Origin of the sequence: Streptomyces sp. NPDC093801 (assembly GCF_040701585.1) — a bacterium.
Taxonomy (GTDB): Bacteria; Actinomycetota; Actinomycetes; order Streptomycetales; family Streptomycetaceae; genus Streptomyces.
The window spans coordinates 1-110,994 of the sequence record NZ_JBFBDP010000027.1; the positions used below are offsets into that span (position 1 = coordinate 1).

Genomic DNA, 110,994 nt, shown 5'->3' on the forward strand with positions numbered 1-110,994 from the left:
CGGGTGTAGCGGGCGGAGGCCTCGCGGAGCACGGGCAGGTCGCCGGGCGAGAACTCCACGGGCTCCGGCCGGGCCGCGCACCCGGCCGGGACCCCGGCGGCGGGGGCCCAGGCCAGCGTGATCCGGGCGCCCTCGGACCCCTGGACGAGGGCGATCAGCGCATCGGCGAGCTCGCGGCTGACGCCTGCCGCGACGGCCGCGTCGAAGGCCTCCATCCCGCCGGTGGCCCGCTGGTAGTCCACCGCCTCGCGGGCCGCGTGCAGGGCGTGGTGCAGCCGTGTCACCAGGCCCCGGCCGCCGTCCACCGGTACGTACGCGGCGAGCCGGCGGCCATCGGCGCCGGGTCCCACCAGGACCCCCTCCAGGGCACGTTCGGCCTGCGCGCGGTGGCGGGCCCCGTAGTAGCCGGCGCGGGCGCGCTCGGCGAGGGCGCCGGCCAGCAGCAGCCGGCGGGCCGCCGAGCGCAGCCGCTCCTGCGCGGTCCAGGCGGCCCCGCCCCGGAACCCGTACGGCGCCTCGGGGACCTCGCGTTCCCACCGGACCTCGTCGCCGGGCACGCTCAGCCCGAACAGCACCTCCCGCGCCGAGGGCAGTCCGCTGCGGGACAGCGCGGTCAGGGCCTCCTCCAGCAGGTCGGCACAGTCGGGGAAGCTCCGGGTCTCGGGGACGAGCAGGCTGGTGCCCCCCTGCCCCGGAGGCGTCCAGCGCCCGTACCGGCCCGCCGCCCCGCCGCGCCGCAGCCAGCCGTGCCGGTGCAGCAGCGCGCCGAGCACCTGGGGGTCGACCAGCGCGGGATCGGGGACACCGGGCACGGCCGGCCGCACGGGCGGCAGCGGGAGCGGTTCGAGGCGCGGCGGGTAACGGTCCATCAGGGTGTCCCTCCCGACCCGACCCGGGTCATGATCTCGCACAGCGCCCGGTCGTCGAAGATCCGCGTGGTCGGGATCCGTACGGTGGTCCGGCGCCGGCCGGTCACCGGGTGCCCGGCGAGGTTGGTCCAGTAGCAGCAGTGCCGCAGGTCGAGCCGGTCGTGCCCGGCGCTCAGCCAGTGCTCCCGCTCCCGGGGCACGAGCATCACGACGAGGATCTTGTGCACGGCGACCGGGGTGCGGGCGAGCTTCACGAGGTGCTCGTTGTCGAGGGTGAAGCCGAAGGTGGGACCGGCCGGCCGCGGCGGTACCTGGTAGGTCGCCTTCAGCTGCACCTTGATGGTGACTTCGTCGTCGACGGTGTGTTCGGGCGCGCCGTGGCTGACGTGCCAGTCGATGCCGTTGTCCGGGAACGGCTGGGACAGCGAGCAGCCGGCGGCGGCCGCGACGGCGTGCAGGTATCCCACTTGGAGGGTCTCCATGCAGGCGGTGGTGGCGAGCGTGCCGCGCAGCGGAGCGGTCCTCGCTCCGGTGTCCGCGTCCAGCACCCCGCCCGGTTCGGGCTGCGCGAGCGCCATGGCCGGCTCCCCATGCCTTCCGGGCTCTGCCGTGCGTGTGGTGGTGGGTGGTGCGGGGTGACGGGCGGTCACGTGTACGACCCCCCAGGTGTGTTGTCTCCGCACCCGGCTCCGCGCAAACGGCGTACGGGGCAAACAGCCCGGGTATCACGGAATCGGCGGGGGCGGCAGGTCCCGGGGCGGTGGCGCCCGGTACGCCCCATCTGCCGATCGGGGACGAGGAGTTCGCCATGACACGCTGGTACGAGGGGCCGCTGGCCGCCTTCGACACGGAGACCACCGGGGTGGACGTCGAGCAGGACCGGATCGTGTCCGCCGCGCTCGTCGTGCAGGAGTGTGCGGGCGGCCGGGTCCGCGCCACGCGCTGGCTGGTCAATCCCGGCATCCCGGTGCCCAGGGGCGCCACGGAAGTGCACGGCCTGACCGACGAGCACCTCCAGCGCAACGGCCGCTGGCCGGCTCCGGTGGTGGAGGAGATAGCCCGTGCGCTGGGCGAGCAGCAGGTGGCGGGCCGGCCGGTGGTGGTGATGAACGCGCCGTTCGACCTGACGCTGCTGGACCGGGAGTTGCGCCGGCACCGGGCGTCGACGCTCGCGCGGTACCTGGACGACCGGCCGCTGACGGTGCTGGACCCGCGGGTGCTGGACAAGCACCTCGACCGCTACCGCAAGGGCCGCCGGACGCTGACGGACCTGTGCGCGCACTACGGGATAGAGCTGGAGGGGGCGCACGACGCCTCGGCGGACGCGATGGCCTCGCTGGAGCTCGTACGGGCGGTGGGGCGCCGGTTCGCGGCGCGGCTGGAGCGGCTGACCCCGGCGGAGCTGCACCAGCTCCAGGCGGTGTGGCACGCGGCGCAGGCGCGCGGTCTCCAGGCGTGGTTCGCCCGGCAGGGCACTCCGGAGGCGGTGGACCCGCACTGGCCGCTGCGGCCGGAGGTCCCGGCGGCCGCCTGAGCGGGCCGGGACGTACGGGGCCGTGACCCGGCCCTGGAATGCGGAAGGCCGGTCCGTCATCAGACGGACCGGCCTGTCCCGGTGGGCGATACTGGGATCGAACCAGTGACCCCTTCGGTGTGAACGAAGTGCTCTCCCGCTGAGCTAATCGCCCGGGAACGCACTGAACAATACAAGAGCCTCGGGGTCTGTTCAAACCGCTTCGGGCGGGGCGGTCAGGCGGGCGGCGAGGCCGCGCCGCCCGGCGCGCATCATCAGCGTGTGGTTGAGCCGCAGCGCGGGCCGCCCGGCGAGCGAGAGCCGCCGCAGCAGCGGGGCGCGCACCTCGGCCTCCTGCTCGTAGACGGCCCGGGTGCGGCCGGCGGCGGGCCCGCCGCGCGGGCGTACGGTCCACCGGGCCCAGCCGTCGAGGTCCCCGCCGAGCGCCACTTCCAGGACGCCCCGGGAGGGGTCGCGGAGCAGGCCGGTGAGGGTGACGCGGATCTCGTAGGGCAGGACGGAGCGGATCACCGCGGTCCCGGAGTGCCCGTCGGCCGGTGCGACCCGGCGGACCTGGGGCCACCAGACGGGGTAGCGCCCGGGGTCCTCCAGCAGGGAGTAGACGAGGGCGGGCGGGGCGTCGAGGTCCCACACGCTGCGGAAGCGGTAGTGCGTCCAGCGGGCCATGCCCCCAGTCTGGCCCTCCGCGCGCCGGCGCGGGGCGGTTTCGCGCGAAGGCCCGCGGGGCGGGGGCGGTCGGGTGCGGAGGGGTCGGCGGGGGTACTCAGGGGCGATCTGAGTACGCACGCCCATGTCCTGACGGCGTGACGGGCGCCACACTCCGGCTATGGACACCCCTCTGCCGCCGGCCCGGGAGCTGGCGCTCATCGATGCCGAGCTGGCCCGACTGGACGCCCGGCGGCTGCACTTGCTGGCCCGCCGGGACTGGCTGCTGCGACTGCTGTGGCAGTCGGGCCCGATGCCGGCGGGGACGGCGGCGGGCGCGCAGGCCCGGGGCACGGCGGCGGGCGCTTTCGGGCCGCCGGCCGCGCCGTTCGCCGCCTCCGCGAAGCCGGGTGCCCAGAACGTGCTGCTGGTGCTGGGCGCGGTGCTGCTGGCGGTGGCCGCGCTGGCCTTCACCCTGGTGAGCTGGGGCTCCCTGGGCATCGGAGGGCGCGGCGCGGTGCTGGCCGTGGTGACGGCGGCGGCGCTGGCGGCGCCGGTGGCGCTGCTGCGGCGGGGGCTGCGTTCGACGGCCGAGGCGGTCACGGGGGTGGCGCTGGCGCTGACGGTGCTGGACGCGTACGCGCTGCGCGCGGTCGCCCTGCCGGACGGCGACGGCGCGGCCTACGCGGCGTGGGCGGCCGCGGCGCTGGCGGGGCTGTGGGCGGGCCACGCGGCGGTGGTGCGCGGCCTGCGGACGGCGCCGCTCGCCGCGGTGGGGGCGGCGCAGCTGCCGTTGCCGCTGGCGGCGGCCGCGGCGGGGGCCGACCTGACGGGGGCCGGCTGGGCGCTGCTGGCGACGGCCGCGCTGGACGCCGTGCTCGCGGTGGCGGTGGCGCGGCGGGCGGTGCGGGTGGCCGCGTGGGTGTGCGCGGGGGTGCTGGGCGGGTCCGCGCTGGCGGCGGGGCTGGCGGGCTCCCTGGTGGAGCCCGGGGCGGCCGGTCCGGCGCTGCTGCTGGCGGCGGGGGCCCTGCTGGGCGTGGCGGTGGCCTGGCGGGAGCCGCGGGCTTCGGCGGCCGCGGTCGTGGGGGGTCTGGCGGCGGTGTCGGCGGTGGGTGCGCTGGTTCCGGCGGGGTCGGGTTCCGCGTGGTGGCCGGTGGCGGTGCGGGTGGCCGCGGGGCTCGCGCTGGTGGCGGCGGTACGGGTGGACGCGCTCCCGGAGCCGGTGCGGCGGGGGCTGGCCCGGGCCGGGGCGGGGGTGGCCGCCCTGGCCGCACTGGCGGGTCTGCCGGCGGTGCTGTGGCTGCTGGTGTCGCGGCCGGCGTGGGGCGCGGCGGGGCCGGAGGCGGGGCTCGCGGTGGCCCTGCTGCTGGCGGCCGGGGTCTTCGCCCTCCTCCCCCACGCCCGCCCGGCCCAAGGGGCACCCTCCGGCACCACCCGCCAGGACTCCGCAGCCCTGCCCGGCTGGCCGGCCGGCGCCAGTGGCACGGACCGGGCCGGAAACCACCAGGGCGCCGCACGCCTGCCCGGCGGGCCGGCCGGCGCCAGTGGCACGCACCGGGCCGGAAACCACCAGGGCGCCGCAGCCCTGCCCGGCGGACCGGCCGCCGCCGACGGCACGGGCCCGGCCGGAAACCACCAGGGCGCCGCACGCCAGCCCGGCGGGCCGGCGGCTGTCGGTGGTACCGGGCGGGCGGGAGGTCGCCGGGGCGCGTCGGGGTTGCCGGGGTGGGTGGCTGCGGCGGCGGCGGTGGTGTGCGGGTGGGCCGGGCTGTCCGCGGCGGGGGCGGGGCTGCCGGTGGCGGCGGCGCTCGTGGCGCAGCTGGCGCTGGTGCTGGCGGCCGGGGCGGCGGCGCTGCGGGCCGCGGAGCCGGCCGTGGCGTGGGCGGCCGGCGGGTGCGCCGCGGTGGGCGCCTTCGGGGTGTCCCTGGCGGCGCTGGACGGCCGTGTGGCCACCGTCGCGGTGTTCGCGGTGCTGGGTGCCGGGGCCGCGCTGGGAGCGGCGTACGGGGGCGCCCGGGCTCCGCTGCGGGGCGCCGGTGCGGTGGGCGCCGTCGGGTACGCGGCGGCGACGGTCGTGGCGCTGGGCGCGGCGCCGGCCCGGACGGGGGTGGGGGTGCTCGCCGTCGCGGCGGCGGTGGTGGCCCTCGGGCCCCGGCTGGGCGCGGTGCGCCTGCCTGCGGAGGTCGCGGCGGCGGGGGCGGGGCTGCTCGCCCTGGCCCTGACGGCCGGGGACGCGCCGGTGTCGGCCCTGGTGCTGGGGCTGGGCGGGGCGGTCTGCGCGGCGGGGGCGCTGCGGGCCGACCGGCGGGGGCTGGGCCTGGCGGCGGGGCCGTTGGGCGTGGCGGCGGTCTGGGTGCGGCTGGGGGCGTCGGGGGTGGCGGTGCCGGAGGCGTACGCGCTGCCGGTGACGGCGCTCGCCCTGGCGGTGGGGCTGGTGCGCCGGCGCCGGGACCCGCGGGCCTCGTCCTGGGCCGCCTACGGGCCGGGGCTGGCGGCGACGCTGCTGCCGAGCCTGGTGGCCGTCTGGGGCGACCCGTACTGGCCGCGGCCGCTGCTGCTGGGCCTGGGGGCGCTCGCGGTGACGCTGGCCGGGGCGCACCGGCGGCTCCAGGCTCCGCTGCTGCTGGGCGCGGTGGTGCTGGCGGGGGTGGCGGTGCACGAGCTGGCCCCGTACGTGGTGCAGGTCGCCGGTCTGCTGCCGCGCTGGGTGCCGCCCGCGCTTGCGGGCCTGCTGCTGCTGGCCGTGGGGGCGACGTACGAGAGCCGGCTGCGGGAGGCCCGCAGGCTCCGCGCGGCCCTCGGCCGGCTCCGCTGAGGGGCCGGGCGCCGGGAACGGCGGAGGCCCCGGAGATTCTCGAGAATCTCCGGGGCCTCTGCTCCGGGTGGGCGATACTGGGATCGAACCAGTGACCCCTTCGGTGTGAACGAAGTGCTCTCCCGCTGAGCTAATCGCCCGGGCACACCGCAAACATTACCGCATGTCAGCGGTGCTCCATGACCACCCCCGGACGATCACTGGTCCTTGAGGTGCCACGGCAGGGTGAGGCCGTACTTCCACAGGTAGAAGCCGATCAGCGCGCCCGCGATGGCCAGGCCGGCGCTGGTGAGGATGATGTTGCGGCGCCGGACCTTCGGGTCGAGGGCCTTCTGCGCGGCCTCGGTGACCTTCCGCTTCGTCCAGCGCAGGACCAGGTGGGCCCAGGCGAACTCGGTGGCCCAGATCGCCAGGCCGGCGAAGATCGCGACCCAGCCCGGTCCCGGCAGGACGAGCATGGCGATGCCGGCGCCGATGACGACCAGGCCGACGATGAAGACGCCGACCTGCCAGCTCAGGTGCAGGCTGCGGTTGGCCTTGATGAAGGCCGGCGCCTTCGAGACGTGCGGCGCCTCTTCGGCGGCTGCACCGTCCGTAGCGGATTCGTTGGTTCCGCGATCACTCCCCGTATTCATGGCGCCGAATCTACCCGAGCCGGAAGCACACGTGAATGCCGGTTTGGATCCGCCGTCCGAGGGACCCAGAGGTCCGCAAAACGGTCAGAGGGGTTTACAACGGCACCGTAGGTGGCATGTCGATTTCGCCGACGTGCGAATCCCCGAGCGCACACTGAGCGAAAGGCCCTGGCGCTTATGAACACCACGGTCAGCTGCGAGCTGCACCTGCGCCTCGTTGTGTCGAGCGAGTCCTCACTGCCTGTTCCGGCGGGCCTGCGGTATGACACGGCCGATCCCTACGCCGTGCACGCCACCTTCCACACCGGCGCCGAGGAGACGGTCGAATGGGTGTTCGCCCGCGACCTCCTCGCTGAGGGCCTCCACCGGCCTACCGGTACCGGCGACGTCCGCGTCTGGCCGTCCCGCAGCCACGGCCAGGGCGTCGTCTGCATCGCCCTGAGCTCACCGGAGGGAGAAGCGCTGCTGGAAGCACCCGCACGAGCCCTCGAGTCGTTCCTGAAGCGCACGGATGCGGCGGTCCCGCCCGGGACCGAGCACCGGCACTTCGACCTCGACAAGGAGCTCTCCCACATCCTGGCCGAAAGCTGAGCCAGACCCCCAGCCGCCCGGCACCGTCCGACTCGGGGCGACGGTGCCGCACGGACAACCCCATACGGCAGGACCGGCGCTGTCCTCGCGGGAGCCACCCGCGGGGGCGGCGCCGGTGCGCTGACCGGGCGCCCTGTTGACGCCAACCGCTAGAGTCGGCCCCCACGGCGGCGGCAGCGGCCCGTCGCCGCCAGGCCGGCCTCCAGGGAGCGACCCCCGTGCAGATCCCCCACGACACCCGTCGCGCGCTCGACGTCGTCGTCGCGCTGGTCAACACCGCGGCCGAGCCGGACCGGCCCGACGGGCTGGCCGACGTCACCGCGCTGCACGGCTTCGTCAAGGAACACGCGATCAGCGACGTCGGCGAGCTGGGCTCCCGCGACCTCACCGGGGTCCGGACGGTGCGGGACAAGTTCGCGCAGGTCTTCGCGGCGCCGAACTCCCGTGCGGCGGCCGCACTGATCAACGAGCTGGTGGCCACCGCCGGCACCACCCCGCAGCTGACCGACCACGACGGCTACGACTGGCACGTGCACTACTTCGCGCCGGGGGCGTCGGTGGGCGACCACCTGGCGGCCGACGGCGGCATGGCCCTGGCCTTCATCGTGGTCTCCGGAGAGCAGGAGCGGCTGCGCCGCTGCGAGGCCCCGGACTGCCGGCGGGCCTTCGTGGACCTCTCGCGCAACCGTTCGCGCCGCTACTGCGACAGCCGGACCTGCGGGAACCGGCTGCACGTGGCCGCCTACCGGGCCCGCCGCAAGGGCGCCGACAGCCACCCGGAGGGCTCCGGCTCAGAGCAGGTAGAGATCGTGCACGGCGGCGAGCAGCAGTAGGACCCCGATCACCGCCAGGAAGATCATCAGCGGCGGCTGGGAGAGGGCGAACAGACAGCCGCGCGCTTCGGGGGATCCGGGGGGCGCGGGGGCCAGGGCGACGGGGGCCTCGGCAACGGGGACGGGAGCCGGCGGCTCACCCTGCGATGTGTCGAGCATGTCCGGCCGATGATCGCGCAGACGACCCCCCGAACGCCCCGAACACGCCATGAATCATGCGGTAGTTCGCCGTCTCTCCCCACTTCGGGTGGTTTCCCCGGCCTTCTCCCGCCCCACGGTGGCCCGGTGCGCTAGGGGGCGTCCCCCAGGGCCTCAGATGCCGTGCTTCTTGAGGATGGCCTCGATGTCGGAGAAGTCGTCCGCCGGAGCGCTCCGCGGCTTCGCGGCGGGCCCGGCGGCCCCGCCGCCCAGGGCGGGCGCGGAGGCGCCGGGTGCGACGGCCCCCGGGGCCTTCCCGGCGGCGCCCGCGCCGCGGCGCTCGACGGCCCGGGTGGTCGCGAGCAGCACCCACGACAGGGCGAGCAGCCCGAAGCCGATCCACACGGCCGGCTGGAAGACGATCCCGGACAGCCACTCCACCACCCCGGTCAGCACCAGGCCCAGGGGCACCAGCGCGTACGCGGCGATCCGCGCGGCCTTCAGGAAGCGCCTGCGGTACGCGGTCACGGCGGCGATGCCCAGGCCCGCCGCGGACACCGCGCAACAGATGGTCTCGGCGAGCATGCGGTCCTCCGGCGGGCTGCGGTGGGCGTCCTGTCCCTTCCATCCTGCACCGGCCACCGCCGCCGCGGCCATGGTCACGGCCCCGCGCGGCCGGATCTCCGGGACATCTCGGGGTCGCTCCTCCTCCCCGGGTGCCCCCGGGGGGTCTGGGAGACTGTCCGCATGACCGATTCCGTGATCCTCGACGTCTGGTGCGAACTCCAGTGCCCGGACTGCCACAGCGCCCTGGACGACGTGCGCGCCCTGCGGGCCCGCTACGGCGACCGGCTGGACATCCGGCTGCGCCACTTCCCGCTGGAGAAGCACAGGCACGCCTTCGCCGCCGCGCAGGCCGCCGAGGAGGCCCTGGAGCAGGGGCAGGGCTGGCCGTACGCGGAGGCGGTGCTGGCCAGGACGGCCGAGCTCGGCGAGCGCGGCGAGGCCGTACTGCTCGACGTGGCCCGCGAACTGGGCCTGGACGCCGAGGAGTTCGACACCGCCCTGATCGACGGCCGGCACATCCTGATCGTCGACGCCGACCAGGCCGAGGGCAAGGCCATCGGCGTGACCGGCACCCCGACCTACGTGATCGACGGGCAGCGCCTGGACGGCGGCAAGAGCCAGGAGGGCCTGCGCGCCCGCATCGAGGAGATCGCCGACCGGCTGCTCGCCGCCGGCTGACTCACAGGAGTTCCTTGGCGTAGTTGATCCGGGTGGTCCGGTAGCCGAGGGACTCGTACAGCCGCAGGGCCGGGACGTTGCCGGCGAACACGTGCAGCGCCAGCACGCGGTGGCCCTGCGCGATCGCCGTGCGCTCCGCGAGGAGCATCAGGTCCCGGCCGTGGCCGCGGCCCCGGTGCTCCTCGGCCACCGCGACGTCGTACACGTACGCCCCCGCGCCCGCCTCCGCGGCCGGCGCGAGCCACAGGTGCCCGACCGGGGTCCCGGCCGCCTCCAGGACCGCGAAGGTGACACCGGGGGTGTCCAGGCCCTGCGGGAGCTGCCCGTCGTGGTCGGCCTCCGACTTGGCCCGCGCGGCCTCCGGGCCCATCCCCCGGGCCACCCAGCTCGCCGCGTACTCCTCGCGGGCCCGGGCGTCCCACGCCGCGTACTCGGCCCGCGTCATCGGGCGGCCCCGCACCCCCTCGGAGAGGGCCGGCGGGCCCTGCGGGAGCTCCTTGGCCATGTTCCGGCCGGATTCGGCGTACCCGAGGGCCGCGGCGAGCCGCAGCCCGCCCGGGGAGTCCGCCGGGACCGAGATCCGCACCCGGCGGCAGCCCCAGCCGCGCAGCACCTCCTCGGCGGCCAGCGCGGCGACCGTGGCCCGGCCGCGGCGGCGGTCGGGCTCGTCGACGGCCAGGTCCCGGATCTCCCCCACCGTCGGCCCGAAGGGCGTGTCGGCGGCGATCAGGAGGGTCCCGACGCGCCTGCTGTTGACCCGGACCTCGTACGGGCGCGAGCGCGCGCCGCCCTCGCTCTGCTGAAGCGGCCCGCTCGGCCGCAGGGTGGTGGTCATCCGTCGAGTTCTACCCGCCGCGCGCCGGTGTCGCCACGGTGCGCGGGGGGCTCACGGGTCCAGGTCGGACGCGGCGCGCTCCTCGAAGACCCGTACGGCCTTGGCCGTGACGGGGCCGGGGGCGGCCGCCAGGGTGCGCCCGTCGACGCGGTGGACGGCCTGGACGTCGCGCAGGGTGGAGGTCAGGAAAACCTCCTCGGCCCGCTCCAGCACGTCGAAGGGCAGGTCGGTCTCGTGGGCCCCGGTCCACTCGACGGCCAGCGCGCGGGTGATGCCGGCGAGGCAGCCGGAGGCCACGGGCGGGGTGTGGAGCTCCCCGTCGAGGACGACGAAGACGTTGGAGCCGGTGCCCTCGCAGAGCTGTCCGAGGGTGTTGGCGAAGAGGGCCTCGGAGGCCCCGTCCCGGTGCGCCCGCGCGAGGGCGACCACGTTCTCGGCGTACGAGGTGGTCTTCAGGCCGGCCAGCGGGGAGCGCTCGTTGCGGACCCAGGGGACGGTGATCACGGCCGTGGTGTCGGGCCGGCGGGCGGTCTCGCCGACGGCGACGACGAGCGTGGGCCCGGTCTCGCCGCGGTCGGACCCGAGCGGGGACGGGCCGCCGGTGTAGGTGATCCGCAGCCGGCCGAGCGGCATCGGGTTGGCCTCCAGGACGGCGGCGCAGGCGCGGCGGACCTCGTCGAGGTCGGGGTCGGGCAGGCCGAGGCCCCGGGCGGAGCGGGTGAGGCGCTCCAGGTGCCGGGTGAGGGCGAAGAGGGTGCCGTTCTCGGCCTTGAGGGTCTCGAAGACCCCGTCGCCCACCGTCAGCCCGTGGTCGAGGACGGACACCTTCGCGTCGGCGGCGTCCCGCAGCGTTCCGTCGAGCCAGATCCTCACCGTACGGTTCCTCCACTCAGGTCGTGCGTCGTCTCGTCGGCACCCGGCACGGGCCCCTCCGAGGCCAGGGCGAGCAGCCGGGCGGCCTTCAGCTCGGTCTCGGCCCACTCCCGCTCGGGGTCGGAGCCCCAGGTGATGCCCGCACCGGTGCCGAAGCTCAGGCGGGGGCCGCCGGGGGCCTCACGGTCGATCCAGAAGGTGCGGATGCCGACGGCGAGCGAGGCGGTGCCCCGGTCGGCGTCCACCCAGCCGATGCCCCCACAGTAGGGGCCGCGCGGGGCCGTCTCCAGCTCTTCGATGATCCGCAGGGCTGAGGACTTGGGCGCGCCGGTCACGGAGCCGGGCGGGAAGGTGGCGTCGAGCAGTTCGGGCCAGCCGGCCCCCTCGGCGAGCTCGCCGCTGACCGTGGAGACCAGGTGGACCAGACCGGGGTGCTCCTCCAGGGCGCACAGCTCGGGGACCGTGACGGAGCCGGTGGCACAGACGCGGCCCAGGTCGTTGCGGACGAGGTCCACGATCATCACGTTCTCGGCGTGGTCCTTGGGCAGCAGGTCGGCCGCGGTGCGGCCGGTGCCCTTGATCGGCCCGGACTCGACGCGGCGGCCGGCCCGGCGCAGGAAGAGCTCCGGGGAGGCGGTGGCGATCTCCACGCCGTGGGCGCGGAGCCGAATCGTTCCTGCGTAGGGGGCGGGGTTGCCGCGCGCGAGGAGGGCGGTCAGGGCGTCCACGTCGGCGGCGGCCGGGTCGGGCAGCGGCGCGGAGACCACGCGGCAGAGGTTGGCCTGGTAGACCTCCCCCGCCGCGATGTACTCGCGGATCCTGCGGACGCCCGCGACGTACGCGGAGCGGTCCAGGGAGGAGGACCAGCGGTCGGCCGCGGGTCCGCGCCAGGCGCCGGGGACGGGCGCGGGCACCGGGTCGGGGCGTATGTCCCCGAAGCGCGCGCAGATCAGCCGGCCCTCGAAGTCCGCGCTCACCACCCAGAACCCGGTGGAGTCGAGGGCGGTGGGGTCGCTGGTGACGTCTCGGAGGTCGGTCGCGAGGAGGCCGCCGAAGCGGGCCAGGGGAGGCAGGTCGTGCACGGCTGCGAGTCTATGACCGGTGGCGCGATGCCGCCGGTGAGGTGACCGGCGGGTGACCTCTGGTGACCGGGTCGGCAGCACGCTGCGGAAACGCGTTTTTGAGCTGGCCCGGGAATCCGCTAGAGTTCAACACGTCGCCAGGGAGCGAAGGGGAAAAACCCCGGAGCGAACACGGTGACACTGCGGACGTAGCTCAGTTGGTAGAGCACCACCTTGCCAAGGTGGATGTCGCGAGTTCGAGTCTCGTCGTCCGCTCTGAGTGGGGGATCTTCCCGAGACCCCGCACACTCCGAGGTGGAGTGGCCGAGAGGCGAGGCAACGGCCTGCAAAGCCGTCTACACGGGTTCAAATCCCGTCTCCACCTCCAAGGACGATTAGCTCAGCGGGAGAGCGCTTCCCTGACACGGAAGAGGTCACTGGTTCAATCCCAGTATCGTCCACTGGTCCGGAAGGACCCGGTCCGCAAGGATCCCCGCGCGATTAGCTCAGCGGGAGAGCGCTTCCCTGACACGGAAGAGGTCACTGGTTCAATCCCAGTATCGCGCACGCAGTACCAGCACCACCTGTTTGACCTGCGGTTCTTTACCGCAGCCCGCGCGATTAGCTCAGCGGGAGAGCGCTTCCCTGACACGGAAGAGGTCACTGGTTCAATCCCAGTATCGCGCACCGCAACCGGAAGCCCCGGCCGTCCAGACGGCCGGGGCTTCCGTGCGTGTACGGCGCGCGGGGGACGTGGGAGGCATGCGGGGACGTGGAAAAGGGTGTTGCCCGTCCGGCTCCCCAGCCGTACGGGCAACACCCTTCAACTGCCGTCCGCCGCTCCCCCGTCCCCACGGGGTGCGAGAGGCCGATGTCCCGGCCCGGGCCGCTCTCCCGGACCCGGGGCGCCGCTCAGCGCCCCAGCATCACGCCCACGGACGACGCCTGCGCCGCCACCTGATCGAAACCTCCGAAGAGGAAGAGCAGGAGGGCGGCCAGGGGGAGCACCATGGCCGCGGCCACCAGTGGGTGGCGCGTACCGGACTCATGGCCGTCGAACGCGAACAGCTTGCGTCCCTGCCGTGCGATGTCCGCCATGGTCCTCTCCCTGTCGTCTGGCAGCGGCGGGCCGGTCCTCGGGGGACGAGTGCGCCACCCGCCGCTCGTCTTCAACACTAGGCGTCGGGACGGCCGCCGGCCTCATGCCCTCGTACCCATTGCCGGGCCTCCGGGAGGATGACGCGGACCCCCCGGGCCTACTCCCCTGGGTGGAGATCCCCGCCGCCCGCTGGGGGTCATCCCGGAGGGGACGACGGGAGGGGATGACCGGAGGGTAGTGACTTCGCTCACTTCCGTCACTCCCCGCGCACGCGTGTCCTCGTACGGGGTGTTGGCGGGCCCGGCCGTGCGCCGCCGTGCCTCCGTCCTCGCCGTGGGCGGCCGCAGGGGTCCTGACGAGGCCAATCCCCTTGGCCCGAGGGCCCCTTGGGGACTCCGTCCGGGGTCCTCCGGACGGGGGCCGTGCGAGCCGACACACCCTCAAGTGGCGTGCCACGCACTGAGAATCGAATCTCCCGACGAGGGCGCGGCCTCTGAGCACCGGTGCCGGATGGTCCGTAAGCTGTGCCAGGTCAGCAGGACGACCGTCAGCGGGGTGGACATGGCGATGATGCGGCTCCGGCGCGAGGATCCGCGTGTCGTCGGCTCCTTCAGACTGCACCGGCGGCTCGGTGCCGGCGGCATGGGCGTCGTCTACCTGGGCTCCGACCGGCGCGGCCAGCGCGTCGCCCTCAAGGTGATCCGGCCCGACCTGGCCGAGGACCAGGAGTTCCGCTCCCGGTTCGCCCGCGAGGTGTCCGCCGCCCGGCGGATCCGCGGCGGGTGCACCGCCCGGCTGGTGGCCGCGGACCTGGAGGCCGAGCGCCCCTGGTTCGCCACCCAGTACGTGCCCGGCCCCTCGCTGCACGACAAGGTGGCCGAGGAAGGCCCCCTGACGGCCGCGCAGATCGCCGCCATCGGCGCCGCGCTGTCCGAGGGGCTGGTCGCCGTCCACGAGGCGGGGGTCGTCCACCGGGACCTGAAGCCCTCGAACATCCTGCTGTCGCCCAAGGGGCCGCGGATCATCGACTTCGGCATCGCGTGGGCCACGGGGGCCAGCACCCTGACCCACGTCGGCACCGCGGTGGGCTCCCCCGGCTTCCTCGCGCCCGAGCAGGTGCGCGGCGCCGCCGTCACCCCGGCCACCGACGTGTTCTCCCTCGGCGCCACCCTCGCCTACGCCGCGATGGGCGACTCGCCCTTCGGGCACGGCAGTTCCGAGGTCATGCTGTACCGGGTGGTGCACGAGGAGCCGCACCTGGTCGGCGTCCCGGACGCGCTGGCCCCGCTGGTGCGGGCCTGCCTCGCCAAGGACCCCGAGGAACGGCCGAGCACGCTCCAGCTGTCGATGCGGCTCAAGGAGATCGCCGCCCGCGAGGCCCAGGGGCTGGGCGACGTCCGCCCGCCGGCCCAGCGGGCCAGGGTCGAGCGGACCACGGGCCGGCTGCCCGAGCGGGCCGCCGGGTACGCGGGACAGGACACGGAGCGGCGCACCGGGGGCCGGGCCGCCGCCGAACGCCCCGCGGACCGCGCCGCCGACCGGCCGGGAGGCACCACCCCCGCGCCCCGGCCGCAGGGGCCGCACAGCGGCACCCGTCCGAGGCCGTCGGGCGCCCGCAACCCGGGGTCGACGGCGGGCCGTACGGGGAGCCGTACCGGCGGCCGCACGGGGCCGCGCACGACCGGCACGGGACGGCGGCCCTCCCGGCCGGACCCGAAGCTGCTGCGGCAGCGGCTGATCGTGTTCGTGGTCGTGACCCTGCTGGTGGCGCTGGGGATCGCACTCGCGCAGAAGCTGTGACGGGAAGCCGAAGGGGCGTCCTGCCGTACGGCAGGATGCCCCTTCGGCGCTTCGTCGCTTCGGGGCCCGCTAGGAGCGTCCGCCGCCCGCGACCGCGTAGAAGGCCACGGCCGCGGCCGCGCCCACGTTGAGCGAGTCCACCCCGTGCGCCATCGGGATGCGTACCCATTCGTCGGCGGCGACCAGCGCCTGCGTCGACAGGCCGTCGCCCTCGGCGCCCAGCATCAGCGCCACCCGCTCCAGGGTGTGCGGGGCCGCCACGTCGATCGGCGAGGCCTTCTCGTGCGGAGTGAGGGCGAGGAGCTTGAAGCCCGCCTCCCGGACGGTGTCCAGGCTCTTGGGCCAGGCCTCCAGGCGGGCGTAGGGGACGGAGAACACCGCGCCCATCGACACCTTCACCGAGCGGCGGTAGAGCGGGTCCGCGCAGTCCGGCGACAGCAGCACCGCGTCCATGCCCAGGGCGGCGGCGCTGCGGAAGATGGCCCCGATGTTGGTGTGGTCGTTGACCGCCTCCATCACGGCCACCCGGCGGGCCGAGGCCAGGAGCTCCTGCGCCGTCGGCAGCGGCTTGCGCTGCATCGAGGCCAGGGCGCCGCGGTGCACGTGGTAGCCGGTGACCCGCTCGGCGAGGTCCGGGCTCACGGCGTAGACGGGAGCCGGGATCTCGTCGATGACGTCGCGCATGACGTCCACCCACTTGGCGGAGAGCAGCATCGAGCGCATCTCGTACCCGGCGTCCTTGGCCCGCCGGATGACCTTCTCGCCCTCGGCGATGAACAGGCCCTCGGCGGGTTCGCGGCGCCGTCTCAGCTCTACGTCGGTCAGGCCGGTGTAGTCGCGCAGGCGCGGGTCGTCGGGGTCTTCGATGGTGATGAGATCAGCCACAGGGTGATACTGCCTTGTCCTGGGTGTGGTGCCAACGGCCTGTCAGGCGCCGGCGGTGGGAAGCTCGCCGGGGACGTGCACGCCGACCACGTCACCGATGACGATGACGGCCGGCGGGCGGACCTCCTCGGCGCGGACGGTCTCGCCGACCGTGGCCAGGGTGGCGTCCACCCGGCGCTGGGTGGCGGTGGTGCCCTCCTGGATGACCGCCACCGGGGTGTCGGCGGAACGGCCGTGCTTGACCAGGGCCTCGGCGATCAGCCCGATCTTGTCGACGCCCATCAGGACGACCAGGGTGCCGGTGAGCCTGGCCAGCGCCGCCCAGTCGACGAGGGATCGCGGGTCGTCGGGGCCGACGTGGCCGCTGACCACGGTGAACTCGTGCGCCACGCCGCGGTGGGTGACGGGGATCCCGGCCGCGCTGGGCACCGAGATGGAGCTGGAGATGCCGGGGACGACCGTGCAGGGGATGCCGTGCTCGGCGAGGGCCTGGAGCTCTTCCATGCCGCGGCCGAAGACGTACGGGTCGCCGCCCTTGAGCCGGACGACGGCCTTGCCGGCCTTGGCGTGCTCGATGAGGGCGTTGTTGATGGCCTCCTGGGCCATGAAACGGCCGTACGGGATCTTCGCGGCGTCGATGACCTCGACGTGCGGCGGGAGCTCGTCGAGCAGGTCGCGGGGGCCGAGCCGGTCGGCGATCACCACGTCGGCCTCGGCGAGCAGGCGCCGGCCGCGCACGGTGATCAGGTCCGGGTCGCCCGGGCCGCCGCCGACCAGGGCCACGCCGGGGGTGTGCGGGCGGGCGGCGGTGAGGGAGCCGTCGCGCAGCCCCTCGACGACGGCGTCGCGCACGGCGGCGGAACGGCGCGGGTCGTTGCCGCTGAGCACGGCCACCGTGACGCCCTCGACCCGGCCGGTCGCCGGGGTCCAGGCGGTCGCCGCCTCGGCGTCGTCGGCCCGCACGCACCAGACCCGCTTGGCCTCGGCCTCGGCGGAGGCGCGGTCGTTGGCCTCCCGGTCGCGGGTGGCGATCAGGGCGTACCAGGCACCGTCGAGGTCGCCGTCCTGGTAGCGGCGCCGCTCCCAGCGGATCTCCCCGGTCTCGGCCATCGCGTCCACCGAGGGGGTCGCGGACGGGGAGACCAGCAGGACGTCCGCCCCGGCGGCGACGAGGGCGGGCAGGCGGCGCTGGGCGACCTGGCCGCCGCCGATGACGACGACGCGGCGCCCGGTCAGGCGCAGTCCTACGGGGTAGGCGGGGTGTGCCGGGTTTCCCATGGCGGTTGCGGCTCCTGATGCGGCGGGTGTGTTCGGCGGGCCGCTGCTGCGCTGGAGCGGCTGACGGACCGTGCGGGCGCCCGTCCGGGACCACGATACGACCCATAGCCGCTGGTGGTACCTGCGGGGGCGAAGTTTGGCGGGACGGTGGGGGGTGGGGGGCGCGGGCCCGCCATCGCCCCCTCCAGGGGTCGGTGGCGGGCCGGAGGCCGCCCACCCGCCGCCCCGGGTGCGGGTGGACGGGGGCGGGATCCCGCCGGAGCCGGTACCGGGCAGCGGGCCGGGTCCGGGGAGGGCGGGGTGGGCAGGGGCGCCTCCCGGCCCACCACCGGAACGCAGCGGGGCCGGACACCGTGTGGTGTCCGGCCCCGTCCGGGTGGCTCCGCCTACTTCTCCGTCACGCCCGCCGCGTCGAAGGTGGCCACTTCGTGCATCGCGCGGGCCGCGCTCTGGACGAGGGGGAGGGCCAGGAGGGCGCCCGTGCCTTCGCCGAGGCGGAGGTCCAGGTCGACCAGGGGGCGCAGGCCCAGCTTGTTCAGGGCGGCCACGTGGCCCGGTTCCGCGCTGCGGTGGCCCGCGATGCACGCCGACAGGGCCTCGGGGGCGATGGCGCGGGCCACGAGGGCGGCCGCGCCGGCGCTCACGCCGTCCAGGATGACCGGGGTCCGCAGGGAGGCGCCGCCGAGGATCAGGCCGACGATCGCGGCGTGCTCCAGGCCGCCGATGGCGGCCAGGACGCCGATCGGGTCGTTCGGGTCCGGCTGGTGCAGTTCCAGGGCGCGGCGGACCACGTCGACCTTGCGGGCGTGGGTCTCGTCGTTGATGCCGGTGCCGCGGCCGGTGACCTCCGCCGGGTCGACACCCGTGAAGACCGAGATCAGGGCGGCGGACACGGTCGTGTTCGCGATGCCCATCTCACCCGTGAGGAGGGCCTTGTTGCCCGCGGCGACGAGGTCGCGCGCGGTCTCGATGCCGACCTCGATGGCCGCGACCGCGTCCTCGCGGGTCATCGCGGGGCCCGCGGACAGGTCGTCCGTACCCGGGCGGACCTTGCGGGGCAGCAGGCCGGGGGTGGCCGGCAGCTCGCCCTTCACGCCGACGTCGACGACGCAGACCTCGGCGCCTACCTGGTTGGCGAAGGCGTTGCAGACGGCCCCGCCGCCCAGGAAGTTGGCCACCATCTGCGTGGTGACCTCCTGGGGCCAGGGGGTGACGCCCTGGGCGTGGACGCCGTGGTCGCCGGCGAAGATCGCGACGGCGGCCGGCTCCGGGATCGGCGGCGGGCAGACCCGGGAGAGGCCCGCCAGCTGTGCGGAGATGATCTCCAGCATGCCGAGGGCGCCCGCGGGCTTCGTCATGCGCTTCTGCCGCTCCCAGGCCTCGCCGAGGGCCTTGGCGTCGAGCGGGCGGATGCTGGCGACGGTGTCGGAGAGCAGGTCGTGCGGGGCCTCGCCGGGCAGCGCGCGGCGCCCGTACGTCTCCTCGTGGACGACCCAGGCCAGCGGGCGGCGCTGGGCCCAGCCCGCCTGCATCAGCTCCGGCTCCTCGGGGAACTCGTCGACGTAGCCGACGCACAGGTAGGCGACGACCTCCAGGTGCTCGGGAAGTCCCAGCGCGCGGACCATCTCGCGCTCGTCGAAGAAGCTGACCCAGCCCACGCCGAGGCCCTCGGCGCGCGCGGCGAGCCAGAGGTTCTCGACCGCGAGGGCGGAGGAGTACGGGGCCATCTGCGGCTGGGTGTGCCGGCCGAGGGTGTGGCGGCCGCCGCGGGTGGGGTCGGCGGTGACGACGATGTTCACCGGGGTGTCGAGGATGGCCTCGATCTTCAGTTCCTTGAACTGCTTCGCCCGGCCCTTGGGCAGCGACTTGGCGTAGGCCTCGCGCTGGCGCTGGGCGAGCTCGTGCATCGTGCGGCGGGTCTCCGCAGACCGGATGACGACGAAGTCCCACGGCTGGGAGTGCCCGACGCTCGGGGCGTGGTGGGCGGCCTCCAGGACGCGCAGCAGCACCTCGTGCGGGATCGGGTCGGTGCGGAAGCCGTTGCGGATGTCGCGGCGCTCGCGCATGACGCGCAGGACGGCCTCGCGCTCGGCGTCGGCGTAGCCGGGGGCCGGCTCCCCGACGGAGGGCTGGGGCCCGGCGGGAGCCTCGGCGGCGGCCTCGCCGTCGGCCGGGGCCTCTTCGCCGGTGGCGGGCTCGGCCTCGTCGGCCGGCTGCGCGGCGGCGGCCTCCGGGGCCGGCTCGGCCGGTACGTCGGCCTGCGCGGCGGGGTCGGCCGGCTCGGCCGGGGTCTCGGCGGCGCCGGCGGCCTGGACCGCGGTCTCCGCGGGGGCGGCGTCGGCGGCCGGTGCCTCCGGCTCCGCCGGGGTCTCGGGGGCTGCGGGGGCCTGGGCGGGCTCCGGGGCCTCCGGCGCGGCCTCGGCGGCCTCGGCGGCCGGTGCGGGAGCGCCCTCGGCCGCGGCGGCCTCGGGGGCGGGGGCGCCCTCGGGGGCCGCGGGGGCGTCGGCGGCGGCAGCTTCAGGGGTTCCGGCCGCCTCTACGGCCACAGCGCCCTCGGGAGCCACGACGGGCTCCGGGGCCGGAGCGGCCTGCTGCTGTGCCGGAACGGCCTGCTGCGCCCCGGCGGCCTCGACCACGACCGCGGCCGGGCCTTCCACCACGGGCTGCCCCTCGGCCACCGGCTGGCCCTCGGCCACCGGCTGCGCCTCGACCACGGGCTGCGCCTCGGCCACCGGCTGAACCTCAGCCGCAGCCTGGCCCTCGACCAGGACCACGACCGCGGGCTGGCCCTCTACCGCAGGCTGGCCCGCGACCACGGGCTGCGCCTCGACCACGGCCTGGCCCTCGACCACCGGCTGGCCCTCGGCCACGGCCTGGCCGTCTGCCACGGGCTGCCCCTCGACCACCGGCTGGCCCTCGGCCACCGGCTGCGCCTCGACCACGGGCTGCGCCTCGGCCACCGGCTGGGCCTCAGCCGCACCCTGGCCCTCGGCCGCGCCCTGCGCCACCTGCTCGGCACCGGCAGCCGCAGCCGCCTCCGCGGGCGCAGCCGCCCACGGTTCGCCGGCCTGCGGCGGGATCTCGCCCGGCTGCGGGGCCACCGGGGCCTCCGCGCCCGGGGCGGCGTCCAGGTACTCGGGACCGGCGGCGGGCGCACCGGGCTGCCCCGGAACGGGCGCGGCGGCGGCCTGCGGCTCCCCGGCGCCCGCGGGCACGGCGGCGGGCCGGGCCTCGGGGGCGGCGGGGGCCTCGGGGGCGGGCTCCGGGGTCGCCTGCGCCACCGGGGCGGCGGCGGGGGCGGGGGCAGCGACCGGGGCGGCGGGGGCCACGGCGACGGCGGGCGCGACCTGCACCGGCTGCGCGGCGGGCGCGGCGGCGGGGCCCCGGTCCGCGAGGGACCGGACGACTCCCCCGGTGGCCTCGGGCACGGGCGGGCCCATGTGCAGGGGCCGGCGGGACGGGTTCACGGGGGCGGCGGGCGGCATCTGCCCGGCCGCGGCGGGGGCCGCCGGCGGGACGACGAGGCCGCCGAGGTCCAGGGAGCCGGAGTCACGGCCGCCGGCCTCGTGCGCGCCCGCGCTGTACGCGGGGTCCACGAAGGGCTCCGGGAACGCGGCGTCGGGGTAGCCGGCCTCGGGGAAGCCCGCTGCGGGCTGCGCGCCGAGGGGCTGGCCGGGCAGGGGCTGGCCGGCGAGGGACTGGTCGTGGAGCGGCGGGACCGGCATCGGCTGGCCCGGCACGGCGTAGCCCGGGTCCGGGAACCCGAGGTGTCCCTGTTCGGGGTAACCGGCGGCCTGGGGCTGGGGGTACTCCGCGTACCCCTGTTCGGCGGGGAACTCGCCGGGGAAGGCGGGGACCGGCGGGACCACCTGCGGGTCGCTCCAGGAGCCCTGGCCGTGCCCGCTCGGCATGAGGAGCAGCTCCTCGTCCTCGGCGGGGTCGTCGACGAGGTCCTGGAAGGCGTAGCCGGCCGGGGGCATCGGCGGCAGGGGGGGCATCTGCGGGACCGGAGCGGGAACGCCCTGCTGATCCACCATGCCCGCGTTGTCCGGGTGACCCTCGCCCGGGACCTGGCCGGTGTCAGTCATGCTTACCCCTCGCCCATCGGTGTTGCCTCTTCGCCTCTTCGATCGCCCGGCGCCCTTGTGGCCCGACGAGCGGGGTCCCCGCGCGGCGCCACGTCTCGCGACCCCGCACGACAACTCCTGAGCATTGTCGCGCTCGTCGGCCACCGTGTCGGCCGGAAACCGGCACGGTCCCCTGTGGACTGCGCCACGTCGTGCGCCTGCCGGGCGGTACGACGATCGGCCAGCCTACCCCGGGCTCCCGTGTCAGCGGTTCACGGGGCGTTCGGCTGCCAGCAGGAACACGACGGAACGCTCCTGTTCGGCCCAGGTCCTGGTGTCGAGGCCCACGGACTGGAGGAGCGCGCATTCGACGGCGTACCCGTGTTCGGTGAGCGTCCGCCCGATGGCCTCCGCCTCGTCGCGCGTGGAGGCGTGGCTGACGATCCGTTCGGGGCGGCGGTCGGCGACGGCGGCGACGACTTCGGCGCCGCCGCCCCCCACCCGTACGACATCGGGTTCGGGCAGGTTCTCGAGCACGTGTGGAGCGCGGCCCGCGACGACCTGGATCTGTACACCCCGCCCGCGGGCGGCGGCTGTTGCGCGTTCGCAGGCACGCGGGTCGGCGTCGACGGCGATGACGGCGGCGCCGAAGGCGGCGGCGTCGACGGCGAGGGCTCCGTGGCCGGTGCCGATGTCCCAGACGAGGTCGCCGGGCCGGGGTCCGAGGCGGGCGAGCTGGGCGGCGCGCAGCTGGCCCGACTCCCCCTCCCCGGCGTCGGGGTCGGTGAGGGCGCGGGCCCAGCCGCGTCCGGCGGCGGGGGCCTGGGCGGGGCCCTGGCCGAGGATCCAGGGCGCGTCGGCGGTGGCGGTGTGTCCGGCGCCGCCGATGACGATGACGACGTTGGGGTCGCGCCAGGTGTGGTCGGCGGCGGCGTCGGAGGTGAGGACGGTGACGCGTTCGCGGTCGGTGCCGAGGGCCTCGCAGATGACGAAGGTCCGGTGGACTCCTTCGAGGAGCAGGGCGAGTTCGGCGGGTCCGGCGCCGGGCGAGGTCAGGACGGCGACCTTGCCGCGGGCGCGGCAGACGTTGACGGCGCGGCGCAGGGTGCGGGGGTGGGCGACGACGACCTGGGCGTCGTCCCAGGGCATTCCGGCGCGGGCGAAGGCGGCGGCGACGGAGGAGACGGCGGGGACGACCTCGACTTCCAGGCCGTGTTCGGGGGCGCGCAGGGTGCGTACGACGCCGAAGAAGCCGGGGTCTCCGTCGGCGAGGACGACGGCGGTGCCGCGGTGGCCGGCGATGCGGCGGGCGGCGAGGCCGAGGCTGCCGAGGCGGATGCGTTCGGCGCCGGGCGGGACTTCGGGGAGCGCGAGGTGGTGGGCGGCGCCGGCCACCAGGGTGGCCGCGGAGAGCGCGGACCGGGCGGCCGCGGTCAGGGGGGAGCCGTCCCAGCCGATCACCGTGACCCGGTCGGCCATCGTCGTCAGTCTCCTGGGGTGGGGGCAGGCGAGGTTCCGTCGGGGTCCCGCAGGGCGAGACTACCTGCTGACGGGTCGGTTCCGGTCCGCGGCGAGGGCGTGGGCCGGGTGGGCGCCGCGGGCCTCTCGGGCCTCGCGGGCCTCGCGGCTGTCGTACGTGTCGTACGCGCCGTAGTCCTCGTCGTAGGCGCCGGAGTCGTCGAGGTCCTCGGGGACGAGGCTCCAGACGATGAGGTCGGTGCGGGTGTCGGCCCAGCCGCCGTCGGCGGCCTGGGTGCGGACGGTCCAGGCGTTGCGCAGGACGCCTTCGCTGATGCAACCGATCTTCTGGGCGACCTGCTGGGCAGCGGTGTTGTCCGCGGCGGTGCGCATTTCGAGTCTTTCGAACTGCTGCTCGCGGAAGAGCCAGCGGGCGACGGCGAGGACGGACTCGCTGGCGTAGCCCTCGCCCCGGGCCCAGGGGGCGGTGACGTAGCGGATCTCGGTGGTGCGGGTGCGCCAGTCGGTGTTGCGGAGGTGGACGCTGCCGACGAGGCGGTGGGTGAGGAACTCGGCGACGGCGAAGACGATGCCGCGGCCCCCGGCGCGTTCGGCGTGGGAGAGGGCGGTGGCCCAGGCGCGGGCGTCGGCGCGGGTGTAGGGGTGCGGGGCCGGGGTCCAGGCGGTGACCTGCTCGTCGTTCATCATCTCGGCGAGCGCGCCGGCGTCCTCCTCCTCGAAGGGGCGCAGCACCAGCCGGTCCGTGCTGATGGTGACGTCCGGGAAGGTGGTAGTCATGCGCAGCTCCATGCCTGAGGCGGACCGTTTGTGCGGGTCGTAGCCACAGCATGCAGCATCGGCCCGGGGATGTGCAGGGCCGGGTTGCCCGGAAGCGGGCAGGCCCGGGGCAGCGCGCGGCCCCGCGCGCCCGGAGGGGTGCGCGGGGCCGGGGATCCGGCGCCTACCAGGGGGTTCCCTAGCGGGCCGGGGTGCCGAAGGCCGGGATGACCGAGCCCTGGTACTTCTCCTCGATGAACTTCTTGACCTCGTCGGAGTTCAGGAGCTTGGCGAGCTTCTGGATGCGCGGGTCGTTCTGCTTGCCGTCCTTGACCGCCAGGAAGTTGGCGTACGGGTTGTTCTCGGCCTTCTCCAGGACGAGGGCGTCCTTGGCGGGCGAGAGGTCGGCCTCGAGGGCGTAGTTGCCGTTGATGACGGCGGCGTCCACGTCGTTGAGGGCGCGCGGGACGGTGGCGGCCTCCAGCTCCTTGAACTCCAGGCCCTTCTTGTCGGTGATGTCGGAGAGCTTGGCGCTGGTTCCGACGCCGTCCTTGAGGGTGATCAGGTTGTTCGCGGCGAGCAACTGGAGGGCGCGGCCCTCGTTGGTGGTGTCGTTGGGGACGGCGACGGTCTGGCCGGGCTTGATGTCGGTGAGGGCCTTGACCTTCTTGGAGTAGAGGCCGAGGGGCTCCAGGTGCACGTTGACGACGGGCACGACGTGGGTGCCGTTCTTCTTGTTGAAGTCGTCGAGGTACGGCTTGTGCTGGAAGTAGTTGCCGTCGACCTGGCCCTGCTCGGTGGCGGTGTTGGGCAGGACGTAGTCCGTGAACTCCTTCACCTCCAGCTTGAGGCCCTCCTTGGCCGCGAGCTTGTCCTTGACGAAGTTCAGGATGTCGGCGTGCGGGCTCGGGGAGGCCGCGATGACGAGGGGCTTGCTCTCGTCCGCCTTGCCGCCGTCGGCGCTGGCGGAGGACGGGTCCGAGGAGCTGCCGCAGGCGGTGAGGCCGAGGGCGAGCGCGGCGGAGGCGGCGGCGAAGGCGGTGAGCCTGATGTTCTTACGCACGAAGAGTGCCTTTCTTGCGGTACGGGTCCGGGGTGCGGACCCGCTGGTGGTGGCCCAGGCACGACAAGTGCGGGCTTTCTCCGGTGGGGAGTCTTGGGGGTGGCCCGGGAGGGGCTCAGGCCGTCCGGCCGCGGCGGGCGAGGACGCGCACCACGCCGTCGCCGATCAGCTGGATCACGGTGACGAGGGCGATCAGGACCACGACGGTGGCGACCATGAACCCGGTCTCGAAGCGCTGGAAGCCGTAGGTGATGGCCTTGGAGCCGAGTCCTTCGCCGCCGACGGCGCCGGCCATGGCGGAGTAGCCGACCAGGGTGATGACGGTGGTGGTGACGGCGGCGACCAGGGAGGGCAGGGCCTGCGGGAGCAGGACCTTGCCGACGAGGGTGGGGATGCCGCCGCCCATGGACTCGACGGCTTCGATCAGGCCGTGGTCGACCTCGCGGACGGCCGTCTCGACGAGCCGGGCGAAGAAGGGGATGGCGCCGATGGCGAGCGGGACGATCATGGCGGTGGGGCCGATGAAGGTGCCGACGACGGCGGTGGTGACCGGGATCAGGGCGATCAGCAGGATGATGAACGGCAGCGAGCGGCCTATGTTCACGATCACGCCGAGGGCCTTGTTGAGCGGCTGGTTGCGCAGGAGGCCGCCCTTGTCGGTGAGGACGAGGAGGATGCCCAGGGGCAGTCCGCCGAGGACGGTCACCACGGTGGACCACAGGACCATGTAGAGGGTGTCGTAGGTGCCCTGGGTGAGCAGGGGCTGCATCTCGGACCAGGTCACTTGGCACCATCCTTGACCAGTTCGGCCAGTTCGTTGTCGATCTCGTCCGTCCCGTCCACGACGTCGACCTGGAGGCCCTGCTCGCGCAGGAAGCCGACGGGTACGACGTTGTCCTCGTAGCGGCCGGGCAGCTCGATGCGCATGCGGCCGATCTGGCGGCCGGCGACGGTGTCCATCGCGGCGCCGAGGATCGAGATGTCGATGTTGTACGTGCGGGCCAGCTGGGAGATGACCGGCTGGGTGGCGGCCTCTCCGTGGAAGGTGACGTCGACGACCGTGCGTTCCGGGCCGGTGGCGGTGCCGCTGACCGGGAAGAGTTCGGCGGCGAGCTCGGATCCGGGGGTGGCGAGCAGCTCGGCGACGGTGCCGGACTCGATGATGCGGCCCTTCTTCATCAGGGCGGCGGAGTCGCAGATGCTCTTGACGACGTCCATCTCGTGGGTGATGAGCAGGACGGTGAGGCCGAGCTGCCGGTTGAGGTCGCGCAGCAGCTGGAGGATGGAGCGGGTGGTCTCGGGGTCGAGGGCGCTGGTGGCCTCGTCGGAGAGGAGCACCTTGGGGTCGCCGGCCAGGGCGCGGGCGATGCCGACGCGCTGCTTCTGGCCGCCGGAGAGCTGGGTGGGGTAGGCCTTGGCCTTGTCGGCGAGGCCGACGAGGTCGAGGAGTTCCAGGGCCTTGCGGGAGCGCTCGCGGCGGTCGACGCCGAGGATCTCCAGGGGGAGCTCGATGTTGGCCTGCACGGTCCGCGAGGACAGCAGGTTGAAGTGCTGGAAGACCATGCCGATGCGGCTGCGGGCCTCGCGGAGCTCCTTGCCCGCGCGCCGGCCGCGGCCGGCGAGGGCGGTGAGCTCGACGCCGTCGACGGTCACGGTGCCGGTGGTGGGGCGTTCCAGCAGGTTCACGCAGCGGATGAGGGAGGACTTGCCGGCGCCGCTCTGGCCGATGACTCCGTAGACCTCGCCCTCGCGGACGTGGAGGTCGACGCCGTCCAGGGCGGTGACCTCGCGGCCACGGGACTGGTAGACCTTCGTGAGGCCCGATGTGGTGATCACAGGAATTCCGTCGCTGTCGAGTGCACGGCGTGCGGGACCGTGCACGGGGCAAACATCTGGGGACGCGATACGGGTCGAACCGTCACAAAGGAAGCGTGTCGACACGTGCGCGGGGCTGGAGCGGTCCGGGCCGGGGGTCAGCGGTGACCTGGGCGGCGCAGCGGATCGCCTCGTCTCGCTTCGGGGCGCGAGACCGCGGGGGAAGGGGCCCTCAGAAGGCGCACATTCGACACATACAACGAGCACCGGGCGTCATCGTCGCCTCGGTCGCAAGGGTGCGGCTGCTCGTCGTGGTCATGGGCCCCAGTAAAGCAGACATACCGACTCACCGATCAACGCTGTCCGCATAGCGGACGGATTCCGGTCGCATTCCGGACGGGAGGGGCCGTCCCCGGCGCCCCGTCCCGCGGGGTCCGGGAGCGCTCCCGGCCAGGCGCGGCACGGCCGGGCGGGGTCCCGGCGGCGGCTGCGCGCGGGGCCGGCCGGGGGTGCCCGCTGTGGCCAAGGCCACGGTCGGGGCCCCGGCGGCGCCCCGTGCGCGGCCGCCCCGCGGGCCCGTAATACCCTCGCTGCATGCTCGACGCCCTGACGGCCGCCCTCGGCGTGGCCGCCCTCGCCCTCGCCGCCTGGTGCGGCCACGCCGTCTGGCGGGACCAGCCGACCAAGGACTGGCACTTCATCGGCATGGCCGTGGTGACCCTGCTGGCCCTGGCCCAGCTGGTGGTCGGCGTGGTCCAGCTGGGCCGGGGCGAGAAGCCCGAACAGGGCGCGGTGCTCTTCGTGGCCTACCTGGTGGGCGCCTTCGCGGCGGTCCCGGCCGCCGGGCTGCTCTCGCTGACCGAGCGCACCAAGTGGGGTTCGGTGACGGTGGCCGCGGGCGCGGTCGTCCTCGCCGTGCTCGAGGTGCGCCTCTACGACATCTGGGGATCCGCCGGTGCCTGACACGACGACCGAGACCGAGACCGGCGCCGGGAACGCGGCCGGCGGCCGCAAGCGGCTGGTGTCCGGGCCGGGGCTGCTGCTGGTGTGGCTCTACGGGGTCATGGTGGTGGGCGCGGTCTCGCGCTCGGCCTTCCAGATCTCCAGCGAGTTCGACCGGGCGCCGCTGGCCTACTCGCTGTCGGCGGCGGCCGCCCTGGTCTACGCCTTCATCACGTACTCGCTCGTGCGCGGCGGCGACCGGGCCCGGCGGGCGGCACTGGTGTGCTGCGCCGCCGAGCTCGCGGGCGTGCTGGCCGTCGGGACCTGGACGCTGATCCGGCCCGAGGCCTTCCCCGACGCGACGGTGTGGTCGGACTTCGGGATGGGCTACCTGTTCATCCCGGTGATCCTGCCGGTCACCGGGATGCTGTGGCTGCGCGCGAAGCGCTAGCGCGCGTCGGACCGCCGGGGCTCAGGCACTGACGGTGTAGTCGGCGGGGACTTCGGCGTCCTTCTCCAGGATCACCAGGTGCACGCCGTCGGAGGCGGTGCGGTTGCCGACCTTCGCGTAGCCCGCCTTGCGGTAGAGCCGCAGGTTCGACTCGCTCTTGTGGCCGGTGTGCAGCCGGAAGCGGGTGGTGCCGGCGTGGCCGGCGAGGGCCTCCTCGACCGCGCGCAGCAGCCGGGCGCCCAGACCGTGGCCCTGGAGGCGGGGGTGTACGCACAGCTTGGCGATGCTGGCCGTGCCGTCCTCGCCGAGGCTGCCGCGCACCGTGCCGACGACCTCGTCGCCGAGCCGGGCCACCAGGACGGTGTCCTTGGCGAGCTCTTCCTTCAGGGAGTCCAGGGACTGGGTGAGCGGCTGGATGAGCCAGTTGCCGTACAGCTCGGCCTCCCTCTGGAACGCCAGGTACTGCAGCTTGAAGATCTGCTCGGCGTCTTCGGCGGCCGCCGCCGAAATGGTCACGCTCATGCCCATGTGCGCATGCCTCCCGCTCACCGGTAGCTCTCTGGTCTACCGCTCCTTTCCCCAAGGGCCAGGAGCCGCAACCTCTCCGGCCAGCATTCTGCGCAGACATCCCAGGCAACGGGAACGTACCGGCCCCAAACTTCCTTGTGAGATACCCAACTCTCCTGCGATTTCACGGTAGGTGAGGTCCCTGGGCGAGAGAAGTGCGGCCACCAGCTCGGGGCAGCGTCCGGGCAACCGGGCGACCGCCGATCGGAGGGCGCGGTTCTGCTCCCCGTGCAGCAGGGCGCGTTCGGGTTCGTCGGCCGTGTCCGCGCGGGCGGCCCCGCACGGGATCTCGCGCCGCGCCCGCCTGCGGGCGAGCCGGGCCTCGGCCCGCACCGCCCGCCGCAGCCAGCGGGCCCGGCCGGCGGGGCCGGGGCCGGGCGGGCCCTGCTCCAGCAGCCTGACCCAGACGGCCTGTTCCAGGTCGGCGGCGTCCAGCCCGGCGGCGGGGGCCTCCGCGGCCGCCTCGGCGGAGAGCAGCGGGCGCAGCTCCTCGATCAGTTCCGGTTCGCGTCGCAGGTCCATGCCGGGCGGGACGCGGCGGCCGGGCCGGGCGGTTTCCCCGCCGGACCCGGCCCACCCGTACGTGGCCGGGGGCCTAGCGGTTGACGCCGCGTCCGGGGCGGAAGGCCTCGGCGGCGAGGAGTCCGGTGTCGGGGTTGTCGGTGAAGATGGCGTCGATGCCGAGCTCGAAGTAGCGCTTGAAGGCGCCGAAGGCGTCCCCGTAGGCGGTGGGGTCGGTGCCCTTGCGGTACTCGGCCGGCAGGAAGCTGTTCTCGTTGCGGGCCGTGTAGGGGTGCAGGACGAGCCCCCGGGCGTGGGCGTCGCGCACCAGGGTGGTCGGGGTGCCGAGCCTGCCCTCCGCGTCGCGCGGGACGATGAGGTCCAGGGTGGGGCCGATGCCCTGGGCGAAGCCGGCGATCCACTTCAGGCCCTCGGGCTTGACCAGGTCGGCGACGGTACGGGGGTCCTTGGCCGTCTCGAAGTCCCAGGGCCGGGTGTTCGCGGCGGAGAGCAGCACCACGCGCGGGGCGGACACCAGGCGGGAAAGGCGCTGGATGCTGGAGGGCTCGAAGGACTGGAGGAAGACGGCGGCGTCCCGGCCGTCGCGGCCGTAGCGGCGCAGCAGGGCGGCCAGCGGCTCCTCCAGGCCGAGGCCGAGGCCGCGGAAGTAGGTGGGGTGCTTGGTCTCGACGTGCAGCCAGACCCGCCGGCCGCGGCGCCCGCCCTCGCGGTCGGCCCAGCGCAGCACCTCTTCGAAGGTGGGGACGGCCCAGCGGCCGTCGTAGAGGGTGTTGCGCTGGCGGATGGCCGGAATGCGCTCCTTGGCGCGCAGGGTGCGCAGCTCGGCGAGGGTGAAGTCCTCGGTGAACCAGCCGGTGACGGCGACGCCGTCGACGGTCTTGGTGGTGCGCCGGCCGGTGAACTCGGGGCGGTCGGCGACGTCGGTGGTGCCGCCGATCTCGTTCTCGTGGCGGCAGACGAGGTGGCCGTCCTTGGTGGGGACGAGGTCCTGCTCGATGACGTCGGCGCCGAGGTCGAGGGCGAGCTGGTAGGAGCCGAGGGTGTGTTCGGGCCGGTAGCCGCTGGAGCCGCGGTGGCCGATGACCAGGGGGACGGGGAGGTCGCGGTAGCCGCCCTCGCCCCGGCGGGCCTCGGCGGCGGAGGCGGTCGCGGCGGAGAGGGGGGCGATCCCGGTTCCGGCCGCGAGGACCGCGGCTCCCAGGACGGTGCGCCGGGCTGTCCCACCTTGCGTCATCAGTGCCACTCCTTGTTCGGATTCGGTTGGAAATCGCTCGGCTTCTTTTGGAAATCGGCGAGCCGATGGTAGGCAAGGGGGATGGCGGGTGGGTGGGGTCACGCGGAACATGGCGGAAACACACGTCAACACCGCGTATCCACCTCGTGAACCCGATGTGCGATCAGGGGTGACCCGCGAGTATCGTCCTCACCTGCACTACCGCCGTGTGGTGCGAAAACCGCTTTTCGATGCCGGAGGGCTCACGTTGTTCCGTACCGCGCTCATCAAAGCCACTGCTGGATCGGCCATCCGCCTGATGTTCCGCACCAGGGTGGAGGGGCTGGAGAACATTCCGGGCACCGGCCCGGTGATCCTGGCGGGCAATCACCTGACCTTCATCGACTCGATGATCCTGCCGATGGTGTGCGACCGCACGGTCCACTTCATCGGCAAGGACGAGTACGTGACGGGCAAGGGCCTCAAGGGCCGGCTGATGGCGTGGTTCTTCACCGGCGCCGGCATGATCCCCGTGGACCGCGACGGCGCGAACGGCGGCGTCGCCGCGCTGATGACGGGCCGCCGGATCCTGGAGGAGGGCAAGATCTTCGGGATCTACCCCGAGGGCACCCGCTCCCCCGACGGCCGGCTCTACCGCGGCCGGACCGGCATCGCCCGCCTCACCCTGATGACGGGCGCCCCCGTGGTCCCGTTCGCGGTGATCGGCACGGACAAGCTCCAGCCCGGCGGCAAGGGCATGCCCCGCCCGGGCCGGGTCACCATCCGCTTCGGCGAGGCGATGGAGTTCTCCCGCTACGAGGGCATGGACCGCGACCGCTACGTGCTGCGCGCGGTCACCGACTCGGTGATGGCCGAGGTCATGCGGCTGTCGGGCCAGGAGTACGTCGACATGTACGCGACCAAGGCGAAGGCGGCCTGAGCCCCCGCCCTACTGGCGCTGGAGTGACCGGCTGACGCCCGCCGCCGTCGTGGTGGCGAGGATCCAGCCGGTCACGATCAGAAGGTACGACAGCCACTGGTACCAGCCGCCCGGCGCGAAGGCCTCTTCCTGGCCGAAGCCGATGATCGGCAGCAGCAGGTCGATGGTGTAGAAGAGCGGGTTGAAGTCGGGGGCCTCCCCCGGCTTCAGCGGCCTGGGGTGGTGCAGCCCGTACGCGATCCAGCCGGTCAGCACCAGCAGCAGGAGCCAGCCCGCCGCGCGCAGCGGCCGGAAGCCGTAGCCGACGGTCGCGTCCTGGAGCAGCCCCCACAGGCGGGCGTGCCGGGGCAGCGTGTGCCGGTGCCGGCGGAGCTTGGCGAGCTGGACGCTGCGGGCGGCCGCCTCGTCGCCGACGGTGCGGTAGGCGGCGGCGAGCTGTTCGTAGGCGTGCGGGAGGTAGCCGGACTCCTCGCGTTCCAACAGCGGCAGCCGCTGCTCGGCGGGCAGGAGCGGGTGCAGCACCCGGTAGCCGAGCCCCTCGGTGCGGACCACCGGGGGCCAGGTGTCCGGTTCGGCGTAGAGCATGTCCAGCTGGCTGCGGCGCAGGTTGACGATGCCGTCGATGGGCGGGCACTTGCGCAGCCACAGCTCCCCTATGGCACAGCTGCTGGCGCGCAGGGCCACCCCGCCGGGGTTGGCGAGCCGGGCCCGGGTGAGCATCAGCTGGCCGGGGACACGGGCGCCGGTGAGGTTGACCATTCCCTCGGCCTCCAGCCGGTGGCCGCGCAGGTCGGTGCCGACGGAGACGGTCTCGGCGTGCAGGGCGATCCCGCCGGGGGCGAGCAGCCTGGCCCGGTCGAGGCTGATCTGTCCGGCGACGGTGGCGCCGTTGACGCGGAGCTGGCCGTGGACGGTGAGTCCGTCGGCGACGAGGTCGGTCCCTATCTCGGCGTGGTTGAGCTGGAGCGGGGGCTCGTCGTGTTCTTCGGCGTCGGCGTCGGGCTCCGCGCCGGCGGCAGGGCGGATCACCGCGTCCTGGAGGAAGAGGCCGCCCGCGATCCGGGCCCCGGCGAGGCGGACGGGCCCGGTGACGCGGCAGCCGCTCAGCCGGAGGGCGAGGTCGACGCTGACGGTGGAGGCGGTGAGTCCGGGCAGCGCCGACTGCGAGAGGCTGACGGCCCGCAGCCGGGCCCCGTACAGCTGGGGTTTGCGCTCGAACCAGCAGCCGCGCAGCCGGATGGCGTGCTCGACGTCGGCGTACTTGAGGTTGAGCTTGCCGGTGACGCGGGCGCCCTTGACGTTGAGCTCGGCGACCTGCCCCGCGGCGGCGGGGCGGCCGAGCAGGAGGGCGGCGAGCACGTCGGCGCGTACGGTCCGCCCCTCCCCCCAGGCGTGCCCGCCGGAGGCGTCCTCGTCGGGGCCCTCGCGGAAGTCGACGCCTTCGCCGCGCGGGAAGGCTTCCCATACGCGGCGTTCGGCGGGGGTCAGGTCGGTGATCTCCATCGCCGGGATGGTGTCCCGGGTCCCGACGGGCTGTCAACTCCGCCCGGGACACCGCTCCCTGGCGTCGGGTCAGTGCTCGACGCCGTCCTGGAGCTCCTGGCCCTTCAGCAGGAACCAGGCCGCCGCGGCGGTGGCGAGCAGGACGGCCGCGCCGACGCCGGAGGCGAGCCGCAGCCCGTCCACGAAGGCCTCCTGGGCCGCGCCGACCATGGTGTGGGCGGTCTGCGGGTCCAGGACCTTGGCGGCTTCGACGGCCCCGCCGAGGGACTCGTGGGCCGCGTCGGCCACCGGGGCGGGGACCGTCTGCGGGGCGGTGAAGCCCTGGTAGACGCCCGTGACGATGGAGCCGAGCAGGGCGATGCCGAGCGCGGCGCCCAGCTCGTAGGCGGTCTCCGAGACGGCCGAGGCCGAGCCGGCCTGCTCCTTGGGCACGCTGGAGAGGATCACGTCCGCGGTGACCGTGAAGGAGAAGCCCGCGCCGAGGCCGACGCCGAGCAGGGCCGCGCCGAGCAGCGGGTAGCCGCTGTCGGGGTGGATCAGGGTGAGGGCGGCCAGGGCCACGCCGATGGCGGCCAGACCGCCGGACACGATGACCCGCACCGAGTACCGGCGGGCGTAGCGGCCGGCGACGAGGCCGGTGAAGACGGCGCCGATGGCGGCGGGCAGTTCGGCCAGGCCGGCCTCCAGGGGGTCGCGGCCCTGGACCAGCTGGAGGAACTGGGACAGGAAGAAGACCAGCCCGGAGAGGCCGAAGACGGTCAGCAGGTCGGCGAGGACGGCGCCGGAGAACCCGCGGTGCTTGAAGAGCCGCATGTCGAGCAGCGGCGAGGCCAGGGTGAACTGGCGGCGCACGAAGCCGTACAGGCAGCCGGCGCCGAGGACGGCGGCGGCCCCGACGCCCCAGGTCGGGCCGTGGGTGGCGACTTCCTTGACCGCGTAGACCACGCCGATGACGCCGACGAGGGAGAGGGCCACGCTGAACAGGTCCCAGGGGCCGGCGACGGGGTTCCTGGACTCGGGCAGCAGCTTGATGCCGACCAGGACGAGGACGGCCATCACGGGCAGGTTGATGAGGAAGACCGAGCCCCACCAGAAGTGCTGGAGCAGGGCCCCGCCGACGACCGGTCCGACGGCCGCGCCGGCGGAGGCGGTGGCCCCCCAGATGCCGATGGCGAGGCTGCGCTCCCGGGGGTCGTGGAAGATGTTGCGGATGAGGGCGAGGGTGGACGGCATCAGAGTGGCGCCGGCGACGCCGAGCAGGGCCCGGGCCACGATCATCATCTCGGGGCTGGTGGCGTAGGCGTTCAGGACGGAGACGCCGCCGAAGGCGGTGGCGCCGAGCAGCAGCAGCTTCTTGCGGCCGATGCGGTCGCCGAGGGATCCCATGGAGACGAGCAGGCCGGCGATGACGAAGGAGTAGATGTCGCCGATCCACAGCAGCTGGGTGCCGGACGGCTTGAGGTCCTCGCTGAGGGAGGGCGTGGCGAGGCCGAGTACGGTGGCGTCGACCGCGACCAGCAGCACGGCCAGGACGAGCACGGAGAGCGCCAGCCAGCGTCCGCGGCTCCTCCCCTCCGCTCCCGTCCGGCGGTCCAGCTGTTCGGTTCCGGTCATCACTCCACGCTCCGTCGTGCGCCACCGAGCAGCAGCTCGATGATCATGTATTGGAAGTCCTTGGCCGCGACCCGGCCGTCCATGACGGCCCAGGCGCAGGTGCCGATGAGGCCGTAGAGGGCCTCGGTGAGCCAGGCCGGGCTCAGGTCGATCCGGATGTCGCCCTCCTGCTGGCCGCGCCGGAAGAGCGCGCCGACGCGCGCGTCGAGGCGGGCCCAGCCCTCGTTGACCTGGTCGCCCTCGAAGAGCTGGTTCTCGGTGACGAGGAAGGCCAGCAGCTGGGCGTCGGTCTCGGTTTCGGCGACGAGGCGGCGCAGGGCCTCCACGGCCGTGCCCTCGTCGAGGCGGGCCCGGTCGAAGGCGATCTCGAACCGGCGGATGCCGAAGTCCTCGAGGGCCCGCACGAGGGCGTCGCGCCCGGCGAAGTGCCGGTGGAGGGTCGCCCGGCCGATTCCGGCGGCGCGGGCCACCTCGTCCATCGTCGCGGTCGACTTGCGGGAGAGCAGGGCCGCCGCGTCGCGGAGCACCTGGTCACGATCCATGGCCATGAGACAACCATACCTCAAATGAGACGCCAATGTCTCACTCGGGGGAAAACGGGCTGCCGGAGGGGCGGCCGGGGAGGAAGGGTGTGTGTGCATGAAGCCACTGCTGCTGATCGATGTCGACGGACCCCTGAACCCGTACGGGGCCCGGCCCCAGCGCCGTCCGGAGGGCTACACCACCCACCGGATGCGGCCCACGGGCTTCACGGACGGCAAGCCCCTGCGGGTCTGGCTCCACCCCGGCCACGGGGCGGAGCTGCTCGCGCTGGCGGACGCGTACGAGCTCGTCTGGGCCACCACCTGGAAGGACGAGGCCAACGACTGGATAGGCCCGCACCTGGGCCTGCCCCGGCTGCCGTACATCGACTGGCCGGTGATGCACGGCCGGGCGCCGCGCGGCACCTTCTGGAAGACGCAGTACGTCCTGGAGTACGCGGGCGCGCGCCCCTTCGCCTGGATCGACGACGACATCACGGACCTGGACCGCGAGTACGTCGCACAGCACCACCCGGCGCACGCGCTGCTCATGCACGTGGACGAGCGGACCGGCCTGACCCGGCCGGACTTCGACGCCCTGGCGGACTGGGCCGATGAACACACTCGTTGATCTTTTGGGGTGAACCCTCGTGACCGGGCCTTATGCGGCTCGCCGGGAAGGCGGGAGAGTCCTGCCCATGAACGGATCGAGGAAGCTGGCCCTCGGGGCCGCTGCGATGGCACTCACGGTCGGCGGCGCGTTCGCCGTCTCCTCCGCCTCGGCGGAGCCGACACGCACCAGGAAGGCCGCGGCGACGTCCACCGCCTTCGCCAAGGTCCGGGCGGACGGGGTGATCCTGGCCTGGTCCGGCATGAACAGCGTCCAGCACCTCGGCACCGGGCGCTACCTCCTGGCCACGAGCGCCGACATCACCTACTGCGCCCTGCTGGGCACGGTCAACAAGAACAACTTCGACGACCCCGGCCCGGGCAGCTCCTCCATCCTGGTCGGCCAGGCCGGGCCCAGGAGCATCTTCATCCGCACCGCGACGCCGTCCTCCGGCGGGAGCCGGGCCGTGGACGACGACCGGCCGTTCTCGGTCAGCGTCGTCTGCTGACACCCGGACACGCGCCGGAGGGGCGGTGCGCACCGGGCGGGTGCGTACCGCCCCTCCGGGCGTTCGGCGACTACTGCCTGTGGATCGCCCAGGCGTGCTGGATGACCAGGTCGGCCTTGAGCTCGGTGAGCTGGACGGCCACCGCCGAGGGGGCGGTACCGCCGCGGCCGTTGCGGGAGGCCAGGGCGCCGGGGACGTTGAGGACGGTGCGGACCTCGGGGGTCAGGTGCTCCGAGATCTTCGCGAACTGGGCGTCGGTGAGCTCGTCGAGCTCGATGCCCTCGGCCTCGCAGACCTTGACGCACTCGCCGGCGACCTCGTGCGCCACCCGGAAGGGCACGCCCTGCTTGACCAGCCACTCGGCGATGTCGGTCGCGAGGGAGAAGCCCGCCGGGGCCAGCTCCTCCATCCGCTCGCGGTTGACCGTGAGGGTGGCCATCATCCCGGTGAAGGCCGGCAGCAGGACCTCCAGGGTGTCGCAGGAGTCGAAGACGGGCTCCTTGTCCTCCTGGAGGTCCCGGTTGTAGGCCAGCGGCAGCGCCTTGAGGGTGGCCAGCAGGCCGGTCAGGTTGCCGATGAGGCGGCCCGACTTGCCGCGCGCCAGCTCCGCGATGTCCGGGTTCTTCTTCTGCGGCATGATCGACGAGCCGGTGGAGAAGGCGTCGTGGAGGGTGACGAAGGAGAACTCCTTCGTGTTCCACAGGATGATCTCCTCGGCGATCCGGGACAGGTTGATCCCGATCATCGCGGTGACGAAGGCGAACTCGGCGACGAAGTCGCGCGAGGCCGTGCCGTCGATCGAGTTGCCGACCGAGCCGCGCTCGAAGCCCAGGTCGGCGGCGACCGCCTCCGGATCCAGGCCGAGCGAGGAGCCGGCCAGGGCGCCCGAGCCGTACGGGGAGACCGCCGTACGGGTGTCCCACTGCCGCAGCCGCTCGGCGTCCCGGGACAGGGACTGCACGTGGGCCAGCACGTGGTGGGCGAAGAGGACCGGCTGCGCGTGCTGGAGGTGGGTCCGGCCCGGCATCGCCACGTCCGGGTGCGACTCGGCCAGGCCGACCAGCGCGTCCTGGAGGTCGGCGATCAGGCCTCCGATGGTCCGCGCGTGGTCGCGCAGGTACATCCGGAAGAGCGTGGCGACCTGGTCGTTGCGCGAGCGCCCGGCCCGCAGCTTGCCGCCGAGGTCGGGGCCGAGCCGCTCCAGCAGACCCCGCTCCAGCGCGGTGTGGACGTCCTCGTCGGCGACCGTCCCGACGAAGGAGCCGTCGGCCACGTCGGCCTCCAGCCGGTCGAGGCCCTCGATCATGCGGTCGAGCTCCTCGGAGGTGAGCAGGCCCGCCTTGGCGAGCACGCGGGCGTGGGCGCGCGAGCCGGCGATGTCGTAGGGGGCCAGGCGCCAGTCGAAGTGGACCGACGCGGACAGCTTCGCGAGGGCCTCCGAAGGGCCGTCGGCGAACCGGCCGCCCCAGAGCCGGACGTCACCGTTGTTGCTGCTCACAGCTACTGCTCCTCATGAGGGTGGAAGTGGACGGCCTCCCCGCCGCGGAGGTAGCGGGGAGGCCGTCCCGGTACAGCGTCAAACGATTCAGGCGGGGTCGCGAAGCGCGGCGGTCCACGGCAAGAATAAGCATAACTATGCATTGCTCCGTATGTTTCGTCAATCGAGCTTCCTCTCTGCGTCGCTGACCAGGCCGTATACGGGGGCGGGACGCCGAGCCGCCGCCTACCATCGGGGGCGGATCCAGCCGGGGAGGGCACATGTGGAGCGCGGCCGAGCACGAGGCCATGGGGCGGGGCGTGGCCCGGGAGCTGATGCGCGGGGACACCGTCCCGGTGGCCGGCCGGCTCCTCGGGAACGGGCCGGAGGCCTGGATCGCCTTCGACCGGGAGATGCGGCGCCTCCAGCGGTTCCCGGGGGCCGGGGCGCACGTCGACCGGCTGGAGGCGCGGCTGTGCCACCCCGACGGGCGGATCCGCGCCTCCGCGCTCGCCGCCTGGCGCAATCCTCCGGCCCAGCTCGTCCTGATCCGGTGCGCCGACTGGGTCCCGCAGGTACGGGAGCGCGCCCGCAGGGTGCTGGGCCGGGTGGTGGCCCACCACCCCGTCCGCACCCGGGACCGGGCCCGCAGGGCGCTGAACCGGCCGGTGGCCGACGATCCCGCCCGCGTGCTGGCCGCGCTCACCCCGCTCGCCCTGCGGCTGGGCGGTCGCGAGCAGGGCGCCTGGGCCGTCGAGCAGCTGGAGGCCGCCCTCGGCGGCCGGTACTCCGTCCTCGCCGCGTGGTGGCGTCCCGGGCTGCCCTCGACGACCTGGAGCTGGAACTCGCTGACCCCCCGGCAGCGCGAGCACCTGCTGGAGCGCCTGGCCGGGAGCGCCGACCGGCCGACCCGCCGCTTCGCCACCCGGGTGGCCCTCGGCGTCGGGCGGTACGGCGCGGGGGAGCTCGCCCGGCGGGCCGCCGTCGAGCGCGATCCGGCGACCGGCCGGATGTGGACCGACGCCGCGCTGGCGGCGCTGGCCGCCGGCGGGCCGGACGAGGGGGCGGTCGACACCCTGCTCGGCTCGCGCTTCCCGCAGGTGCGGGCCGCCGGGGTCACCGCCCTGCGCCGGGCCGGGCGGGCGGCGGAGGCCGACCGCTTCCTCGCCGACCGGGCGGGGTCCGTACGCGCCTGCGCCCGCTGGCTGCTGCGCCAGGACGGCGGAGACCCGCACGCGCACTACCGCGCGCTGCTCGCGGACCCGGAGCGGGTGGACCGGTACGCGGTGACCGGCTTCACCGAGGTGGCCGGACGGGAGGACGCCCCGCTGCTGCGCCCCCTGCTGGAACACCGCGACGGCCCGGTGCGGGGCGCCGCCCTGGCGGGGCTGCGCCGGCTGGGGGCCCGCGTGGAGACCCCGTTGCTGCTGGCCCTGCTGGAGGACTCCTCGGCATCGGCGGCCCGCGAGGCCGCGCTGCACCTGCTCCCGGGGGCCGGGAGGCTGGACGCCGCCGCGCTGGCCGCCCTGGCCGGGCCGCGGCGCCGCCAGCACACCCGCAGGGCCGCCTTCCGGCTGCTGCACGGCCGGGGCGGGAGCGCCGAACTGCGGGCGTCGGTGGCCCTGCTGACGGACCCCGACCCGGGGACCCGTCGGCGCGCGCGGGACCGGGTGGCCTCCTGGAACTGGCTGTCCACCCTGGACGAGGGCGAGGCGGCACGGGCGGAGCTGGGCGGGCTGCTGGCACGGGCGGCCGAGGAACTGGACGCCCTCGACCTGCGCCTGTCCCACTCCCCCGGGGCCCGAGGGCCCGGGCGGGCGCGTCGGATCGGGTGACCTCGGCCCGGCGGCCCCGCTCCCGCCCCGGCCGGGCCCTACCGTCTGACCTGTGCTGCGCAACGCTCTGATCGCCGGTTCGCTGCTCCTCGCCGGGCTGTGGCCGTACGGGCCCGATCCGCTGCCCGCCCGCCTCGCCGACACCGGCGGCGGCAGTCAGCTGATCACCGCCGTCGCACCCGCGCCGGGCTCCACCACGGGTCTGCTGACCTGGTGGGACCGGCGGGCGGGCCGCTGGTACGAGGCCGGGCGCGCGCCCGCCCGGTTCGGCGCGAACGGCCTGACCGAGGGGGCCGCCCGGACCCAGGGCACGAACACCACCCCGGCCGGCCTGTACGACCTGCCGTACGCCTTCGGCACCGCGCACGCTCCGGCCGGCACGGAGTACGCCTACCGGCGGGTGACGGACCGTTCGTGGTGGTGCCAGGACAACGCCTCCGGCAGCTACAACCGCTGGACGGAGCCGCTGCCCGCCGACTGCGCACCGGGCGAGTCCGAGCACCTGGCGGCGTACGGGACCCAGTACGCGCACGCCCTGGTCATCGGCTTCAACTACGAGCGCCCGGTGCGCGGCCGGGGCGCGGGCATCTTCCTGCACGTGGACGGCAGGGGCGCGACGGCGGGCTGCGTCTCCGTGCCGCGGGGCGCGATGCGCGAGCTGCTGCGCTGGGCGAACCCGCGCCGCTCCCCGCACATCGCCATCGGCACCGAGGACGGCCCGCTGGCCGTGACCCGGTACTGAGGGGGTGCCCAGGGGGTGTTGCGAAAGTCCCGCACGGCGCCCGCGGCGCCCGGCACGCACTTCCGCAACACCCCCTAGCCCTCCTTCTGCGCCAGGCGCAGCATGTGGTCGGCCAGGGCCTGGCCGCCCGAGGGGTCGCGGCTGATGAGCATCAGGGTGTCGTCGCCGGCGATGGTGCCGAGGACCGCGTGCAGTTCGGCCTGGTCGATGGCCGAGGCGAGGAACTGCGCGGCCCCGGGCGGGGTGCGCAGGACCACGAGGTTCGCGGAGGCCTCGGCCGAGATCAGCAGTTCGCCGGAGAGGCGCCGCATGCGCTCCTCCTTGGCCGATTCGCCGAGGGGGGCCTGCGGGGTGCGGAAGCCGCCCTCGCTGGGAACCGCGTAGATCAGCTCGCCGCCGGTGTTGCGGATCTTCACCGCGCCCAGCTCGTCGAGGTCGCGGGAGAGCGTCGCCTGGGTGACGCTCAGCCCGTCGTCGGCGAGCAGTTTGGCCAGCTGGCTCTGGGAGCGGACCGGCTGCCGGTTGAGGATGTCCACGATCCGGCGGTGGCGGGCGGTGCGGGTCTGCGGAACGGAGGGGCCGCCGTTCTGCTCGTGTTCCTGCGCCTGGCTCATCGTCGTCTCATTCTCCGGATCGTCCCGCTTCGTCGAGGATGCCGGGAAGTGCCCGGACGAACGCGTCGACCTCGGCCTCGGTGATGACGAACGGGGGCATCAGCCGTACGACGTCGGGGGCGGGCGCGTTGACCAGGAATCCGGCCTGCTGAGCCGCCAGCTGCACCTGCGGTGCAAGGGGCTCCGTCAGCACGATACCCAGCAACAGGCCCGACCCGCGGACGTGGGAGACCAGCCGGTGACCGGAGGCTTCGATTCCGGAGCGCAGCCGCTCGCCCCGGGCCTTGACCCGGTCGAGCAGTCCGTCGGTGGCGATGGTGTCGATCACCGCGAGGCCGGCGGCGCAGGCGACCGGGTTCCCGCCGAAGGTGGTGCCGTGCTGGCCCGGCCGGAGCAGCCCGGCCGTCGGCCCGAAGGCGGCGACGGCGCCGATGGGCAGGCCGCCGCCGAGGCCCTTGGCGAGCGTGACCAGGTCCGGCTCGACGCCTTCGTGCTGCTGGTACTCGAACCAGGTGCCGCAGCGGCCGATGCCGGTCTGGACCTCGTCGAGGGCGAGTAGGGTCCCGGTGGCCCGGGTGATCTCGCGGGCGGCCGTCAGGTAGCCGGCGGGCGGGACGACGACGCCGTTCTCACCCTGGATCGGCTCGATGAGGACGAGCGCGGTCTCCTCGGTGACGGCGGCCCGCAGGGCCTCGACGTCGCCGTAGGGGACGTGGGTGACGTCTCCGGGCAGCGGGAGGAACGGGGCCTGCTTCTTCGGCTGCCCGGTGAGCGCGAGGGCGCCCATGGTCCGGCCGTGGAAGCCGCCGTCGGTGGCGACCATGTGCGTCCGGCCGGTGAGCCGACCGATCTTGAAGACGGCTTCGACCGCCTCTGTGCCGGAGTTGCAGAAGAAGACCCGGCCCTCGCGGCCGAACAGCTGGAGCAGCCGCTCGCCGAGGGCGATGACCGGCTCGGAGGAGAAGAGGTTGGAGACGTGGCCGAGGGTCTTCACCTGCGCGGTGACGGCCTCGACGATCGCCGGGTGGGCGTGGCCGAGGGCGTTGACCGCGATGCCGCCGACGTAGTCGGTGTACTGCGCGCCGTCGGCGTCCCAGACCTGGGCCCCCTCGCCGCGTACGAGGGCCACGGCCGGCGTGCCGTAGTTGTCGGTGAGCGCACCCTTCCAGCGGGCGGCGTACTCCTCGTTGTGCGTCATTGTGCTCCCCCTTGCCGTGCGTCGGGCTCGTGCGTCGCGGGCTGCGGATCGGGCACCACCATGGTGCCGATGCCCTGGTCGGTGAAGATCTCCAGCAGGATCGAGTGCTGGACGCGTCCGTCGAGGACGCGGGCCGTCGGGACCCCGCCCCGCACGGCGTGCAGGCAGCCCTCCATCTTGGGCACCATGCCGCTGGACAGCTCGGGCAGCAGCTTCTCCAGCTCGCCGACCGTGAGCCGGCTGATGACCTCGTCGCTGTGGGGCCAGTCCGCGTAGAGGCCCTCGACGTCGGTGAGGACCATCAGCGTCTCGGCGCCGAGCGCGGCGGCCAGGGCGGCGGCCGCGGTGTCGGCGTTGATGTTGTAGACGTGGCCGTCGTCGGCGCTGCGGGCGATGGAGGAGATGACCGGGATCCGGCCGTCCGCGAGGAGCGCCTCGATCGCGCCGGTGTCGATGGAGGTGATCTCCCCGACCCGGCCGATGTCGACGAGCTCGCCCTCGATCTCGGGCTTGTGCTGGGTGGCGGTGATGGTGTGGGCGTCCTCGCCGGTCAGGCCGACGGCGAGCGGGCCGTGCTGGTTGAGCAGCCCGACCAGCTCCCGCTGGACCTGCCCGGCCAGCACCATGCGGACGATGTCCATCGCCTCGGGCGTGGTGACGCGCAGGCCCGCCTTGAACTCGCTGACCAGGCCTTCCTTGGCGAGCTGGGCCTTGATCTGCGGGCCGCCGCCGTGGACCACGACCGGCTTGAGGCCGGCCTGGCGCAGGAAGACCACGTCCTGGGCGAAGGCCGCCTTGAGCTCCTCGTCGATCATGGCGTTGCCGCCGAACTTGATGACGACGATCTTGCCGTTGTGGCGGGTGAGCCAGGGCAGGGCCTCGATGAGGATCTCCGCCTTGGGCAGCGCGGTGTGCTTCCTCGCGGCGCTCACGACGAGTACGCGCTGTTCTCGTGGACGTACTCGGCCGTCAGGTCGTTGGCCCAGACGACGGCCGACTCGGTGCCGCTCGACAGGTCGGCGGTGATGCGCACCTCGCGCCCCTTCATCGAGACCAGGTCGCGGTCCTCGCCGACCGAGCCGTTCCGGCAGACCCAGACGCCGTTGATGGCGACGTTGAGGCGGTCCGGGTCGAAGGCCGCCTTCGTGGTGCCGATGGCGGAGAGCACCCGGCCCCAGTTCGGGTCCTCGCCGTGGATGGCGCACTTGAGCAGGTTGTTGCGGGCGATGGACCGGCCGACCTCGACCGCGTCGTCCTCGCAGGCCGCGCCGACCACCTCGATGCGGATGTCCTTGCTGGCGCCCTCGGCGTCTCCGATGAGCTGGCGGGCCAGGTCGTCGCAGACGGTCCGGACGGCCCCGGCGAAGTCCTCGTACGCCGGGACCTGCCCGGAGGCGCCGGAGGCGAGCAGCAGCACCGTGTCGTTGGTGGACATGCAGCCGTCGGAGTCGACCCGGTCGAAGGTGGTGCGGGTGGCGTCGCGCAGCGCCTTGTCCAGGGTGGCGCCGTCCAGGTCGGCGTCGGTGGTGAGGACGACGAGCATGGTGGCCAGGCCCGGGGCGAGCATGCCCGCGCCCTTGGCCATGCCGCCGACGGTCCAGCCGTCCCGGGTGGCGGTGGCCGTCTTGTGCACGGTGTCGGTGGTCTTGATGGCGATGGCCGCGGCCTCGCCGCCGTCGGCGGAGAGGGCCGCCGCGGCGGTCTCGATGCCCGGCAGCAGCTTGTCCATGGGGAGCAGGACGCCGATCAGGCCGGTGGAGGCGACGGCGATCTCGCCGGCGTTGTGCTCGCCGCCGGGACCGTGCGCGTTGAGGGTGGCAGCGACCTTCTCGGCGGTGGCGTGGGTGTCCTGGAAGCCCTTGGGGCCGGTGCAGGCGTTGGCGCCGCCGGAGTTGAGGACGACGGCGCTGACCGCGCCGCCGCGCAGGACCTGCTCGGACCAGCGGACCGGCGCGGCCTTGACGCGGTTGGAGGTGAAGACGCCGGCGGCGGCCAGTCGCGGCCCGTTGTTGACCACGAGGGCCAGGTCGGGGTTGCCGTTCGCCTTGATCCCGGCGGCGATGCCCGCCGCCGTGAATCCCTGTGCTGCCGTGACGCTCACGGTGCGACTCCGATCGTGGAAAGTCCCAGTGCCTCGGGGAGGCCGAGGGCGATGTTCATGCTCTGCACCGCGCCGCCGGCGGTGCCCTTGGTCAGGTTGTCGATCGCGCTGATGGCGACGACCCGGTGGGCCGACTCGTCGTAGGCGACCTGGAGGTGGACGGAGTTGGAGCCGTACACCGCCTTGGTGGTCGGCCACACGCCCTCGGGGAGCAGCTGGACGAAGGCCTCGTCCGCGTACGCCTTCTCGTAGGCGGCGCGCAGCGATTCCGCGGTGGTGCCGGGGCGGGCCTTGGCCGAGCAGGTGGCGAGGATGCCGCGCGGCATGGGCACCAGGTTGGGGGTGAAGGAGACGGAGACCCTCTCCCCGGCGAGGGGGGAGAGGTTCTGCACCATCTCGGGGGTGTGGCGGTGGACGCCGCCGACCCCGTAGGGGGTCACGGTGCCCATGACCTCGGAGCCCAGCAGGTGCGGCTTGAGGGCCTTGCCCGCGCCGGAGGTGCCGGTGGCGGCGACGACCACGGCCTCGGGCTCGGCGAGCCGCGCCTGGTAGGCGGGGTAGAGCGCGAGCGAGACGGCGGTGGGGAAGCAGCCGGGGACGGCGATGCGCCTGGTGCCGGCGAGGGCGGCCCGGGCGCCGGGGAGCTCGGGGAGGCCGTAGGGCCAGGTCCCGGCGTGCGGGGCGCCGTAGAAGCGGTCCCAGTCGGCGGAGTCCTTGAGCCGGTGGTCGGCGCCCATGTCGACGACGAGCACGTCGTCGCCGAGCCGGGCGGCGACGGCGGCGGACTGCCCGTGCGGCAGCGCGAGGAAGACGACGTCGTGGCCGGCGAGGACCTCGGCCGTGGTGGGCTCCAGGGTCCGGCCCGCGAGCGGCACCAGGTGCGGCTGGAGGGCGCCGAGGAGCTGTCCGGCGTTGGAGTGGCCGGTCAGCGCGCCGATCTCCACCTCGGGGTGGGAGAGCAGCAGGCGCAGGACCTCACCGCCCGCGTATCCGCTCGCTCCGGCCACCGCTACTCGTACCACCATCGGACCCTCCTCCTCGATGGCATGACTATACGTACCTTTGCAGGTTTATGCAAAGGCTTCCCGGGGTCCGTCACCTCCACAGTCGCGCTCGTATTCGACCTGTTCAAGGGGTGCCCGTCACCGAAGTCGCAGGGGCGCGAGGCACCGCTCCCGTGAGGCCGGACTGGGTGTGGAAGCGCCGGGACCGCGGTGCGTAGCGCAGGGTCCACAGGTGCGCGGAGGTGAAGCCGTCCGCGCGCAGCCGCTCCGGCGTCCCGGCCATCAGGGCTGCGGCGACGCCGGTCCCCCGGCCGTCGGGGTGGGCGTGGAAGCCGAGGATCTCGGCGGTACCGGGGGGCCGGGTCTGCGAGGGCCGGTACCAGGACGGGGCCAGGGGCCGGCCCGTCAGCGAGGGCCGGCAGGACGGTCCCCTGGCGCGGGTGGTGCGGGTGGTGCGGGTGGTGCGGGTCAGGCCGCGGGCGTCGGCTCCAGGGGATGGCGGACCCAGACGTTGGGCTCGACGTAGACCGCGTAGTCGTGCTCCGGCTCGCAGCGGACGAGGCTCAGCGCGCCCGGGACGCGGACCTGGCCGGCCTCGCCGAAGGGAAGTCCGGTCCACTCCCGCCACTGGGCGAGGGAGCCGGTGACGGTCATCGACAGCGGGGCCACGGAGTCGATGACGGCCCCCGCCCGCACGTGGACCCGCAGCCACGGGTCGCAGGGGAGGCCGTCCTCGCGGGTGCGGTACGCGTACTCGGACATCGGGGTCTCCGGCTCGGCGGGCTTGCCGTTGGGCCGGACCGGGGCCACGACCTCCGTGAAGCCGGCGGCCCGGGCGCCCTCGCGCATCGCGGCCAGCATCCGCCCGGAGAGCCCCCGCCCCTGCCGGCCGGCGGCGACCGAGATCTCCAGGGCGCTGACCGTGTCCGGCCGGACCCCGCGCCGCCGGTCGGAGAAGGCCCACATCAGGACCCGGTCCCAGCCCTGGGCGGGCAGCACCCCGCCGCGGTCGGCGGCGTGCAGCGCGAAGGGCACGCTGAAGGCCCGGGCCACCACCTCGTCGCCGTCGGTGGCGATGAACACGTACTCCGGGAACTCCGCGACCAGGCGCGGGTAGAGCAGCCAGGCCACGGAGTCGTGCTGGGCGAACTCCGGCCAGGAGTCCTCCATGTCCCACAGCCGGCCGGCCAGTTCGGGGCGGCGGGCGAGAGAGGTGATCTCGATCTCGGTCATGGGGGCAGGCTAGGCGGGCACCTCCCCCGCCTCAACGGGGTTTGGGGTGCGCCTCCCGCAGGGGCGGCCCGGTCACAGCCCGCCGCGCAGCCGCTGGACGGCCTCCACCAGCTCCCCCGGCCCCGAGACCCCGGCGAAGCTCATCCGGACGTACGCGGCGGGCGGCTCCGCGCAGAAGTAGGGGCGGCCCGGGGCCACCGCGACCCCGGCGCGCAGGGCCGCCGCCGCGAAGTCCGCGTCGCTGCCGCCCCCCGCCGGGCGAACCCACAGCTGGTAGCCCCCGCGCGGCAGGTGCGGCACCTCCGCCCCGGGCAGCTCCCGGCGCAGGGCGCCCGCGAGCACCTCGCGCCGGTGGCGCAGCTCGGCGGCGACGGCCCGCAGGTGGCGGGGCCAGGCGGGGGCGCCGACCAGTTCGAGGGCGGCCTCCTGGAGCGGCCTGGGCACGAAGAAGCTGTCCACGACCTGGATGGCGCGCAGCCGGTCCAGGACCGGGCCGCGGGCGGCGAGCGCGCCGACGCGCAGGCTGGGCGAGGTGGCCTTGGTCAGGGAGCGCACGTGGACGACGATCCCGTCGGCGTCCTCGGCGGCCAGGGTCGCGGGCAGCGGGCCCGCGTCCTCGTGGGCGAGGTTGCGGGCGTAGTCGTCCTCGACCACGAAGGCCCCGGCGGCCCGGGCGATCCGCAGCACCTCGGGCCGCCGCTCGGCGGAGAGCACCGCCCCGGTGGGGTTCTGGAACAGCGGCTGGCACACGAAGACCCGCGCACCCGTGGCCTCGAAGGCGGCGGCCAGCAGCTCCGGCCGGACCCCGTCGGCGTCCACCGGGACGGGCACCGGCCGGCAGCCCGAGGCGCGGGCGATGGCCAGCAGGCCGGGGTAGGTGGGCGACTCCACCAGCACGGGCGCACCGGGCGGGGCGAGCGCCCGCAGGGCGGTGGTCAGGGCGCTCTGTCCGCCCGCGGTGACCATCACGTCGGCGGCGCCCAGCGCCCCCACCGCACCCCCGATCTCCCGGGCGAACCAGTCGCGCAGCTCGGGCAGCCCCTCCATCGGCGGCCGCCCCCAGGCCCCGGGCCGGCGCCCGGCCCGCGCGAGGGCGGCGGCCATGGCCCGCTCGGGCTGGAGCGAGGGGTGCAGGTAGCCGCCGTTGAGCTCGATGACCCCCGGCGGCGGCTGGGCCAGCGAGACCAGCACCCCGGAGGCGTCCACCGAACGCGGGACCACCTCCCCGGCACCCTCGGCGCTCAGGGCGACCTCCTGCCAGGAGGTGTCCCCGGGTGCGGGGTCGGCCGTACGGGGGTGGGCGCGGTACACGCCGGCGCCGGGGCGGGTGACCACGAGCCCCTCGGCCGCGAGCTGGGCGAGGGCCCGGGAGACGGTGACGGGGCTGACGCGGTAGCGCTCGACCAGGGCCCGGCTGGACGGCAGCTTTCCACCCACCGGGTAGCGGTCGAGCTCGGACCGCAGGGATTCCGCCAGTTCCGCCACACTGCTACGCTCGTACATGACAGCACAGAATAGCGCTACTCGCCCGACCCCGATAGCAGTCCAGGCGGGGGGCCGCAGCACGGTCCACGCGGGGGGCCGCGGCGGTACCGCCCTCGCCCTCCTCGGGGTGGTCGCCTTCTCGCTGACCTTCCCGGCCACCGCCTGGGGCCTGGAGAGCTTCGGCCCGTGGTCGTTCGTGGCCCTGCGCAGCGTCCTGGCCGCCGCCATCGCGGGCGGCTTCCTGCTCGCCGGCCGGGTGCCGCCGCCGGCCCGGAGGCACTGGGCGGGGCTCGCCGTCGTCGCCGGCGGAGTGGTCGTGGGGTTCCCGCTGCTGACCACGCTCGCCCTGCAGACCTCCACCACCTCGCACGCCGCCGTCGTGGTGGGCCTGCTCCCGCTGACCACGGCCGCCCTGTCGGCCCTGCGCACCGGGACCCGCCCCCCGCGCGCCTTCTGGGCGGCGGCCGTCGCCGGGGCCCTGGTGGTCCTCGCCTTCACCCTCGCCCAGAGCGGCGGCGCCCCCTCCGCCGGGGACGCCTACCTGTTCGGGGCGCTCCTGGTCTGCGCGGCCGGCTACACCGAGGGCGGCCGCCTGGCCCGGCTGATGCCGGGCTGGCAGGTGATCGGCTGGGCCCTGGTGCTGTGCCTGCCGCTCGCGCTGGCCGGCTCCGCCCTCGGGCTCGCGGCCGAGCCGGTGCACCTGACCTGGCACGGAGCGGCCGGCCTGCTGTGGGCGGCGGCCGGCTCGACCTTCCTCGGGCTCTACGTCTGGTACCGCGGCATGGCCGCGATCGGCGCCCCGCGCGCCAGCCAGCTCCAGCTCGCCCAGCCGCTCCTCACCCTGGTCTGGTCGGTGGCCCTGCTGGGCGAGCACCTGTCCCCGGCGACCCCGCTGGCCGCCGGGGCGGTCCTGGTCTGCATCACCGTGACCCAACGGGTCAAATAGCCCCGGATCGGCCTAAACTACTGGCACCGGATCGACCTGTTCCGAGGGAGGTCAGCAGATGCGAGCGACCGAGGGCGACCAGCTGGTGCAGCACGGCAGGGTTGTGGGCCAGCACGACAGGGTGGGCGAGATCGTCGAGGTGCTGGGCGAGAACGGCGCGCCCCCGTACCGGGTTCACTTCCCGGACGGGCACGACGCCGTGATGTCCCCCGGTCCCGACTGCGTGGTACGCCACCCGGACAGGCCCGAGGGCAAGGCCACCACCACCTGGCACTGATCAGCCTGACACCGGATCAGCGCGGCGCCGCCACCGTCTGGTAGTGGTCGGCGACGACCCGGGCCATGGCTCCGTTGGGGTCCGCGACCACCTGCTTCGCCGAGAAGTAGACGTGGCCGCGGACCTCCGCGTACCGCTTGGCGAAGGTCAGGTGCTTCGACAGCTCCGCCGGATCGCGCCAGGCGGGCGTGGAGCTCTGGGCGTCGCAGCGGTACAGCGCCTCGCCGACGTAGAGGTCCACGCCCGTCCCCGCGACCGTCCGCGCCCACCAGGGGACGATCGCCGCGTAGTCGGCCTGCGGGTGGCCGAGCTGCCAGTACGCCTGCGGCACGATGTAGTCGATCCAGCCCTCGGTGACCCACTTGCGGGTGTCCGCGTACAGGTCGTCGTACGTCTGCACGCCCGCCCGGGTCGGCGAGCCGAGCGGGTCGGTCTCCTGGTTGCGCCACACCGCGAAGGGGCTGACGCCGAACCGCGCCGACGGACGGACCTGGCGCAGCCGCTGCGCCATCTCCGACACGAGGGTGTCGGTGTTGTGGCGGCGCCAGGCGGCGCGGGTGCCGAAGGAGGCCCCGTAGTCGGCGTAGGCCTCGTCGTCGTCGAAGTACTCCCCCGCCACCGGGTACGGGTAGAAGTAGTCGTCCCAGTGCACCCCGTCGACCGGGTAGCGGGAGACGGCGTCCAGCATCGCCTCCTGCACGAAGGCCCGCACCTGGGGCAGCCCGGGGTTGTAGTAGAGCCTGCCGCCGTACGGGACGACCCAGCCGGGGTTGCGGCGGGCCGGGTGCGCGGCGGCCAGCCGGGAGGGGTCGGCGTGGTTGGCCACCCGGTACGGGTTGAACCAGGCGTGCAGTTCCAGCCCGCGGGCGTGCGCCTCGGCGACCGCCGTGCCCAGCGGGTCCCAGCCCGGGTCCTTGCCCTGCGTCCCGGTCAGCCACTGCGACCAGGGTTCGCGCGCCGAGGGCCAGAACGAGTCGGCGGCCGGCCGGACCTGGAGGACCACGGCGTTCAGCCGGCGCCGGACGGCGGTGTCCAGGAGCGCGGTCAGCTCCGCGCGCTGCTCCCGGGCGGACAGCCCCGACGCGGAGGGCCAGTCCACGTTCTGTACGGTCGCGATCCACATCCCCCGGAACTCCCGGGCCGCCGCCCGGCCCGCTCCCCCGCCCCCGCCGCCCGACCGCGGCGCCCGCGCCGGGCCGGGGGCCGCCTGCGCCGGGCCCGCGCCCGCCGCGGCGGCCAGCGCCCCCGCCGCTCCCGCCAGCAGCCCCCGCCGTCCGATGTACGTCATGTGACGACTCCGTTCCACTCCGTGACAACGCTTCGCGAACGCCCAGCATGCCCGCCCCGCCCCGTCACCGGCGGGAAGGACGGGAGTAACGTCGGGGGGCGTGGCGGGCGCCGGGGTGCAGTTACCACTGCCGAACAACGGGGGACCCGCGATGGATGAGCAGCGAAAGGCACGATGTGACGGACCTCTCTACCCTTGCGACCGACATCACCAAGGTCGGCGTGGTGGGCTGTGGCCAGATGGGCGCGGGCATCGCTGAGGTGTGCGCCCGCAGCGGTCTTGAGGTGAAGGTCGCCGAGACCACCGGGGAGGCCCTGGAGATCGGGCGCACCCGGCTGCACAACTCGCTGACCAAGGCCGCCGAACGCGGCAAGATCAGCGAGGAGGAGCGGGACGCCACCCTGGCCCGCCTCACCTTCACCACCGACCTCGGCGAGTTCGCCGACCGCGACCTCGTCATCGAGGCCGTCGTCGAGAACGAGCAGGTCAAGACGGAGATCTTCCAGGTCCTGGACCAGGTCATCACCCGTCCGGACGCGATCCTCGCCTCCAACACCTCCTCGATCCCGCTGGTCAAGCTGGCCGTCGCGACCTCGCGGCCGGACCAGGTCATCGGCATCCACTTCTTCAACCCGGCGCCCGTGCAGCGGCTCGTCGAGCTGATCCCGGCTCTGACGACGGGCGAGGAGACCGTCAAGCGGTCCGAGGCCCTGGTGCGGGACGTGCTGGGCAAGCACGCCGTCCGCGCCCAGGACCGGTCCGGCTTCGTGGTCAACGCCCTCCTCGTGCCGTACCTGCTGTCGGCGATCCGGATGTTCGAGTCCGGCATCGCGAGCCGCGAGGACATCGACAACGGCATGGAGCTGGGCTGCGCCCACCCCATGGGCCCGCTGAAGCTGTCCGACCTCATCGGCCTGGACACCATCGCGTCCATCGCCGACTCGATGTACGCCGAGTACAAGGAGCCGCTGTACGCGGCTCCCCCGCTGCTCCAGCGGATGGTCGACGCGGGCCGCCTGGGCCGCAAGACGGGCTCGGGTTTCTACCCGTACGGCTGACCCTCCCCCGGGCGGCTCGCGGGGGGGCCGTCCGGCCCGCCCGCTACGGCCGGCCCAGCCGGAGGTGGTGCAGCAGGAGCAGCCCGGCCGCCATGTTGGCGGCCGGGACCTCCCCGCGCCCGATCATGTCCGGTACGAGCTTCAGCGGCACCCACTCGCGGCGCGAGGACTCGAAGCCGTCCTCCGGTTCCCCGATGAGGGTGGCCCCGTCCGCCCAGTAGAGGTGGTGGCGGGCGTCCGTCAGTCCGTTGGAGGGCTCGACGGTCATCAGGTGGTGGAGCGGACCGGGCCTCCAGCCCGACTCCTCCTCCATCTCCCGGGCGGCCGCCGCCTCCGGGGACTCCCCGTCCTCGACCACCCCGGCGGGCAGCTCCCAGCCCCAGCTGTCCGTGATGAACCGGTGCCGCCACAACAGCAGCACCTCGTCGGCCTCGTTGACGGCCGTGGCCACGGCGACCGGCCGCAGCCGGATGACGAAGTGGTCCAGGTGCCGGCCGTCGGGGAGTTCCACGTCCGCGAGGTTCACGTCGAACCAGCGGTTCTTGTACACGGTCTGCTCACTCAGGTTCGTCCACTGCACGGTCGTGCCGCCTTCCGGTTCGTAGGTGGCAACATGGCAGCAGCTCGGACCGTCACAGGGGAACGCGCAGCGCCCCGTCGATGAGGTCGGCGGTCTCCTGCGCACCGGCGCAGCCGCTGGTCAGCAGGGCTTCCCGCACCGTGCGCAACCGGTCGCGCAGCCGCAGCGACTCCATCCCCCGGGCCCGCTCGGCCATTTCGGCCGCCGAGGCCGCGGCGCGGTCCGCTTCCCCCTGGCGCAGCTGGATCTCGCACAGCATGGCGAGCCGGTGCACCCGCCCCCGGTCGTGCGCCGGGGTGCCGACGGCCTCGGCCGCCTGCTCGTGCGCGCCGTCCAGGTCCCCCAGGCTCAGCAGCGCCTCCGCCACCTGGACGTTGACCAGGCCGGGCTGGACGTAGCCCGTCTCGGCGGGCTCGGTGCCGGGCCGGATCCGTTCGGCGGCGGCCTCCGCGCGCCGGATGCAGCCCAGGGCGGCTGCGGTGTCCCCGAGTTGGGCGTAGGCCTTGGCCTGCATCGCGTACAGGTCGGCGGCCAGGGCCGGGGTGATCCGGCTGCCGGCGGCCCGCAGCGCGGCCTCCGCGAAGGCCACCGCCTGGCGGAAGTCCCGCAGGTGCAGGGACTGGTTGACCAGCAGGGCGATCACGTAGGCCCCGAGCCCCCGGTCCCCGCTGGCCTTGGCCAGGCGCAGGGCCTGGTGGAAGTAGCGCTGGGCGAGGCCGTGCGCGTCGGAGTCGTACGCGCAGATGCCCGCGACGGCCACCAGCGACCCGGTGGCGCGGTACAGCCGGCGGCCGAGGTCGTCCGGGTAACTGCCGCGCAGCATCGGGGCGGTCTCATTGCCGAGGAAGCGGACGATCCGGGCCCGGGTGGCCATCCCGCCGGCCCGACGGTACATCAGCTCGTAGTGGGCCCGCGCCGCCCCCAGGATCTCGATGTGCTCGGGGCCGATCCGCTGCGTGCCCGAGCGGGACACGTCGGCGTCCTCGGGCGGGTTCTCCCACTCCCACACCGGGATCACGGCGGGGGTTCCGGTGAGGGCCTGCGCGGTGAGCTGCGCGGGCCGGCCCAGTTCGTCGGAGCGCCACAGGGCGGTGGCCCGGTCCACGAAGCCGCTGAGCCGGGTGGCGTGCGGGGTCTGCCCGCCGGGGACGCCGAGGCCGATGTCGTCGAGGCCCACGGGGCGGTGCAGGCGTCCGCCCAGCACCTCGCAGATGAGGTCGGGCACCTGGCCCCGGGGTCGCTGCCCCTTCAACCAGCGCGAGACCGCGGTGTGTTCGTAGCGCAGCGCGAGTCCGCGGGACCGTCCCGCCTGGTTGACGTGCGCGGCGAGTCCGGCGTGTGACATGCCCGCCTCGGCGAGGAGGGCGTCGAGCAGGGCGTTGGGCTGCATGGGCCCCTCCAAGGGCTCGTCGGCTCCAGGCTAGTGGCTGGGCAGGGTGCGCGGGGTGCGGTGCGTCCAATTCACACGGGGTGTGAAACAAGAACGCGCATAAATGCGATACGCACCCTGCCGCGAGGGGGCCGCGGCGCGGTTCACTGAAGAGCCTCGCCAAGGAGGCCGCCCGGTCGTCGGCTCCCCCTCGTACAGTGCGACGACCCGGCACCGCGCCGCCCGCCCTGCTGTCTGCCCGACACTCCATGGCGGGCGGGCGGCGCACCACGGCTCCGCGGGGGCCGCCCGGTTGGTCGCCGGGCCCCCCGCCCGAGCCGGCCGGCTTCGCACCGGGTCCGTCCACCGGCCCGGTGCGGAGCGGCAGCACCGGTGACACGGATCCGCCCGGGCCGTTCCACTCCCCCCGGCCGGGCGGGTCCGGTCCCGGGGCGGAGCCGCCCGCACTCCCACCCGTACGGGTGAACCCCCGCCCGGCATGCCTGAGGGGCCCGTCCGGTGGTCGGACGGGCCCCTCAGCGGGTCCTGCTCACGGCGGGTCAGGCGCCGCGCAGCACCGCCCCGGTCCGCTCGCCGGCGAGGGCCACCGCGGCGTCGCGCGCGGCCGTGGACTCCTCGGCGGTCAGGGTGCGGTCGGGCGCGCGGAAGCGCAGGGCGTACGCGAGGGACTTCTTGCCCTCGCCGACCTGCTCACCGGTGAACACGTCGAACAGCCGCAGCGATTCGAGGAGTTCGCCGGCCCCCTGGCGCAGCGCGGCCTCCACGGCCGCGGCCGGGACGGACGCGTCGACGATCAGCGCGACGTCCTGGGTCGCCACCGGGAAGGTGGAGATCCGGGGCGCCTGGAGGGCCTCGCCGCCGGCCGCCGCGAGGCGGTCGAGGTCGAGCTCCATGGCGCTGGTGCGCGCCGGCAGGCCGAGGGCCTTGACCACGCGCGGGTGCAGCTCGCCGGCGTGGCCGATGACCGTCTCGACGCCGTCGAGGGTCACGACCAGCTCGGCGCAGCGGCCGGGGTGCCACGGCCCGTACTGGCCCTGGCGGACGACCAGCTCGGCGTCGGCCTCGACGGCCAGCGCGCGGGCGGCCTGGACCGCGTCGGCCCAGTCGGCCGGACGGCCCTTGCCCCACCAGCCGGCCTGCTCGCGGGCGCCGGCCAGCACGACCGCGGCGTACCGCGGCTGCGCGGGCAGGGCCGCGTCCAGGGTGGCGATCTCCTCGTCCGTGGGACGGCGGTCGACCGGCAGCCGTACGGCGGCACCCGGCTGCTCGCCGGCCCGGAAGACCGAGCCGGTCTCGAAGAGGGCCAGGTCGTGGCTGCCGCGGCTGTCGTTGCGGCGCAGCGCGCCGAGCAGGCCCGGCAGCAGCGTGGTGCGCAGCGCCGGCTCCTCGTCGGAGAGCGGGTTGACCAGCTTGACCACCCGGCGGCTCGCGTCGTCCGCGGGCAGCTGGAGCTGGTCGAAGACGCCCTCGCCGATGAACGGGTAGCTCAGCGCCTCGACGTAGCCGGCGCCGGCCAGGGCGCGGCCGACGCGGCGGTGCAGCTGCTGGCGCGGGGTCAGACCGCGGCCGGAGGGCACCTGCGGGAGGGTGGACGGGAGGTTCCCGTAGCCCTCCAGGCGGATGACCTCCTCGGCGAGGTCGTTGGGCGCGGCGAGGTCGGGCCGCCACGACGGGACGGTGACGACGAGCTCGTCCTGGCCGTAGACGTCGCAGCCGATCTCCTGGAGGCGGCGCACGACGGTCTCGCGGCCGTACTCCATGCCCGCGACCCGGTCCGGGTGGTCGGCGCGCATCGCGATGGTGCGCGGGGCGCCCGGGGCGATGAGCTCGGTGACCCCGGCCTCGGCGGTGCCGCCGGCGAGCAGCACGAGGAGGTCGACGGTGCGCTGGGCGGCAGCGGCGGCGGCCATCGGGTCGACGCCGCGCTCGAAGCGCTTGGAGGCCTCGGAGGACAGCTTCAGGCGGCGGGCGGTGCGCGAGATCGACACGGAGTCGAAGTGCGCGGCCTCGATGACCACGTCGGTGGTCCCCGTGACGACGCCGGTCTCCGGGTCGGTGACGGAGTCCGCGATCTCGGTGTTGGCGCCGCCCATGACACCGGCGAGCCCGATCGGGCCGCTGTTGTCGGTGATCACCAGGTCCTCGGCGTCGAGGGTCCGCTTGACCCCGTCGAGGGTGGTGAACTTCTCGCCCTGCTCGGCGCGGCGAACGCCGATCTCGCCGTCGAGGCGGGAGCGGTCGTAGGCGTGCAGCGGCTGGCCCAGTTCGAGCATCACGTAGTTGGTGATGTCGACGGCGAGCGAGATCGGGCGCATGCCGGCCTTCTGGAGGCGGCGGGTGAGCCAGATCGGGGAGCGCGCCTCGGGGTCGAGGCCGGTCACCGTGCGGGCGGTGAAGCGGTCGCAGCCCTGCGGGTCGGAGATCTTCACCGCGTAGCCGTACGAGTTCGGCGCCGGGACGTCGAGCAGCGCCGGGTCGCGCAGCGGCAGGCCGTAGGCGGTGGCGGCCTCGCGGGCCACGCCGCGCATCGACATGCAGTAGCCGCGGTCCGGGGTGATGTCGATGTCGAGGACCTCGTCGACGAGCTGGAGCAGCTCGATCGCGTCGGTGCCGGGCTCGTACTCCGGCGGCAGCACGATGATGCCGTGCGTGCCGTCGTCGCCCATGCCCAGCTCCTCGCCGGAGCAGATCATGCCGTGGGAGGTCTTGCCGTACGTCTTGCGCGAGGCGATCGCGAAATCGCCGGGCAGGACGGCGCCGGGCAGGACCACGACGACCTTGTCGCCGACGGAGAAGTTGCGGGCGCCGCAGACGATCTCCTGCGGCTCGCCGGTGCCGTTGGCGGTGCCGACGTCGACGGTGCAGAAGCGGATGGGCTTGCGGAAGCCCTCCAGCTCCTCGATGGTCAGCACCTGGCCGACGACGAGGGGGCCCTTGAGGCCGGCGCCGAGCGTCTCGACGGTCTCGACCTCGAGGCCGGCGTCGACGAGCTTGGCGGCCACGTCGCGGCCGGTCTCACCCGCGGGGAGGTCGACGTACTCCCGCAGCCAGGAAAGCGGGACGCGCATCAGATCTCACTCCCGAACGGCCGGGTGAAGCGCACGTCACCCTCGACCATGTCTCGCATGTCTTCAACGTTGTGGCGGAACATCAGCATCCGCTCGATGCCGAACCCGAAGGCGAAGCCGCTGTACTTCTCGGGGTCCACACCGCAGGCGACGAGCACCTTCGGGTTGACCATGCCGCAGCCGCCGAGCTCGATCCAGCCCTCGCTGGAGCAGGTGCGGCAGGGGCGGTCGGGGTTGCCCACCGACGCGCCGCGGCAGACGTAGCACTGCATGTCCATCTCGGCGGACGGCTCGGTGAAGGGGAAGAAGTGCGGGCGCAGGCGCGTGGTGGTCTGCTCCCCGAAGAGCTCCTTGACCATGTGGTCGATGGTGCCCTTGAGGTCGGCCATGGTCAGGCCCTCGTCGACGGCGAGGAGCTCGACCTGGTGGAAGACCGGGGTGTGCGTCGCGTCGAGCTCGTCGGTGCGGTACACGCGGCCCGGGCAGACGATGTAGACGGGGGGCTTGCGCTCCAGCAGCGAACGCGCCTGCACCGGGGAGGTGTGGGTGCGCAGCACGACGCCGGACTCGTCGCCCTGGGTGCCCTCGGGGCCCTGGACGAAGAAGGTGTCCTGCATCTGGCGGGCCGGGTGGTCGGGCGTGAAGTTGAGGGCGTCGAAGTTGAACCACTCCGCCTCGACCTCGGGGCCTTCCGCGACCTCGTAGCCCATGCCGACGAAGATGTCCGCGATGCGGTCCATCAGCGTCGTCAGCGGGTGGCGGGCGCCGGCGGGCACGCGGTCGTAGGGCAGCGTGACGTCCACCGCCTCCTCGACCAGCACCCGCTCGTCGCGCTCGGCCTCCAGGGCGACCGTGCGGGCCCCGAAGGCCTTGTTCACGGCGCCGCGGGCCTGTCCGACGCGCTTGCCCGCCTCGGCCTTGGCCTGGGGCGGCAGGGCGCCGATCTCGCGGTTGGCGAGCGCGAGGGGCGAGCGGTCGCCCATGTGCGCGGTCTTCGCCTCGCGGAGCTCGTCGAGGTCGCCGGCGGACGCGAAGGCGGCGAGCGCCTCGTCCCGCATGCGCTCGATCTCTTCCGGTTTCAGTGCCTCGACCTCGACAGGGTCGTACGACTTGTTCGGTGCCGACATCTCTTCCCGTACTTCCGATGGCTGGCTGGTGGGTCCCCGCGCGACCCGCACGACTCGATCGGCATGATCGGCACGAGGACACAAAGGTGCCAAAGGACGAGTCTAAGGGCCGCCGGGGGTGAGGAAGCCCGTGGGCCGCCTGGCGAGACTCTCCGCAGGGTTACTGGGTGAGGTAGGCCGGCGCGCTCACGGGCAGCATAAATCGGAACTCCGCGCCGCCGCCGGGTCCGCGCCCGACGGTGATGGTGCCGCCGTGGGCCTCCACGATGCCCTTGACGATGTACAGGCCCAGGCCGGTGCCGCCGCGCTTGCTCCCCCGCCAGAAGCGGGTGAAGACGCGGCCCATCGACTCCTCGGGGATCCCGGGGCCCTCGTCGGTCACGGTGACGGCTGTTCCCTTCTCGTACGGCGCTACGTCGATGGTGACCGTTCCGTCGCCGTGCCGCACCGCATTTTCGAGGAGGTTGCCCAGGATCTGGTCGATCTTGTCCGGGTCGGCCCACAGGTCGGGCAGCGGACGGCTGACGCGCACGAGGAACCGGTCGGGGGCCTGGCCGTTCGCGGTGAGGGCCTGGACGTGCCGGCCGACGGCCGCGGCGATGTCCACCGGCTGGCGGCGGACCTCCAGGCGGCCGGAGTCGATGCGGGAGATGTCGAGGAGCTCCGCGATCAGGCGGGTGACGCGGTTGGCGTCGGCGTCGACGGTCTCCAGCATCAGCCGCTTCTGGTCGTCGGTGAACCGCTCCCACTTGGCGAGCAGGGTCGCCGTGAACCCCTTGACGGAGGTCAGCGGGGAGCGCAGTTCGTGCGCGACGGTCGCGATCAGCTCGGCGTGGCTGCGCTCGGTGCGGCGGCGGGCCTCGGTGCCGCGCAGGGTGACCACGAGGCGGCTCAGCGGGCCGGTGGGGTGGGTGCGCACGTACCGGGCGGAGACCAGCACCTCGCGGCCGCCGGGCAGCAGCAGGTTGCGCTCGGGCTGGCCGCGCCGGGTGGCGAGGCCGCCGTACGGGTCGGTCAGAGCCCACCAGCGGCGGCCTTCGAGGTCCTCCAGCGGGAGCGCCCGCTCGATGCGGGCGCCGAGGGCCTCGCCGGCCGCGATGGCGGTGATCCGGGAGGCGGCCCGGTTGAAGCAGACGACCTGCCCGGTGTGGTCCGCGACCACGAGCCCGTCGGGGAGCTCGTCGGGGTCGACGGCGGACAGGGCGTCGGGGGTCTCGCGGGCGTCCCGGAACCCGCGGCCGGCGGTGCGGGCCTGCGGCGGGACGGAGCCCAGGGCGTCCGGCGGCGCGGGGACGTCCCCGAACCGCTCCTCGGCCGCGCCGGCGGCCCCCGGCGAGCTGTTCGTGCCGACGGTCATGTCCCCGTACCCCACATCTCCGGGCAGCGCAGTGGCCCCCGGACGGCCACATTACTAGCTGGGGGTCACGGAGCGGCACCCTCCGGGCGCCCGCTGTGCACGCGCGGACGCGTAGAGGCACACGGCGGCGGCGGTGGCGAGGTTCAGGCTCTCGGCCTTGCCGTGGATCGGGACCCGCACCACGGCGTCCGCGAGCGCCCGGGTCTCCTCGGGCAGGCCCCAGGCCTCGTTGCCGAAGACCCAGGCCGAGGGGCCGCCCATGGTGCCGGCGTCCAGCTCGGCGTCGAGGTCGTCCTGCCCGGCCCCGTCGGCCGCGAGGATCCGCACGCCCGCCGCCCGCAGCCCCGCCACGGCCTGTTCGACGGGGACGCCGACGGCCACCGGGAGGTGGAAGAGGGAGCCCACGGAGGCGCGGACGGACTTGGGGTTGTAGAGGTCGACGGAGGCGTCGGTCAGCACCACCGCGTCGGCGCCCGCGGCGTCCGCGCAGCGCAGGACGGTGCCGGCGTTCCCGGGGTCGCGGACGTGGGCGAGGACGGCGACCAGCCTGGGCCCCGTCTTGAGGATCTCCTCGAAGGGAGAGTCCAGGAAGTGGCAGACGCCCACGAGGCCCTGCGGGGTGACGGTCTGCGAGACCTCGGCGAGCACCTCGTCGGAGGCGTAGTGCACGCGCGCCCCGCCCAGCAGGGCGGCCTCGACGATGTCGGCGTAGCGCTCGGCTGCCTCGACGGTGGCGAACAGCTCGATCAGGGTCGCGCCCTGGGACCCGCGGTGCTCGACCGCCTCGCGGACGGCCTGGGGGCCCTCGGCGAGGAACCGGCGCTCCTTCGTGCGGAAGTTGCGCCGCGCCAGCCGCCGTGCGGCGGCCACCCGCGGGGATCGGGGGGAGATCAGCTCGGCGGGGCTGGGCATGGGTCTCAGGTTCTCTCTCGGGTGGTCCGGTGCGCGGCTGCGGCCGTGCGGGGCGGGGCGAACGCACACGGACCCGCAGGCGAGCGCCTGCGGGTCCGTGGGTGCCGGCCCCGGATCGGGCCGGCGAATGCCTTACGCGGCGGCCTTGGGCGCGTTCACGTCGGCCGGGAGGGCCTTCTGCGCGACCTCGACGAGCGCGGCGAACGCGTTGGCGTCGTTGACGGCCAGCTCGGCCAGCATCTTGCGGTCCACCTCGATGTTGGCGGCCTTCAGACCCTGGATGAGGCGGTTGTACGTCATGCCGTTCTGGCGGGCAGCGGCGTTGATGCGCTGGATCCACAGCTGACGGAAGTCGCCCTTGCGCTTCTTGCGGTCGTTGAAGTTGTAGACCAGCGAGTGGGTGACCTGCTCCTTGGCCTTGCGGTACAGGCGCGAACGCTGACCGCGGTAGCCGGAGGCCGCCTCGAGGATCGCCCGGCGCTTCTTGTGGGCGTTTACTGCCCGCTTGACGCGTGCCACTTTTTAACTCCTTGTAGCGGGGCCGTGGTTGTCTTCACACGGCCCGAATTCGATGGGGTCCCGGTCTTGACGTCCCGCCCCCGCAGAGGGGCGGAAGGACGTCACTTGCCGAGAAGCTTCTTGATCTTCGCGGCGTCGCCGGGGGCCATCTCCGCGGTGCCGGTCAGGCGGCGGGTGACACGGGACGACTTGTGCTCGAGCAGGTGGCGCTTGCCGGCGCGCTCACGGAGCACCTTGCCGGAGCCGGTGATCTTGAAGCGCTTCTTGGAACCGCTGTGCGTCTTGTTCTTCGGCATAGCGCCGTTATCTCCTCGTCGGTGGCGCTCCCACCGGCCCGCGGGGGGCCGGCTGACGGGAGCGTCATGTTGTGTGGGTGATCCGAGACGGGCTGCCTCGGAATCAGGCCTCGGCGTTCGCCTCGGCAGAGCCGTCGGCGTCGACCTCGGTGGACTCCACCTCGGCGGCCTCGGCCGGAGCGGCCTCGGCGGGGGCACCACCCTGGCGCTCGGCCTTGCGGGCGGCCTGCGCCTCGCGGGCTTCGGCCATCGCCTCGGTCTTCTTCTTGTGCGGACCGAGAACCATGATCATGTTCCGGCCGTCCTGCTTCGGGTTCGACTCGATGAAGCCGAGGTCCTGGACGTCCTCCGCGAGGCGCTGCAGCAGTCGGTAGCCGAGCTCCGGCCGGGACTGCTCGCGACCACGGAACATGATCGTGATCTTGACCTTGTCGCCCTGCTTGAGGAACCGAACGACGTGACCCTTCTTGGTGTCGTAGTCGTGCGGGTCGATCTTCGGCCGGAGCTTCATCTCCTTGATGACCGTGTGCGCCTGGTTCTTGCGCGCCTCACGGGCCTTCATGGCCGACTCGTACTTGAACTTGCCGTAGTCCATGAGCTTGCAGACCGGCGGGCGAGCGGAGGCCGCGACCTCGACCAGGTCCAGGTCGTACTCCTGCGCGAGCTCAAGCGCCTTCGCAAGCGGAACAATGCCCACCTGTTCGCCGCTGGGACCGACGAGTCGCACCTCAGGGACGCGAATCCGATCGTTGATGCGGGGCTCGGTGCTGATGGATCCTCCTCGGTAGCACCACACGGCTGCCTGGTGCAGACAACCGCTGACGTCTTCTGTCGTCAGACCTCAACCGCGGCGGGAAACGAAAAATGCCCCGCCGGGCACAGGCAGGGGCTCCAAAACAACCGGAGCACCGCCGCGTGCGAACCGCGGGGCGCAACTCGGCGGCCTTCCATCGTCCGTACGGAACGATGGATACCGCCTGACCGGATGACCCGCCGCCCCGGAGGGTGGTCGGGTGGGAGATCGGAGCCTCCACTTGTGGGCCGGGCACACAGGTGTCCGGCCGGTCGATGTACATACTACCCCACGCGTGGCAAGGCCGCCGCACGACCTATCGTGGAGCGCATGACTGACGCGACGCCCTCCGATTCCACCACTCCCGACTACGACGAGATGACCCGCGACATCGCGGACGTCCCGGCCGTCGAGGTCATCACCACGGTGGCCGTCCACCTGCTGAGCGCCGCGGCGGTCAACCTGGGCCTGGACAAGCCGGACTCCGAGCACAAGGACCTCGACGAGGCCCGCAAGCTGATCACGGCCCTGGCCGGCCTGGTCAGCGCCAGTGCCACCGAGATCAGCTCCTTCCACGCGGCCCCGCTGCGCGACGGCCTGAAGTCGCTCCAGCTGGCCTTCCGCGAGGCCTCCCTCGTCCAGGACGAGCCGGGCCAGGGCCCGGGCGAGAAGTTCACGGGCCCCGTCTACGCCTGATCCCGTCCCCCCGGATTCCGCTTCGTACGCCGAAGGGCCGCCCGCGAGCTGTCGCGGGCGGCCCTTCGGCGTGGGTACGGGCCCCTCAGCGGGAGAAGAGCGGCTCCCCCGGCGGGACCGGGGCGTCGGCCGGGAGGAGCGCCAGGTCCAGGCCCCGCACGAGGCGCCCGCGCAGGGTCTCGTCCGCCGCGAGGGCCTCGGCCACCCGGCGGGCGGCGGGGCCGACCGGCGCGCCCTCGGACAGCACGATGGCGAGGGTGCCGTCGGCGGCGGCGCCGCCCGGGCCCAGGTGGGCGCGGAGCACGGCCGGCTCGGCGGCCACCGCGGCCCGTACCGCCTCGCGCACGGCGGGGTCGGCCAGCGGGTCGGCGTCCGTGCGCCCCTCGGCCAGCGCGAGCAGCGCGGGGCCGGTCAGCTGGTAGGGGACGGGGCCGGCCAGGTCGAGGACGATCGTGTCGGCCTTCTCGTGCGCGGCGGCGGCCAGGGCCTGGTGCAGCGGGACCGCCACCGGGCGGGCCGCCGGGTCCCACAGCGCCAGCGAGGCGATGGAGGTGAATGCGGGCAGCGCCCGGCGGTTCCCCGCCGTCAGGGTGGGGACGGCCATGTCGCTGGTCTTCTCGCGCTTCAGGCCGGTCTCGGGGTCGGTCTCGACCTCGCCGAGCACCGCCACGACGGGCACCAGCAGCCGGGCGCCCTTCAGGGCCGCCAGCAGCTGCGGCTCGTTCGCCCGGTCCTCGGCCCAGGCGGCCAGGGCCGCGCTCAGCCGGGGGTCGGCGGTGCCGTCGTCGTCGGAGAATCCGGGGTCTGGAATGTTCTTGGTCGCCACAATGGACCGACCCTATCCCGCCGGGGGGAAGGACGGTTCCCCGGCGTCCCGCCGTGCGGCGCGCGGACGCCGGGCCAGTGCGGCGGCCAGCACCAGCAGTGCCGCTCCCCCGGCGGCGGCCGCCGGGGCGGTCGCCCGGGAGGGCCGCGCGGACGCGTGGACCGGGTCGGGGCCGGAGCCGAAGAAGCGCCGCCCGGCCGGGACGGCGGCGGGGGCCGGGGCCTCGGGGCGCAGCGCGCCGGCCGCCTGGAGGGCGGCGACCGGGTCCACGGTGCCGTGGCCCCTGGCGTCGTCGCGGCCGCCGGCCGGGCGGGCGGTGGCGGTGTCCTCCAGCAGCTTCTTGACCTGCGCCGGGGACAGGCCGGGGTGGGCGGCCTTGACGAGGGCCACGGCTCCGGAGACGAAGGCGGCGGCGGCGCTGGTGCCCCAGCCCTCGTAGTAGGCCCGGTCCGGGTCGGCGATGACCACGTCGACGCCGGGGGCGCTGACGGTGGCGTACCAGTGGCGGGTGGAGAAGGGGGCCTTGCGGCCCTGGCGGTCGACGGCTGCGACCGCGATGACCCCGGGGTAGGCGGCGGGGTAGGAGGTGTGGTCGCCGCGCTCCCCGCCGTTGCCCGCGGAGGCGACGACGACCACGCCCTTGCCGAGGGCGTACTGGACGGCCTCGTCCTCGGCGGGTTCGTGGTGGGCGGAGTCGCTGTCGTCGCCGAGCGACAGGTTGATCACGTCGGCGCCGTGGTCGGCGGCCCAGCGGATGCCTTCGGCGAGCGCCCCGGACTTGCTGTCACGGGCCTTCGCGCGCCCCGGGTCGCCCTCTTCGAGGATCACCCGGACGGGGAGGATCCGGGCGTGCGGGGCGATGCCGAGGACGCCCTGGCCGCGGTCGGGGCCGTGTCCGTGGCCCGCGATGATGCTCGCCATCGCCGTGCCGTGGCGGGCCCAGGCGCGGTCGCCGCGGCCCGCGCCCATGCCGACGAGGTCGGTGCCCTCCAGGACCTGGCCGTCGAGGTCGGGGTGGGTGGCGTCGACGCCGGTGTCGAGGACGGCGACGGTGATCCCGTCGCCCTGGGTGGTGCCCCAGGCCTCCTCGGCGCGCAGGGCCAGCAGGCCCCACTGGCGGTCGCGGATGGTGTCGGCGGCCGCGGGCGGGACGGCGACGGCCGCGAACAGCGCCGCCAGCGCCGCGACGGCCCCGGCGGCGCGGAGGGTCCTGCGCGGGGCGGCGGGTGGGGCCGGGCGGGGGGTGGGGTTCATCGGAGGGGCTCCTGGCGCGGCTGCCGGGCGGCGGCGGCCCGTGCGGCGGGGTCGGTGCCGGGCGGCGCGGCGAGGGAGCCGAGGGCGCGTTCGACGCGGACCGCGAGGGCCTTGGCCTCGTGACCCAGGCCCGCTTCGGCGACGGTGCCGGTGGCTCCGGGGCGGGCCGCTTCCTCCGCCGGGACGGGGGCGTCCATGGCGCGGCCGTCGGCGAAGGCGGAGACGGCGTAGACGACGGCGGGGGCCTCGGCGACGACGCCGGCCGTCCAGGCGGCGCGGCGGGAGTCGGCGTACTCGTAGGCGGGCGGGGCGGGGAGGCGGCCGCGCAGGCCGTCCATGGCCCGGGCGTCGGCCGGGGTGAAGACCAGGCCGACGGTGATCAGGGTGCTGCGGGTGGAGTCCGTGTAGGTGGCGCGGAGCACGCGGGTGCAGCCGGTGGCGGTGAGCGCGGCGCGCCAGTCGGCGGGGAGGGCTGCGGCGCAGTCGGCGTCGGGGGCGAGGGCGATCCGGGTCCAGGTGCGGCTCGCGCCGCCGGGGCCGGCCTCGCGGTCCTCGACCACGGGGGGCAGGAGGCCGTCCGCGGGGGCGGTGTGCCAGAGGGCAGCGGCCTGGCGGTAGGCGGCGTCGGGCGGCAGCGGGCGGTGGTCGGCGCGGTACCGGCTCCAGGTGGTGGCGGCGCCTCCGGCGAGGAGGGCGGAGCCCAGGAGGGCGCAGAGGACGGCGGCGGTGACGCGGGCCGGGTGGCTGCGGGGCCGGGGGGCCGGGGGCGCCGGCCGCCCGGAGTCGTCCAGGACCTCGGTCCGTGGTGTCGTCGTGGTCATGCGGCGGCTCCGCCCCCCGTTCCGTACGGCTGCCTGCCCGTACTCTACGGGGCCTTCGCCGCGCCCCGGGCGGGGACGGGTGGGGCCGGGCCGGCCGGACCCCTACCCGTGGGTACGGCCTTCTGGCAAGCTGCCGCCCATGACTTCGGACCGGGCCCGGTACGACCGGGCGACCGCGCACCTCGACGCGCCCCTGGCCATCGTGGATCTGGCCGCCTTCGACGCGAACGCCGGCGATCTGGTGCGGAGGGCCGGCGGGAAGCCGGTCCGGGTCGCCAGCAAGTCCGTGCGGTGCCGGGCGCTCCTGGAACGGGTGCTGGCCCGGCCGGGGTTCGCGGGGATCATGTCGTACACGCTGGCCGAGTCGCTGTGGCTCGCCCGGTCCGGTTTCGAGGACGTGCTGCTGGCCTATCCGTCCGCGGACCGGGCGGGGTTCGGCGAGCTGGCGCGTGACGCGAAGCTCGCCGCGGCCGTGACCGTGATGGTCGACGATCCCGCGCAGCTGGACCTCATCGAGCGCTCGCGGACCGGCGGGGCCGAGGAGATCCGGGTCTGCCTGGAACTGGACACCTCCCTGATGCTGTTGGGCGGCCGGGTCCGGGTCGGGGCGCGGCGTTCGCCCCTGCGGGAGCCGGGGCAGCTGGCGGAGCTGGCGCGGGCGGTGGCCTCCCGGCCGGGGTTCCGGGTGGTGGGGCTGATGGCGTACGAGGGGCACGTGGCCGGGGTCGGGGACGCGGTGGCCGGGCGGCCGGTGCGCTCGCGGATGATCCGGCTGATGCAGGGAGCGGCCCGCAGGGAACTGGCGGCGCGGCGGGCCGAGGTGGTGCGGGCCGTGCGGTCGGTGGTGCCGGACCTGGAGTTCGTCAACGGCGGCGGTACGGGGAGCGTGGCGGAGACGGCCGCCGAGGAGGCGGTGACGGAGATCGCGGCCGGCTCGGGGCTGTACGTGCCGCGGCTGTTCGACAACTACACCTCGTTCCGGGGGCGTCCGGCCGCACTGTTCGCGCAGCCGGTGGTGCGCCGGCCCGGGGTGGGGGTGGTGACCGTGCTGGGCGGCGGCTATCCGGCGTCGGGGGCGGCGGGGGCCGACCGGCTCCCGGTGCCGTACCTGCCCGCGGGGCTGCGCTACGACGCGCAGGAGGGGGCGGGCGAGGTGCAGACCCCGCTGCTGGGCAGCCCGGCCGACGACCTGCTGATCGGCGACCGGGTCTGGTTCCGGCACGCGAAGGCCGGGGAGCTGTGCGAGCGGTTCGAGACCCTCCACCTGGTGGAGGGCGACCGGGTCACGGCGTCCGTCCCGACCTATCGGGGCGAGGGGCGGACCTTCCTCTAGAACACGGTGTCCGCCTGGTCGGGGACGACGCTGGTGTCGGCCCGGCGGACGGGGGCGGGCGTGCCGTCGTGGTCGGTGTAGCCGGTGGTGGAGCAGGGGTAGGGGGTCGTCTTCTGCTTCTTCGGCTCGATGAACATCGGGTTCACGATCCACTTGCCGTCGCTGTTGTCGTAGGCGCGGCACATGAGTTCGTTCTTGTTGCGGTTGACCACCAGGCGCAGGGCGGTGGCGTCGCGCAGGAAGGTGACGTCGGTGTCGGAGTCGCCGGCGGCGAAGACCTGGCGTCGGGCGGCCGGCTGGACCTTCTCGGCGGCCGCGCCGCGGACGCCGAAGACCTCCTTGTTGATCCAGCAGCGCTTGCCGTCCACGTAGGTGATCATCGTGTCGGCGCCGTCGGCGACGGACCCGCAGCCCTGGAGGTGGGGGGTGAGCCTGCCGTCCCGGGTGGTGTTGCGGATGCCGATGACGTGGTCGGCCCCGACGCCGACGCCCTGGGCCCAGACTTCGACGACGGGCTGCGGCGAGGCGGAGCTGATCCAGACGTCGAAGCCGGCGCCCTGGAGGTTCTTGATGAGGTCGCGCTGCTGGTCGTAGTAGCGGACCCAGCCGGTGGCGGTGCCGGTGCCGACCTGCTGTCGGGCGCCGACGGGCGCGGTGAGGTTCTCGGTGCGGGCGGCGGCGGCGAAGCCGCGGACCTGGGGCGCGGTCCAGCCCTGGAGGAGCTGCGGCAGCCAGGCGTAGGCGGGTTCGATGGTGCGGTGGTCCCAGCCGGCGAAGGCGGCGGCGCCGGTGCGGGTGGCGGAGGTGCCGTAGACGGCGTTGATCTCGTCGGCGCAGGCCGCGCCCGCGGGGGTGCCGGTGGGGAGGGCGGCTCCGGGGCGGGCGAGGGGGCCGCAGGCGGTGGTGAGGGCCTCGGCTGCGGCGGGGGTGAGGTAGCGGCTGGTGCCCTTCCAGTCGGCGGGCTGGCGGATCTTCCCGTTGCGCAGGAGCCAGAACATGGTGGCGTCGCCGACGTCGTTCTTGACGACGGTGTTGTCCCAGTCGAAGACGGCGACGGGCTTGGTGCGGCCGGGGCGGTAGGGGTTGCAGCTGCCGTACTGGTCGATGAGCTGCTGGAGCCGGGCCTGGTTGTCCCCGTACCAGCCGGCGGTGAGCTTCGGGGTGGTGCAGGCGGGGTGTGCGGCCTGGGCGGGGGCGGCGGCGGTGAGGGCTCCGGCGGCCATCGCGAGGGCGGCGCCTGCCGCCTGGAGCCGGCGGCGGGTGCTGGGCCGGGTCACGGGGGTGGGCACTCCTGGTTCTCGTACAAGATCGTCGGGGACGGTAGAGCACGACAGCCGGGCGTCGTGCGACGCCCGGCTGTCGTGGGGGTGGTGCCGAGGTGAACGTCGGGTGTTCACGGGGCCCGAAGGCGGAGCCGGCTACAGGGGGGTGACGTACGCGCCGGAGATGCCGCCGTCGACCAGGAAGTCGGTGGCGTTGATGAAGGAGGAGTCGTCGCTGGCGAGGAAGGCGACCGCGGCGGCGATCTCGGTGGGCTCGGCGAAGCGGCCGAGGGGGATGTGCACGAGGCGGCGGGCGGCCCGCTCGGGGTCCTTGGCGAACAGCTCCTGGAGCAGCGGGGTGTTGACGGGTCCCGGGCACAGGGCGTTGACGCGGATGCCCTCGCGGGCGAACTGGACGCCGAGTTCGCGGGACATGGCGAGGACGCCGCCCTTGGAGGCGGTGTAGGAGATCTGGGAGGTGGCGGCGCCCATGATGGCGACGAAGGAGGCGGTGTTGATGATGGAGCCGCGGCCCTGGCGCTGCATGTAGGGGAGGGCGGCCTTGCAGCAGAGGTAGACGGAGGTGAGGTTGACGTCCTGGACGCGGCGCCAGGCGTCGAGCTCGGTGGTGAGGATGGAGTCGTCGTCCGGGGGCGAGATGCCGGCGTTGTTGAAGGCGATGTCGACGGAGCCGTAGGTGTCGAAGGCCGTCTTGAAGAGGGCGTCGACCTGCTCCTTGTCGGTGACGTCGACCTGGACGAAGGTGCCGCCGACCTCCTCGGCGGCGGCCTTGCCGGCGAGGGGGTCGATGTCGGCGCAGACGACGTTGGCGCCCTCGGAGGCCAGGCGGCGGGCGGTGGCGAGGCCGATGCCGCTGCCGGCTCCGGTGATGACGGCGGTGCGGCCGACCAGGCGGCGGCAGACGATCTCTTCGTTGGTCTGGCTGGACATGGGTTCTCAGGCCTCCGTGCTGATGAAGACGTTCTTGGTCTCGGTGAATGCGGTGAGGGCGTCGGGTCCGAGCTCGCGGCCGAGCCCGGACTGCTTGTAGCCGCCGAAGGGGGTCCAGTAGCGGACGCTGCTGTGGGAGTTGACGGAGAGGTTGCCGGCCTGGACGGCGCGGGACACGCGCAGGGCGCGGCCGACGTCGCGGGTCCAGAGGGAGCCGGAGAGGCCGTACTCGGTGGCGTTGGCGAGGCGTACGGCGTCCTCCTCGTCCTCGAAGGGGAGGACGACGGCTACGGGTCCGAAGACCTCCTCGGCGGCCACGGGCGCGGTGGGGTCGACGTCCGTGATCAGGGTCGGCGGGTACCAGAAGCCGGGGCCCTCGGGGGCGGTGCCCCGGACGGCCTTGAGGTCGTCGGTGACGTAGGCGCGGACGCGCTCCAGCTGGGCGGCCGAGATGAGCGGGCCCATCTGGGTCTTCCCGTCGAGCGGGTCGCCCACGACCACCGAGGTGAGGGCCGGGGTGACGAGGTCGAGGAAGCGGTCGTAGACGGAGCGCTGGACGAGGATCCGGGTGCGGGCGCAGCAGTCCTGGCCGGTGTTGTCGAGGTAGGCCATGGGGGCGGCGGCCGCCGCCGTTTCGAGGTCGGCGTCGGCGAAGACGATGTTGGGGCTCTTGCCGCCGAGTTCGAGGGTGACCCGCTTCACCCGGTCGGCGCACTTGGACATGATCTGCTTGCCGACCCGGGTGGAGCCGGTGAAGACGATCTTCGCGACTCCGGGGTGTTCGACGAGGGCGTCGCCGGTGACCGCTCCGTGGCCGGGGAGCACCTGGAAGAGGTGTTCGGGGATCCCGGCGTCGAGGGCGAGTTCGGCGAGGCGCAGCGCGGTGAGGGGGGTGGTCTCGGCGGGCTTGAGGATGACGGCGTTGCCCGCGGCGAGGGCGGGTGCCAGACCCCAGGCGGCGATCGGCATGGGGAAGTTCCAGGGGGCGATCACGGCGATGACGCCGAGGGGTTCGAGGAAGGTGACGTCGATGCCTCCCGCGACGGGGATCTGGCGTCCGGAGAGCCGTTCCACTCCCCCGGCGGCGAAGTCCAGCAGGTCGCGGACGTTGCCCGCCTCCCAGCGGGCGTTGCCGAGGGTGTGGCCGGCTTCGCGGACCTCCAGCCGGGCCAGTTCCTCGAGGTGTCCGTCGACGACCGCGGCGAAGCGGCGCAGGATGCGCGCCCGGTCGGCGGGGGCGGCCGCGGCCCAGCCGCGCTGGGCGGCCGCGGCGCGCGCGACGGCGGCGTCGACGTCGTCCCGTGTGGCGGCCGGGACGGTGGCGACGAGTTCCTCGGTGGCCGGGTTGAGCACCCTCAGGTGGGAGGGGTCCAGCGCTTCGGACACGTGGTGCCTTTCTGGGGTCGGTGCGGGGTGGGCCGGTGCGGGGCGGGCCGGTGCGGGCGCGGGATCACAGGCGTTCGAAGGAGCGGCGCCGTTCCCAGTCGGTGACCGCGGAGTCGTAGGCGTCGAGTTCGACGCGGGCCATGTTGAGGTAGTGGGCGACGACCTCGGGGCCGAAGGCGGCCTTGGCGATCTCGCTGTTCTCCCAGAGTTCCGCGGCCTCGCGCAGGGTGGTGGGGACGTGGGCGAAGTCGGCGGTGTAGGCGTTGCCGGCGCAGGCCTCGGGGAGTTCGAGGCGGTTCTCCACGCCGTAGATCCCGGCCGCGACCAGGCCCGCGACGGCGAGGTAGGGGTTGACGTCGCCGCCGGGGAGGCGGTTCTCGAAGCGCATGGAGCGGCCGTGGCCGACCACTCGGAGGGCGCAGGTCCGGTTGTCGACGCCCCAGGCGACGGCGGTCGGGGCGAAGGAACCCGGGCGGAAACGCTTGTACGAGTTGATGTTGGGGGCGTAGAGAAGGGAGAAGTCGCGCAGCGCCGCCAGCTGGCCGGCCAGGAAGTGCCGCATCAGCGGTGACATGCCCCCTGGTCCGTCCCCGGCCATGGCGTTGTGCCCGTCGGCGTCGGTGAGCGAGAGGTGGATGTGACAGGAGTTGCCCTCGCGCTCGTCGAACTTGGCCATGAAGGTGAGCGAGACGCCTTCCTGGGAGGCGATCTCCTTGGCCCCGGTCTTGTAGACGGAGTGCTGGTCGCAGGTGGTGAGCGCCTCGTCGTAGCGGAAGGCGATCTCGTGCTGGCCGAGGTTGCACTCGCCCTTCGCGGACTCGACGACCAGGCCGGCGGCCTGCATCTCGTTGCGGATCCGGCGCAGCAGGGGTTCGATGCGGCCGGTGCCGAGGACGGAGTAGTCGATGTTGTACTGGTTGGCGGGGGTCAGGCCGCGGTAGTCGGCGTTCCAGGCCTTCTCGTAGGTGTCCTGGAAGACCATGAACTCCAGCTCGGTGCCGACCATGGCGGTGTAGCCGTGTCCGGCGAGGCGTTCGAGCTGGCGGCGCAGGATCTGGCGGGGCGCGGCGACGACGGGCGTGCCGTCGTGCCAGGCGAGGTCCGCGAGGACGAAGGCGCTGCCGGGGTTCCAGGGGATGCGGCGGAGGGTGGCGAGGTCGGGGTGCATGGCGAAGTCGCCGTAGCCCCGGTCCCAGGAGGACATCTCGTAGCCGTCGACGGTGTTCATGTCGGTGTCGACGGCGAGGAGGTAGTTGCAGCCCTCGGTGCCGTGGTCGAGGACCTCGTCCAGGAAGAACTGTGCGGCGAACCGCTTGCCCTGAAGACGTCCCTGCATGTCGGGGAAGGCCAGGACGACTGTGTCGATCTCACCGCTGGCGACGAGGGCGCGGAGCTCCTCGGGCGCGAGCGGCGGCTTGCGGTCTACCACGGGGATCTCTCCTTCGGTGAGCCGAGGAGGCCTAAGGTATTGAACAGAACCATTGCTTGGGAAGGGGCGGAGCCGAGATGACCGGGACGGCGGACGACGGGAGCGCGGTCGCGCGGCTCAATCCCGTGCTGCGACAGGTGCGGGCGGGCAACGGTTTCGAGGAGGCGCTCGAACAGATCCTCCAGGTGGTCCGGCTCGGACTGGTGCCGGGCGGGGAACGGCTGCCGCCGGAGCGGGAGTTGGCGGAGCGGATGGGGATCAGCCGGGTCACCCTGCGCGAGGTGCTGAAGGTCCTCCAGGACCAGGGCCTGGTGGAGGCCCGGCGCGGCCGGTACGGGGGCACCTTCGTGCTGGCCCGCCCCGACACCCCGGCCGGCGGCGCGGAGGAGGAGCTGCGGCGGCGCGTGGCGGGGGTGGACATCGAGGACGTGCTGCGCTTCCGCGAGGTCCTGGAGGTGGGCGCGGCCGGGCTGTGCGCCTCGCAGGGCCTCTCCGAGGGCGGCTCCGAGCGGCTGCTGGCCGCGCTCGCCGCCACCCACGACGCCCCGCTCGCCGAGTACCGCCGCCAGGACACCCTCTTCCACCTGGCACTGTGCGAACTGGCCGGCTCGGCCAGCCTGACGGCCCAGTACGCGGCCGTCCGGGCCCGGGTCAACGACCTGCTGGACTGCATCCCGCTGCTGGTGCGCAACCTGGAGCACTCCCAGCAGCAGCACACCGCGCTGGTGGAGGCGGTGCTGGAACGCGACGCGGAGGGGGCGCGGGCGGTGATGCGCGAGCACTGCTGCGGGACGGCGGCCCTGCTGCGCGGGTTCCTGGCCTGAGGCGGACGGGGCGGGAGAGGTTTTCGTAACCCCTGTTTAACGCAGGGGTCTTGCGCGCTCCACTCCCTTGACGCAAAGGTACGCCTCACAACCATTGCATGCCTCACCCCCCGTTCCCCCGAGGCCCTAGGCAGGAGCGCACATGGCCGAAGAAACCGCATCCGCGCCGCCCCACTCCGCACCGGACGCCGCCTACCTGGAGCGCCGGACCCTGCGCCGCGGCAGCGCGGGCTGGCTGCTGCTGACGGGGCTGGGCGTCGCCTACGTCGTCTCCGGGGACTACTCCGGCTGGAACGTGGGCCTGTCCAAGGGCGGCTTCGGCGGCCTCGCCATCGCCACCGTGCTCATGGGCGCCATGTACGCCTGCCTGGTCTTCTCCCTCGCCGAACTGTCCACGATCCTGCCGACGGCGGGCGGCGGCTACGGCTTCGCCCGCCGCGCGCTGGGCCCCTGGGGCGGCTTCCTCACCGGTACCGCCATCCTCATCGAGTACGTCCTGGCCCCGGCGGCGATCGTCATCTTCATCGGCGACTACGTGGAATCCCTGGGCCTGTTCGGGCTGACCTCCAGCTGGCCGGTCTACCTCGGGTGCTTCGTCGTCTTCATCGGCGTCCACCTGTGGGGCGTGGGCGAGGCCCTGCGCTTCAGCCTGATCGTCACCGCCGTCGCCGTCGCCGCCCTGCTGGTCTTCGCCTTCGGGGCGCTCACCGACTTCGACGCGGGCTCCCTCGACGACATCCCCGTCGACCCCGGCGCCTTCGGGTCCGGCTCCTGGCTGCCCTTCGGCGTCCTCGGCATCTGGGCCGCGTTCCCCTTCGGCATGTGGTTCTTCCTCGGCGTCGAGGGCGTGCCGCTCGCCGCCGAGGAGGCCAAGGACCCGGTCCGCTCCATGCCGAAGGCGCTGGCCATCTCCATGGGCGTCCTCGCCCTCCTGGCCCTGGTCACCTTCTTCGCGGCCACCGGGGCACAGGGCGCCGACGCCGTGAAGTCCGCCGGGAACCCCCTGGTCGTGGCCCTGGAGGGGGACGGCGGCCCGACCGCGCTGAGCCGCTTCGTCAACTACGCGGGCCTGGCGGGCCTCGTCGCCTCCTTCTTCTCCCTCATCTACGCCGGCTCCCGCCAGCTGTTCGCCCTCTCCCGCGCCGGCTACCTGCCGCGCTTCCTGTCGCTGACCTCGAAGCGCAAGGCCCCGTACCTCGGACTGGTGATCCCCGGCGCCCTCGGCTTCGCCCTCGCGGCGGCCACCGGCAACGGGGCGCGGATGCTGAACATCGCGGTGTTCGGGGCGACCATCTCCTACGCCCTGATGGCCCTCTCCCACATCGTGCTGCGCCGCCGCGAGCCCGGTCTGGAGCGTCCGTACCGCACCCCCGGCGGGGTGCTGACCTCGTCCGTCGCCTTCGTCCTCGCCCTGTCGGCGCTGGTCGCCACCTTCCTGGTGGACGTCGAGGCGGCGCTGATCGCCCTCGCCGTGTACGCCGTCGCGCTCGCCTACTTCGCCTTCTACAGCCGCCACCGGCTGGTGGCCTCGGCCCCGGAGGAGGAGTTCGCCGCGCTTGCGGAAGCCGAGGCGGAGTTGACCCGCGACTGAAATCCTGGCCCCGCACCCCCCGCTCCGCTGTCCGGCACCATCCTGGAGGTAACACCGTGCCCAGGCCGCTCATCGGCATCACCACCTACGTGGAGGCGTCCACCCGCTACGGGGTGTGGGACCTCCCCACCTCCCTCGTCCCGTCCGGCTACTACGAACTGGTCCAGGCGGCGGGCGGCGCGGCGGTGCTGCTGCCGCCGGACGAGCCGGAGCGGGCGGCGGAGGTGCTGGGACGGCTGGACGGCCTCGTCGTCTCCGGCGGCCCGGACGTCGACCCGATCCGCTACGGGGCCCCGCGCGACCCCCGTACGGGTGCCCCCGCGACGGTCCGCGACGAGTGGGAACTGGCCCTGCTCCGCGCCGCCCTGGCCGACGGGATCCCGGTGCTGGGCATCTGCCGGGGCATGCAGGCGCTGAACGTGGCGCTGGGCGGCACGCTGGTCCAGCACATCGACGGCCACGTCCACACCCCGGGCGTCACCTCCTGGCACCCCGTCACCCCCGTACCGGGCACCCGCTACGCGGAGCTGGTCCCCGAGGTCGCGGACGTCCCCACCTACCACCACCAGGCGGTGGAGCGGCTCGGCCAGGGGCTGGTCGTCTCGGCGTACGCCGAGGACGGCACGGTCGAGGCCATCGAACTCCCCGACCGGGAGCAGTGGGTCGTGGGCGTGCAGTGGCACCCCGAACGGGACAAGGACACCCGGGTGATGGACTCCCTCGTCGAGGCGGCCGGCGCCCGCCGGGCGGTGCCGGTGTCCTGACGGCGTCCGCGGCCGCGCGGCGGGATGGCCGTCCGCGCGGCCCGCGACCCCGAATGGCCGTCCGGGCGGACGGCGCGCACCCTGGAAGGATGCGGACGGAAGCCCATGAGACGGCGGCCGGCCGGCTGTCCGGGATCCTGGAGAACCCGGTCGTCGGCATGTCCCCGTGGATCGTCTTCTCCCTGCTGGTCGGCCCGGGACGGTTCGAGATCGCCGTCGGGATCGCCCTGGGGATCTCCCTCGTGCTGGTCGTGGCGGGCCGGATGCTGCACCGGGGCAGCTCCTGGAAGCTGCTGGAGCTGGCCGACGTGGTGTTCTTCGCCGCGCTGGCCGTCATCGGCGCCCTGGCCACCGACGGCACGCTGCGCTGGCTGGAGACCTACGCCGGCGAGGTCGCGAGCCTCACCCTGACCGCGATCGCCTTCGGTTCGATGGCGGTGGGGATGCCGTTCACCCTCCAGTACGCCCGCGAGCAGACCGACCCCTCCAAGTGGAGTTCGCCCGTCTTCCTCCGCACCAACTACATGATCACCGGCGTGTGGGGGCTGGCCTTCCTGGTCTCGGCCCTGGCGGGTGGCTTCGGGGACCTGGTGCTGCACGACCCCGACAACATCTGGACGGCCTGGATCGTCCCGATCCTGGCCATCGTCGCCGCCCTGCGGTTCACCGTCTGGTACCCGGAGGTCGTCCGCGCCCGCGCCCGGGGCGAGGAGGGACCGGGCCGGGCGTCCCTGCTGCTGCCGCTGGCGGGGCTGCTGGTGCCGATCGGGATCGCGGTGCTGGTCTTCGACGGCGGGGTGTGGTGGCTGGGCGCGGCCCTGATCGTGGCGGGCGCGCTGCTCACGAAGACGCTCCAGGCCCGCGCCTGACCCGGGCCGCGCCCGGCCGGCTCAGCTGAAGACGACGGAGCGGAGCTTGAGGAGCTCACCGCCGCGGCCCACGAGCGGGCGCAGGGTGAAGAAGTCGCCCTCGCAGTCGGGCTCGGTGAACACCGTGGCCGTCGAGGTGGTCCGGTTGCGCGGGGAGTGCGCGGGCTGGCTGGCGTTGGGGTCGGCCACCTCGGGCAGAGTGATGCACTCCCGGCTCTCGGGGTCGAGCAGGATGCGGATGTGCGTCTTGCCGTCCAGGCCGACGTAGCTGTACTGGAACTCGCCGACGGCGGCGGAGGCGGACTGCGGGACGGCCAGCAGGAGGGTGAAGGCGCCGAGGGCGGCGATGGAGGCGCGGCGGAGTCGCATGGGGATCCTCTCGGGAGGGCAGCCAAACGTGCGGGAGTCACCTTCCCGACGGGCAGGGCCCGCGTCACCGCCGCCCCGCGCCGAATCGATTCCGCGTCACCCGGACGGCCCCGGGGGCGGTGGGCCGCTGCGCGGAGCGGTCCCCTACCCGCCCTTCCACCGTTCCCCGGGCTCCGCCCGGACCCGCACGGGCGCTGCGCGCCCACCGCCTCGGACGCCGGCGTCCGGGGCGCCGGGGGTCTGGGGGCGGAGCCCCCGGGGAACGGGCGAAGGGCGGGGAGGGGACGGCCCCGCGCAGCGGCACCCGCACCGCCGGGCGGCTGGGCCGTCCCTTTCGGATCTTGCCGGGCGGCGCGGGTCAGGCGAGATCCGCAAGGGACGGCCCAGCGGCGGCGGGTCAGCGAGATCCGTAAGACACGGCCTAGCGGCGGCGGGTCAGCGACAGGAGGTCGCGGGCCGGGCCCGCCGGGCGGGTGCCGGTCGGCCAGACGGCGCGCAGCACGCGGGCCAGGGCGGCGCCCGGCACGGGCACCGATACCAGCCGGCGCGCCGCCAACTCCTCCACCAGCGCGAGTTCCGACAGCACGCACGGTCCGGCCCCGCTGAGCGCCGCCGCCTTGACGGCGGTGGTGGAGGCCAGCTCCAGCAGGGGCTGGGCCAGCCCCCCGGACGCGGCGAGCGCGGCGTCCAGGACCTGACGGGTGCCCGAGCCCCGCTCGCGCAGGATCAGCGGGCTGCCGGCCAGCTCCGCCGGGTCCACCCCCTTCGAGCGCCGCGCCCAGGGGTGCGTGGGGGCCACCGCCACCACCAGGCGGTCCTGGGCGATGACGGCCGAGTCCAGGCCGTCCGGCACCGACACCCCCTCCACGAAGCCGAGGTCGGCCTCGTGCGCGAGGACCCGCTGGGCGACGTCCGCCGAGTTCCCCGCGTGCAGGGAGACCGCCGTCCCCGGCCGCTCCCCGCGCAGCGCGATCAGCCAGCCGGGCAGCAGGTACTCGGCGATGGTCATGCTGGCCGCGACCCTCAGCCGCGAGTCCCGCCGCCCGCGCAGCGCCTGCGCGCCCGCGTCGAAGGCCTCGGCGGCCTCGACCACCCGCCGGGCCCAGTCGGTGACCAGCGCGCCCTCGGCCGTCAGCGTCGAGCCGCGCGGGGAGCGGTCCACCAGGGCGACCCCCAGCCGGGTCTCCATCGCACGGATCCGGCTGCTCGCCGCCGGCTGCGTGATGCCGAGCCGGCGGGCCGCGCCGCTCAGGCTGCCGACCCGCGCCACGGCGAGCAGCAGCTCCAGCGCGCCCAGGTCCGGCACGCGGTGTGCGAGCGGAACCGTCTCCTCGTTACCCATAACGTCAGTTTATGGCCTTATAGACGTGCGGCCTCTGCCGTCCGGCCCTGCCCGACGGGACGCTGGACCCATGGCCACCACCGCCCCCGTGCACGTCCGAACCACCGTCCCCGCCGCTCCCCGGGCCCACAAGGCCCCCCGGCTGAGGGACCTCGGCCCCAACTGGTACGCCTCCGTCATGGGCACGGCGATCATCGCCAACGCCGGCGCGACCCTCCCGTACCGGATCCCGGGCCAGCGCGCCGTCTGCGAGCTCCTCTGGGCGCTGTCCGCCGTGGCCCTCGCCGTCCTGCTCGCCGCCCGCGCCGGGCACTGGCGCCACCACCGCGACCGGGCCCGCGCGCACCTCCTCGACCCCGCCGTGGCCCCCTTCTACGGGTGTCTGGCGATGGCCCTGCTGGCCGTCGGCGCCGGCACGCTGATCGTCGGCAAGGACCTGATCGGCACCGGTGCCGCCATCGCCGTGGACACCGTGCTGTTCACCGCCGGTACCGCGGTCGGGCTGGTCATGGCCGTGGTCGTGCCCTACCTGATGGTGGTCCGGCACCGGGTCGAGGCCTCGCAGGCCAGCCCCGTCTGGCTGCTTCCGGTGGTCTCCCCCATGGTCTCGGCCGCCGTCGGCCCCCTGCTGGTCCCCCACCTGCCCGCCGGGCAGCCCCGCGAGGCGCTGCTGCTGGCCTGCTACGCGATGTTCGGCGTCAGCCTGCTGGCCGTCCTGCTGCTGCTGCCCCTGGTCTTCGGCCGGCTGATCACCCACGGGCCCCTGCCCCTGGCGCTGACCCCCGCGCTGTTCCTGGTCCTCGGCCCCCTGGGCCAGTCCACCACCGCCGTCAACCAGCTCGCGGACGTGGCGCCCGGCGCCGTCGACGCCCCCTACGCCGGAGCGCTCGGCGCCTTCGCGGTCGTCTACGGGGTCCCCGTCATGGGCTTCGCCCTGCTGTGGCTGGCCCTCGCCACCGCGATGCTGGTGCGGGCCGCCCGCGAGGGCATGGGCTTCGCGATGACCTGGTGGGCGCTGACCTTCCCCGTCGGCACCTGTGTGACCGGCGCCGCCGGACTGGCCCGCCACACCGGGCTGGACGCCTTCGCCTGGCTGGCCGCGGCCCTGTTCCTGGGCCTGGTCACCGCCTGGGTACTGGCTGCCGTCCACACCCTGCGCGGCCTGTTCGCCGGACGGCTGCTCCCCGCCGCGTAGTCCCCTACCGCGCCGCCCGCACGGCCGCCGCCAGCACCCGCGGGGCTTCCACCAGCGAAGGCCCGTACCAGGTCAGGTGGCGGCCACTGACGAGCGCGGCGGGCAGCCCGGGGAAGGCCTCCGGGCCGTCGTCCGCCGTGAAGCGGTACGGCTCGTCGGGGAGCACCACCAGGTCGCAGCCGCTCCCGGCGAGCTCCTCCACCGGCACCCTCGGGTACCGCTCGGGGTGCCCGGCGTGGACGTTGCGCACCCCGAGGCGGGCGAGGAGGTCGCCCGCGAAGGTGTCCCGGCCCAGCACCATCCAGGGCCGCCGCCAGATCGGCACGAAGGCGGTGAGGTCCGCGGCGGGCTCCACCGCCGCCCAGGCCTCCTCGGCCCGGTCCAGCCACTCGGGCCGCTCCAGCCCCAGCGCCCCCACCAGGACCCGGTCCAGCTCGCCGAAGGCCTGCGGCAGGTCCCGGACCTCGGTGACCAGCACCTCCAGCCCCGCCGCGCGCAGCGCCGCCAGGTCGGGGGCCCGGTTCTCCTCCTCGTTGGCGATCACCAGGTCGGGGCGCAGCTCCGCGACGGCCCGTACGTCGGGGTTCTTCGTGCCCCCGACGCGCACCGCGCCGCCCAGGCCGGCCGCCGGGTGCGTGCACCAGTCGGTGACCCCGGCGAGCAGGCCCGGGGCGCTCACGGCGACCGCCTCGGTCAGGGACGGGACGAGGGAGACCACCCGCACCGGCTCAGCGCCCCGGGGAGGGCGGCTCGGAGGTGGCGTGGATGTGGTCCCCGACGGCGACCACCAGCAGCCGGGTGTCGTCGCTGACGGCCCTCCAGCGGTGGCGCACCCCTCCGGAGAGGAACAGGGCGTCCCCGCTCTCCAGCCGGTAGGCGCGGCCCTCGGCCTCCACCTGGCAGGCGCCGGAGACGACGTACATCAGCTCGTCGTTGCGGTGCTGGTACTCGCGGCCGGCGTCCTGGTCGCCGTTGAACTCCAGCGCGTGCAGCTGGTGGTGGCCCCGGACGAGGGGGCGCACGCCGTTGACGGGCGCGAGCCCGGAGTCGTCCCCGGCCCGCACCAGATCCACCGTGCGGGCGGTGTCGGAGGCGGCGAGCAGGTCGACCGCCGTGGTCTCCAGGGCGTCGGCGACCCGCTCCAGCGAGCGCATGCTGGGGCGGGCCCGCTCGTTCTCTATCTGGCTCAGGAAGGGCACCGAGAGGCCGCTGCGCGCCGACACCGCGGCCAGCGTGAGGTGGAGCGCACGGCGACGCTTGCGCACGGCGACGCCCACCCGCAGCGGCTGCTCCTTGGCGTCCTTCTCCTTGTCGTTCACGTCGGGGTCGTCCGCACCGGGCGCGCCCGCCCGGGCGAAGCCGTATTCCCCGCCGTCCGTGGCGTCCGCGATGTTTCCGTCTTCCTTGCCGTTCATGTCGGGGCTGCCCTCCCCTACCCGTCGTCGCACATCGGTGTGCTGTAAGCACCTTACGCAGCAACCGACCCCGGATTCGCGCGCAAGGGCCCACCGGGCCGTTCCCCGGCCGATTCCGGCACCCGGACCGTCACCCCGAGTGACCGTGACCGGCCCGCCACAGCACACGGTCGCCGTCCAGGATCACCGCGTCGCCGGACGGGCGGACCAGCAGCCGGGCGCCGGGGTGGCCGGCGGTGCCGCTGCTCCAGGCCGTCGCGCCGTCGGCCGTGCGCACGGTGAGTTCGCCGTCGCGGGAGAAGGCGGCCTCGCTGCCCCGGCCGGCGGTGCCGGCGCTCCAGCGGTGGGCGCCGGCGGGCGCGAGGAGGACGAGGTCCCCGTCGTCGCCGAGGGTCAGCCGCGCGGCGCCGGCGTCCAGGACGTCGCCCACGCGCAGGACCGTGCCGGGGTGGACCTCCACGGCGACGTCGAGCCTGCCTTCGGCCAGTTCCCGCAGGGCGGGGATCGAGGGGGTGAAGGCGTAGAGGGCGCCCTCGGTGCGGATGAACCGGCCGAAGCGCAGGGTGGTGGCGCGGCTGCCGCCCCCGGACTCGCTCTCGAAGGCGACGGGTGAACCCGGGCCGAGGACGGGGTCGGCGCCGGTGCGCGGGTTGCGGCCGGCCGGGAAGTCGGTCTCGTTGATCCACTGCTTGGCCACGAACTCGAACTGCTGGACCAGGTCGGCCTGGTAGCCGATGAACACCAGCCCGCGCGAGGCCCCGTTCGTGCCCCGGCCGGGCTCCTGGTCCGGGTCGTACGCGGGCCCGTACGGGATGCCGCGCCGGATGATGCGGTGGCCGTCGGTCACGGCGGGGTCCAGCGGGGGGCGGCCGGGGGCGGGGACGAGGCCGTCGCGGGGGTTGCCCTTGCGGATGTGCGCGAACAGGGGGGTGTGCCAGCCCTGCGGGTCGTCGCGGTACGAGAGGGCGGCCGGGCCGGTGCCGGCGGGGCAGGGCTGTTCGCCGAGCGGGCAGCCCGCGACGGCGGTGCCGCCGGGCCAGCGGCCCACCAGCCGGGCCGCGAGCCAGGTGTCGGTCGCGTCGGCGGGCGCGGCCCCGGCCCGCTTGAGGTCGGCCAGCCGCTCGCGGGCCTGCGCCCACCAGCCGGGGACGTCCTGGGCCAGCCGGCGGACCACCTGGAAGGAGCCCCCGGTGGCCCAGGCGGGCAGCCCGGCGGGCCGCCGGCCGGCCTTCTCCTGTCCCACGAGGAACTCCCCGGCCGGGACCAGCCGGGCTCCCGGCTTGCCCTGGACGGTGGTCCCGGTGGCCGGGTCGGGGGCGTGGAAGCCGCGGACTCCGGGCTGGCTGATGCCGTCGGTGAACCCGAAGTGCTCGTGTCCGCGCAGGGCGCCGGACAGGGTGGCGCCGTCCTGGCGGAAGACGAGCACGCCCTGGGCGGGCCCCAGGGCGTCCTGGTGGCGGTCGACGGCGGCGGCGAGCTTCTCGGGGTCGTCCGCCGACAGGTTGAGGACCGCGTGCACGGCGCGGTGCGGCCCCTCCCCGCCGAACAGCCACGATTCGGGGGAGCTGTCGCCGGTGTCCCCGAGCGCCTCGGCCCGCAGGGCGGGGCCCTGGGCGAAGGCCTCGGCGGTGCTGCCGGGCGGCAGGGCGGGGAAGGGGTCGCGCCCGGCGAGGAAGCGCAGGCCGGCGTGGGTGAGGGAGAGGCCGGTCCACTGCGCCGACAGGGAGGCCGGGTCGAGGCCGCCCGCCTTGACCCGGGCGGCGCTGAACGCGGCGTTGAACCGGGCCATCTCCTCGGTGGTGGAGATCTCGGGCAGCAGCCGGCGCAGCCAGCGGCGGGCCAGGACCGGGTCGCGGAAGCGCAGCAGCAACAGGCAGGCGTGGTCCTTGCGGGAGCCGGCCAGGATGTCGCCCTGGCTGCTGCGGTCGGAGCGCAGGGGCAGCTCGGCGGTGTCGGCGGCGGCCGGCGGCGCCGCCGGGGCCGCCGCCCGCGGGCCCCTGGCCGGGGATGCGGCGGCCGCGGTGTGCGGGCACGCGGCGAGCGCGGCGGCGGCCACCGCCCCGGCCCTGAGGACGGTCCTGCGGGCGGGGGCGGGGGCGGCGGCGGGCGGGGCGGAGGCGGCGTCCATCGGGGCTCCTGGGTGTGGCTCGCGCGGGAACCGGGCGGGGCCAAGCGCCCGTCCGGTGATCCACACCCTCCGCGAGGGAGCACGGGCGCGCGCGCCGGAGGAACTGTTCGAGTGAGCGATCGGCCACCAGGGGTGACGGCCTTCGGCCGGGCGGGGTTGCGGCATCATCGCCTCCATGACCACGACACGACGGCTGATGCTCCTGGACACCGCGTCCCTCTACTACCGCGCCTACTTCGGCGTCCCGGACTCCGTGAAGGCCCCGGACGGCACCCCGGTCAACGCGGTGCGCGGGCTCCTCGACTTCATCGGGCGGCTGGTGCAGGACCATCGCCCGGACGACCTGGTGGCCTGCATGGACGCCGACTGGCGGCCGCACTGGCGGGTGGAGCTGATCCCCTCGTACAAGGCGCACCGGGTCGCGCAGGAGTCGGAGTCCGGGCCGGACGTGGAGGAGACCCCGGACACCCTCGCCCCGCAGGTCCCGATCATCGAGGCGGCGCTGGACGCGTTCGGCATCGCCCGGGTGGGGGTCGCCGGGTACGAGGCGGACGACGTGATCGGCACCCTGACCGCCCGCGCCACCGGCCCGGTGGACATCGTCACGGGCGACCGGGACCTCTACCAGCTGGTGGACGACGCCCGGGCGCGCCGGGTGCTGTACCCGCTCAAGGGCGTGGGCACCCTCCAGGTCACGGACGAGGCCTGGCTGCGCGGGAAGTACGGGGTGGACGGCCCCGGCTACGCGGACCTGGCGCTGCTGCGCGGCGACCCGAGCGACGGCCTGCCGGGCGTTCCCGGCATCGGCGAGAAGACCGCCGCCAAGCTGCTGGACGCCTACGGGGACCTGGCCGGAATCATCGCGGCGGTCGACGACCCGAAGTCGAAGCTGACCCCTGCCCAGCGCAGGCGCCTGGACGAATCCCGCCCCTATCTGGCGGTGGCGCCGAAGGTCGTCCAGGTGGCCTCGGACGTCCCCCTGCCCCCCTTCGACCCGGCCCTCCCACGGGTCCCCGCTCGACCCGAGATGGTCGACGCGCTCGCCCATCGGTGGGGTCTGGGAGGAGCAATGTCACGCCTGAGCAGCGCGCTGCGCCCATGAGGTGATAACTTAGGTAATCCTAAGCTTCGTAAGCGTCAGGGGAGACACCGTGGCAGAAGGACGCGCCCGTACCGTCGGCACCGCAGTCGTCGTACGCACCGAACGGCTGACGCCGCACATGGTCCGCCTCGTGCTGGGCGGAGACGGACTGGCCGGATTCGGCGCGGGCGCGTACACCGACCATTACGTCAAGCTCCTGTTCGAGCCGGAGGGCGTGCGGTACCCGGAGCCCTGGGACCTGGACGTGATCCGCGCCACGCACCACCGGGAGGCCTGGCCCCGCCAGCGTGCGTACACGGTCCGCGCCTGGGACCCGGAGCGGCTGGAGCTGACCCTGGACTTCGTGGTCCACGGCGACGAGGGCCTCGCGGGCCCCTGGGCGGCCCGCGTCCAGCCGGGCGAGTCGGTCCACTTCCTCGGCCCGGGCGGCTGCTACGCCCCGGACCCGGTGGCCGACTGGCACCTCCTCGCGGGTGACGAGAGCGCGCTGCCGGCGATCGCGGCGTCGATGGAGCGCATGCCGCGGGGCGCGCGGGTGCACGCCTTCGTGGAGATCGACGGCCCGGCCGACGAGCAGGACATCGCCACCCCGGACGGCATCACCCCGGTCTGGCTCCACCGGGGCGACCGGCCGGTGGGCGCGGCCCTGCTGGAGGCCGTCACCGGCCTGGACTTCCCCTCGGCCGACGTCCACGCCTTCATCCACGGCGAAGCGGGCTTCGTGAAGGAACTCCGCCGCCACCTGCGCCTGGACCGGGGGGTCCCGCGCGAGCGGCTGTCCATCTCCGGCTACTGGCGCCACGGCGAGACGGACGAGGGCTGGCGCGCGATCAAGCGCGACTGGAACGCCACGGTGGAAGCCGAACAGGACGTCCCCGCAGCGGCCGCCGCCTGACCCCTGCGGGGTGCTCCCCGGGGGCTCCGCCCCCAGACCCCCGCGCGTCGAACGCCGTGTCCGCAGCCGCGCCCGGCGACCGAGGGCGGGAACGGAGGAAGGGCGGGGCGGGGAGGGGCTCCGCGCAGCGGGGTCGGCGCAGCCCCCGCTCCCGGGCCGCGCACCGCGCAGCGGAAGCGCACAATGGCGACATGCGCACGCACCGCGCCGCCGCATTCGCCGGGGCGGCGATCCTGCTGGCCGCCGGGACGGCCACGGCGGCCGGGCCCACTCCGCCCCCGCCGCCCAAGCCCCTCATCGGCGACGCCGCCGTCGCCAAGGCGGTGGCCCGGCTCGACGGCGCCGTCGCGGACGTCATGCGCCGCACCGGCACCCCCGGCGTGGCGGTGGCCGTCGTCCACCGCGACAAGGTGCTCTACCTCAAGGGCTTCGGCCTCCGCCGCACGGGCGAGGCCGCCACCGTCGACCCCGACACCGTCTTCCAGCTGGCCTCCGTGTCGAAGCCGGTCTCCTCCACCGTCGTCGCCGGCGCCCTCCCCGACCCCGCCGCCTGGGACGAGCCCCTCGGCTCCTCCCTCCCCGGCTTCGCCCTCAAGGACCCCTGGGTGACCTCCCACGTCACCCCCGCCGACCTCTTCTCCCACCGCAGCGGCCTCCCCGACCACGCCGGGGACCTCCTCGAAGACCTCGGCTACGACCAGTCGTACATCCTCGGCCACCTCCGCGAGGAACCCCTCACCCCCTTCCGCGCCAGCTACGCGTACACCAACTTCGGCCTCACCGCCGCCGCCGAGGCCGTCGCCCGCGACCACGGCACCACCTGGCAGAAGCTCAGCGCGGACACCCTGTTCAAGCCCGCCGGGATGACGCACACCAGCACCGAGTTCTCCGCCTTCGCGGACGCCGCGGACCGCGCCTACGGCCACGTGAAGAACCCCGACGGCACCTGGAGCCCCCGCTACGTCCGCGACGCCGACGCCCAGGCGCCGGCCGGCGGGGTCAGTTCCACCGCCCGCGACATGGCCCGCTGGCTGCGCCTCCAGCTCGGCGACGGCGTCCTCGACGGGAAGCGGATCGTCCCGGCCGACAGTCTGAACCGCACCCGCCTGCCCGAGATCGTCTCGCAGGCCCGGACCTTCCGCGGGGTCCCTCAGTTCTACGGGCTCGGCTGGAACGTCAGCTACGACGACGCCGGCCGGCTGCGCCTGGGCCACTCGGGGGGCTTCGAACTCGGCGCCAACACCAACGTCACCATGCTGCCGCTCGAACAGCTCGGCATCGTCGTCCTGACCAACGCGGCCCCGGTCGGCCAGGCCGACGCGATCGCCCTGGACTTCTTCGACACCGCCGAACACGGCGGGCCGACCACCGACTGGCTGGCCCTGACCGCCGCGGTGTACGCACAGGAACTGAACGAGGGCCACCGCTCGGCCACCGACTACGCGCACCCGCCGGCCGGCGCAGCGCCCGCCAAGGCGGCGAACGCCTACACCGGCACCTACGACAACCCCTTCTACGGCCCCGCCGCCGTCACCGCCGACGCCAGGGGCGCCCTCACCCTCTCCCTCGGCCCGAAGCCCCTGCGCTACCCGCTCACCCACTACGCCGGCGACACGTTCAGCTTCGAGACCACCGGCGAGAACGCGGTGGGCCGCACCGGGGTGACCTTCTCCGACGGCAAGGTCCGCATCGAGTACCTGGACGCCGAACACCTGGGCACCTTCACCCGCCGCTAGGCCGTCTCTTACGGATCTCGCCTGACCCGCGCCGCCCGGCAAGATCCGAAAGAGACAGCCTGGAGCGGGCCCCCTACCCTGGTCCCGGTGAGCCGCAGATCCCACGTCCCGCCCGCGCCCCTCCCCCAGCAGGACGGCATCGACCCCGTCCGGATGCGCCTGCCCCCCGACCCCGAGGGGCGCTGGCCGCACCTGGGCGACTACCTGACCGAGCGCTACGCCGGCACGCGCGGCGCCGAGTCGATGGCCCGGCTGCTCGGCCGGGGCCGGGTCCTGGGCGAGGGCGGGCGGGTCCTGCGGCCGCAGGACCCGTACGAGCCCGGCGGCTGGCTGTGGTTCCACCGGGACATGCCGGCCGAGCCGGCCGTGCCCTTCCCGATCCGCGTCGTCCACCGCGACCGGCACCTCCTCGTGGTGGACAAGCCGCACTTCCTGGCGACCACCCCGCGCGGCAGCCACGTCACGCAGACCGCCCTGGCCCGGCTGCGCCGGGAGCTGGACCTGCCCGCGCTCAGCCCGGCGCACCGCCTCGACCGGATGACGGCCGGACTGGTGATGTTCAGCATCCGCCCCGAGGACCGCGGCGCCTACCAGCTCCTCTTCCAGCAGCGGCGGGTCCGCAAGGAGTACGAGGCCCTCGCGCCCCACGACCCGTCCGTCGACCTGCCCCGGACCGTGCGCAGCCACATCGAGAAGCTCCGCGGGGTGATGGCGGCGGTCGAGGTCCCGGGCGCCGAGCCCAACGCCGAGAGCCGGGTCGAACTCGTGGAGGCCCGGGGCGCCCTGGGCCGCTACCGGCTGACCCCGCACACCGGCCGCACCCACCAGCTGCGGGTGCACATGAACAGCCTGGGCCTGCCCATCCTGGGCGACCCGGTGTACCCGGTGGTCGCCGCACCGGCCGATCCCGCGGACTACCGGCGCCCGCTCCAACTGCTGGCCAGGACCCTGTCCTTCACCGACCCGGTCACGGGCCTCGCCCACCGCCTGGAGACGGGCCTGAGCCTCCAGGCCTGGGACGACCCGCAGGGCTGGGAAGCCGGCCCCCGGCCTGATCCGGAGGACACCCCCTAGCGGGCCGGGGCCACGCCCGCTATCCGCAGCGCCGCGTCCGCGGCGGCCTCCGCGAGGGCCGCCACCGGGCGGGCGGGATCGGAGCGCCGGATCAGCATGACGCCCTCGACCAGGCCGAAGACCAGGTCGTTGCGCAGGGCCAGCCCGGCCGTGTCCCCGGCGAGTTCGGCTCCGGCCACCGTCGCGCCGAGCAACGCCCGGTAGTTGTCGCGCAGTTCGACGCGCATCCGCCGGAAGCGCTCCAGCTTCGGCCGGTGCAGCTCGGGCAGCAGGTAGAGGGCGCCCAGGTCGAACGGCCCCCCGCACAGCAGCAGCACGTCCGAGCGGCACAGCTCCCACAGGCGGCGCGCGGCAGGCCGGCCGGTCTCGGCCAGCAGCCGGCGGGAGAGCGCGAGCGACGGGGCGACCGTGGACTCCAGGAGTTCGGCGAGGAGTTCCTCCTTGCCGCCGAAGTAGTGGTACATCGTGGCCTGGCGCATTCCGGCCCGTTCGGCCACCGCCCGCGTGGTGGTGGCCGCGTACCCCCGGACGGTGAACAGCTCGGCCGCCGCGCAGAGGAGTTCCTCGCGCGGCGGCCGGCCGCTCGGCTCCCTCAGCCGGTCGGCACGCGGCCGGCCGACGCGTCTCGGCCCGTCATCCGTTCCCCCGCTCATGCTCCGATCGTCGCACAGGACACGGAGGAGCGATCATGGCAAGAGATGAGATCCGGCGGTCCACGGCTTCGGAGGAAACGCCGAAAGGGGCTACCCGACCGAGCTGTAGGCCACAACACCCCGCAGCAGCGCGTCGACGGCCTTCCGCGCGTTCTTCGCCACCGTGCTCCCGCCCGCCGAGGAAGGCGGGGCGGTGGAGGCCGGTGCCGCCGCCGCGATCTGGCCGAGGACGTCGATGACCTGCTTGCACCAGCGCACGAAGTCGCCGGCCGGCATCTCCGCCTCGCGCAGCACCTCGTCCAGGCTCTTGTCGGAGGCCCACTGGTAGGCCGCCCACGCGAAGCCGAGGTCCGGCTCGCGCTGGCCCACGCCCTCAGCCTGGTTGATGCGGTGCTCCTCCTCCAGGGCGTCGAGCCGGCCCCAGATGCGGACCATCTCGCCGAGCGCCGCCTTCACCGGGCCACCCGGCACCTTCGGCGGGGTCGCGTCGTCGGACTGGCGGGCCTCGAAGACCAGCGCCGAGACGCAGGCGGCCAGTTCGGCCGGGTTCAGCCCCTCCCAGACGCCCTCGCGCAGGCATTCGGAGGCCAGCAGGTCCAGCTCGCCGTAGAGCCGCGCCAGCCGCTTGCCGTGCACGGTGACCTCGTCCTCGCGCAGGTAGTCCAGCTCGGTGAGCAGGGCGTGGATCCGGTCGAAGGTGCGGGCGATGGTGTTCGTCCGGCCCTCGATGCGGCGCTCCAGCTGGACGGTGTCGCGCTTGAGCCGGTGGTAGCGCTCCGCCCAACGGGCGTGGTCCTCGCGCTCGTCGCAGCCGTGGCAGGGGTGCGCCCGCAGCTCGGCGCGCAGCCGGGCGATCTCGCGGTCGTCGGCCGCCGCGGCCCGGCCGCGGCGCTGCCGCTCGGGCTGGACGTGCCCGGCCTTGTTGCGCAGGGCGGTCGCCAGGTCCCGGCGGGACTGCGGGGAGCGCGGGTTGAAGGTCTTCGGGATCCGCATCCGGTCGATGGCCTCGACCGGCACCGGGAAGTCGATCGCGGCGAGCCGCTTGACCTGCCGCTCGGCGGTGAGCACCAGCGGGCGGGGGCCCTCGGCGTACTCGTAGCCGCGGTGCCCGTGGACCCGCCCGGCCGGCACGCCGGGGTCGAGGACCAGGGCCAGCCCGGCGAACTTGCCGGTGGGGACGTGGATGATGTCGCCGGGCTTGAGCCGCTCCAGCGAGCCGGCCGCCTGGGCGCGGCGCTGCGCCGCCCCCTGCTTGGCCAGTTCGGTCTCGCGGTCCTTGAGGTCGCGGCGCAGCCGCGCGTACTCCTCGAAGTCGCCGAGGTGGCAGGTCATGCCCTCGCGGTACCCCTCCAGGCCCTCCTCGTTGCGCTGGACCTGGCGGGAGATCCCGACGACCGAGCGGTCGGCCTGGAACTGCGCGAAGGAGGTCTCCAGGAGCTCGCGGGAGCGGTGCCGCCCGAACTGCTGGACCAGGTTGACGGCCATGTTGTACGAGGGCTTGAAGCTGGAGCGCAGCGGATAGGTGCGGGTGCCGGCGAGGCCGGCGAGCTGGACGGGGTCCATGCCGCGCTGCCACAGCACGACGGCGTGTCCCTCGACGTCGATGCCGCGGCGGCCGGCCCGGCCGGTGAGCTGGGTGTACTCGCCGGGGGTGATGTCGGCGTGCTGCTCGCCGTTCCACTTGACGAGCTTCTCCAGGATGACCGTGCGCGCGGGCATGTTGATGCCCAGGGCGAGGGTCTCCGTGGCGAAGACGGCCTTGACCAGGCCGCGGACGAACAGCTCCTCGACGACCTCCTTGAAGGTGGGCAGCATGCCCGCGTGGTGGGCGGCGATGCCGCGCTCCAGGCCTTCGAGCCACTCGTAGTAGCCCAGGACGTGGAGGTCCTCGGCGGGGATGGAGGCGGTGCGCTCCTCGACGATCTCGCGGACCTTCAGCCGCGCGCTGTCGTCGTTGAGCCGCAGGCCCGCGAAGAGGCACTGCTGGACGGCGGCCTCGCAGCCGGCGCGGCTGAAGATGAAGTTGATGGCGGGGAGCAGGTCGTCGTTGTCCAGGCGGGCGATGACCTCGGGGCGGCCGGGGGTCCAGATCCGGTTGCGGGAGCGGCGTTCGCGCTCGCGGTCGGCCTCGCGGACCATCTTGCCGCGCCGCCGGTCCTTGGGGCTGTAGCTGCGGGTGTTCTCCTCGCGGGCCATGCGCAGCAGGTCGGGGTTGACCTCGCGGCGGGCGGAGCCGCGGCCGCCGTGGTCGGACTCCTCCTCGAAGAGGTCGTAGATCCGCCGGCCGGCCATGACGTGCTGCCACAGCGGTACGGGCCGCTCCTCGGAGACGATCACCTCGGTGTCGCCGCGCACGGTGTCGAGCCAGTCGCCGAACTCCTCGGCGTTGGAGACGGTGGCGGAGAGCGAGACGAGGGTCACCGACTCGGGGAGGTGGATGATCACCTCCTCCCAGACGGCGCCGCGGAAGCGGTCGGAGAGGTAGTGCACTTCGTCCATCACGACGTAGCCGAGGCCGCCGAGCGCCTGGGAGCCGGCGTACAGCATGTTGCGGAGCACCTCGGTGGTCATCACGACCACCGGGGCGTCGCCGTTGACGCTGTTGTCGCCGGTCAGCAGGCCGACCTTGTCGGCGCCGTAGCGCTTGACGAGATCGGCGAACTTCTGGTTCGACAGGGCCTTGATGGGCGTCGTGTAGAAGCACTTGCGGCCCTGCTGGAGGGCGAGGTGCACGGCGAACTCGCCCACGATGGTCTTGCCCGAACCGGTCGGGGCGGCCACCAGGACGCCCTTGCCGGCCTCCAGTGCCTTGCAGGCCTCCACCTGGTACGGGTCCAGGTCGAATTCGTACATCTCGCGGAAGGGGGCCAGGGCGGAGGCCTCTTCGGCGGCGCGGATCCGGGCAGCGGCGTACCGCTCGGCGGGTGAGAGTTCTTCGGTCATCTTGCTGTCGAGCCTACCCGCCGCCTCTGACAACAGTCTCGACCATTTATGTGATCAGCCGGAGGGCTCCGGGAACGCAGGCGGCGGCCACCGGCAGCGGTCCGAGCGGCTCGCCGTCCGCGTAGGCGGTCAGGTCCGGGGCTTCCAGGGTGACCTTCGCGGCCCGGTGCACGGTGACCGCGGGGTGCGTCAGGTGCGTCCCCTTGTAGACCTGCGGGAACACCGTGAGCAGGGTGGCGCGGCTGCAGTCGCCGACGACGGTGACGTCGAAGAGCCCGTCGTCGGGCTCGGCGTCCGCGCAGATGCGCATCCCGCCGCCGTAGGAGGAGCCGTTGCCGACGGCCACCAGCGTGGCCTCGGTCTCGATGACGGGCCCGTCGTCGAGGGTGATCCGGTAGGGCAGGGGCCGGAAGGCGGCGAGCTCGGCGAGGATGGCCAGGTCGTACTTGAAGCGGCCCAGCGGCAGCCGCATCCGGTTGCCGCGGTCGTTGACCCGCGAGTCGAAGCCGGAGCACAGCACGGTCCCGTACCAGGTGCCGCCGACCCGGCCGAGGTCGATGTCCCGGATCCGGCCCTCCTTGAGGCCCTCGGCGGCCAGCCGGCCCGCGCGGGCCGGCTCCCGCACGGGCAGTCCCAGGGAGCGCGCGAAGTCGTTGCCGGTGCCGGCCGCGACCACGCCGAGCGGTACGAGGCTCCCGGCGAGGGCCTGGAGGGCGAGGGAGACCATCCCGTCGCCGCCGACGGCGATCACCGCTCCGGTTCCCCCGCGGACGGCGGCGCGCAGCCGGGCCAGGGCGTCGGCGGCGTCGGTGCCGACGACGGTCCGGACCGAGAAGCCGGCGTCCCGGAGCGCGGAAGCGGCCGGCTGCGCGGCGTGCGCGCCCCGGCCGCGTCCGGCGGTGGGATTGACGAAGAGGGTGATCTCTGCGCTCATCCCGGGGAATCTACCGGTCAGGTGGCGTCGTCGTAACCGTTGATCTGCCGGCGTCCGCCGTCGGCCTGCTCGGGCAGTACGGAGGGGGCCGGGGCCGAGTCCGCGTCACCGATCCGGGACGGGGTCAGGTCCAGGTCCGAGGCCTCGTCGTCGTCGAGGTCGGCGTCCGGGTTGGCGCGCCGGCGGCGGCGGTCGTTGAGGAGGCAGATCCCGAGGGCCAGGAAGTACAGGGCCACGATCGGGGAGGCCAGGGTCAGCATGGTGACCGGGTCGCCGGTGGGCGTGGCGAAGGCCGCGAAGATCGTGATGCCCAGGACCATGCCCCGCCACCAGCTGCCCAGCCGCTTGGCGCTGAGGATGCCGGTGAAGTTCAGCAGCACCAGGATCAGCGGGAGCTCGAAGGCCAGGCCGAAGACCACGACCATGCGCGTCACCAGGTCGAGGTAGTCGTCGACCGGGAGCAGGTTCTTGACGTGGTCGGGGGTGAAGCCGAGGAGGATCTCCGCGGTCTGCGGGAGGATCTTGTACGCGAGGATCGCGCCGGCCAGGAACAGCGGGGCGCCGACGGCCACGAAGCTGAGCGTGTACCGCTTCTCGTTCTTGTGCAGGCCGGGGGCGGCGAACGCCCACAGCTGGTAGAGCCAGACCGGAGCGGAGAGCACCAGGCCGGCGGAGAGGCCGACCTTCAGGGCGATGGAGAAGGGCCCGGTCAGGCCGTTGGCCGTCATCTCGGCGCAGGGGGCGCCGTTGCGCTGGTGGGTGGCCCCGTTGACGCAGCCGACGGAGGAGAGCATCGGCTCCAGCAGGAAGTCGATGATCGGCCGGAAGAAGTACGCGCAGACGGCCGTGATCACGGCGATCGCCAGGACCGACTTCAGCAGGCGGTTTCTCAGCTCACGCAGGTGCTCGACGAGTGGCATGCGCCCTTCGGCGTCCTTCGGAAGCCGATCTCGTTTCTCCTGCTTGCGGGCAGACTTGAGCAACCCACGTCCCTTGTCTCGTTGCAAATGACCGGCGTGCTGGGGGTGACCCCCGGGGCTCAGCCCTGGGCGGTACGGCCCGGCTCGCCGACCGGACGGGAGCTGGTGACGTCACCGGGCGCGGCCTGGATGGTGCGCGGGGCGACCGGCTGCTGGGTGTCGGCGGCCGGGGCGGCGGCGGGCGCGTCGTCGGCCTCGCCGTCCTTCTTCATGGCCTTGGCCTCGCTCTTGAGGATCCGGGCCGACTTGCCGAGCGAGCGGGCCATCTCGGGGAGCTTCTTGGCACCGAACAGCAGCACGATGACAGCGATGATCAGAAGGATCTCGAGGGGCTTCAGATTGCCGATCATGTGTGTCTTCCTTACTCACCGAAACGGCTGGATGGTGGTGGCCTCGCGATACCGGGCAGACGTCCGGCACCTCTCTGACATGGATCGTAACCCCCGAGGGTTAACGCCCGGCAATCCCCCGGGGGGTGTCCGGGCCCGCCCGCGGCTCCGACGGTACGGGTCAGGCCGCACGGTTTCCATAAGGAGGACGCACCGACCCGCCCCCGCCCGCTAGGTCCGCAGCGCGCCCTCGCGGCGTGCGGCCCCGGCCAGGTCGGTCGCGGCCCGCTCCAGGTCTCCGGAGGCCTCGGTGATCCGGCGGCTGGCCACGGCCACCTGCCGCGACAGCCGGCGGACCTCCAGGAAGACCCGCAGGGCCAGCACGGACAGGACGGCGATCCCGAGGAACCCCAGGGAGATCGCAAGCATCGGCCACAGCATGGGACGAGCCTAGCGCGCCCGTCTCAGAGGCTGCGCAGGGTGCTCACTCCCCCGCCGGTCAGCAGCTCCACGATGCGCTCACCGGCGGGTTTGCGGACCTGGGCGGCGCACTCGGGGCAGGTGAAGGAGTAGAAGGTCGTCCGCCGGCTCCCGCCGATCGCCAGCCGCAGGGCGTCCGCGGCGAGCTCGAAGCGCGCCCGGCACTCGGGACAGGCGGCCTTGAAGGTGACCGGTTCCGCACTGGAAGATGGCGACATCTCTCCGTTCTCCTTCTAGACCTGTTCCCCGTATCCCGCGAGTGCTTCTGCGGCGGCCTTGCGGGCGCTCTGCGCCAGCTCCGGCGGCGAGACGATCCGGCCGTCGCGGCCCAGGCGCAGCGCGAGCCGGCGCAGGGAGGCCGGGTCGGGGCTGCGCAGCGCGATCCGCAGGCCCCCGCCGGGCAGCTCCTCGGCGCTGTCGTGCGGGTAGTACTCGGCGACCCAGCGCCCGCCGGGGGTGACCTCGACGACCACCTCGGGGTCCTCCGCGGCCGGCTGGACCAGGCCCTCGGACAGGTCGCGGGGCTCGATGGCCGGCGGTTCGGCGCGCTCGTCGAGGAGGCGGATCTCCGCGACCCGGTCGAGGCGGAAGGTGCGCCGGGCCTCGGAGAGGTGGCACCACCCCTCCAGATAGGTGTGCCCCACCGCGAAGAGCCGGATCGGGTCGACGGTGCGCTCGGTGAGCTCGTCGCGGGCGGGCGAGTAGTAGCGCAGCCACAGCCGGCGCCGCTCGGAGATGGCCCGGTCGACGTCGGCGAAGACCCCGCCCTCGGACTCGAAGGTCACCGACAGCCGGGAGCTGGCCCCGGCCGCCTCGCCCGCGGCCGCCTCCAGTTTGGCGGTGGCCCGCAGCAGCGCGTCCCGGTCGCTCTCGCGCAGCCCCGGCAGGGTCGCCACCGCGCGGGCGGCCACGAGCAGGGAGGTGGCCTCGTCCGCGGCCAGGCGCAGCGGCTCGGCGGTGGACTCCCCCGAGGCGTCGGCGTTGTGCCACCAGATGCGGTCGCCGTCGGTGTCGATGTCGAGCAGGTCCCCGCCGCGGAAGCTGGTGCCGCACATGGGCAGCACGTCGAGGTCCGAGATCAGCTCGTCCTCGGTGATCCCGAAGGCGCGGGCGACGTCCGCGACGTGCGCCCCGGGGCGCTCGCGCAGGTAGGTCACCAGGGACAGCATCCGGCGGGTCTGGTCGATGGCGTTCGCGGCCATGCTGGTACGTCTCCCCCTCAGGGCGTTGCTAGTGAAGTTCCGGTCAGCCCTGGGCGACGGCGCGCAGCCGGTCGACCACGTCGGACCGCAGGTCCGCGGGCTCGACCACCACGACGTCCGGGCCGAACTCCACGAGCCAGGCGTCGAGCCCGTGCCCGTAGGGGATCTCCAGCTCGTCCCAGCCGTCGGCGCCCTCGCGCACCGCGGTGGCCTTGGCCCGCAGCGGGTAGCCGGAGCCGGCGCGCAGCCGGATCAGCGCCGAGCGCTGGGCACCCTCGCCGGCCCAGGCCGCCACGGTCTCCCGCACGGTCACCACGTCCGGCACCTCGGCGGTGTACTTCCCGGCGCGCGAGCGGACCTTGCCGGTGATCCGGGAGAGCCGGAACACGCGCTCCGCCCCGCGGTCGCGGTCGTGGCCGGCGAGGTACCAGTGGCCGCGCCAGCACTCCAGGGCCCACGGCTCGACCTGGCGCGGCTCGGGCCGGGCGGCGTTGGACTTGCGGTAGTCGAAGACCACCGGACGGCGGTCCCGGCAGGCCAGCATCAGGGGCTCGAAGGCCGCCTCGTGGACCGGGATGCGCGGCTCGATGGCGCTGTGCTGGCCCTCGTACGGGTCGCCGGCCTCCGGCATCCCGCCGGCGCGCAGCTTCTGCAGGGCGCCGCTGGCCGCGCCCGCGAGGCGGGCCTGCTGCCAGACCTTGGCGGCCAGTCCGAGGGCGGCGGCCTCCTCGGCGTCCAGGGAGACGGGCGGGAGGCGGTTGCTGTCGCGGCGGGCCAGGTAGCCGGTCTCGCCCTCCAGGTTCTCCACCGTCTCGATCACCAGGCCGAGTTCGCGGAGGTCGTCCTTGTCCCGCTCGAACATGCGGTTGAAGGAGTCGTCGTTGCCGGCTTCGAGGTACGCCTCGATCGACCCGCGCAGCTCGCGCTTGCTGAGGGGACGTCGGGTCCCCAGCAGACACAGCGCCAGATTCATCAGCCGCTCGGCCTTGGCGATCGCCATCGACGCCCTTCCCCCGCTCCTCGACACACACACTCGTGACCGTTGACCGTACCGCCAAGGCGGTCCCGGACAAAAGCGAGGGCCCCCGCCTCGCGGCGGGGGCCCTGCGCGGTGACTGCCCGTGGATCAGGCGGCCATCAGGTCGCAGACGAAGATCAGCGTCTCGCCCGGCTTGATGGCGCCGCCGGCGCCGCGGTCGCCGTAGGCGAGGTGGGGCGGGATGACCAGCTTGCGGCGGCCGCCGACCTTCATGCCCTCGACACCCTTGTCCCAGCCGGTGATGACCTGGCCGACACCCAGCTTGAACTGCAGCGCGGAGCCGCGGTTCCAGGAGGCGTCGAACTCCTCGCCGGTGGAGTAGGCCACGCCCACGTAGTGGACGGAGACCATGGAGCCGGCCTTGGCCTCGGCGCCGTCACCCTCCCAGATGTCCTCGATGACCAGGTCGGCCGGGACCGGGAAATCGGGGAAGTCGATCTCGGGCTTCTCGAGCTTGTCGCTCACGGAACTGCTCCTCATGCGTACGGATGCGGGCCCCTCACCGCGGAGGCGGAAAAGGGCAACCCCACCAGTCTTACACCGCTCCGACGATGTCCACGACGAAGACGAGGGTGGAGTTGGCCGGGAGGTCCTCACCCTTGGCCTGGTCCTTGTACGCCTGCTCCGGCGGGATCACCAGCAGCACGCGGCTGCCGACCTTCTTGCCCACGAGGCCCTTGTCCCAGCCCTCGATGACCTGGCCCTCGCCGATCTTCGTCGAGAACGGGGCGCCGGTCTTCCAGGAGGTGTCGAAGAGCTTGGCGGCGTCCTTGCCCTGGTTCGGGGCCCAGGCCGCACCGCTGTACTGCATGTACACGGTCTGGCCGGACTTGACCTCCGGGCCCTTGCCCTCGATCAGGACCTTGTCGACCAGCTCCTTCGGCGGGTCGTTCTTCGGGATCGTGATCGTCGCTTCCTTGTCCTCGTCGGCCTTGACCTGCGGCAGGTCCGACGGGACCGGGGCCTGGGTGCCCTCGGCCTTCTTCGGCATGACCTGGTCGAGGTCCATCACGAAGACCAGGTTGTCCTTCGGGCCCACGCCCAGCTGCGGCTGGCCCTGCTCGCCGAAGGCGGCGGCCGGCGGGGCCACGACCAGCAGACGACTGCCGACCTTCTTGCCGAGGACCGAGTCGCTGAACAGCGGCAGGATCGTCTGCGAGCCGGCCGGGACGACGACCGGCTGGCCGTCCTTGTCGTAGGAGCCCTGGAGCTCCTTGCCGCTCTTCCAGACCTTGCCCGTGTACTTGGTGACCACGAGATCGTCCTTCTTGATCTCCGGCCCGGTGCCCTCCTTGAGGACGTTCACCACGAACTTGCCGCTCGGCTCGCCCTTGGGGACGGTGATCTCGGCCTTCTTGCCCGCCTCACCGGCCACGGTCGGCATCGGGTCCGCGGAGGCGACCGGCTTCGGCACGTCGGCGGGCTTGGAGGCGGAGGCCGACGGAGAGGAGTCCTTCTTCCCGGAGTCGTCGCCCCCTCCGCAGGCCGCGGTGAGCATCAGAGCCGGCACGATGAGCGCGGCAGCAAGTCGGCGTCGCACAGTGGTCCTCAGGGTCGCTGGAATGGTCCGTCGTAGCGGCCCACTCTACGGGCTGGCCCCTGCGCCACAAGGCTCTGGCATGCGAGGACCCCGCACGCGGACGCGTACGGGGCCCCCTGCCGCACCGGTCACATGCCGGCGATCAGCTTCTCCACCCGGTCGTCCACCGACCGGAACGGGTCCTTGCACAGCACGGTGCGCTGCGCCTGGTCGTTGAGCTTGAGGTGGACCCAGTCGACGGTGAAGTCCCGCCGCTGCTCCTGGGCCCGGCGGATGAAGTCCCCGCGCAGCCTCGCCCTGGTGGTCTGCGGGGGCACCGACTTGCCCTCGAAGATCTTCAGGTCGTTGCAGACCCGCTCGGCCTGCCCCTTGCGCTCCAGCAGGTAGTACAGGCCCCGCCGGCGGTGGATGTCGTGGTAGGCGAGGTCTATCTGGGCGACCCGCGGGTTGGACATGGTCATGTTGTGCTTGGCCCGGTAGCGCTCGATCAGCTGGTACTTCATGACCCAGTCGATCTCGCGGCCGATCCGGTCCAGGTCCTCGGCCTCGATGGCGTCCAGGGTGCGGCCCCACAGCTCCAGCACCCGCTCCACGACCCCGGTGCGGATCCCCCGCCGCTCGGCGAAGTCCAGGGCCTTCTCGTAGTACTCGCGCTGGATCTCCAGGGCGGAGGCCTCGCGGCCGCTGGCCAGGCGGACCTTGCGCTGGCCGGTGATGTCGTGGCTGACCTCGCGGATGGCCCGGATCGGGTTCTCCAGGGTCAGGTCCCGCATCACCGTGCCCGCCTCGATCATGCGCAGCACGAGGTCCGTGGCGCCGACCTTGAGCAGCATGGTCGTCTCGGACATGTTGGAGTCCCCGACGATCACGTGCAGGCGGCGGTAGCGCTCCGCGTCCGCGTGCGGCTCGTCGCGGGTGTTGATGATCGGCCGGGAACGGGTGGTGGCGGAGCTGACGCCCTCCCAGATGTGCTCGGCCCGCTGGCTGACGCAGTAGACCGCGCCCCGGGGGGTCTGCAGCACCTTGCCCGCGCCGCAGATCAGCTGGCGCGTGACGAGGAAGGGAATGAGGATGTCCGCCAGGCGGGAGAATTCACCGTGCCGGGCCACGAGGTAGTTCTCGTGGCAACCGTACGAATTGCCCGCCGAGTCGGTGTTGTTCTTGAAGAGGTAGACGTCGCCGGCGATTCCCTCCTCGTGCAGCCGGCGTTCGGCGTCGACGAGCAGGCCTTCGAGAATGCGCTCGCCCGCCTTGTCGTGGGTGACCAGTTCGGTCAGGCTGTCGCATTCGGGTGTTGCATATTCCGGATGCGATCCCACGTCGAGGTACAGGCGGGCGCCGTTCCGCAGGAACACATTGCTGCTGCGGCCCCATGACACGACACGGCGGAAGAGGTAGCGCGCCACTTCGTCAGGAGACAGTCGGCGCTGTCCCCTGAACGTGCACGTGACGCCGTACTCGTTCTCCAGCCCGAAAATGCGGCGGTCCATGACTGAACATTACGCCTTCTGCCCTCTTCTGAAACCGGGTTCGAGAGCGGCGTTCCGATCAGTTTTTGATCAACTGCTCCGAGGACGCCTCCGCGGAGCCCGCCACGGCCCGGCTGCGGCCGCCCCGGGACAGGACCGGCTGAGTGGCCGTCAGGACCAGGAGGGCCGCCACCCCCGCGCCGCCCGCCACCGCGAAACCGGCCGTCGTCCCGCCCAGTTCCACCGCCGGACCGGCCGCCGCCGTGCCGAGGGCCGCGCCCACGCCGAAGAAGGTCACCAGCCAGGAGAAGGCCTCGGTCACCGTGCCCGCCGGGGCGTGCCGGTCCACCACGATGAACGCACAGGCCAGCGAGGGGGCCAGGAACACGCCCGACAGCGCGGCCAGCGCCGTCATCGCCACCGGTCCGACGCTCAGCATCAGCGGCAGGTAGCCCACGGCCAGCAGGCCCACCAGCAGCCGCAGCCGCCGCTCCGGGGCCCCCGCCCACTGCCGGGCGCCGTAGACCACGCCGCCCACCAGCGCGCCCAGACCCAGGGCCGCCATCAGCCAGCCGTACACCGCCTGGCCGCCGTGCCCGTCGGAGTACGCCACGGCCGCGACCGCGATCGAGCCCAGCGCCATGCCCACGAAGAAGAACGCGCCCAGCAGCGCCAGCAGCCCCCGCGAGCGCAGCGCGCCCAGCCAGTGGGCCTCGCGCGGCGCCGAGCGCCAGGTGCGGGAGGGCTCGGAGAGCACCACCATCAGCACGCCGACCAGCCCCACGGCATTGAGCACCAGCAGCGCCGCCGCCGGGGACCACAGTGCGACGCACAGCGTCACCAGCAGCGGGCCGACCGTGTACATGATCTCCTGGGCCACCGCGTCCATCGCGTACGCGGCGTGCACCCGCTCCTCGCGGCCGCCGAGCACCGACGGCCACAGGGCCCGCAGACCGCCCTCCAGGGGCGGCGTGAACAGACCGGAGACCAGCACCGCGGCGTAGGCGGCGGCCATCGAGCCCGTACCCGCGACGGCCAGCCACACCATGCCCAGCGCGGAGACCAGCGCCGCCGGCAGCTGCACCCGCGGCTGCCCGTAGAGGTCCACCGCCCGGCCCAGCAGCGGCTGCCCCACGGCGTTGGCCAGCCCGTACGCGGCCGCCAGCGCGCCCGCGAGGCTGTAGCTGCCCCCCTCGGAGCGGATGAAGAGGACGATGGCGATGGCGGCGGTGCCGTTCGGCAGCCGCCCGAGCAGCGTGCCCGCCAGCAGCCTCGCGGCGTACCGGGTCCTGAGCAGCTCCGCGTAACCCGCGGCCATGAATGCCCCCTTCTGCCCGGACTCTCCGCCGGGGTAATACGTATAACTCGACCCGTCATACGTACCATGGCGGCAGACCCGGGGTCCACCCCGCGGACCGCCCGCACACGCCCCACCTGGCACTTCAGGAGCTTCCTGTGACGAGACCCACCAGCCGCGACGTCGCCACCGCCGCCGGGGTCTCCCAGGCCACCGTCTCCCTCGTCCTCGGCGACAAGTGGCGCGGCCGCGTCTCCGAGCGCACCGCCGCCCTGGTCCGCGAGGCCGCCTCCACCCTCGGCTACCGGCCCAACCTCGCCGCCCGCAACCTCCGCCTCGGCAGCACCCGCACCGCCCTCCTCGTCGTCCCCGCCCTCACCAACGAGTTCTTCGCCCGCGTCTACACCGGCGCCGCCCGCGTCGCCGCCGCCCACGGCTTCGGCGTCGTCCTCTACCCCTCCCCCGACGGCACCGGCCCCGCCCGCGACCCCTTCGCCTCCGCCCGCGCCGCCCTCGACGGGGTCATCGCCTCCTCCATGGCCGCCGGAGCCCTCGACGCCATCGGGGGCGACGACCTCCCCCTCGTCATGCTCGACAGCGACCCCGGCTCCGGACGCGCCGCCGCCCACGTCAACCTCGCCATGGCCGACGGCGTCCGCCAGGCCGCCGGACACCTCCTCGCCCACGGCCACCGCCGCTTCCTCCACCTCGCCGCCGACGTCGACACCTGGACCTTCCACATCCGCGCCCGCGCCCTCGCCGCCCTCCTGGGGCCCGGCACGGAGCTGCGCACCGTACGGGCGGGCCTGAGCGTCGACGCCGCCCGCACGGCCATGGAGACCGCCCTCGCGGAACCCGGGTACCGGCCCACCGCCGTCCTCTGCGACGACGACGTCCTGGCCGCCGGCGCCTGCAAGGCCGCCCGGCGCCTGGGCCTGCGCGTCCCCGAGGACCTCTCCGTCACCGGCATCGACGACCTGGGCCTGGCCACCGCCGTGGAGCCCGAGCTCACCACCGTCCGGCTCCCCGCCGAGCAGGTCGGCGAGCAGGGCATGAACGCCCTCCTCGCCGTCCTCGACGGCTCCCCCTGGACCGCCCCCGACATCCCCGTCGAACTGGTCGTCCGCGACTCCACCGGCCCCGCCCCGGCCGGCCCCTGACGCACGAAGGCCCCGGCCCGCCCCCGAGGGGAGCGGACCGGGGCCCCGCGCCGGACCGGGACTACTCGGCGTCGTCCTCCGGCGCCTCGTCGTTCGACACGGCGTCCACCTGGGCCGCCGCCGGGACCTCCGCCTCCAGCAGCCGCGCCAGCTGCCGGCCCCGGATCCGCTTGAACTTGCGCTGCTGGGCCCGCGTACGGTCCAGCACCGCGACCTCCAGCCGCTCGGCCGGGATGGTCTTGTCGGCCCCGTTGGCCTGGCTGGACAGCGCCTGCACCGCGAGCTTCAGTGCCTCGGACAGGTTCATCCCGTCCCGGTGCCGCTGGTCGAGGTAGCTGCTGATCTGCTCGGCGTTGCCGCCGACCGCCACCGAGCCGTGCTCGTCGACGATCGACCCGTCGTGCGGCAGCCGGTAGATCTGGTCCCCGGCGGCCGTCGCACCGACCTCCGCCACCACCAGCTCCACCTCGTACGGCTTCTCGCCGGCCGAGGAGAAGATGGTGCCGAGGGTCTGCGCGTAGACGTTGGCCAGACCACGGGCCGTCACGTCGTCGCGGTCGTAGGTGTATCCGCGCAGATCGGCGTAGCGCACGCCGCCGATGCGCAGGTTCTCGTACTCGTTGTACTTGCCGGCGGCCGCGAAGCCGATCCGGTCGTAGATCTCGCTGAACTTGTGCAGCGCGCGGGACGGGTTCTCGCCGACGAACACGATGCCGTCGGCGTACTGCAGCACGACGAGGCTGCGTCCGCGGGCGATGCCCTTCCGGGCGTATTCCGCCCGGTCGGCCATGGCCTGCTGGGGTGACACATAGAACGGAGTCGACACCGGTGGTCCGTCCCTTTCTTCTGGGCGACGAGAGGACTGGTCAGAGCAGGGCGGCGCGCGGGCCGTCGGGCTCCTGGAGCCGGCGGTCCGTCACCGTGCGGGCGAGCGCCTGCGACTCGTCCTCGTCCAGCCTGCGGAAGCCCTCGTCGGTGATGACGGTGACGATGGGGTAGATGTGGCGGTACAGGTCCGGTCCGCCGGTCGCCGAGTCGTCGTCGGCGGCGTCGTACAGCGCCTGCACGACCAGCGTGGTGGCCTGCTCCTCCGTCAGGTCGGGGCGGTAGAGCTTCTTCATCGAGCCCCGGGCGAAGATGGAGCCGGAACCGGTGGCGGCGTAGCCGTGCTCCTCGGAGCGGCCGCCCGTCACGTCATAGGAGAAGATCCGGCCCTTCTCCCGGGCCTCGTCGTAGCCCGCGAAGAGCGGGACCACCGCGAGCCCCTGCATCGCCATCCCCAGATTGCTCCGGATCATGGTCGAGAGCCGGTTCGCCTTGCCCTCCAGCGACAGCGTCGCCCCTTCGACCTTCTCGAAGTGCTCCAGCTCCAGCTGGAACAGCTTGACCATCTCGACGGCGAGGCCGGCCGTACCGGCGATGCCCACCGCGGAGTACTCGTCGGCCGGGAACACCTTCTCGATGTCCCGCTGCGCGATCATGTTCCCCATGGTCGCCCGCCGGTCGCCGGCGAGGACGACCCCGCCGGGGAAGGTGGCGGCGACGATGGTCGTCCCGTGCGGGGCCTCGACGATCCCCTCGGGGAGCTTCCGGTTGCCCGGCAGCATCTCGGGCGCGTGCGCGCCCAGGAAGTCCATGAAGGACGACGACCCCGGCGTCAGGAAGGCTGCCGGTAGACGCCCTGTGCCACGAGTGTTGGGTTCCACAGGTTTCCTTCCACATAAGCGGCTGCACGCCCTGTGACGTCCGGCCGATCTTGAACTACGCCCCGGACCCTACCCGTCCGGTGATCGTGACCAACCGACCCGCCCGGCGACGCAGGCGGCCCTCGCCGCCGTACGCCGCCGCGCGGTCACGCGGTCACGCCATCCGGACCGGGGCCCGCTTCGGGGTAGGTCCCGGCCACCCCCACGACACCGGTCGGTTCCCGTGGATACGCCCCCACCCCAGCAGATGACCTTTGATTCGAAGGTCAAAAAACCTTACTGGCCACCCTTTTGCACGAAGGAGCGCACGAAGTCCTCGGCGTTCTCCTCGAGCACGTCATCGATCTCGTCCAGGACGGAGTCGACGTCGTCGGAAAGCTTTTCCTGCCGCTCCTTGAGGTCGGACTGCGCTTCCGCGGCCTGCTCCTCGACCTCCTCGGTCGAGCGAGTGGCCTTCTGCTGTCCGCCGCCGGTGTCCTTGGTCGCCATGTCTACCTCACCCCGCTCGGTTCGCGCGCTCACACGGAGAGACCCCGGGATTCGGGACCTCTCAAGATCAGACCCTACGCCGGACCCTACAAGGAGGGTCCGACATTCGTCCCCGTACTTTCACAACGTCCGTCTGACTTCATGATTCCCTGACGGGCGGCCTTTCAGGCCCGCTCACTGTCCCGAAAGCACCCGCACCAGGTCCTCCGCCGTACGGCAGCGGTCCAGGAGCTCCTTGACGTGCTTGCGGGTGCCCCGGAGGGGTTCCAGGGTCGGGACCCGCTGGAGGGAGTCGCGGCCCGGGAGGTCGAAGATCACCGAGTCCCAGGAGGCCGCCGCCACGTCGTCCGCGTACTGCTCCAGACAGCGGCCCCGGAAGTACGCCCGGGTGTCCTCCGGGGGCTTGCTCTCGGCCCGCTCGACGTCCGCCTCGTCCAGCAGCCGCCGCATCTTGCCGCGGGCCGCCAGGCGGTTGTACAGCCCCTTCTCGGGCCGCACGTCCGAGTACTGGAGGTCGACGAGGTGCAGCCGCGCCGCGTCCCAGCCGAGTCCGTCGCGCCTGCGGTAGCCCTCCAGGATCTCCCGCTTGGCGATCCAGTCCAGCTCCCCCGCCAGGCTCATCGGGTCGGTCTCCAGCCGGCCCAGCACGTCCTCCCAGCGGCTCAGGACGTCCTTGGTCTGCTCGTCGGCGTCCGTCCCGAACCGCTCGTCCACGTACTTCCTGGCCAGCTCGAAGTACTCCATCTGGAGTTGTACGGCGGTCAGGGTGCGCCCGCTGCGGAGCGTGATCAGGTGCTGGAGGTCCGGGTCGTGGGAGACCTGGTGCAGGGTGCGCACGGGCTGGTCCACGGCCAGGTCCACGCTGATGAACCCGTCCTCGATCATGGCCAGGACCAGCGAGGTCGTGCCCAGCTTGAGGTACGTGGAGATCTCGGAGAGGTTCGCGTCGCCGATGATCACGTGGAGCCGGCGGTACTTCTCCGCGTCCGAGTGGGGCTCGTCGCGGGTGTTGATGATGGGGCGCTTGAGGGTGGTCTCCAGACCGACCTCGACCTCGAAGTAGTCCGCGCGCTGGCTGATCTGGAAGCCGTGCTCGCGCCCGTCCTGCCCGATGCCGACCCGGCCGGCGCCGGTGACGACCTGGCGGGAGACGAAGAAGGGCGTCAGGTGGCGCACGATGTCCGAGAAGGGGGTCTCCCGCTTCATCAGGTAGTTCTCGTGCGTGCCGTAGGAGGCGCCCTTGTTGTCGGTGTTGTTCTTGTAGAGGTGGATGGGCTGCGCGCCCGGCAGCTGGGCGGCCCGCTCGGCGGCCTCGGCCATGATCCGCTCGCCGGCCTTGTCCCAGAGCACCGCGTCGAGGGGGTTGGTGACCTCCGGCGAGCTGTACTCGGGGTGCGCGTGGTCGACGTAGAGCCGCGCGCCGTTGGTGAGGATGACGTTGGCGAGGCCGATGTCCTCGTCGGTGAGCTGGCTGCTGTCGGCGGCCTCGCGGGCGAGGTCGAAGCCGCGGGCGTCCCGCAGCGGGTTCTCCTCCTCGAAGTCCCAGCGGGCGCGTCGCGCCCGGTGCATCGCCGCCGCGTACGCGTTGACGATCTGGGACGAGGTGAGCATGGCATTGGCGTTCGGGTGCCCCGGGACGGAGATCCCGTACTCCGTCTCGATCCCCATTACTCGCCGTACGGTCATGCGGCCCTCCTTGCCCGGCGGCGCTCCCGTTCGGGGCGGCGCTCAAGTACCGCTGGTGCTCCGGTGCGTCATGTGCGGTGCCCGTCCCGCACTGCGCGACCGGCGGTACGGAAGAGCCTAGAACCACTCCGCGCTGGTGGGGAGATCATTTCAGTCATTGACTTCGCCTTGTCACGGCCGGAAAAGGCGGGCGGTAAAACAGGCGGCCGCGAATGCCCCGTGAGGCACCCGCAGCCGCCTCGGACCGTCAGAGGTACTGACCGGTATTCGCCACCGTGTCGATGGAGCGTCCGGTGTCGGCGCCCTGCTTTCCGGTGACGAGGGTGCGGATGAATACGATCCGCTCGCCCTTCTTTCCGGAAATCCGGGCCCAGTCGTCCGGGTTGGTGGTGTTCGGCAGGTCCTCGTTCTCCTTGAACTCGTCCACGCACGCCTGGAGGAGGTGGGAGACCCGGAGGCCCTTCTGGTTGTGCTCGAGGAAGGCCTTGATGGCCATCTTCTTCGCCCGGTCGACGATGTTCTGGATCATCGCTCCGGAGTTGAAGTCCTTGAAGTAGAGGACTTCCTTGTCGCCGTTGGCGTACGTGACCTCGAGGAAGCGGTTTTCCTCGCTTTCCGCGTACATCTGCTCGACGACGGTCTGGATCATGCTGTGGACGGCCACGTCGGGCGAGCCCGAGTGCTCGCTCAGGTCGTCCGTGTGCAGCGGCAGGGAGGCCTTGAGGTACTTCGCGAAGATGTCCTTCGCGGCCTCGGCGTCCGGGCGCTCGATCTTGATCTTCACGTCGAGGCGGCCGGGCCGCAGGATCGCCGGGTCGATCATGTCCTCGCGGTTGGAGGCGCCGATGACGATGACGTTCTCCAGGCCCTCCACGCCGTCGATCTCGGCGAGCAGCTGCGGGACGATGGTGTTCTCCACGTCCGAGCTGACACCGGACCCGCGGGTGCGGAAGAGGGACTCCATCTCGTCGAAGAAGACGATGACGGGGGTGCCCTCGCTGGCCTTCTCGCGGGCGCGCTGGAAGACGAGGCGGATGTGCCGCTCGGTCTCGCCGACGTACTTGTTGAGGAGCTCGGGGCCCTTGATGTTCAGGAAGTAGGACTTGCCCGCCGCCTGTCCGGTGACCTCCGCGACCTTCTTGGCAAGGGAGTTGGCGACGGCCTTGGCGATGAGCGTCTTGCCGCATCCGGGCGGGCCGTAGAGCAGGATGCCCTTCGGGGGCCGCAGTTCGTGCTCCTTGAAGAGGTCCGGGTAGAGGTAGGGGAGCTCGACCGCGTCGCGGATCAGCTCGATCTGGTCGCCCAGGCCGCCGATCTTGTCGTAGTCGATGTCCGGGACCTCTTCGAGGACGAGGTCCTCGACCTCGCTCTTGGGGACCACCTCGTACACGTAGCCGGAGCGCGGTTCGAGCAGGAGGGCGTCGCCGGGGCGGATGGTGATGTCCAGGAGCGGCTCGGCGAGCCTCACCACCCTCTCCTCGTCGGTGTGCCCGACCACCAGGGCGCGCTCGCCGTCCTCGAGGATCTCCTTGAGGGTGACGATGTCCCCGGCGCGCTCGAATTCCATGGCCTCGACCACGTTGAGCGCCTCGTTGAGCATGACCTCCTGGCCGCGCCGGAGCTCTTCCGGGTCGACGCTGGGGCTGACGTTCACGCGGAGCTTGCGGCCGCCGGTGAAGATGTCGACGGTGCCGTCCTCGTTCGCCTGGAGGAAGACACCGAAGCCGGCCGGCGGCTGCGCGAGCCGGTCGACTTCCTCTTTGAGGGCCACGATCTGGTCCCGGGCCTCACGGAGGGTGTTCGCCAGTCGTTCGTTCTGGGCGGAGACGCCTGCCAGATTCGTCTGGAGCTCGACGATCCGCTCTTCGAGAATCCTCGTGTGACGCGGAGAGTCGGCGAGCTTGCGGCGCAGGACGGCGATTTCCTGCTCGAGATAGGCAACCTGGCCAGCGGGGTCCTCAGACCCTCGCCCGGGCCGGATGCCGCGGTTGATGTCGTCGTCGTGGGCTGCCACGGTCCTCACCTCCTCCAAGGGGAGCTGGACGCTTCCTGACCCTACCTGGGCTGGTGGTGATTGAAACCCCTAGATCACAAAGACGGTAGGGGTGTGTCCGATCTTCACCCTTGCGTACTCCCTCACGCCAGGGAAATACCCACCCTTCAACATCGGAAAGCAGCCGGTTGTAAGGTCGAAGCGTTCAACACCCGTCCGGGCCCGCGCGACTTGCCGAGAGCCGCCTCCGGTACGGATCTATCAGAGCAGGGAACGGCAGGAGATATGACCGTGCAGCAGGAGGCCCCGACGGGCGGCACCGGCGGGACCGGAGAGCCGCTGGAGGTCTGGATCGACCAGGACCTCTGCACCGGGGACGGCATCTGCGTCCAGTACGCCCCGGAGGTGTTCGAGCTGGACATCGACGGTCTGGCGTACGTGAAGAGCCCCGAGGACGAGCTCCTCGTGGAGGCGGGAGCGACGACTCCGGTTCCCCTGCCGCTGCTCCAGGACGTGGTCGACTCGGCGCGGGAATGCCCGGGCGACTGCATCCACGTAAGGCGCGTTTCGGACGGGGTCGAGGTGTACGGCCCCGACGCCGAGTGACGGTTCAAACACGCCCGGCGGTCGAGTCCGTAAGCTCCTGGCGGAATTTCCCGCCGGTCCAGCGCCACTTGGCGAACTGCTTGACGTCGGGGCTGTAGCGGGGCACGGAGGGCGAGGAGTAGCCCAGCAGGCTCGCCGTGACGACGCGGTCGCGCACGGTCAGGTCGGTGGCCGTCCGGCGCTGGGCGGAGTCGAGGAGGGTGGCCACGACGCGGGGCGGGGCCCCGGGGGCGGCCGCGCGGGTCAGGACGTAGACCGCGTGGGGCGGGGTGCCGGAGCCGGCGTCGCAGCGTACGGCCGCGACCGTCTCGGGGAGGTCGTCCCCGTCGAGGTCGCCCTCCGCGGTGGCGGTGACGAGGTGCGGGGCGCCCTTGCAGTCGAGGGGGTACGCGGCGGCGCGGGCGTCGGGTGCGGCGGCCCGCGGGCCCTTGGCGGGTTCGGGGGCGGGGGTGGCCCCGGTGGCCCGGTCGGGCTGGAGCAGGCCCGCGCCGGCTATGACGGCCGCCATGGCGGTGGCGGTCGCGACCCAGTGGACGGGCTTGGCGCGGCGGTGCACGAGGTCCTCGGGCGACAGGTCTTCCAACGACGGGGCGTGGCCGGTGGGGCTGTGCGTCACGCGGGGTGTCTCCTGTACGAAGGGTGACGGTGAGCCAGCATCGTGCCACACCTCACACCGCGGTGGAACGGCCGGGTCCGCACCGGTCCGCGCGGGCAACGAAAAGGCGCTGTGGCGCAGTTCCGGGAGTTCTTCCGGGAACTGCGCCACAGCGCTTTCGTGTTGGGTCCGCCGCCCCGGGCCGGGGCGGCGGGGAGGGGCTACGCGGAGCGGTCGCTGCCGGGGCCCTCGTAGTCCTCGCCGTAGGCGCCCTTGGCGGGGCGGCGGCGGCGCATGGGGGGCTCGACGCCGTCCGCGAGGCGGCGGGCGGTGACGAGGAAGCCGGTGTGGCCGATCATCCGGTGGTCCGGGCGGACGGCGAGGCCTTCCACGTGCCAGTTGCGGATCATCGATTCCCAGGGCTGCGGCTCGGCGAAGCAGCCGATCTCGCGGATGGACTCGACGGTCTTGGACAGCTGGGTGGTGGTGGCCACGTAGCAGCAGAGGATGCCGCCGGGGACGAGGGCCTTCTTGACCGCCTCGAGGCACTCCCAGGGGGCGAGCATGTCGAGGATGACGCGGTCGACGTCGGTCTCGTCCAGGTTGTCCTGGAGGTCGCCCACGGTCAGCTTCCACGCCGGGTGGGGCCCGCCGAAGTAGCGCTCGACGTTGGCGGTGGCGATCTCGGCGAAGTCCGCGCGGCGCTCGTAGCTGTGGAGCATGCCCTGGTCGCCGATGGCGCGCAGCAGGAAGCTGCTCAGGGAGCCGGAGCCCACTCCCGCCTCCACGACGCGGGCGCCGGGGAAGATGTCGGCGAAGGCCAGGATCTGGCCCGCGTCCTTGGGGTAGACCACGGCGGCGCCGCGGGGCATGGACAGGACATAGTCGGGGAGCAGGGGGCGCAGCGCGAGGTAGGCGACGTTGCCGGTGGTGCGGACAACGCTGCCCTCGGGAGCGCCGATCAGCTCGTCGTGCGGGAAGGAACCCTTGTGGGTGTGGAAGTTCTTCCCGGCTTCGAGCGTGAACGTGTAGTGGCGGCCCTTGGGGTCGGTCAGCTGTACCTGGTCCCCGACCTCGAAGGGCCCGCGTCGGCGGGCGGCACCGGTCGGTTCGGACATGTGACCAGTGTATTGGCTTCAGGACTGGGGCCGCGCCATGGCCTTCACGAAGGCCTTCTCGACGTCGAGGGCGGACAGGACGCCGTAGATCTGGCCGCTCTTCTCGAGGACGAGGTACTCGGTGGCGGGGGTGGTGCGGAGGTGGTCGAGGAGTTCCTCGCCGGTGAGCTCCGCCGAAACCTTCATTCCGTCGGTGAGGTCCTGGGCGAGGGTGCTGACGGCGACCCACGGCCGGCGGTGTTCGGGGACGGAGGCGATGGCGGTCTCGCGGACGATGGCGGTGGGGTCGCCCTGGCCGTCGACGACGACGAGGGCGCGGGCTCCGGCTTCGTTGGCGCGGCGCAGGGCCTCGGAGAGGGGGGTGGCGCTCTGGACGGGGATGGCGCGCCGGGTGAGGGTGCGGGCCCGCAGCTCGGGAAGGTGTTCGCGGAGGCGGGCCATGCGCAGGCTGTTGCCGGCGCCGGTCCAGATGATCGCGGCGAGGATGGCGGCGAGGAGGGCGTCCATGACGGTGTCCATGCCGCCGATGTCCTGGGGCGGGTTGCCGAGGACGCCGGTCTGGGTGATCAGGGGCAGGCCGAGCAGGACGGTGACGGCGAGGGCGCGGCCGACCCAGGCGGCGGCGACGGTGCCGGTCATGGGTTTGCCGGTGAGGCCCCAGATGAGGGCGCGGAGCATGCGGCCGCCGTCGAGGGGGAGGCCGGGGAGCAGGTTGAAGGCGGCGACGAGGAGGTTGGACACCATCAGGCCGGCGAGGAGGACGCCGGGGACGCTGGCGGGGTCGACGGCCTTCATGCCGAGGTAGAAGATCCCGGCGAGGACGAGCGAGAGGAGGGGGCCGACGAAGGCGAGGACGAATTCGCGGCCGGGGGTCTCGGACTCCTTCTCGATCTCGGAGACCCCGCCGAAGAACTGCAGCTGGATGCGGCGCACGGGGAGCCCGAAGCGGAGTGCGGCGATCGTGTGGGCGAGTTCGTGGACGAGGACGGAGGCGTAGAAGGCGACGGCGAAGAAGAGGGAGACGAGGTAGCGGGCCGGGCCGAGGTCGGGCAGGATCCGGTCGAGCTGGTCGCCGAAGACCCAGGTGATGAGGGCGGCGACGAGGAACCAGCTGGGCGAGACGTAGACGGGTACGCCGAAGGGGCGGCCCATGAGGATGCCGCCGCCCGGGTCGGAGCGCTTGGCGGGGCGCTCGCCGGATTCGTCGGTGTCTGCCACGGCTGTCCTTCGTTCGGTGCGTGTGCTTCCAGTGTGGTCCACGTCGTGGGGGTGGCGGCGTGGGGCTGTCGCGCGGTGTGATGCTCCGATCATGCAGGGCGATGGGCCCGGAGTCGATGGTATGCGCGTGCTGTCGGTCCCGGGTCGTAGGGTTTTACGCATGACGACGATCCCCGGCGCCGGTTCCGCCGACGCTTCCCCGGGTGCCGCCCGGCCCGCCTCGCTGTCGCCTTCGCGGGCGGGCGACTTCATGCAGTGCCCGCTGCTCTACCGGTTCCGGGTGATCGACCGGCTGCCGGAGAAGCCGAGTGCGGCGGCGACGCGGGGGACGCTGGTGCACGCGGTGCTGGAGCGCCTGTTCGACCACCCGGCGGCGGAGCGGACGGCGCCGCGGGCGAAGGCGCTGCTCCCGGGGCAGTGGGAGCGGCTGCTGGAGGCGAAGCCGGAGCTGGCGGAGCTGTTCCCGGCGGAGGACGGGGGCGCGGGGCTGGCGGCCTGGCTGTCGGAGGCCGAGGCGCTGGTGGAGCGCTGGTTCACGCTGGAGGACCCGACGCGGCTGGAGCCGGTGGAGCGGGAGTTCTTCGTGGAGACGGAGCTGGAGTCGGGGCTGCGGCTGCGCGGGATCATCGACCGGGTGGACGTGGCGCCGACGGGCGAGGTGCGGATCGTCGACTACAAGACGGGCAAGGCGCCGCGGCCGGAGTACGCGGAGGGCGCGCTCTTCCAGATGAAGTTCTACGCGCTGGTGGTGTGGCGGCTGAAGGGCGTGGTGCCGCGGCGGCTCCAGCTGGTGTACCTGGGCAGCGGGGACGTGCTGACCTACGACCCGGTGGTGGCGGACCTGGAGCGGGTGGAGCGCAAGCTGCACGCGCTGTGGGAGGCGATCTCGGAGGCGACGGAGACGGGCGACTGGCGGCCGCGGCCGACGAAGCTGTGCGGCTGGTGCGACCACCGGTCGGTGTGTCCGGAGTTCGGCGGCACTCCCCCGGTGTATCCGCTGGAGGTCGTCCCGCGGCCCGGCCTCCCGGCGGGTTCCTGACCGCGCGGTCAGGGCAGAATGGGCGGCGCCGAAGCCGTCCGACGAATACGAGGTAGTTCCCGTGGCGATCCGCGTCCTGCTGGTCGACGACCAGCCACTGCTGCGCACCGGCTTCCGGATGATCCTGGAGGCGGAGCCGGACCTGGTGGTGGTCGGTGAGGCCGGGGACGGTCTGCAGGCGCTGGAACAGGTGCGGGCGCTGCAGCCGGACGTGGTGCTGATGGACATCCGGATGCCGCGGATGGACGG

General features: G+C 73.7%; 105 protein-coding genes, 7 tRNA genes and 1 pseudogene (1 of these 113 only partly in view). 36 read left to right on the forward strand and 77 right to left on the reverse strand.

The window, feature by feature from the left end; all coding sequences use genetic code 11:
• A partial coding sequence (locus tag AB0469_RS28405; protein WP_366454303.1) for a hypothetical protein occupies positions 1–869 on the reverse strand: 869 nt, incomplete at its 3' end.
• On the reverse strand, positions 869–1,447 hold the full coding sequence (locus tag AB0469_RS28410) for a DUF4365 domain-containing protein (RefSeq protein WP_366454304.1): 579 nt from the start codon (positions 1,445–1,447) through the stop codon (positions 869–871). The genes AB0469_RS28405 and AB0469_RS28410, both read right to left, overlap by 1 nt.
• A gap of 230 nt (positions 1,448–1,677) precedes the next feature.
• Between AB0469_RS28410 and AB0469_RS28415 the strand changes: the two genes are divergently transcribed.
• A complete protein-coding gene (locus tag AB0469_RS28415; RefSeq protein WP_042818191.1) occupies positions 1,678–2,403 on the forward strand; it encodes a 3'-5' exonuclease in 726 nt (241 codons plus the stop codon).
• 82 nt (positions 2,404–2,485) lie between these two features.
• Here AB0469_RS28415 and AB0469_RS28420 read toward each other — a convergent pair.
• Both AB0469_RS28420 and AB0469_RS28425 read right to left on the reverse strand, forming a co-directional pair.
• Positions 2,486–2,557 (reverse strand) — tRNA-Val (locus AB0469_RS28420).
• A 38-nt stretch (positions 2,558–2,595) separates the two neighbouring features.
• Positions 2,596–3,069 (reverse strand): SRPBCC family protein, encoded by a 474-nt coding sequence (locus AB0469_RS28425; protein WP_366454305.1) that lies wholly within the window; start codon positions 3,067–3,069, stop codon positions 2,596–2,598.
• A 160-nt stretch (positions 3,070–3,229) separates the two neighbouring features.
• Between AB0469_RS28425 and AB0469_RS28430 the strand changes: the two genes are divergently transcribed.
• The gene (locus AB0469_RS28430; protein ID WP_366454306.1) at positions 3,230–5,863 is read left to right on the forward strand and encodes a hypothetical protein; all 2,634 of its coding nucleotides are present in this window, start codon (positions 3,230–3,232) and stop codon (positions 5,861–5,863) included.
• 68 nt (positions 5,864–5,931) lie between these two features.
• On the opposite strand, the gene AB0469_RS28435 is transcribed toward AB0469_RS28430, so the two are convergent.
• Positions 5,932–6,003 (reverse strand) — tRNA-Val (locus AB0469_RS28435).
• Between the two features lie 57 nt (positions 6,004–6,060).
• On the reverse strand, positions 6,061–6,498 hold the full coding sequence (locus tag AB0469_RS28440; protein WP_366454307.1) for a TIGR02611 family protein: 438 nt from the start codon (positions 6,496–6,498) through the stop codon (positions 6,061–6,063).
• A 177-nt stretch (positions 6,499–6,675) separates the two neighbouring features.
• On the opposite strand from AB0469_RS28440, the gene AB0469_RS28445 reads away from it, so the two are divergent.
• Positions 6,676–7,089, forward strand: a complete 414-nt coding sequence (locus AB0469_RS28445) for an SsgA family sporulation/cell division regulator (protein ID WP_030011909.1) — start codon at positions 6,676–6,678, stop codon at positions 7,087–7,089.
• A gap of 218 nt (positions 7,090–7,307) precedes the next feature.
• On the forward strand, positions 7,308–7,922 hold the full coding sequence (locus AB0469_RS28450) for a CGNR zinc finger domain-containing protein (RefSeq protein WP_366454308.1): 615 nt from the start codon (positions 7,308–7,310) through the stop codon (positions 7,920–7,922).
• On the opposite strand, the gene AB0469_RS28455 is transcribed toward AB0469_RS28450, so the two are convergent.
• On the reverse strand, positions 7,881–8,081 hold the full coding sequence (locus AB0469_RS28455; RefSeq protein ID WP_366454309.1) for a hypothetical protein: 201 nt from the start codon (positions 8,079–8,081) through the stop codon (positions 7,881–7,883). The genes AB0469_RS28450 and AB0469_RS28455 overlap by 42 nt on opposite strands.
• A gap of 153 nt (positions 8,082–8,234) precedes the next feature.
• Positions 8,235–8,645, reverse strand: coding sequence for a hypothetical protein (locus tag AB0469_RS28460; RefSeq protein WP_366454310.1), 411 nt, complete (start codon positions 8,643–8,645; stop codon positions 8,235–8,237).
• 162 nt (positions 8,646–8,807) lie between these two features.
• Here AB0469_RS28460 and AB0469_RS28465 point away from each other — a divergent pair, with 162 nt between their 5' ends.
• Positions 8,808–9,305 (forward strand): DsbA family protein, encoded by a 498-nt coding sequence (locus AB0469_RS28465; RefSeq protein ID WP_366454311.1) that lies wholly within the window; start codon positions 8,808–8,810, stop codon positions 9,303–9,305.
• 1 nt (position 9,306) lies between these two features.
• On the opposite strand, the gene AB0469_RS28470 is transcribed toward AB0469_RS28465, so the two are convergent.
• Genes AB0469_RS28470 through AB0469_RS28480 form a run of 3 tightly spaced genes read right to left on the reverse strand, consistent with a single transcriptional unit; the run spans position 9,307 to position 12,095 of the window.
• Entirely contained in the window at positions 9,307–10,140 is an 834-nt protein-coding gene (locus AB0469_RS28470; RefSeq protein ID WP_366454312.1) for a GNAT family N-acetyltransferase, read from the reverse strand.
• A gap of 51 nt (positions 10,141–10,191) precedes the next feature.
• On the reverse strand, positions 10,192–11,013 hold the full coding sequence (locus tag AB0469_RS28475) for an aminodeoxychorismate lyase (protein ID WP_366454313.1): 822 nt from the start codon (positions 11,011–11,013) through the stop codon (positions 10,192–10,194).
• A complete protein-coding gene (locus AB0469_RS28480) occupies positions 11,010–12,095 on the reverse strand; it encodes a chorismate-binding protein (protein WP_042820771.1) in 1,086 nt (361 codons plus the stop codon). The genes AB0469_RS28475 and AB0469_RS28480 overlap by 4 nt, the downstream gene beginning before the upstream one ends.
• 182 nt (positions 12,096–12,277) lie before the next feature.
• Between AB0469_RS28480 and AB0469_RS28485 the strand changes: the two genes are divergently transcribed.
• From AB0469_RS28485 to AB0469_RS28505, 5 genes are all read left to right on the forward strand, one after another.
• Positions 12,278–12,350, forward strand: a tRNA-Gly gene (locus AB0469_RS28485).
• Between the two features lie 38 nt (positions 12,351–12,388).
• Positions 12,389–12,462, forward strand: a tRNA-Cys gene (locus AB0469_RS28490).
• A gap of 1 nt (position 12,463) precedes the next feature.
• Positions 12,464–12,535, forward strand: a tRNA-Val gene (locus AB0469_RS28495).
• A 34-nt stretch (positions 12,536–12,569) separates the two neighbouring features.
• Positions 12,570–12,641 (forward strand) — tRNA-Val (locus AB0469_RS28500).
• Positions 12,642–12,689: 48 nt separating this feature from the next.
• Positions 12,690–12,761, forward strand: a tRNA-Val gene (locus AB0469_RS28505).
• Between the two features lie 225 nt (positions 12,762–12,986).
• Here the strand turns inward: AB0469_RS28505 and AB0469_RS28510 are convergent.
• Positions 12,987–13,172, reverse strand: coding sequence for a hypothetical protein (locus AB0469_RS28510; protein WP_366454314.1), 186 nt, complete (start codon positions 13,170–13,172; stop codon positions 12,987–12,989).
• Between the two features lie 562 nt (positions 13,173–13,734).
• Here AB0469_RS28510 and AB0469_RS28515 point away from each other — a divergent pair.
• A complete protein-coding gene (locus AB0469_RS28515) occupies positions 13,735–14,973 on the forward strand; it encodes a protein kinase (RefSeq protein ID WP_366454393.1) in 1,239 nt (412 codons plus the stop codon).
• Positions 14,974–15,042: 69 nt separating this feature from the next.
• Here AB0469_RS28515 and AB0469_RS28520 read toward each other — a convergent pair whose 3' ends face one another.
• The 8 genes from AB0469_RS28520 to AB0469_RS28555 form a co-directional block, all read right to left on the reverse strand.
• Entirely contained in the window at positions 15,043–15,858 is an 816-nt protein-coding gene (locus AB0469_RS28520) for an RNA methyltransferase (RefSeq protein WP_042817385.1), read from the reverse strand.
• A gap of 42 nt (positions 15,859–15,900) precedes the next feature.
• Complete coding sequence (gene cobA, locus AB0469_RS28525; RefSeq protein ID WP_366454315.1) at positions 15,901–17,136, reverse strand: uroporphyrinogen-III C-methyltransferase; 1,236 nt, start codon at positions 17,134–17,136, stop codon at positions 15,901–15,903.
• A gap of 386 nt (positions 17,137–17,522) precedes the next feature.
• Positions 17,523–21,224, reverse strand: a complete 3,702-nt coding sequence (gene cobT, locus AB0469_RS28530; protein ID WP_366454316.1) for a nicotinate-nucleotide--dimethylbenzimidazole phosphoribosyltransferase — start codon at positions 21,222–21,224, stop codon at positions 17,523–17,525.
• A gap of 243 nt (positions 21,225–21,467) precedes the next feature.
• On the reverse strand, positions 21,468–22,682 hold the full coding sequence (gene cbiE, locus AB0469_RS28535) for a precorrin-6y C5,15-methyltransferase (decarboxylating) subunit CbiE (protein ID WP_366454317.1): 1,215 nt from the start codon (positions 22,680–22,682) through the stop codon (positions 21,468–21,470).
• Positions 22,683–22,742: 60 nt separating this feature from the next.
• Positions 22,743–23,459, reverse strand: coding sequence for a GNAT family N-acetyltransferase (locus AB0469_RS28540; RefSeq protein WP_366454318.1), 717 nt, complete (start codon positions 23,457–23,459; stop codon positions 22,743–22,745).
• 178 nt (positions 23,460–23,637) lie between these two features.
• Positions 23,638–24,501, reverse strand: a complete 864-nt coding sequence (locus AB0469_RS28545; protein WP_366454319.1) for a MetQ/NlpA family ABC transporter substrate-binding protein — start codon at positions 24,499–24,501, stop codon at positions 23,638–23,640.
• Positions 24,502–24,616: 115 nt separating this feature from the next.
• On the reverse strand, positions 24,617–25,285 hold the full coding sequence (locus AB0469_RS28550; protein WP_366454320.1) for a methionine ABC transporter permease: 669 nt from the start codon (positions 25,283–25,285) through the stop codon (positions 24,617–24,619).
• The gene (locus AB0469_RS28555) at positions 25,282–26,337 is read right to left on the reverse strand and encodes an ATP-binding cassette domain-containing protein (protein WP_366454321.1); all 1,056 of its coding nucleotides are present in this window, start codon (positions 26,335–26,337) and stop codon (positions 25,282–25,284) included. Before AB0469_RS28555 ends, AB0469_RS28550 begins: the two co-directional genes overlap by 4 nt.
• A gap of 573 nt (positions 26,338–26,910) precedes the next feature.
• On the opposite strand from AB0469_RS28555, the gene AB0469_RS28560 reads away from it, so the two are divergent.
• A complete protein-coding gene (locus AB0469_RS28560) occupies positions 26,911–27,279 on the forward strand; it encodes a hypothetical protein (protein WP_366454322.1) in 369 nt (122 codons plus the stop codon).
• Positions 27,272–27,709 carry a hypothetical protein gene (locus tag AB0469_RS28565; protein WP_366454323.1) on the forward strand — a complete coding sequence of 146 codons (438 nt, stop codon included), beginning with the start codon at positions 27,272–27,274 and terminating at the stop codon, positions 27,707–27,709. The genes AB0469_RS28560 and AB0469_RS28565 overlap by 8 nt, the downstream gene beginning before the upstream one ends.
• A gap of 21 nt (positions 27,710–27,730) precedes the next feature.
• Here AB0469_RS28565 and AB0469_RS28570 read toward each other — a convergent pair whose 3' ends face one another.
• The 3 genes from AB0469_RS28570 to AB0469_RS28580 all read right to left on the reverse strand — a co-directional run bounded on the left by AB0469_RS28570 (position 27,731) and on the right by AB0469_RS28580 (position 30,032).
• A complete protein-coding gene (locus AB0469_RS28570) occupies positions 27,731–28,237 on the reverse strand; it encodes a GNAT family N-acetyltransferase (protein WP_366454324.1) in 507 nt (168 codons plus the stop codon).
• A 36-nt stretch (positions 28,238–28,273) separates the two neighbouring features.
• Positions 28,274–28,798, reverse strand: a complete 525-nt coding sequence (locus tag AB0469_RS28575; RefSeq protein ID WP_366454325.1) for a sigma-70 family RNA polymerase sigma factor — start codon at positions 28,796–28,798, stop codon at positions 28,274–28,276.
• A gap of 73 nt (positions 28,799–28,871) precedes the next feature.
• Positions 28,872–30,032, reverse strand: coding sequence for a glycerophosphodiester phosphodiesterase (locus AB0469_RS28580; RefSeq protein WP_366454326.1), 1,161 nt, complete (start codon positions 30,030–30,032; stop codon positions 28,872–28,874).
• Between the two features lie 298 nt (positions 30,033–30,330).
• Here AB0469_RS28580 and AB0469_RS28585 point away from each other — a divergent pair, with 298 nt between their 5' ends.
• Complete coding sequence (locus AB0469_RS28585; protein WP_366454327.1) at positions 30,331–30,951, forward strand: lysophospholipid acyltransferase family protein; 621 nt, start codon at positions 30,331–30,333, stop codon at positions 30,949–30,951.
• Positions 30,952–30,960: 9 nt separating this feature from the next.
• On the opposite strand, the gene AB0469_RS28590 is transcribed toward AB0469_RS28585, so the two are convergent.
• From AB0469_RS28590 to AB0469_RS28600, 3 genes are all read right to left on the reverse strand, one after another.
• A complete protein-coding gene (locus tag AB0469_RS28590; RefSeq protein ID WP_366454328.1) occupies positions 30,961–32,454 on the reverse strand; it encodes a membrane-associated oxidoreductase in 1,494 nt (497 codons plus the stop codon).
• A 69-nt stretch (positions 32,455–32,523) separates the two neighbouring features.
• Positions 32,524–34,068 (reverse strand): MFS transporter, encoded by a 1,545-nt coding sequence (locus AB0469_RS28595; protein ID WP_366454329.1) that lies wholly within the window; start codon positions 34,066–34,068, stop codon positions 32,524–32,526.
• Positions 34,068–34,616 (reverse strand): helix-turn-helix domain-containing protein, encoded by a 549-nt coding sequence (locus tag AB0469_RS28600; protein WP_366454330.1) that lies wholly within the window; start codon positions 34,614–34,616, stop codon positions 34,068–34,070. Before AB0469_RS28600 ends, AB0469_RS28595 begins: the two co-directional genes overlap by 1 nt.
• A 91-nt stretch (positions 34,617–34,707) precedes the next feature.
• Between AB0469_RS28600 and AB0469_RS28605 the strand changes: the two genes are divergently transcribed.
• Positions 34,708–35,220 carry an HAD domain-containing protein gene (locus tag AB0469_RS28605; protein WP_366454331.1) on the forward strand — a complete coding sequence of 171 codons (513 nt, stop codon included), beginning with the start codon at positions 34,708–34,710 and terminating at the stop codon, positions 35,218–35,220.
• A 67-nt stretch (positions 35,221–35,287) separates the two neighbouring features.
• Positions 35,288–35,707, forward strand: coding sequence for a hypothetical protein (locus tag AB0469_RS28610; RefSeq protein WP_366454332.1), 420 nt, complete (start codon positions 35,288–35,290; stop codon positions 35,705–35,707).
• Between the two features lie 70 nt (positions 35,708–35,777).
• Here AB0469_RS28610 and argH read toward each other — a convergent pair whose 3' ends face one another.
• The gene (argH, locus tag AB0469_RS28615; protein WP_366454333.1) at positions 35,778–37,205 is read right to left on the reverse strand and encodes an argininosuccinate lyase; all 1,428 of its coding nucleotides are present in this window, start codon (positions 37,203–37,205) and stop codon (positions 35,778–35,780) included.
• Positions 37,206–37,465: 260 nt separating this feature from the next.
• Between argH and AB0469_RS28620 the strand changes: the two genes are divergently transcribed.
• Positions 37,466–39,019, forward strand: a complete 1,554-nt coding sequence (locus AB0469_RS28620; protein WP_366454334.1) for a HEAT repeat domain-containing protein — start codon at positions 37,466–37,468, stop codon at positions 39,017–39,019.
• A gap of 55 nt (positions 39,020–39,074) precedes the next feature.
• Complete coding sequence (locus tag AB0469_RS28625) at positions 39,075–39,761, forward strand: L,D-transpeptidase family protein (RefSeq protein ID WP_366454394.1); 687 nt, start codon at positions 39,075–39,077, stop codon at positions 39,759–39,761.
• A gap of 74 nt (positions 39,762–39,835) precedes the next feature.
• On the opposite strand, the gene AB0469_RS28630 is transcribed toward AB0469_RS28625, so the two are convergent.
• The 7 genes from AB0469_RS28630 to AB0469_RS28660 form a co-directional block, all read right to left on the reverse strand.
• On the reverse strand, positions 39,836–40,375 hold the full coding sequence (locus AB0469_RS28630) for an arginine repressor (protein ID WP_079425174.1): 540 nt from the start codon (positions 40,373–40,375) through the stop codon (positions 39,836–39,838).
• A gap of 7 nt (positions 40,376–40,382) precedes the next feature.
• Entirely contained in the window at positions 40,383–41,573 is a 1,191-nt protein-coding gene (locus tag AB0469_RS28635) for an acetylornithine transaminase (RefSeq protein ID WP_366454335.1), read from the reverse strand.
• Positions 41,570–42,505 carry an acetylglutamate kinase gene (gene argB / locus AB0469_RS28640; protein ID WP_366454336.1) on the reverse strand — a complete coding sequence of 312 codons (936 nt, stop codon included), beginning with the start codon at positions 42,503–42,505 and terminating at the stop codon, positions 41,570–41,572. The genes AB0469_RS28635 and argB overlap by 4 nt, the downstream gene beginning before the upstream one ends.
• Positions 42,502–43,674, reverse strand: coding sequence for a bifunctional glutamate N-acetyltransferase/amino-acid acetyltransferase ArgJ (gene argJ, locus AB0469_RS28645; RefSeq protein ID WP_366454337.1), 1,173 nt, complete (start codon positions 43,672–43,674; stop codon positions 42,502–42,504). The genes argB and argJ overlap by 4 nt, the downstream gene beginning before the upstream one ends.
• Positions 43,671–44,699 carry an N-acetyl-gamma-glutamyl-phosphate reductase gene (gene argC, locus AB0469_RS28650; protein WP_366454338.1) on the reverse strand — a complete coding sequence of 343 codons (1,029 nt, stop codon included), beginning with the start codon at positions 44,697–44,699 and terminating at the stop codon, positions 43,671–43,673. The genes argJ and argC overlap by 4 nt, the downstream gene beginning before the upstream one ends.
• Before the next feature lie 447 nt (positions 44,700–45,146).
• Positions 45,147–45,911: an N-acetyltransferase gene (locus AB0469_RS28655; RefSeq protein WP_366454339.1), complete on the reverse strand. Its 765-nt coding sequence runs from the start codon at positions 45,909–45,911 to the stop codon at positions 45,147–45,149.
• A gap of 72 nt (positions 45,912–45,983) precedes the next feature.
• A complete protein-coding gene (locus AB0469_RS28660; RefSeq protein ID WP_366454340.1) occupies positions 45,984–47,414 on the reverse strand; it encodes a PLP-dependent aminotransferase family protein in 1,431 nt (476 codons plus the stop codon).
• Here AB0469_RS28660 and AB0469_RS28665 point away from each other — a divergent pair.
• Together AB0469_RS28665 and AB0469_RS28670 are read left to right on the forward strand one after the other, a co-directional pair.
• Positions 47,413–48,342: a DMT family transporter gene (locus AB0469_RS28665; RefSeq protein WP_366454341.1), complete on the forward strand. Its 930-nt coding sequence runs from the start codon at positions 47,413–47,415 to the stop codon at positions 48,340–48,342. The genes AB0469_RS28660 and AB0469_RS28665 overlap by 2 nt on opposite strands.
• A 58-nt stretch (positions 48,343–48,400) precedes the next feature.
• On the forward strand, positions 48,401–48,619 hold the full coding sequence (locus AB0469_RS28670; RefSeq protein WP_366454342.1) for a DUF1918 domain-containing protein: 219 nt from the start codon (positions 48,401–48,403) through the stop codon (positions 48,617–48,619).
• Positions 48,620–48,635: 16 nt separating this feature from the next.
• Here the strand turns inward: AB0469_RS28670 and AB0469_RS28675 are convergent, their stop codons facing one another.
• Positions 48,636–49,907: a family 10 glycosylhydrolase gene (locus tag AB0469_RS28675; RefSeq protein ID WP_366454343.1), complete on the reverse strand. Its 1,272-nt coding sequence runs from the start codon at positions 49,905–49,907 to the stop codon at positions 48,636–48,638.
• A 155-nt stretch (positions 49,908–50,062) separates the two neighbouring features.
• Here AB0469_RS28675 and AB0469_RS28680 point away from each other — a divergent pair, with 155 nt between their 5' ends.
• Positions 50,063–50,965: a 3-hydroxybutyryl-CoA dehydrogenase gene (locus AB0469_RS28680; RefSeq protein ID WP_366454344.1), complete on the forward strand. Its 903-nt coding sequence runs from the start codon at positions 50,063–50,065 to the stop codon at positions 50,963–50,965.
• A gap of 43 nt (positions 50,966–51,008) precedes the next feature.
• On the opposite strand, the gene AB0469_RS28685 is transcribed toward AB0469_RS28680, so the two are convergent.
• From AB0469_RS28685 to infC, 9 genes are all read right to left on the reverse strand, one after another.
• Positions 51,009–51,545 carry an NUDIX domain-containing protein gene (locus AB0469_RS28685; RefSeq protein ID WP_042816658.1) on the reverse strand — a complete coding sequence of 179 codons (537 nt, stop codon included), beginning with the start codon at positions 51,543–51,545 and terminating at the stop codon, positions 51,009–51,011.
• A gap of 52 nt (positions 51,546–51,597) precedes the next feature.
• Positions 51,598–52,935 carry a transcriptional regulator gene (locus AB0469_RS28690; protein WP_366454345.1) on the reverse strand — a complete coding sequence of 446 codons (1,338 nt, stop codon included), beginning with the start codon at positions 52,933–52,935 and terminating at the stop codon, positions 51,598–51,600.
• A 539-nt stretch (positions 52,936–53,474) separates the two neighbouring features.
• Positions 53,475–56,003, reverse strand: a complete 2,529-nt coding sequence (gene pheT, locus AB0469_RS28695) for a phenylalanine--tRNA ligase subunit beta (protein ID WP_366454346.1) — start codon at positions 56,001–56,003, stop codon at positions 53,475–53,477.
• On the reverse strand, positions 56,003–57,130 hold the full coding sequence (gene pheS, locus AB0469_RS28700) for a phenylalanine--tRNA ligase subunit alpha (RefSeq protein WP_042819419.1): 1,128 nt from the start codon (positions 57,128–57,130) through the stop codon (positions 56,003–56,005). Before pheS ends, pheT begins: the two co-directional genes overlap by 1 nt.
• A gap of 160 nt (positions 57,131–57,290) precedes the next feature.
• The gene (locus tag AB0469_RS28705) at positions 57,291–58,487 is read right to left on the reverse strand and encodes an ATP-binding protein (RefSeq protein WP_366454347.1); all 1,197 of its coding nucleotides are present in this window, start codon (positions 58,485–58,487) and stop codon (positions 57,291–57,293) included.
• Between the two features lie 54 nt (positions 58,488–58,541).
• Positions 58,542–59,399 (reverse strand): RNA methyltransferase, encoded by an 858-nt coding sequence (locus tag AB0469_RS28710; RefSeq protein ID WP_366454348.1) that lies wholly within the window; start codon positions 59,397–59,399, stop codon positions 58,542–58,544.
• Positions 59,400–59,531: 132 nt separating this feature from the next.
• Complete coding sequence (gene rplT, locus AB0469_RS28715; RefSeq protein WP_079425210.1) at positions 59,532–59,918, reverse strand: 50S ribosomal protein L20; 387 nt, start codon at positions 59,916–59,918, stop codon at positions 59,532–59,534.
• A 101-nt stretch (positions 59,919–60,019) separates the two neighbouring features.
• The gene (gene rpmI / locus AB0469_RS28720; protein ID WP_030387121.1) at positions 60,020–60,214 is read right to left on the reverse strand and encodes a 50S ribosomal protein L35; all 195 of its coding nucleotides are present in this window, start codon (positions 60,212–60,214) and stop codon (positions 60,020–60,022) included.
• A 103-nt stretch (positions 60,215–60,317) separates the two neighbouring features.
• Complete coding sequence (gene infC, locus AB0469_RS28725) at positions 60,318–61,010, reverse strand: translation initiation factor IF-3 (RefSeq protein ID WP_366454349.1); 693 nt, start codon at positions 61,008–61,010, stop codon at positions 60,318–60,320.
• A 327-nt stretch (positions 61,011–61,337) separates the two neighbouring features.
• Between infC and AB0469_RS28730 the strand changes: the two genes are divergently transcribed.
• The gene (locus AB0469_RS28730; RefSeq protein WP_366454350.1) at positions 61,338–61,703 is read left to right on the forward strand and encodes a DUF1844 domain-containing protein; all 366 of its coding nucleotides are present in this window, start codon (positions 61,338–61,340) and stop codon (positions 61,701–61,703) included.
• Between the two features lie 85 nt (positions 61,704–61,788).
• Here the strand turns inward: AB0469_RS28730 and AB0469_RS28735 are convergent, their stop codons facing one another.
• The 3 genes from AB0469_RS28735 to AB0469_RS28745 are packed head-to-tail and all read right to left on the reverse strand — an operon-like array spanning position 61,789 to position 64,604.
• Entirely contained in the window at positions 61,789–62,529 is a 741-nt protein-coding gene (locus tag AB0469_RS28735; RefSeq protein ID WP_366454351.1) for an SseB family protein, read from the reverse strand.
• A 12-nt stretch (positions 62,530–62,541) separates the two neighbouring features.
• Positions 62,542–63,783, reverse strand: coding sequence for a type VII secretion-associated serine protease mycosin (gene mycP / locus AB0469_RS28740; RefSeq protein WP_366454352.1), 1,242 nt, complete (start codon positions 63,781–63,783; stop codon positions 62,542–62,544).
• Positions 63,780–64,604 carry a hypothetical protein gene (locus tag AB0469_RS28745; protein WP_366454353.1) on the reverse strand — a complete coding sequence of 275 codons (825 nt, stop codon included), beginning with the start codon at positions 64,602–64,604 and terminating at the stop codon, positions 63,780–63,782. The genes mycP and AB0469_RS28745 overlap by 4 nt, the downstream gene beginning before the upstream one ends.
• Before the next feature lie 139 nt (positions 64,605–64,743).
• Here AB0469_RS28745 and AB0469_RS28750 point away from each other — a divergent pair, with 139 nt between their 5' ends.
• Positions 64,744–65,937, forward strand: a complete 1,194-nt coding sequence (locus AB0469_RS28750; protein WP_366454354.1) for an amino acid deaminase/aldolase — start codon at positions 64,744–64,746, stop codon at positions 65,935–65,937.
• Here AB0469_RS28750 and AB0469_RS28755 read toward each other — a convergent pair.
• From AB0469_RS28755 to AB0469_RS28770, 4 genes are all read right to left on the reverse strand, one after another.
• A complete protein-coding gene (locus AB0469_RS28755; protein ID WP_366454355.1) occupies positions 65,934–67,214 on the reverse strand; it encodes a haloacid dehalogenase-like hydrolase in 1,281 nt (426 codons plus the stop codon). The genes AB0469_RS28750 and AB0469_RS28755 overlap by 4 nt on opposite strands.
• 141 nt (positions 67,215–67,355) lie before the next feature.
• Positions 67,356–68,150 (reverse strand): 3-oxoacyl-ACP reductase, encoded by a 795-nt coding sequence (locus AB0469_RS28760; RefSeq protein ID WP_042812402.1) that lies wholly within the window; start codon positions 68,148–68,150, stop codon positions 67,356–67,358.
• A 6-nt stretch (positions 68,151–68,156) separates the two neighbouring features.
• Entirely contained in the window at positions 68,157–69,536 is a 1,380-nt protein-coding gene (locus AB0469_RS28765) for an aldehyde dehydrogenase family protein (protein ID WP_366454356.1), read from the reverse strand.
• 64 nt (positions 69,537–69,600) lie between these two features.
• Positions 69,601–70,965 (reverse strand): glutamine synthetase family protein, encoded by a 1,365-nt coding sequence (locus AB0469_RS28770; protein ID WP_366454357.1) that lies wholly within the window; start codon positions 70,963–70,965, stop codon positions 69,601–69,603.
• Between the two features lie 77 nt (positions 70,966–71,042).
• On the opposite strand from AB0469_RS28770, the gene AB0469_RS28775 reads away from it, so the two are divergent.
• From AB0469_RS28775 to AB0469_RS28790, 4 genes are all read left to right on the forward strand, one after another.
• The gene (locus tag AB0469_RS28775; protein WP_366454358.1) at positions 71,043–71,789 is read left to right on the forward strand and encodes an FCD domain-containing protein; all 747 of its coding nucleotides are present in this window, start codon (positions 71,043–71,045) and stop codon (positions 71,787–71,789) included.
• Between the two features lie 142 nt (positions 71,790–71,931).
• Positions 71,932–73,380 (forward strand): ethanolamine permease, encoded by a 1,449-nt coding sequence (gene eat, locus AB0469_RS28780; RefSeq protein ID WP_366454359.1) that lies wholly within the window; start codon positions 71,932–71,934, stop codon positions 73,378–73,380.
• Between the two features lie 56 nt (positions 73,381–73,436).
• Positions 73,437–74,144 carry a gamma-glutamyl-gamma-aminobutyrate hydrolase family protein gene (locus AB0469_RS28785; RefSeq protein ID WP_366454361.1) on the forward strand — a complete coding sequence of 236 codons (708 nt, stop codon included), beginning with the start codon at positions 73,437–73,439 and terminating at the stop codon, positions 74,142–74,144.
• 89 nt (positions 74,145–74,233) lie between these two features.
• Complete coding sequence (locus AB0469_RS28790) at positions 74,234–75,013, forward strand: hypothetical protein (RefSeq protein ID WP_366454362.1); 780 nt, start codon at positions 74,234–74,236, stop codon at positions 75,011–75,013.
• Positions 75,014–75,034: 21 nt separating this feature from the next.
• Here the strand turns inward: AB0469_RS28790 and AB0469_RS28795 are convergent, their stop codons facing one another.
• Complete coding sequence (locus tag AB0469_RS28795; RefSeq protein WP_366454363.1) at positions 75,035–75,382, reverse strand: hypothetical protein; 348 nt, start codon at positions 75,380–75,382, stop codon at positions 75,035–75,037.
• 421 nt (positions 75,383–75,803) lie between these two features.
• Positions 75,804–76,724, reverse strand: coding sequence for a LysR family transcriptional regulator (locus tag AB0469_RS28800; protein WP_366454364.1), 921 nt, complete (start codon positions 76,722–76,724; stop codon positions 75,804–75,806).
• A 70-nt stretch (positions 76,725–76,794) separates the two neighbouring features.
• On the opposite strand from AB0469_RS28800, the gene AB0469_RS28805 reads away from it, so the two are divergent.
• Positions 76,795–77,919, forward strand: coding sequence for a TDT family transporter (locus tag AB0469_RS28805; protein WP_366454365.1), 1,125 nt, complete (start codon positions 76,795–76,797; stop codon positions 77,917–77,919).
• A gap of 4 nt (positions 77,920–77,923) precedes the next feature.
• Here AB0469_RS28805 and AB0469_RS28810 read toward each other — a convergent pair whose 3' ends face one another.
• The 3 genes from AB0469_RS28810 to AB0469_RS28820 form a co-directional block, all read right to left on the reverse strand.
• The gene (locus tag AB0469_RS28810; RefSeq protein ID WP_366454366.1) at positions 77,924–78,643 is read right to left on the reverse strand and encodes a helical backbone metal receptor; all 720 of its coding nucleotides are present in this window, start codon (positions 78,641–78,643) and stop codon (positions 77,924–77,926) included.
• Between the two features lie 4 nt (positions 78,644–78,647).
• A complete protein-coding gene (locus AB0469_RS28815; RefSeq protein WP_366454367.1) occupies positions 78,648–79,334 on the reverse strand; it encodes an XRE family transcriptional regulator in 687 nt (228 codons plus the stop codon).
• Between the two features lie 130 nt (positions 79,335–79,464).
• The gene (locus AB0469_RS28820; protein ID WP_366454368.1) at positions 79,465–81,462 is read right to left on the reverse strand and encodes a Dyp-type peroxidase; all 1,998 of its coding nucleotides are present in this window, start codon (positions 81,460–81,462) and stop codon (positions 79,465–79,467) included.
• Between the two features lie 196 nt (positions 81,463–81,658).
• Between AB0469_RS28820 and AB0469_RS28825 the strand changes: the two genes are divergently transcribed.
• The 4 genes from AB0469_RS28825 (at position 81,659) to AB0469_RS28840 (ending at position 86,269) form a co-directional block, all read left to right on the forward strand.
• On the forward strand, positions 81,659–82,564 hold the full coding sequence (locus tag AB0469_RS28825) for a 5'-3' exonuclease (RefSeq protein ID WP_366454396.1): 906 nt from the start codon (positions 81,659–81,661) through the stop codon (positions 82,562–82,564).
• A gap of 49 nt (positions 82,565–82,613) precedes the next feature.
• A complete protein-coding gene (locus AB0469_RS28830) occupies positions 82,614–83,459 on the forward strand; it encodes a siderophore-interacting protein (RefSeq protein WP_366454369.1) in 846 nt (281 codons plus the stop codon).
• Positions 83,460–83,650: 191 nt separating this feature from the next.
• Positions 83,651–85,195, forward strand: coding sequence for a serine hydrolase (locus AB0469_RS28835; RefSeq protein ID WP_366454370.1), 1,545 nt, complete (start codon positions 83,651–83,653; stop codon positions 85,193–85,195).
• Positions 85,196–85,282: 87 nt separating this feature from the next.
• Positions 85,283–86,269, forward strand: coding sequence for a pseudouridine synthase (locus AB0469_RS28840; protein WP_366454371.1), 987 nt, complete (start codon positions 85,283–85,285; stop codon positions 86,267–86,269).
• Here the strand turns inward: AB0469_RS28840 and AB0469_RS28845 are convergent.
• The 13 genes and pseudogenes from AB0469_RS28845 to AB0469_RS28905 all read right to left on the reverse strand — a co-directional run bounded on the left by AB0469_RS28845 (position 86,266) and on the right by AB0469_RS28905 (position 99,156).
• On the reverse strand, positions 86,266–86,922 hold the full coding sequence (locus AB0469_RS28845) for a helix-turn-helix domain-containing protein (protein WP_366454372.1): 657 nt from the start codon (positions 86,920–86,922) through the stop codon (positions 86,266–86,268). The genes AB0469_RS28840 and AB0469_RS28845 overlap by 4 nt on opposite strands.
• A 90-nt stretch (positions 86,923–87,012) precedes the next feature.
• The gene (locus tag AB0469_RS28850; protein WP_366454373.1) at positions 87,013–89,865 is read right to left on the reverse strand and encodes a DEAD/DEAH box helicase; all 2,853 of its coding nucleotides are present in this window, start codon (positions 89,863–89,865) and stop codon (positions 87,013–87,015) included.
• A gap of 46 nt (positions 89,866–89,911) precedes the next feature.
• Positions 89,912–90,799 carry a diacylglycerol kinase gene (locus AB0469_RS28855; RefSeq protein ID WP_366454374.1) on the reverse strand — a complete coding sequence of 296 codons (888 nt, stop codon included), beginning with the start codon at positions 90,797–90,799 and terminating at the stop codon, positions 89,912–89,914.
• A 17-nt stretch (positions 90,800–90,816) separates the two neighbouring features.
• Positions 90,817–91,782 carry a twin-arginine translocase subunit TatC gene (gene tatC / locus AB0469_RS28860; RefSeq protein ID WP_366454375.1) on the reverse strand — a complete coding sequence of 322 codons (966 nt, stop codon included), beginning with the start codon at positions 91,780–91,782 and terminating at the stop codon, positions 90,817–90,819.
• 56 nt (positions 91,783–91,838) lie between these two features.
• Positions 91,839–92,129: a Sec-independent protein translocase subunit TatA gene (gene tatA, locus AB0469_RS28865; RefSeq protein WP_042814548.1), complete on the reverse strand. Its 291-nt coding sequence runs from the start codon at positions 92,127–92,129 to the stop codon at positions 91,839–91,841.
• A gap of 210 nt (positions 92,130–92,339) precedes the next feature.
• Positions 92,340–92,549 (reverse strand): hypothetical protein, encoded by a 210-nt coding sequence (locus tag AB0469_RS28870; RefSeq protein WP_366454376.1) that lies wholly within the window; start codon positions 92,547–92,549, stop codon positions 92,340–92,342.
• A gap of 23 nt (positions 92,550–92,572) precedes the next feature.
• Positions 92,573–92,806, reverse strand: a complete 234-nt coding sequence (locus AB0469_RS28875) for a hypothetical protein (protein WP_366454377.1) — start codon at positions 92,804–92,806, stop codon at positions 92,573–92,575.
• A gap of 15 nt (positions 92,807–92,821) precedes the next feature.
• Complete coding sequence (locus AB0469_RS28880; RefSeq protein WP_042814551.1) at positions 92,822–93,790, reverse strand: YafY family protein; 969 nt, start codon at positions 93,788–93,790, stop codon at positions 92,822–92,824.
• Between the two features lie 43 nt (positions 93,791–93,833).
• On the reverse strand, positions 93,834–94,790 hold the full coding sequence (locus tag AB0469_RS28885; RefSeq protein ID WP_366454378.1) for a WYL domain-containing protein: 957 nt from the start codon (positions 94,788–94,790) through the stop codon (positions 93,834–93,836).
• Between the two features lie 126 nt (positions 94,791–94,916).
• Positions 94,917–95,309, reverse strand: a complete 393-nt coding sequence (locus AB0469_RS28890; protein ID WP_366454379.1) for an FKBP-type peptidyl-prolyl cis-trans isomerase — start codon at positions 95,307–95,309, stop codon at positions 94,917–94,919.
• A 55-nt stretch (positions 95,310–95,364) separates the two neighbouring features.
• A complete protein-coding gene (locus AB0469_RS28895; protein WP_366454380.1) occupies positions 95,365–96,369 on the reverse strand; it encodes an FKBP-type peptidyl-prolyl cis-trans isomerase in 1,005 nt (334 codons plus the stop codon).
• Positions 96,370–96,497: 128 nt separating this feature from the next.
• Positions 96,498–97,859, reverse strand: a complete 1,362-nt coding sequence (gene pafA / locus AB0469_RS28900; RefSeq protein WP_366454381.1) for a Pup--protein ligase — start codon at positions 97,857–97,859, stop codon at positions 96,498–96,500.
• Between the two features lie 9 nt (positions 97,860–97,868).
• Positions 97,869–99,156, reverse strand: a pseudogene (locus tag AB0469_RS28905) (MFS transporter).
• Positions 99,157–99,293: 137 nt separating this feature from the next.
• Here AB0469_RS28905 and AB0469_RS28910 point away from each other — a divergent pair.
• The gene (locus AB0469_RS28910; protein ID WP_366454382.1) at positions 99,294–100,295 is read left to right on the forward strand and encodes a LacI family DNA-binding transcriptional regulator; all 1,002 of its coding nucleotides are present in this window, start codon (positions 99,294–99,296) and stop codon (positions 100,293–100,295) included.
• Between the two features lie 61 nt (positions 100,296–100,356).
• Here the strand turns inward: AB0469_RS28910 and prcA are convergent, their stop codons facing one another.
• The 5 genes from prcA to arc all read right to left on the reverse strand — a co-directional run bounded on the left by prcA (position 100,357) and on the right by arc (position 106,190).
• On the reverse strand, positions 100,357–101,121 hold the full coding sequence (gene prcA, locus AB0469_RS28915; protein WP_366454383.1) for a proteasome subunit alpha: 765 nt from the start codon (positions 101,119–101,121) through the stop codon (positions 100,357–100,359).
• 40 nt (positions 101,122–101,161) lie between these two features.
• Complete coding sequence (gene prcB, locus AB0469_RS28920) at positions 101,162–102,001, reverse strand: proteasome subunit beta (RefSeq protein WP_366454384.1); 840 nt, start codon at positions 101,999–102,001, stop codon at positions 101,162–101,164.
• 276 nt (positions 102,002–102,277) lie between these two features.
• On the reverse strand, positions 102,278–102,490 hold the full coding sequence (locus tag AB0469_RS28925) for a ubiquitin-like protein Pup (RefSeq protein WP_042803062.1): 213 nt from the start codon (positions 102,488–102,490) through the stop codon (positions 102,278–102,280).
• A 174-nt stretch (positions 102,491–102,664) separates the two neighbouring features.
• A complete protein-coding gene (gene dop / locus AB0469_RS28930) occupies positions 102,665–104,176 on the reverse strand; it encodes a depupylase/deamidase Dop (RefSeq protein ID WP_042814563.1) in 1,512 nt (503 codons plus the stop codon).
• A gap of 247 nt (positions 104,177–104,423) precedes the next feature.
• Complete coding sequence (gene arc / locus AB0469_RS28935) at positions 104,424–106,190, reverse strand: proteasome ATPase (RefSeq protein WP_042814564.1); 1,767 nt, start codon at positions 106,188–106,190, stop codon at positions 104,424–104,426.
• A gap of 264 nt (positions 106,191–106,454) precedes the next feature.
• On the opposite strand from arc, the gene AB0469_RS28940 reads away from it, so the two are divergent.
• The gene (locus tag AB0469_RS28940; protein WP_366454385.1) at positions 106,455–106,775 is read left to right on the forward strand and encodes a ferredoxin; all 321 of its coding nucleotides are present in this window, start codon (positions 106,455–106,457) and stop codon (positions 106,773–106,775) included.
• A 4-nt stretch (positions 106,776–106,779) separates the two neighbouring features.
• On the opposite strand, the gene AB0469_RS28945 is transcribed toward AB0469_RS28940, so the two are convergent.
• From AB0469_RS28945 to AB0469_RS28955, 3 genes are all read right to left on the reverse strand, one after another.
• Complete coding sequence (locus AB0469_RS28945) at positions 106,780–107,283, reverse strand: hypothetical protein (RefSeq protein WP_366454397.1); 504 nt, start codon at positions 107,281–107,283, stop codon at positions 106,780–106,782.
• 308 nt (positions 107,284–107,591) lie between these two features.
• Positions 107,592–108,488 (reverse strand): tRNA (adenine-N1)-methyltransferase, encoded by an 897-nt coding sequence (locus tag AB0469_RS28950; protein ID WP_042814566.1) that lies wholly within the window; start codon positions 108,486–108,488, stop codon positions 107,592–107,594.
• 18 nt (positions 108,489–108,506) lie between these two features.
• Complete coding sequence (locus AB0469_RS28955) at positions 108,507–109,958, reverse strand: site-2 protease family protein (protein WP_366454386.1); 1,452 nt, start codon at positions 109,956–109,958, stop codon at positions 108,507–108,509.
• On the opposite strand from AB0469_RS28955, the gene AB0469_RS28960 reads away from it, so the two are divergent.
• Positions 109,867–110,745, forward strand: coding sequence for a RecB family exonuclease (locus AB0469_RS28960; RefSeq protein ID WP_366454387.1), 879 nt, complete (start codon positions 109,867–109,869; stop codon positions 110,743–110,745). The genes AB0469_RS28955 and AB0469_RS28960 overlap by 92 nt on opposite strands.
• 61 nt (positions 110,746–110,806) lie before the next feature.
• Positions 110,807–110,994 carry the 5' portion of a response regulator transcription factor gene (locus AB0469_RS28965; protein WP_366454388.1) on the forward strand. Its footprint extends 484 nt past the window's final position, so only the first 188 of its 672 coding nucleotides appear in the window; it begins with the start codon at positions 110,807–110,809; the stop codon falls past the right edge of the window.

Coding starts and splice junctions, on each gene's coding strand:
- AB0469_RS28410 (WP_366454304.1), bottom strand. CDS start 1,447: ATGGCGCTCGCGCAGCCCGAACCGGGCGGGGTGCTGGACGCGGACACC.
- AB0469_RS28415 (WP_042818191.1), top strand. CDS start 1,678: ATGACACGCTGGTACGAGGGGCCGCTGGCCGCCTTCGACACGGAGACC.
- AB0469_RS28425 (WP_366454305.1), bottom strand. CDS start 3,069: ATGGCCCGCTGGACGCACTACCGCTTCCGCAGCGTGTGGGACCTCGAC.
- AB0469_RS28430 (WP_366454306.1), top strand. CDS start 3,230: ATGGACACCCCTCTGCCGCCGGCCCGGGAGCTGGCGCTCATCGATGCC.
- AB0469_RS28440 (WP_366454307.1), bottom strand. CDS start 6,498: ATGAATACGGGGAGTGATCGCGGAACCAACGAATCCGCTACGGACGGT.
- AB0469_RS28445 (WP_030011909.1), top strand. CDS start 6,676: ATGAACACCACGGTCAGCTGCGAGCTGCACCTGCGCCTCGTTGTGTCG.
- AB0469_RS28455 (WP_366454309.1), bottom strand. CDS start 8,081: ATGCTCGACACATCGCAGGGTGAGCCGCCGGCTCCCGTCCCCGTTGCC.
- AB0469_RS28460 (WP_366454310.1), bottom strand. CDS start 8,645: ATGCTCGCCGAGACCATCTGTTGCGCGGTGTCCGCGGCGGGCCTGGGC.
- AB0469_RS28465 (WP_366454311.1), top strand. CDS start 8,808: ATGACCGATTCCGTGATCCTCGACGTCTGGTGCGAACTCCAGTGCCCG.
- AB0469_RS28470 (WP_366454312.1), bottom strand. CDS start 10,140: ATGACCACCACCCTGCGGCCGAGCGGGCCGCTTCAGCAGAGCGAGGGC.
- AB0469_RS28510 (WP_366454314.1), bottom strand. CDS start 13,172: ATGGCGGACATCGCACGGCAGGGACGCAAGCTGTTCGCGTTCGACGGC.
- AB0469_RS28515 (WP_366454393.1), top strand. CDS start 13,735: ATGGCGATGATGCGGCTCCGGCGCGAGGATCCGCGTGTCGTCGGCTCC.
- cobA (WP_366454315.1), bottom strand. CDS start 17,136: ATGGGAAACCCGGCACACCCCGCCTACCCCGTAGGACTGCGCCTGACC.
- cobT (WP_366454316.1), bottom strand. CDS start 21,224: ATGACTGACACCGGCCAGGTCCCGGGCGAGGGTCACCCGGACAACGCG.
- cbiE (WP_366454317.1), bottom strand. CDS start 22,682: ATGGCCGACCGGGTCACGGTGATCGGCTGGGACGGCTCCCCCCTGACC.
- AB0469_RS28540 (WP_366454318.1), bottom strand. CDS start 23,459: ATGACTACCACCTTCCCGGACGTCACCATCAGCACGGACCGGCTGGTG.
- AB0469_RS28560 (WP_366454322.1), top strand. CDS start 26,911: ATGCTCGACGCCCTGACGGCCGCCCTCGGCGTGGCCGCCCTCGCCCTC.
- AB0469_RS28570 (WP_366454324.1), bottom strand. CDS start 28,237: ATGGGCATGAGCGTGACCATTTCGGCGGCGGCCGCCGAAGACGCCGAG.
- AB0469_RS28575 (WP_366454325.1), bottom strand. CDS start 28,798: ATGGACCTGCGACGCGAACCGGAACTGATCGAGGAGCTGCGCCCGCTG.
- AB0469_RS28580 (WP_366454326.1), bottom strand. CDS start 30,032: ATGACGCAAGGTGGGACAGCCCGGCGCACCGTCCTGGGAGCCGCGGTC.
- AB0469_RS28585 (WP_366454327.1), top strand. CDS start 30,331: ATGTTCCGCACCAGGGTGGAGGGGCTGGAGAACATTCCGGGCACCGGC.
- AB0469_RS28590 (WP_366454328.1), bottom strand. CDS start 32,454: ATGGAGATCACCGACCTGACCCCCGCCGAACGCCGCGTATGGGAAGCC.
- AB0469_RS28595 (WP_366454329.1), bottom strand. CDS start 34,068: ATGACCGGAACCGAACAGCTGGACCGCCGGACGGGAGCGGAGGGGAGG.
- AB0469_RS28600 (WP_366454330.1), bottom strand. CDS start 34,616: ATGGCCATGGATCGTGACCAGGTGCTCCGCGACGCGGCGGCCCTGCTC.
- AB0469_RS28605 (WP_366454331.1), top strand. CDS start 34,708: ATGAAGCCACTGCTGCTGATCGATGTCGACGGACCCCTGAACCCGTAC.
- AB0469_RS28610 (WP_366454332.1), top strand. CDS start 35,288: ATGAACGGATCGAGGAAGCTGGCCCTCGGGGCCGCTGCGATGGCACTC.
- AB0469_RS28620 (WP_366454334.1), top strand. CDS start 37,466: ATGTGGAGCGCGGCCGAGCACGAGGCCATGGGGCGGGGCGTGGCCCGG.
- AB0469_RS28630 (WP_079425174.1), bottom strand. CDS start 40,375: ATGAGCCAGGCGCAGGAACACGAGCAGAACGGCGGCCCCTCCGTTCCG.
- AB0469_RS28635 (WP_366454335.1), bottom strand. CDS start 41,573: ATGACGCACAACGAGGAGTACGCCGCCCGCTGGAAGGGTGCGCTCACC.
- argC (WP_366454338.1), bottom strand. CDS start 44,699: ATGGTGGTACGAGTAGCGGTGGCCGGAGCGAGCGGATACGCGGGCGGT.
- AB0469_RS28655 (WP_366454339.1), bottom strand. CDS start 45,911: ATGACCGAGATCGAGATCACCTCTCTCGCCCGCCGCCCCGAACTGGCC.
- AB0469_RS28665 (WP_366454341.1), top strand. CDS start 47,413: ATGACAGCACAGAATAGCGCTACTCGCCCGACCCCGATAGCAGTCCAG.
- AB0469_RS28660 (WP_366454340.1), bottom strand. CDS start 47,414: ATGTACGAGCGTAGCAGTGTGGCGGAACTGGCGGAATCCCTGCGGTCC.
- AB0469_RS28670 (WP_366454342.1), top strand. CDS start 48,401: ATGCGAGCGACCGAGGGCGACCAGCTGGTGCAGCACGGCAGGGTTGTG.
- AB0469_RS28675 (WP_366454343.1), bottom strand. CDS start 49,907: ATGACGTACATCGGACGGCGGGGGCTGCTGGCGGGAGCGGCGGGGGCG.
- AB0469_RS28680 (WP_366454344.1), top strand. CDS start 50,063: ATGAGCAGCGAAAGGCACGATGTGACGGACCTCTCTACCCTTGCGACC.
- AB0469_RS28690 (WP_366454345.1), bottom strand. CDS start 52,935: ATGCAGCCCAACGCCCTGCTCGACGCCCTCCTCGCCGAGGCGGGCATG.
- pheT (WP_366454346.1), bottom strand. CDS start 56,003: ATGCGCGTCCCGCTTTCCTGGCTGCGGGAGTACGTCGACCTCCCCGCG.
- pheS (WP_042819419.1), bottom strand. CDS start 57,130: ATGTCGGCACCGAACAAGTCGTACGACCCTGTCGAGGTCGAGGCACTG.
- AB0469_RS28705 (WP_366454347.1), bottom strand. CDS start 58,487: ATGACCGTCGGCACGAACAGCTCGCCGGGGGCCGCCGGCGCGGCCGAG.
- AB0469_RS28710 (WP_366454348.1), bottom strand. CDS start 59,399: ATGCCCAGCCCCGCCGAGCTGATCTCCCCCCGATCCCCGCGGGTGGCC.
- rpmI (WP_030387121.1), bottom strand. CDS start 60,214: ATGCCGAAGAACAAGACGCACAGCGGTTCCAAGAAGCGCTTCAAGATC.
- AB0469_RS28730 (WP_366454350.1), top strand. CDS start 61,338: ATGACTGACGCGACGCCCTCCGATTCCACCACTCCCGACTACGACGAG.
- mycP (WP_366454352.1), bottom strand. CDS start 63,783: ATGAACCCCACCCCCCGCCCGGCCCCACCCGCCGCCCCGCGCAGGACC.
- AB0469_RS28745 (WP_366454353.1), bottom strand. CDS start 64,604: ATGACCACGACGACACCACGGACCGAGGTCCTGGACGACTCCGGGCGG.
- AB0469_RS28750 (WP_366454354.1), top strand. CDS start 64,744: ATGACTTCGGACCGGGCCCGGTACGACCGGGCGACCGCGCACCTCGAC.
- AB0469_RS28760 (WP_042812402.1), bottom strand. CDS start 68,150: ATGTCCAGCCAGACCAACGAAGAGATCGTCTGCCGCCGCCTGGTCGGC.
- AB0469_RS28775 (WP_366454358.1), top strand. CDS start 71,043: ATGACCGGGACGGCGGACGACGGGAGCGCGGTCGCGCGGCTCAATCCC.
- eat (WP_366454359.1), top strand. CDS start 71,932: ATGGCCGAAGAAACCGCATCCGCGCCGCCCCACTCCGCACCGGACGCC.
- AB0469_RS28790 (WP_366454362.1), top strand. CDS start 74,234: ATGCGGACGGAAGCCCATGAGACGGCGGCCGGCCGGCTGTCCGGGATC.
- AB0469_RS28795 (WP_366454363.1), bottom strand. CDS start 75,382: ATGCGACTCCGCCGCGCCTCCATCGCCGCCCTCGGCGCCTTCACCCTC.
- AB0469_RS28800 (WP_366454364.1), bottom strand. CDS start 76,724: ATGGGTAACGAGGAGACGGTTCCGCTCGCACACCGCGTGCCGGACCTG.
- AB0469_RS28805 (WP_366454365.1), top strand. CDS start 76,795: ATGGCCACCACCGCCCCCGTGCACGTCCGAACCACCGTCCCCGCCGCT.
- AB0469_RS28815 (WP_366454367.1), bottom strand. CDS start 79,334: ATGAACGGCAAGGAAGACGGAAACATCGCGGACGCCACGGACGGCGGG.
- AB0469_RS28820 (WP_366454368.1), bottom strand. CDS start 81,462: ATGGACGCCGCCTCCGCCCCGCCCGCCGCCGCCCCCGCCCCCGCCCGC.
- AB0469_RS28825 (WP_366454396.1), top strand. CDS start 81,659: ATGCTCCTGGACACCGCGTCCCTCTACTACCGCGCCTACTTCGGCGTC.
- AB0469_RS28835 (WP_366454370.1), top strand. CDS start 83,651: ATGCGCACGCACCGCGCCGCCGCATTCGCCGGGGCGGCGATCCTGCTG.
- AB0469_RS28845 (WP_366454372.1), bottom strand. CDS start 86,922: ATGAGCGGGGGAACGGATGACGGGCCGAGACGCGTCGGCCGGCCGCGT.
- AB0469_RS28850 (WP_366454373.1), bottom strand. CDS start 89,865: ATGACCGAAGAACTCTCACCCGCCGAGCGGTACGCCGCTGCCCGGATC.
- AB0469_RS28855 (WP_366454374.1), bottom strand. CDS start 90,799: ATGAGCGCAGAGATCACCCTCTTCGTCAATCCCACCGCCGGACGCGGC.
- tatA (WP_042814548.1), bottom strand. CDS start 92,129: ATGATCGGCAATCTGAAGCCCCTCGAGATCCTTCTGATCATCGCTGTC.
- AB0469_RS28870 (WP_366454376.1), bottom strand. CDS start 92,549: ATGCTGTGGCCGATGCTTGCGATCTCCCTGGGGTTCCTCGGGATCGCC.
- AB0469_RS28875 (WP_366454377.1), bottom strand. CDS start 92,806: ATGTCGCCATCTTCCAGTGCGGAACCGGTCACCTTCAAGGCCGCCTGT.
- AB0469_RS28880 (WP_042814551.1), bottom strand. CDS start 93,790: ATGGCCGCGAACGCCATCGACCAGACCCGCCGGATGCTGTCCCTGGTG.
- AB0469_RS28885 (WP_366454378.1), bottom strand. CDS start 94,790: ATGGCGATCGCCAAGGCCGAGCGGCTGATGAATCTGGCGCTGTGTCTG.
- AB0469_RS28890 (WP_366454379.1), bottom strand. CDS start 95,309: ATGAGGAGCAGTTCCGTGAGCGACAAGCTCGAGAAGCCCGAGATCGAC.
- pafA (WP_366454381.1), bottom strand. CDS start 97,859: ATGGACCGCCGCATTTTCGGGCTGGAGAACGAGTACGGCGTCACGTGC.
- AB0469_RS28925 (WP_042803062.1), bottom strand. CDS start 102,490: ATGGCGACCAAGGACACCGGCGGCGGACAGCAGAAGGCCACTCGCTCG.
- dop (WP_042814563.1), bottom strand. CDS start 104,176: ATGACCGTACGGCGAGTAATGGGGATCGAGACGGAGTACGGGATCTCC.
- AB0469_RS28940 (WP_366454385.1), top strand. CDS start 106,455: ATGACCGTGCAGCAGGAGGCCCCGACGGGCGGCACCGGCGGGACCGGA.
- AB0469_RS28945 (WP_366454397.1), bottom strand. CDS start 107,283: ATGGCGGCCGTCATAGCCGGCGCGGGCCTGCTCCAGCCCGACCGGGCC.
- AB0469_RS28950 (WP_042814566.1), bottom strand. CDS start 108,488: ATGTCCGAACCGACCGGTGCCGCCCGCCGACGCGGGCCCTTCGAGGTC.
- AB0469_RS28960 (WP_366454387.1), top strand. CDS start 109,867: ATGACGACGATCCCCGGCGCCGGTTCCGCCGACGCTTCCCCGGGTGCC.
- AB0469_RS28955 (WP_366454386.1), bottom strand. CDS start 109,958: ATGAAGTCGCCCGCCCGCGAAGGCGACAGCGAGGCGGGCCGGGCGGCA.